The following is a 114,473-nucleotide window of genomic DNA, read 5'->3' as shown; positions in this document are numbered from 1 at the left end:
CCCGGGCGCTGGTGGTGCGGCACGACAACCCCGAGGAGGGCCTGTCCTTCCTGCGGCTGACCACCGAGTCCGACAAGCCCGACGGGGTGTGGCGGACGACCGTCACCGTCGTCGTGGACCCGGAGCTGGCGCCCTGGCGGTACCTGTGGCTGGACATGACGGTGGACACCGCGGGCGCCTCCGAGCAGCCCCGGCTCGACATCATGCCGCCCGAGGCCGCGCGGATGCTGCTGGACGCCCTTCCCGCGCACGACGGCGGCCACCGGGTGCACGCGGCGCCGGTGATAGTACGCGGCCGGGACGACACCCTGATGGACACGCTGGTCTCCGCGATCCGCGATCCCCGGCGCCGTCTGGCGGTGCTGGCGACCGGCGCCCCCGGGGACGTCACCGTCGCGGACTGGCGCACCGCCATGGCCGCCGCCCTGTCCAGGTGCACCGGCATGTGCTCGGTGTACGTGCTGGACTGCGCGGCCCAGGAGCGGATCGTGGACCTGCTCCCCGCGGGGATGGACATCCCCGCCGGCGGGGTGCGCACCTTCTTACCCGGTGTGGGCGGCGATCCCTCCCGGCATCCCCGGATGAGCCCGACCACCCTGGACACCGCCCGCGAGGGGGAGCGGATCCGCAACTGGGTGGGGGCGGCGCTGTCCCGGCGGGTCAGGGAGAACGCCCTGGAGGTCACCCTGCCCGACCCCCTCAGGGCGGTGGACGCCCTCCTCGACGAGGAGACCGAGGACCTGCGCCGCGCACCCGCCCCCCAGAACGGCTTCTCCCCCGGCGCCCCCGGCGCGGGGACGCACCCGGCGGCCGACCCGGACCAGGCCGCCGAACCGGCCGCGGCCCAGGAGATCAAGGCCCTGGAACTCCAGGTGCAGCGCCTCAAGGAGGAGGTCACCCGGCAGGGCGAGCGGATCGGCGAACTGGCCGAGGAGCGCCGGCAGCTGCTCGCCGAGAGCGCCGACCTCGCCGAGGAGCTGGACGAGGAGCGCGGGCGGCTGCGCGGCGCCCGCTACGAGGTGCGCTGGCTGCGCGAACAGGCCCGTGAGGCCGGGCTGTTCCGGCTGGCCGCCGCCCCCGCCCCGCGCGACCCGGCCCGCCGCCCCCCGCACAGCGTGTCCGAGCTGCTGGAGCGGATCACGGACGACACCGCCCTGCCGCACCTCTTCTTCACCATCGAGGACCAGACGGTCTACGAGCTCTCCGACAGCCGCAAGGAGTCGCTGTGGGTGACCCGGGCCTGGGAGGCCCTGCTCGCCCTCAACGACTACGCCCGCTACCAGTTCGACAACCCCGACCGGGGACTGGGGTTCCACTCGTACCTGAAGGAGACCCCCGACGGGTACCGGGTGATCCCGGTCAAGCGGCTGGCGTCGCAGGAGTCCGACCACGTCCGCAACCGGGGCAAGCTCAACGAGAAGCGGTTCTTCCGCGTACCGCCGGACGTCGACCCCGCCGGGCGGGTGCCGATGTACGCGCACATCAAGCTCGACATCGAGTACGGGATCTGCCCGCGGCTGTACTTCTACCCCGACCTGGGGCCGGGCACCACCAACCGGGTGTACATCGGGTACCTGGGGCGCCACCTGCCGGTTCAGCAGTCGAACTGACCGCGCGTACCCTGGGGCCGTGATGGGAACGAGCACCGGGTCCGCGGGGACCGTGGAGGTACTGGCGGAGGACGAGTGGCGCGGCCGCGCCCGCCGCCACGAGGAGCGGGTGGACGCGCTCACAGCCGACCACCTGCGGCGCCGCCGCACCGGTGAGCGCCACCCGGTGGAGGACTTCCTGTTCACCTACTACAACCTCAAGCCCGCCCGGCTGCGGCGCTGGGACCCCGGAGTGGGGACGGTACTGGCCGGGGAGGGCGCCCGGGAGCGGCTGGCCGAGCGGTTCGCGGTCGGCACCCCCCGGGGCGTGGGGCTGGACGCGGCGGCGTTCCTGGCGGCGCGGCCGGTGGTGGGCTTCGTGGAGGGGCTGCTGTCGGCGGTCGCCTCCCGGCCCGCCCACCTGGGCTGCTTCGGGCTGCACGAGTGGGCGATGGTGTACCGCAGCCGGGAGGTGCGGCACGGGCAGGTCCCGCTGCGGCTGGGGCACGAGGGGACCGACCGGGTGGTGGAGTCGCACCGCATCCGGTGCTCGCACTTCGACGCGTTCCGGTTCTTCACGGACCCGGCGCGGCCGCTCAACACGCTCCGGCCGACGCGGGAGACGCAGGTCGAGCTGGACCAGCCGGGCTGCCTGCACGCCAACATGGACCTGTACAAGTGGGCGTACAAGCTGTCCCCGGCGGTGCCGTCGGAGCTGGTGGTGGACTGCTTCGAGCTGTCCCGGGAGATCCGGGAGCTGGACATGCGGGCCTCCCCCTACGACCTGCGGGAGTGGGGGTACGCTCCGGTGCGGATCGAGACCGCCGAGGGCAAGGCCGAGTACATGGGCGCCCAGGAGGGGTTCGCCGAACGCGGCGCCGTGCTGCGCGGGCGGCTGCTGGACGTGTGCCGGGCGCTGCGCGAGGCCGCGGAGCGGGGGCTCTGACCGCGGAGTCCGGGAGCGGCCCCGGGCGGGCTGCCGTGCCCTACGCGGAGGGCAGCGCGCAGGAGGCGCCGCCGCCGGGCAGGCGGTGGCGGTTGGCGGCCACCCACCGGTAGGCGAGGCGGTTGAGCGAGCGCAGCAGAGGCAGTCGCATCAGGCGTCCGACGGGCCGCACCAGCGGCCGGGAGCGCAGCAGAACCTCGGCGACCGCGTCGCCGCCCTTCAGGCGGCGGCCGTCGGGGTGGACCACCCAGGCGGCCTCGGAGGTCTGCTCGGGGGTGAGGCCGAGGGCGTCCAGGTCGGTGTGCTGCCAGGCGGCGAACCGGGTGCGCGCCCGTAGGCGGTCCCGCGCGAACACGACCGCCCGCTTGCAGAAACCGCAGTCGTCGTCGTAGAGGAACAGGGCCATCGCAGTCTCCTGGCGGGTCCGGGGCCCGGTCGGCGGGCCCGCCCCTCCGGGGCGGCGGAGTCCGCCGCCGGGCAGGGGTCGTATCCGGCCCCTACCCGGCGGGGGGCCGGCGAAGCGGGACATGAGCGAGGGGTGCGCCACGTTCGCGGCGCACCCCTGCGTGCCTTACGGCCGGACCACTACTGCTGCTTGCGCTTGCGGCCGAAGTAGAGGGCGGCACCGCCGCCACCGGCGGCGGCCACACCGGCGGCGACCAGCCCGGCGACGGCCGAACCGGTCAGGGCCAGGCTCGGCTTCTCCTCGGCGGGAGCGGAGGGCTCGTCCGACGGGCCCGGGGTGGCGGGGTCGGTCGGGTCCACGGGGGTGGCCGGGTCGGTCGGGTCGACCGGGTCCACGGGGGTGGCCGGGTCGGAGGGGTCGACCGTGGGCGGGTCGGAGGGCTCCGCGGTCTCCGGCGGGGTCGAGGGCTCACCGCTGGGCGGCGTGGAGGGCTCCTCGCTGGGCCCGGGCTCGGGCTCGGGGCAGTCGACCTTGAAGACCTTGTGCTTCGCGTCGTTGCTCTTCTGGCCCTCGAAGGTCCACTCCAGGCGGTAGTGCCCGTTGTCGAGGTTGAGCAGCTCGGTGCTGCCAGAGCCCTCCTCGTCCAGCTCGAGCCCGCCCTCCAGGACGACCTCGCGCTCGGAGGGCTTGCCGCCCTGGGTGAGGATCTCCCAGGTGACCTCCTGGGCGGGGTCGAACCCGTGGCCCACGATCTGGAACTCGCAGACCTTGGGCTGGTTCTTGTTGTCCTCCTCCGGGGTCTCCGGGGAGTGGATCTTGACGGTGCCGTTGTCGCCGGGAGGAGCGAAGGGCAGGGACGCGAAGGCCGGAGCGGCGGCCCCGAAGGCCAGGCCCGCGGCGAGCGCGGAGACGGCGAGGACGCGGGGCGCGAAGGCGCCCGGGCGGAAGTCGGGGGACAAGAAAGTCTCCTGAGGACAGAGAGTCGTCCGGTAGGCGGGGATACCGGAGATACAGGACAAGCCGAATATAGCCAATTGTCCGACTGGAAACCTCTCGCCCCAGGTCACAAAGTCGCACCGGGTGCTCCGACCGAAACCTCTCCGAGCGGGGCGAGGGCCGAAAACCCTTTGCCCACAGGCGAAGGCGCGGACGGCGGCCGGAGTCCGCACCGGAGGTGGCGTCCTGGAGACCACCCGCCCCCACCGCGGGGCGGGCGGCCAGGGCCGGCGCAGGGGCTCCGTTCCGGCGGTGCGTGCGAGCCCCCGCTTCCGGCGGCGCTCACCCCCTGGACGGCGTCAGGGTCGACCAGCCCGGCCGCCTCGGCGGCGAAGGCCCCGTCTCCGGTGAACGCCGGGGGCGGCGGCGGGGCGTGGGGGCGAGCAGCCAGGCGGCCAGGCCCGCCGCGAGGCCGGTGGCCAGGGCCGTGGGGCGGACCCGGCGCGGCGCGTCCGCCGCCCGGGGCCGCCGTCGGGTGGTCGGTCCGGATACCTGAGCGGCCCGTGGGGGCGTCATGCCTCCAGGGTCCCGGCGCGGGGCGCGGCGGGGTGGTCACCGCCGTCACGGGAGGGGGTGGGGTTCCCGGGGCCGGCGGCATGACCGATGTCGGACCCGGCGGCCCCGGAGAGGCCGCGCTCCCGGTCGGTCGCGGAGCCCGGACCGGGGAGGAGAGCCGGGAGGGGGCGGACCGGTCCCATCCGCGGAGGCGGCTCCTGGAGGCGCTGCCGCGCGGGACGGCGGACCGGGCCCGGCGGCGGGCGCGCTCTCCCCGCCCGCCGCCGGACGCGGGGTCAGCCCGCGGTCCCGTGCACGATGCGCTGGGCACGCTCCTCGCTCGGCAGGATCTCCCCCGACAGGATCCTCTCCGCGTGGTGGCAGGCCACCCTGTGCCCCTCGCCGCCGACCGGGCGCAGTTCCGGGCGGTCCGTCCCGCACAGCTCGTCCTGGCGCCAGGGGCAGCGGGTGTGGAACCGGCAGCCGGCGGGCGGATCGGCCGGGGAGGGCAGGTCCCCCGCCAGGAGGATGCGCTCCCGGGTGTCCTCCACCACGGGGTCGGGGACGGGCACCGCCGACATCAGCGCCCGGGTGTAGGGGTGCAGCGGCGTCTCGTAGAGCACGTCGCTGGGCGCCTCCTCCACCAGGGACCCCAGGTACATCACGCCCACCGTGTCGCTGACGTGGCGGACCACCGCCAGGTCGTGGGCGATGACGAGGTAGGTCAGGCCCAGCTCCCGCTGGAGCTCCTCCAGCAGGTTGAGGACCTGGGCCTGGATGGACACGTCCAGCGCCGACACCGGCTCGTCGCAGATGATGAGGTCGGGCTCCAGCACCAGGGCGCGGGCGATGCCGATGCGCTGGCGCTGCCCGCCGGAGAACTCGTGCGGGTAGCGGTCCAGCGCCTTCGCGGACAGGCCGACCCGCTCCAGGGCCCCCACGACCCGGCTCCGCCGGTCGGCGCGGACGGCCTCCCGGCGCTCCCCTGCGCTCATCGACGCGGCCTCCTCCTCGGAGGGGCCGCCGATCCCGTGGGCCTCCAGCCCCTCCATGAGGATGGAGCCGATGTTCTGCCGGGGGTTGAGGCTGCCCAGCGGGTCCTGGAAGACCATCTGGAGGTTGCGGCGCTCCCTGCGCATCTCCTCGCCGCCGAGCGTGGCCAGGTCGCGGCCGTCGTGCACGACGGAGCCGGAGGTGATGTCGACCAGCCGCAGCACCGCCCGGCCCAGGGTGGTCTTGCCGCATCCGGACTCCCCCACCAGTCCGTAGGTGCTGCCGCGTTCGATGTCGAGGCTGACCCCGTCCACCGCGTACACGTGGCCGACGGTGCGGTCGAACACGACGCCCCGCCTGATCGGGAAGTGGACCTTGAGGTCCTCGATCCGCAACAGGGTCATGCCCTCTCCTCCTCGTCGCCCACCACGGACGGGCTCTCCAGAACGGGCCGGTCCACCACTTCGGCGTGCCGGACGGGGTTGACGCAGCGGTGCGCGTGGGATCCGTCGGCTCCCGTGCGGACCAGTTCCGGCGGCCCCTGGAGGCAGTCCAGGGTGTAGTGGTCGCAGCGGGGCGCGAACGCGCACCCGTCGCTCCAGGCGATGTTGTCGTTGACCGAACCGCGGATCGGGGTGAGCGGGTCCCCGCGCGGGGCGTCGAGCCGGGGGATCGACCCGAGCAGGCCCACCGTGTAGGGGTGGGTGGGATCGGCGAACAGGGGCGCGCGCGGCGCGGCCTCCACCGCGCGGCCCGCGTACAGGACGTTGATGTCGTCGCACAGGCCCGCCACCACGCCCAGGTCGTGGGTGATCATGAGCAGGGCGGTGCCCTCCTCGGTGACCAGGTCCTTGAGGAGTTCGAGGATCTGGGCCTGGATGGTGACGTCCAGGGCGGTGGTGGGCTCGTCGGCGATCATCACCCGGGGGCGGCAGGCCACCGCCATGGCGATGAGGGCGCGCTGGCGCATGCCCCCGGAGAGCTGGTGCGGGTACTCCCGCAGGCGCCGCTTCGGGTCGGGGATGCCCACCCGGTACAGCAGGTCGGCGGCCTCCTTCTCCGCGGCCGAGCCGCGCAGCCCGCGGTGCCGGGTGAGGATCTCGGTGACCTGGCGGCCGATGGGGACCACCGGGTTCAGGGAGCTGAGCGGGTCCTGGAAGATCATCGCCAGCTGCGAGCCCCGCAGGTCGCGCATCCGCCCGGGGGACAGCCTGAGCAGGTCCGCCTCGGTCCCGCCGGTGCGCAGGACCGCGGAGCCGCCGACCCTCACCCCCCGGGTGGGGAGCAGGCCCATCAGGGCCAGGGAGGTGACGCTCTTGCCGCAGCCGGACTCCCCCACCAGTCCGGTGACCCTGCCCTCCTCCAGGGTGAACGAGACCCCGTCCACGGCCCGGACCTCGCCGGAGCCGCGGCCGTCGAACACGACGGACAGTTCTTCGACCGCGAGCAGCGGTGTGCTGGAACCCATGCTTACTTCCTCAGCTTCGGGTCGAGGGCCTCCCGCATCGCCTCACCCAGGAGGGTGAAGCCCAGCGCGGTGATGATGATGGCCAGGGCCGGGTAGACGGCCAGCTGGGGCGCGCTGGAGAGGAACCGCTGTGCGTCGGCGAGCATCGTCCCCCACTCCGGGAAGGACGGGTCGGGGTTGCCCAGGCCCAGGTAGGAGAGGGCGGCCGCGTCGATGATGGCGGTGGCCAGGGTGAGCGTGGACTGCACGATGACCGGCCCCAGCGAGTTGGGCAGGATGTGCGTGAGGGCGATCTTGTGCGTGCGCACGCCCAGGGCCCGGGCGGCGAGCACGTAGTCGCGGTTGCCCTGGGCGATCATCGCGCCGCGCAGCAGGCGAGCGAAGATCGGCACCTGGGCGACGCCGACGGCGAGCATGACCGTGGTGAGGCTCGCCCCGATCAGGGCCGCCACGGTGACCGCCAGCAGCAGGGTGGGCAGCGCCAGCATCATGTCGATGACGCGCATGACGACGTTGTCGACGAGCCTGCCCCAGCGCCCGCCCAGGGTGGCCGCGGCTCCGGCGGTGCCGCCGAGCAGGGCGCCGACGCCGAACCCGACCAGGGTCGCCACGACGCCGACCAGGAGGGTCTGGCGGGCGCCGATGACCATGCGGGAGAACTGGTCGCGGCCGAGGTTGTCCAGGCCCAGCCAGTTCTCGGCGCGGGGGCCGACGAAGATGTTCTGGTTGGGGAAGACCTCGCTCCCCCAGGTCTGCGCGGTGGCCGGGTAGGGCGCGATGAGCGGGGCGAACAGGGCGATGAGGACGAACGCGGCGACGATGACCGCGCCGGAGATCGCCATGGGGCTGCGGCGCAGACGGCGGAACGCCGTGCGCCAGATCCCGGCGCCGCCGGAACCGTCCTCGCGGGGGCCCATGAGCTCGGCGAGCCGGTCGATCCGGTCCGCTTTGCGGGTCAGCAGGGAGGTGCCGCCCGCGGCGTCGGGACCCGGCGGCCGCGCTTCCTCCGAGGGGTTCTGCTCGTTCGGTGTCGTCGGCATCACTGGGCCCGCACTCTCGGGTCGAGGAGGCTGTAGGAGATGTCCACCAGCAGGTTGATCAGCACGTACATGGTGGCGATGAGCAGGATGAACCCGGTGAGGACCGGGTAGTCCCGGGTCTGGGTCGCCGCGTACACGAACGAGCCCACGCCCGGGAAGGCGAACACGCTCTCGGTGAGGACCGCACCCGCGAACAGGCTTCCGGTGAGCAGGCCGATGGCGGTGACGACGGGCAGCATCGCGTTGCGCAGCACGTGGCGGCCGCGGACCGTGCGGCGGTGCAGGCCCTTGGCGTTCGCGGTGCGCACGTAGTCCTCGTCGAGGACCTCCAGGACGCTGGCCCTGGTCATGCGGACGATGACGGCCAGCGGGATGGAGGCCAGCGCCAGGCCCGGGAGCGCCAGGTGCATCAGCGCGTCCCAGACGACGTCCAGCTCCCCCGTGCGCAGGCCGTCGAGGATGACGAACCCGCTCAGGTCGGTGCGGCTCAGCCCCGGGGAGAGCCGGAACGCCGAGGGGAACATCCCCAGGCGCTCGGCGAAGACCACCTTGAGGATGAAGGCGAGGAAGAACACCGGCGTGCAGATGCCGACGAGGGAGCCGCCGACGGCGGCGAAGTCGAGGACGCCGCCGCGGCGGCGGGCGGCCAGGTAGCCGAGCGGGATGCCGGCGGCGACCGCGATGAGGATCGCGGTGACCGACAGCTCGAACGTGGCCGGGAAGCGGGTGAAGAACTCCTCCACGACCGGGCGCCCGGTCTGGAGGGACGTGCCCAGGTCGCCCTGGAGGATGTTGCGCAGGAACGCCGCGTACTGGACGGTGAGGGGTTCGTCCAGTCCGAGGGCGCGACGGAGCTGGGCCCGCTGCTCGTCGGTCGCGTCGTCGGGGAGGAGGGCGTACTCCGGCCCGCCGGGTAGGCGTTGGAGCCAGATGAACAACAGGATCGACAGACCGCCGAGGGTCGGGATCAGCTGGAGGGTACGCCTGACGATGAAACGCAGCACGTTCGCCGCCTTTCGCCAGTGGGTCGGACTTCCCCCGCCGGGGTGGGGCGGGGGCGGCATGGACGGGCCCGGCCGACCGGGGGACGGATCGGCCGGGCCCTCCCCCTCCCGCGGCGCGGGAGGCGGGTCGGGTCCCCGCGGTCGGGGACCGGGCTGTGTTCTCCGAACCTCCGCCCGGGCCCGCCCGTCGGCCGCCGCCGTCCTCGGAGGACGGCTCGGCGGCCGCGGACTTCACCCGGGGCGCCTCCGGAGGGCGGGGGCCTTCGGCCCTGCGGAGCGGACCGGCGTTCGGAGAACAGCCCCTAGTCCTCCTTCCAGGAGGCCTCGGCGAAGTTCTCCTGGGTGAGCGGGCTGACGTTCGGCGGGTTCACGTTCTCGGCGAACACGATGGACGGCGGGGAGCTGGAGATCGGCAGGCCGGGCAGGATGTCCATGATCTGCTCGTTCAGGGACCGGTAGGCGGCGACGCGCTCCTCCGTGTCCGGGTTGCCGCTGGCCTCGGCCATGGCCTCGAACAGCTCGGGCTCGTCCATGCCCCAGGCGTCGTCCTTGACCGCGAACCAGGTGCCCAGGAAGTTGTAGGCGTCGTTGTAGTCCCCGGTCCAGCCGAGCAGGTAGAGCGAGCACTCGCCGCTGTTGGTCTTGGGGACGTACTCGGTCCACTCGAAGGACTTGGGCTCGACCGTGATGCCGACGTCCTCGAGGTCCTGGCTGATGACGTCGAAGATGTCGCGCGGGGCGGGCATGTACGGGCGGGTGACCTCGGTCGGGTAGCAGAAGTCGAGGGTCAGGTCCTCGTGGCCGGCCTCGGCCAGCATCTCCCGGGCCAGCTCCGGGTCGTAGTCGTAGGTGGTGACGTTCTCCGACCAGCCGTCGAGCGTGTTCGGGTGGAACTGGGTCGCCACCTCGCCGCCGGCCGGGAGGATGGTGTCGACGATGCGCTGGCGGTCGACCGCGTGGGCCAGGGCCCGGCGGACCTCGATATCGCCCAGCTCCTCGCTGGTCTCCTGCTGGAAGGCCAGGTAGAGGACGTTGAAGACGTCGCGGGTCGGAACCTGGAAACCGGCCTCGACCAGGGGTTCGACGTCGGCCGGGGCGACCAGGTCGTAACCGTGGATGTCACCGGCCTCCAGGGCCTGGCGGCGGGCCGTCTCGTCGGGGATGGCGCGCAGGATCATGGTCTCGAACCCGGCGGGCTCGCCCCAGTAGTCGTCGAAGCGCGCGAGGGTGACCTCGGCCTGGTCGCGGTTCCACGCCTCGGCCGTGAAGGGGCCGGTGCCCGCGATGGCGCCGGGCTCGGTGGTGTAGTCGGGCAGGGTGTAGTTGCCCTCCTCACCGGTGATCTCGGCGTCGGCGATGGTCTCCAGGCTGGTGGGGCTCAGGATGCCGAACGCCGCCAGGCTGAAACCGCCCGGGAAGATGGAGGAGTACTCCGTGATGGTGATGACGGCGGTGAGCTCGTCGGTGGCCTCGCAGGAGACGTAGCGGGACTCGGGCAGGCCCTCGTCCTCGTTCTCCGCGAAGCCGCCGAAGATGGCCTGCCAGTAGTACGAGTTGTTGGAGCTCTGCCAGGGGCCGGAGAGGTTGTGCCAGCGGTCGAAGTTGGCGCAGACGACCTCGGCGGTGAGCTCGTCGCCGTCGTGGAAGACGACGTCGTCGCGGAGGTGGAAGGTCCACTCGGTGCCGTCCTCGGACTGCTCCCAGGTCTCGGCCAGTCCGCCGGTGATCTCACTGCCGCCGGATTCGTGCTCGAGGAGCGTTTCGTAGACCTGGCGGCTGTAGCGGAAGGTCTCGCCGTCGCTGGCGAGGAACGGGTCGAGGGATTTGATGTCGCCTGCGGATCCGAACACGAACGGCTCGGAGGCGTCGCCTGCGGGATCCCGCTCGCTCTCCGCGCACGCCGTCGCCAACAGCGCCACGGAGGCCGCTGCGGCCAGCAGTGCCAGCGGCTTCCTGGAAGACTCAATGAACATGTCCACCTCTGTGGGGGGTGGGCGCCTGTGCCCGGGGGGTCGATTGAGAGGACCCTAGACCCGCCCCGCTCCGACGGGAAGATAGACGTCCGGGTGTTAATACAACCGTTTCATATCTGTGGCGCGATCCATAGGTGTGTTTCGTTGACCGCCCTGTTCAGCCGGAGCCGAAAAGCCGGTATCCGCACTGCGGACGTGGCCGGGGAGAAGGGAGAAGAGGCGTGGGGTGACACGCTCTTCTTCTTTTCCCTCGCCGGGAGAAAATGACGGAATGTGATATTGGGTCATCGGACCAATGACCATTTTGTCCATATCAGGACTTTCGTTGGGCGCCCGGGGAGGGCGCGTGCGGGCCTATGATCTTCCGGGTGACCACTCCCCTTGACGACGCGGCACTGACCGCGTTCCTCGAAGGCCAGGACAGCGCCTGGCTGGCGGAACAGCTCATGCTGGCCGCAGACGACGACCCCATCACCCGGATCCGGCTGACCGCCGCCGCGGGCTCGGAGAGCGCCGTGGACGACGCGCGCGCCGTCCTCCTCGCCGCCGTCGTGCAGCACGTCCCGGCGGATGAGCCCGATGACGACGACGCGCTGCACCGCGCCATCGACCTGCTCGACGACCTCGTCGACTACGGGTTCGAGGACGAGAGCGGCGACATCGCCGACGAGGCCCGCGACGCCTACGTGGAGCGCCACGGCGACGACGACAGCGACCACCTCGCCCGGCTGCACGCACTCGCCGACGGCTGAGCCGCCGCACCCGGGCACGGCCGGGCGCACGAAGCGGACGGGGGACCGGCCACGCCGGTCCCCCGTCCCCGTCCGGTCCTACTCCTTGTCCGGAGCGCCCTTCGCGTCCGCGGGCCCGGGGACCTCGCCCTCGGGGGTGTCGGCCTCCTCCCCGCCCGCCGCGGCCCCGGGGGCACCGGCCGGCCCGGCCGCACCGGCGGGCCCGGACTCCTCCTCGGGGGCGCCGGCCGCCGGAGCCGCGGCGGAGGGCTCCGCCTCCCCGGGCTCCGCAGAGGCCTCGGCGTCGCCGGACACGGCGGCCCCGGAGGACCCGGCGGGTTCGACGGGGCCGGGCTCCTCCGTTCCAAGGGTCTCCGTCCCGGGGGCCTCCTCCTCGGGGGCCGCCGCGGCCGCCGCCTCGACGGCCTCGGATGCCGCGGGCACCCCGGCGTCGTCGGACACGGCCTCCCCGGCCGCCCCGGGGGCGCCCCCGCTCTCCCTCCCGTCCGCCGCCTCGGGCGCACCGGCGGACCCGCCTGCGGAGTCGGCGAGTGCGGCGGCCTCGACGGCGTCGGCGGAGACCTCGTCCGCGACGGGTCCGGCCGCCTCCGCGACGGCGGACGCCCCGGTCGGCACGGCCTCCCCGGCGGGCTCGGACACCGCCTCGGCCCCGGTGCTCCGGAAGGCACCGGCGGCCTCGTCGGACCCGGCGGACTCTGCCGTGTCCTCGGGTCCGGACGTCTCCGCGACGGCGGGCGCCCCAGCCGGCACGGCCTCCTCGACGGGCTCGGACGCCGCCTCGGCCCCGGTGCTCCGGGAGGCGCCGACGGGCTCGTCGGCGTCGGCGGGCCCGGTGTCGCCGGAGGCCGTGCGGGACCCGGCGGATCCGGCCGCGTCCTCGGGCCCCGCCGTGTCGAACGGCACCGCGGCGGGGACGCCCGCCCCCGCCGCGGCGGATGCGGCGAAGGCGGCGGACCCGGCGGTGGCCCGGGGCTCGGCCACCGCGGCGGCGAGTGCCTCGATGTCGTCGGCGCTCGCGGTGTTGCGCGGGCGCTTGGGCGAGCACCAGCGGCGGACCTCGGTGGTCCACAGCGCGATGTTGATGACGATGGCCGTCACCGCGGCCAGCACGGCCCCGGCCAGCAGCGGCGTCACCGCCAGCTTCGAGGACAGGTACAGCCCGAACAGGGCGACGCCGAGCACGAACAGGGCGACCGCCTGGGAGACCCGCCACAGGGCGTGGTCGCCGCGGCGGACCGGCACCGCCAGGGCCGCCGAGGCGACTCCCGCCAGGACCGCGGTGACCAGGAGGACCCACAGGTCCCCCACCACCTCCTGGGGGATGTCGGCCGGGAAGAGCGACCAGGTCAGGTAGCCCAGCAGGCCGTACACGGGAGCGGCGACGAACATCAGGACACACGTCTGCCGCACGTCCAGCGGGGGCCGCACACCGGGGGCTGCGGGGGACGAAACGGAATCTTGCATGACGAAAGGGTCCCGTGTCCCCCTCCCCTGCGCAAGGCGGGGGCTCAGGACGGCTGCATCGCCGCCCGCGCGTACGCCAGCGATTCCCGGGTGAGGGTGTCCACGTCCAGCCGGACGTCGAACTCGCGTCCGGCCTCGTCCGGGTCCAGCGGTTGCAGCGTGTCCAGCTGGGACCGCAGCAGCGCGGGGGGCATGAAGTGGTCCGCCCGGGCGGCGAGCCGCTCCCAGATGACCTCCTCCGGCCCGTGCATGTGCAGGAAGTGCACCCCCGGCGCCCCCTGCCGCAACAGGTCGCGGTAGGACCGCTTGAGCGCGGAGCAGGCCATCACGGTCGACTCCCCCAGCGCCTCGTGGGACGCGATCCACCCGGCGAGCTCGCGCAGCCACGGCCAGCGGTCCTCGTCGGTCAGGGGGACCCCCGCGGCCATCTTGTCGATGTTGACGCGGGGGTGGAAGACGTCCGCCTCGGCGAAGGGCAGCTCCAGAGCCCGCGCCACATGTTCGGCGACGGTGGTCTTGCCGCTGCCCGAGACGCCCATGAAAACGAAGTGCATGGTTTCTCCTCGTGGGCACCTGCATGACCGCAAGTGCCGCCACCAATAGTGATATCAATCAGTCCGGCTAGGCTTCAGCCTGACCCCCGGTCGAAACAGGGAGAACGATGGCCACTGATCACCGCACGCTGCACAACCGGGTGCTGGCGGTCCTCGGGCCCGCCATCGCCGCCGGCGAGTACGCCACCGGCCACACGTTCACCCTCCAGGGGCTGGAGGAGGACTTCGGCGTGTCGCGGACCGTGGCCCGCGAGGCGGTGCGGGTGCTGGAGTCGATGCGGCTGGTGGTCAGCCGACCGCGCACCGGCATCCGGGTGCGCCCGATGCGTGATTGGAGCATCTTCGACCCGCAGCTGATCCGCTGGCGGTTGGCCGGTTCCGGCCGGATGGAGCAGCTGCGCTCCCTCAACGAGCTGCGCGCCGCCGTCGAGCCCGGCGCCGCCGCGCTGGCCGCGGTCCGCGGCGACGCCCAGGCCCGCTCCCACCTGGTGGTGGTCGCCGACGAGATGGTCCGTACCGGGCGCGCCGGGGACCTGGACACGTTCCTCGAGCTGGACATCGCCTTCCACCGCCACGTTCTGGAGCTGTCGGGCAACGAGATGCTCGTGGGCCTGTCGCAGGTGGTGTCGGAGGTCCTGGTGGGGCGCACCTCCTACGACCTGATGCCCCTCCACCCGCGGCCGGAGGCGCTGCGGCTGCACAAGGCCGTCGCCCAGGCCATCCGCGACGGGCTGCCCGACGTGGCCGAGGCGGCCATGCGCGCCATCGTCACCGAGGTCGTCGAGGCCCTGGAGGACGACCCGACCCGGAGCGACGAGGACGACGTCCCCGTATGAGCCGGGCCGCCGGGTCACAGCACCAGGCTCAGGCCGAAGGCCAGGCCGAACCCGATGAAGCCGATGAGGGTCTCCATCACGGTCCAGGTCTTGAGCGTGGTCTTGACGTCCATCCCGAGGAACCGGCCGACCAGCCAGAACCCGGAGTCGTTGACGTGCGACAGGGCGGTGGCGCCGGAGGCGATGGCGATGACGATCAGCGCCAGGTCGATCGACGACAGCCCGCCGGCCGCCTGCACGGCGGGGGCGATGAGCCCGGCGGCCGTGGTGATGGCGACGGTGGCCGAGCCCTGGGCGACACGCAGCGCGAGCGCGATCACGAACGCGGCCACGATCACCGGCAGCCCGGTGGCCTCCAGGCTCTCGGCGAGCGCGTCGCCGATGCCGCTGGTGCGCAGCACCATGCCGAACATGCCGCCCGCACCGGTGATGAGAATGATCCCGCAGACGGGGCCCAGCGCGTCGCCGACCAGGGTCTCCAGGCCCTGGCGGGTGAACCGGCCCCGGCTCAGCACCGCCATGGCGACCAGGACGGTGATGAGCAGGGCGACGGGGGTCTGGCCGACCAGCTGGGAGACCTGCACCCACAGCGCGTCCGCGGGGACGGCGCCGGTGGCGACGAAGGTGCTCACACCGGTGTTGGCGAAGATCAGCAGCATCGGCAGGAGCAGCAGGCCGATGACGGTGGCCAGGTGCGGCGGGTTCTCGTGGTCCACGGTGCCGTCGGACGAGATGTCGTCGGGCACGGGGATCACGATGCGCCCGCCGATCCAGCGGCCGAACAGGTAGCTGGACAGGTACCAGGTGGGGATGGCCAGGAGCAGGCCGATCAGCAGGACCAGGCCCATGTCGGCGCCGATCTCGACGGCGGCGGTGACCGGCCCGGGGTGCGGGGGCACGAAGGCGTGCATGACCGCGAAGGCGCCCGCGGTGGGCAGGGCGTAGGCCAGGACGGAGCCGCCGACCCGGCGGGCGACGCTGAAGACGATCGGCAGCATGACCACGAGGCCGACGTCGAAGAACAGCGGGAAGCCGAAGAGCAGCGACGCGACGCCCAGTGCCAGGGGCGCCCGCTTCTCACCGAAGGCCCTGATCAGCGCTCCGGCCAGGACGGCGGCACCGCCGGTGACCTCCAGCATGCGCCCGAGCATCACGCCCAGGCCGACGAGCAGGGCGACGTTGGCGAGGGTTCCGCCGAAGCCGCCCAGGAGGGTCGGCATGATCTCGGCGACCGGGATGCCCGCGACGACCGCGGTCAGCAGGCTGACCAGGACGAGGGCGATGAAGGCGTGCAGCCTGAGGCGGATGATCAGGAACAGCAGCAGGGCGATGGCCCCGGCCGCGATCCCGAGGAGGGGACCCGTCCCGTAGACGGGGGTGAAGTTCTCCACAGCGGAGCCTTCCGGTGAGCGGACGACGGAGGAGCGGAGCCGCCGGACGGCACGGCCCCGGCCTGTCCTCGAGGCAGGCTGACGAAATGGTAGTACCATTTGTGAGCATCTGTGAACACCGGAGTGGATTCCTGTGACCCCGGCGAGACCCGGGTCACCCGCACCCCCCGCGACACGGGCGTTCCCGGCTGAGAGTGACCCCCGTCACCCGCCGACCCGGGGGCCGCGCCCCGCCCGGACCGAGGTCGTGAATTCCTTTCGCATTCTTCGCGAACACCCGGCCGCCTCCCCGCCCTCCGGGGACCCTCGGCCGGAAGCGGACGAACACAACGACGAATCCGGCGCCACAAGCGCATTGACCTGCGAAGATCCCGCGAACCCCGATTTAGGCAAGGGGTTTATCCGAATTTCCACACCGCCCGGAAAAGCACGAAGGGCCGCACATGGTTCACCATGCTCTTCAAGCTCCGAGCGCCGCCACGGAACGCACTGTCCGAAAATTACCAAAAGGCGCCTTTAACTCATGTGCCCCGATCTCGATCCCGCCGACCCCACAACCTTGACAGCATGCTGTCAAGATGACAGGATACTGCCATGAACGATGAGAGCAGGAAGACCGTCCACCTCGCCGTCTACGAGGGGCTCGCCGACTGGGAGGTCGGGCACGCCGTCGCCACCATCCGCAGCGGCGAGTGGCAGCGCTCCCCGGGCCGCTACGACGTCGTCACCGTCGGGCTGGGCGGCGCCCCCGTGACCACCATGGGCGGTGTCACCGTCCTGCCCGACATCTCGCTCGCCCAGCTCAAGCCGTCCAGCAGCTCGATGCTGATCCTGCCGGGCGCCGAAGCCTGGGACGCGGACCCCGAGTCGATGACCTCCTTCGCCTCCGCCGCCGGGATCTTCCTCGACGCCGGAGTGCCCGTCGCGGCGATCTGCGGGGCCACCGCCGGACTGGCCCGCGAGGGCCTGCTCGACTACCGCGACCACACCAGCGCCGCACCCGAATACCTGCTGGCCACCGGCTACTCGGGCGCGGGGCGGTACCGCAACTCCCTGGCCGTCGCCGACGACGGGCTGATCACGGCGGGCCCCACGGCCCCCATCGAGTTCGCCCGCGAGATCTTCGCCCAGCTGGACCTGTTCACGCCCCGGACGCTGGACGCCTGGTACCGGCTGCACGCCCAGCACGACGCCGGGGCCTACTTCGCCCTGATGGAGGGGGCCTGACCATGGCGCGTCCCGGCCTCCGCAGCGCCGAACTGCTCAGCGGGACCGCCCTCACCGTCTTCCGCCTCAACGGCCAGTTCCTGTCGGTCGCCGAGGAACTGGCCCGGCCCGCGGGACTGACCGCGGCCCGCTGGCAGGTGCTGGGCTCCGTCACCGGAACACCCAAGCCCGTGTCGGGCATCGCCCGGGAACTCGGCAGCGCCCGCCAGAGCGTCCAGCGCATCGCGGACGTGCTGGTGGATCAGGGGCTCGCCGAGTACCTGCCCAATCCCGCGCACAGCCGGGCCAAGCTCCTCTCCCCCACCGCCGAGGGCATCGCGGCGCTGCGCCGGATCGACCCGGCGCACGGGCGGCTGGCCGAGGCCCTGGTCGCGGAACTCGGGGAGGAGGGGACCGCGGAAGCGCTGGCCGCCCTGCGTCTGCTGTCGGAGGCGATGGAGAGGATCGGCCCCGGGGACTGAACCGGCCGGGCAGTATCGTCGGTTCCGAACCCCCGCCGCCGCATCTGAGGAAGCGACCATGATCGACCTGCGCTCGGACACCGTCACCCGCCCCACCCCCGCCATGCGCCGGGCCATGGCGGAGGCGGAGGTGGGGGACGACGTCTTCGGTGAGGACCCCACCGTGCGCGCCCTGGAGGAGGAGACGGCCGCCCTGCTCGGCAAGGAGGCCGCCCTCTACGTTCCCTCCGGGCACATGGCCAACCAGCTGGGCCTGTACGTGTCCGTGCGCAGCGGCGACGAGGTGTGGGCGCACGAGCACCACCACCTCGTCGGAGACGAGCAGGGGGCCACGGCGGTGCTGGCCCGGGCGCTGCCCCGGCTGTACTCCGACGGCCTCGCCCCCTCCGACGCGCTCCTGGAGGAGTGGATCGCGGGGCGCGGCGACGTCCACCGCGCCGAGCCGGCCCTGGTGTGGCTGGAGAACACCTTCACCGGCCGGGTGGTCCCCCTGGCCGAGCAGCGCCGGGTGACCGGGTTCGCGCACCGTCACGGGCTGCGCGCCCACCTGGACGGGGCCCGGCTGTGGAACGCCGCCGCGGCCCTGGGGGTCTCCCCGGCCGAGGTGGCCGAGGGGTTCGACTCGGTGTCGGTGTGCTTCTCCAAGGGGCTGGGCGCCCCCGTGGGCTCCGCGCTGGCCGGGGACGCCGCGGCCGTGGCCCGGGCCCGGCGGGCCCGCAAACTGCTGGGCGCGGGGATGCGCCAGGCGGGCGTCATCGCCGCGGGAGCCCTGCACGCCCTGCGCCACCACCGGGAGCGGGTCGCCGAGGACCACGCGCGGGCCGCGCTGCTCGCCGAGCGGGTCGCCCGGGTGCCCGGCCTCCAGGCGCGGGCACAGACCAACATGGTGCTGGTGGAGACCCCGCAGGGCCGGGCCGCCGCGTACCGGGAGGCGTTCGCCCGGCACGGCGTGCGGACCCTGGACATCGGCGCGCGGACGATCCGCATGGTGGTCCACCTGGAGATCACCGACCGTGACGTCGACGAGGCCGCCACGGCGGTCGCCAAGGCCGCCGCCGAGTTCTGACCGGTCCCCGCGCCCGCCGTCCACGCAGGTCGGGCGCGGGCACCGGGAACCCCGCGACTACACTGTTGCGACCCACCGGTCCGTTCCGCGCGGCCCGATGTCACTCGTCCCATGGCGGGCGTCACATCGCGTAGTAGCATGCGCGTATGACATTGTCGTACTAGAGAGTGGTAGCACCCCCATGCCGGGAAGAATCCAGTCCATCGAACGCGCGGCCGCCATCCTGCGCCTCCTGGCCGGTGGGGCCCGCGGGCTGAGCCTGGCGGAGATCTCCCGCTCTCTCGAACTCCCCAAGGGCACCGTCCTGGGCATCCTGCGCACCCTCCAGCACGTGGGGTTCGTCGAGCAGGACCCCGAATCCGGCCGCTACCGGCTGGGCGGGGGCATGCTCAGCCTGGGCACCCGCTACCTCGACGGCAACGAGCTGCGCACCCGCGCCCTGAACTGGGCCGACACCCTGGCCTCGCGGAGCGGTGAGAGCGTGCGCATCGGCACCCCGCACCAGGGCCAGGTGCTGGTGGTGCACCACGTCTTCCGCCCCGACTCCTCCCGGCAGACCCTGGACGTGGGCACCCTGCTGCCGCTGCACGCCACCGCGCTGGGCAAGGTCCTCATGGCCTTCGACCCGCTGGTCACCCCGCTGGAGGACACCTCCGTGGAGGAGGGGCCGGTGGTCCTGCCCTCCTACACCCGCCACACGATCGTCTCCCCCGGCGAGCTGGAGAAACAGCTGGACGAGGTCCGCGAGAGCGGTTGGGCCTGGGAGTCCGAGGAACTGGTGGACGGCGAGGTGTCCATCGCCGCGCCCATCCGGGACCGGCGGGGCACCACGGTCGGGGCGATCGGGGTGCGCGGCGCGGTCGAGCGGCTGCGCGGCCCCGACGGCAGGCTCGACATGGAGCAGGTGTCCTACGTGCGCGACGCGGCCCGGGCGATCTCCCGGGAACTGGGCGCCACCCCCTACTGACCCCCGGGCCCCCGCCCGCCGCCGCACCCCCGACCGGCCGGGGCCCCGCGGCCGACCGCCTCCGCGCCGGCCCCGGTGCGGAGGCTCCGCCGTGCCCGGGGGGTGTTGCCGCGCCGCCTGCGAGGGTACGTGACCCACGCGACACGATTGCGTCACGCCGTCTTGACACAGGTGGGAGAAGCGGATGAAACTAACGCCTACTCATACGTCAATGTCGTACAACGTGCGGGTATAGCCCGTTGTTCGCGCGTGTCCGTCCCCGTTCCCGAGCCCTCCACTGAAGGCGAGAGCATCCGATGAGTCAGCAGTACGTCGCCGCGATCGACCAGGGCACCACATCGAGTCGCTGCATCCTTTTCGACCGGGACGGCCGCATCGTCTCGGTCGACCAGCGCGAGCACCGGCAGATCTTCCCCCGGCCCGGCTGGGTCGAGCACGACGCCCAGGAGATCTGGGCCAACGTCGAGGTCGTCGTCCAGAACGCCCTGGAGAAGAGCGACATCACGCCCGACCAGGTCGCCGCCATCGGTATCACCAACCAGCGCGAGACCACCGTCGTCTGGGACAAGGAGACCGGCGAGCCGGTCCACAACGCCATCGTCTGGCAGGACACCCGCACGGACGCCCTCGTCCGCGAACTCGGCGCCTCCGAGGGCCAGGACCGCTTCCGCGCCGCCTGCGGCCTGCCGCTGGCCACCTACTTCTCCGGCCCCAAGCTCCGCTGGCTGCTGGACAACGTCGACGGCCTGCGCGAGCGCGCCGAACGCGGCGAGGTCCTCTTCGGCACCATGGACACCTGGATCATCTGGAAGCTGACCGGCCGCCACGTCACCGACGTGACCAACGCCAGCCGCACCATGCTGATGAACCTGGCCACCCTGGAGTGGGACTCGGAGATCCTCGACGCCATGGGCATCCCAGCGGCCGTGCTGCCCGAGATCCGCTCCTCCTCCGAGGTCTACGGCCAGGCCCGCGGCTACCTGGAGGGCACCCCGGTGGCGTCCTCCCTGGGCGACCAGCACGCCGCGCTGTTCGGCCAGACCTGCTTCGACCCGGGCGACGTCAAGGGCACCTACGGCACCGGCACCTTCCTGGTGATGAACACCGGCACCGAGCCGGTCACCTCGGAGAACGGCCTGCTCACCACCCTGGGCTACAAGCTCGGCGACGCCCCGGCCGTGTACGCGCTGGAGGGCTCCATCGCGGTCACCGGGTCGCTCGTGCAGTGGCTGCGCGACAACCTGGGCCTGATCTCCACCGCCCCGGAGATCGAGACGCTGGCCCGCACCGTGGAGGACAACGGCGGCTGCTACTTCGTCCCCGCCTTCTCCGGCCTGTTCGCCCCGCACTGGCGCGGCGACGCCCGCGGCGTCATCGCCGGCCTGACCGGCTACGTGAACAAGGGGCACATCGCCCGGGCCGTCCTGGAGGCGACCGCCTGGCAGACCCGCGAGGTCGTCGACGCGATGAACGCCGACTCCAAGATCGAGCTGACCACCCTGAAGGTGGACGGCGGCATGACCGCGGACAACCTGCTCATGCAGATCCTGTCCGACGTCCTGGACGCCGAGGTGGTGCGCCCGATGGTCGCCGAGACCACCTGCCTGGGCGCCGCCTACGCCGCCGGACTCGCCGTGGGCTACTGGCCCGACGTGGAGACCCTGCGCGCCAACTGGCACAAGGCGGCGGAGTGGACCCCCGAGATGGAGCCCGCCGTGCGCGAGCGCGAATACCACAACTGGAACAAGGCGGTGAAGCGCACCCTCGGCTGGGTGGAGCACGACGAGAAGTGAACCGGACGGGCCGCGCCCGTTCCACCAGACGACCGCGTCCCGGGGGCACCGGCTGCCAACCTGACGGCCCCCGGGCGCGGCTCGGGCCGCCCGGCGGCCCTCCCCATCCCATTCCTGTGACGGGTGCGTCCGATTATGCCCGCGCCCCCGGGCCGGTGCGGACCCGTGACCCGGCTGCCCCACGCGGGCGGAGGCCATCATGTCGGTTTATCTCGCGGAGTTCGTCGGTACGGCGATCCTCATCCTCCTCGGCGGCGGTGTCGTCGCCGGTGTCGTCCTCGCCCGGTCCAAGGCCTTCAACGCCGGCTGGATCGTCATCACGTTCGGCTGGGGCATGGCGGTCGCCATCGCCGTCTACACGGTCGGCACGGTCAGCGGCGCGCACATCAACCCGGCGGTGACGCTGGGCCTGGCCAGTATCGGGGACTTCGACTGGGCCCTGGTCCCGGGCTACATGGCGGCGCAGCTGGCCGGCGCGTTCACCGGTGCGGTGCTGGTGTACCTGGCCTACTTCGCCCACTGGAAGGAGACCGACGACCCGGACGCCAAGCTGGGCGTGTTCAGCACCGCCCCGGCCGTGCGCAACCCGGTCGCCAACTTCACCACCGAGGTCATCGGCACCGCGATGCTGGTCCTGGGCGTGCTGGGCATCGGCGCCAACTCCGGCCACGTGACGCAGGGGAGCGCCGACCTGTCGGCGCTGTTCTCCACCGGTATCGCCCCGCTGCTGGTGGGTCTGCTGGTGCTGGGCATCGGCCTGTCCCTGGGCGGCCCGACCGGGTACGCCATCAACCCGGCCCGCGACCTGGGCCCGCGGCTGGCGCACGCGCTGCTGCCCATCCCGGGCAAGGGCTCCTCGGACTGGGGGTACGCCTGGATCCCGGTGGTGGCCCCGCTCGTCGGCGGCGTCATCGGCGCCTGGGTGTGGAGGCTGACCGGCTTCGGCGGCTGACCTCCCGGTCCCGCGGTACGGCGGGGGCGGCGGACACGGTCCGCCGCCCCCGTTCCGTGTGGGGCCGACCCCCGGCTCCGGGTCGGCCCGGACCCGACCCGGGAAGCCCGGCGGGGCCGGGCGGACCGGCGCGCAGGGCCTGGAGCAGGGCGTGCCAGGTACGGGCGCCGAAGACGAGCACGGTCCCGTCCGGGCGCCCGCTGTCGCGGATCGCCGCCCCTCCGGGGACCCGGGCCACCTCCACGCACTCCCCCTGGTTGGGCTGGCTGTACGTGGACTTCCGGTACGGGGACCGGGTCCGGTGCGACGGTTCAGGGTCGACCGCTTCGGGCACTCGACGCCTCCAGATAGGTCTCGCGCAGGTGGTCCAGGGTCTCGTTGGGCCGCAGTGCCACCAGGCGCAGGTGCTCGGCGAGGGTGCGGTAGCGGGCGACCTCGTCGGCCCCCTCCAGGTAGATGCCGTCGGAGGTGGTCTCCAGGTAGACGACGGTGGGATCGCCCGGGTGGAGGAAGTCCATGATGACGAAGGGGCCGCCGGAGCCGGGGTTGAGCCGGTCGGCCAGGGTCATCTGGACGGTGATGTTCGGGCGTTCGGACATCTTCAGGAGGTGGCGTACCTGCCGGGCGAGGACCTCGGGGTGGGCGCGCAGCCGCAGCAGCGCCCCCTCGTCGAAGATCGCCCGCAGCAGCGGCGGGTCCTCGTCGTCGAGTATCCGCTGCCGGATGAGCCGGGCGTCCGTGAACCGGCGGATGTCCTGCGGCACGGTCAGGCAGGCCTGGGCGGTGACCCGCATGTACTCCGGCGTCTGGAGCAGGCCCGGCAGGACCAGGGGCTGCCAGGTGCAGATGTCGCGCGCCTCGGTCTCGTAGCCGACGTAGGGGGCGGCCACCACGTCGCGGTACCGGGTCCACCATCCGCGGTCGAGGGCCTGGCGGCACAGGAGGAGGATCTCGTCGTACTCCTCCCCGTGGTCCATCCCGCAGGCGTCGAGGATGGCGCGGACCTCCCGGAGCCGCGGCCGCTTCTTCACCCCCGATTCGATGTTGGAGTAGGTGGATTTGGACAGACCGGCCGCGAGTGCGACCTCCTCGCCGGTCTTTCCGGAGGCGAGCCTTATCCTGCGGATCTCCGAGGACAGGCGGCGGCGGCGGATCGTGGGTGAGTACCTGGTGGCCATGATGCCCTCATGCTAGGACCGGGGATCACCCGGGAGAGGGGTAATCCGAGGAATCCGAGGTTCGGGGCTATACATCTCGGCGAAAACCGAGATGACCGTTTTCTCGTCTTTGGAATTCAGGTTTTCCCGGTACGCCGCCCCCTGTTTCGGCACGCTCTCGAACGCCCTGCGGAAGCGACCCGAACCCTCGGCCGCGCCCGCATCCGCCCCAGGGGCCCCACGGGCCCCGCGACCCGCCCCCGGACCAGCCGCGTTCGACAATGACGCATCACAGGAACATCTGGCGACACCACGGCAACCCACGGTCACACCAGCCCCCTCGCATCCTCCGAGAAGTGCCGCCAGGGAACGGAAGATGCCCCGAGGGCCCCCTTCCCCTCCCCCACCGTGCGGCATTGTCGTATGATCTTTCCGAGGTCCGCACGGAACGCAGAGCCCGTTCCGGCGGCCGCACCGCCATCCCTCTCGGAGGAGTACCCGGCCATGACGACCACGCCCGACCCGGCCGCCCACCGACCCGGCACCGCCGACCCGGTGCCCGCCGCACGCGGCACCGACACGACCAGCACCGTCGCCGCGCTCCCCGGGCGCGGCGCGGACCGCGGGCGCGCCCGCGCCGAACTCTCCCGCGGCACCTTCGACCTCCTGGTCGTCGGCGGCGGCATCCTCGGCACCTCCGTCGCCTGGAACGCCGCCCAGTCCGGTCTGCGGGTCGCCATGGTGGACGCGGGCGACTTCGCCGGCGCCACCTCCAGCGCCTCCTCCAAGCTCGTCCACGGCGGCCTGCGCTACCTCCAGACCGGCAACCTCAAGCTGGTCGCCGAGAACCACCGCGAGCGCCGGTCGCTGGCCACCACCGTGGCCCCGCACCTGGTCAACCCGCTGCCGTTCCTGGTCCCGGTCTACGAGGGAGGGCCCCACGGGGCCGCCAAGATGGGCGCCGGGGTGTTCCTCTACTCCGCGCTGTCCGCGTTCGGAGACGGCATGGGACGGCTCCTCTCCCCGACCCAGGCCGCCCGGCTGGCACCGGGGCTGCGCACCGAGGGCCTGAAGTCGGTCGCCGCCTACGGCGACCACCAGATGAACGACAGCCGCATGGCCATCATGACCGTGCGGGCCGCCGTCGAGGCCGGTGCCGTCGTCCTCAACCACGCCGAGGTCGTGGACCTGCGCCGCACCGGCACGCGGGTCACCGGCGCGGAGCTGCGCGACCGCACCGACGGGACCGAGTTCGGCGTCGACGCGCGCCTGGTCCTCAACGCCACCGGGCCGTGGGTGGACCACCTGCGCCGGATGGAGGACCCCGCGGCCGCACCGAGCGTGCGCCTGTCCAAGGGCGCCCACCTGGTGCTGCGCACCCCCGAACCCTGGCGGGCGGCGCTGACCATCCCCGTGGACCGCCACCGGGTGTCGTTCGCCATCCCCTGGGAGGGGCGCCTGCTGCTGGGCACCACCGACGAGGAGTACACCGGGGACCCGGCGGAGGTGGCCGTGGTTCCCTCCGACGTGGAGCAGATCCTGGGTGAGGCCGCGCTCGGCATCGACGCGCCCTACCTGGACGCCTCCCACGTGGACTACGCGTTCGCGGGACTGCGGGTGCTGCCCGGCGGCGGCGGGGACACCAGCGCGGCCAAGCGCGAGACGGTGGTGACCCAGGGCCGGGGCGGCATGCTGTCGGTGGCCGGGGGCAAGTGGACGACCTACCGCCACATCGGCCGGACGGTCCTGAAGGAGCTGCGCAGGGTACGGGCGGTGCCGCTGGCCGAGGAGATGGCCGACCCGCTGAGGACCGTCCCGCTGCCGGGTCTGGCCAGCCCGGACGCGGTAGCGCAGCGGATCCTCATCGACCGGGAGCCGGGCGCCCGCCTGGAGCCGCCCGTGGCCCGCCACCTGGCCTCCCACTACGGGAGCCTGGCCCTGGACATCGCGGCGCTGATCCGCGAGGACCCGGCCCTGGGCGAGCGCATCCACCCCGACGGCCCGGACGTGTGGGCCCAGGTGGTGTTCGCCCGCGACCGCGAGTGGGCGGTCACCGTCGACGACGTGCTGCGCCGCCGCACGACGGTGACGGTGCGCGGGCTGGAGAGCCCGCAGGTGCGCGCCCGGGTCCAGGCCCTGCTGAGCGCCCCGGTGCCCGCCGGGGGCTGATCCCGGCCCGTACCGGACCCGGCCCGGAGGTGACGCCCCGGGCGGGGCCGTGCGGTCGGCGCCGGGTCCGGCGCAACGACGGGGACGACCCCGCGCGGTGGCCGAAGGCCACCGGGCGGGGTCGTCCCGAAACAGAGAGCCCCCGGAAGGACGGACCTTCCGGGGGCTCTCGAACGTGTGGTGCCGCTCTAACCGGAGTTAGATGGCGACGACGTTCTCGGCCTGCGGGCCGCGGGTGCCGGCGACGATGTCGAACTCCACGCGCTGGTTCTCCTCCAGGTTACGGAAGCCCGAACCCTGGATGGCGCTGTAGTGAACGAAGGCGTCGGGGCCACCGTCGTCGGGGGAGATGAAGCCGAAGCCCTTCTCGCCGTTGAACCACTTCACAGTTCCCTGAGCCATGTTGTCTCCTTCAGCTCGGTGTACAACGGGCGCAACCTCACGCCCGAGAATTGCCGCGAGCCGACTCCCCAGGGAAACCGCCCGCCGGTCACAAACTCCGCGGGCAAGACACCAACTGCGAAATTCAACGACTAACAATCACCTCGAACGTACCACAGACACCTGGGATCGCGAGGGTTTTCAGTGTGGCAACACGCACGAACAACCGGGGAATACCGGGTGTCCGGACGGAACGAGGCGCGACACCCCCCGCCACCACGGGGATGCCGCGCCTCGCCGCGCCGGACGGCCCGGGCTCAGCCCTGGTCGATCCCCACGAAGTGTCCGGCCTCGGCCTCCCGCAGCGGCGCCGACGCGTCGTCGGGGGCCACCGGGAGCTCGACGTCCTCCGGCGGGTTCGCCTTCAGCTCGGCGTCCACCTCCGCCCAGGTGCGGTGCAGCTGGGGCACGCACGAGAGCAGGTGCCGGCTGTAGGGGTGGAGCGGGTTCTCGAAGACGCGGGCGGTGGGGCCCATCTCCGCGATCGCGCCCTTGCGCAGGATCACCGACCGGTCGCTGACATAGTTGCCCAGGGACAGGTCGTGGGTGACGAACAGGATCGCCATCCCCCGCTCCTTCAGGTCCGCGAGCAGGTTGAGCACGTCGATCCGGGTGGAGGCGTCCAGCATGCTGATCACCTCGTCGGCCACCAGCAGGTCCACGTCCAGCAACAGGGCCCGCGCGATGAGCAGGCGCTGGAGCTGGCCGCCGCTGAGCTGGTGCGGGTACTTGCCCAGGACGTTCTCCGGGTCCAGGCGGACCGTGCCGACCGCCTTGAGCACCTTCTCCCGCCAGTCGGCGTCGGACGTGCCCGGGAAGTAGGAGCTCCGGATCATCTCGAACACCCGGTCCGCTTTGAAGATCGGGTTGAAGGAGCTGAACGGGTCCTGGAAGACCCCCTGCACCCTGCGGTAGTAGGCCTTGCGGGCGGCGTGCCCGCGGATGGTGGTGATGTCGGTGCCGTCGAAGGCGATGACCCCGGAGGTGGGCTTGAACAGCCCCAGCACCATCTTGCCGATGGTGCTCTTGCCGCTGCCGCTCTCGCCGATGAGGGAGACGACCTCCCCGGCCTCGACCTTCAGGCTGACGTCGCGGACGGCGCGCAGCCGTCCGCCGCCGAACGCCCCGACCCGGTACACCTTGTGCACGTGGCTGAGTTCCAGCACGTCCGTCTCACCCCGTCTTCCAGCAGGCGGCCCAGTGGCCGGTTTCGATCTCCACCAGCGGCGGCCGCTCGTTGCACTTGTCGAACGCCAGCGGGCAGCGCTCCTTGAAGCGGCAGCCGGTGGGCGGGTTCAGCAGACCCGGGGGCGTGCCGGGGATGCCCTCCAGCCGGCCCTGGTCGGTGGTGGAGCCCACCTCGGGCAGCGCCGAGATGAGCATCTGGGTGTACGGGTGCCGGGGGGCGTTGATGATGGTGGAGGCGGAGGCCTTCTCCACGATGTGGCCCGCGTACATCACCATGATCGTGTCGGCCATCTGGTACACGAGCGAGATGTCGTGGGTCACGAACACCATGCTCTTGATGTACTCGCGGTCCCGGAACTCCACCAGGGACTCGGCGACGGCGCGCTGGGTGGAGACGTCCAGGGCCGAGGTGACCTCGTCGGCGATGAGCAGCGACGGGTTGAGCAGCGTGGACATCACCATGACGACGCGCTGCTTCATACCCCCGGAGAGCTCGATCGGGAACCGGTTGAGGACGTCGGGGTCCAGGCCCACCAGTTCCAGGCGGCGCCTGAGCTCGTCGGCGATGTCCACAGGGCGCACCTTCCGCGCCCGCAGGAGGTCGTCGATCATCTTCCCGATCTTGCGGGTGGGGTTGAGCGCGCTCATCGCGTACTGCGGGATGAGCGAGATCTCGTGGTACCGCAGCGGCACCATCGCCCTGTCGTCGCCGATGGGCACGTCCTTGCCGTCCAGCTCGACCGTGCCGCCGACGTGGCGCATGCGCGAGTCGAGGCGGATCAGGCTCTTGCCCAGCGTGGTCTTGCCGCACCCGGACTCGCCGGCCAGACCCATGATCTCGCCGTCGGCCAGATCGAAGGTCACGCCGTCCAGGGCGTGGACGTCTCCGCGCAGGGTCTGGTAGTAGACCTTGAGGTCGTTGACGCGCAGAGTCATCACAGCTCCCGGAGCTTGGGGTTGAACACCTCGTCCAGCCCGACGTTCAGGATGTACAGCGAGCCGACGATCAGAGTGATGCCGAGGCCCGGCGGCACGAACCACCACCACATGCCCAGGTACAGGGAGCTCCACTTCATGGCGCTCTCGAGCATGAGGCCGAGGGAGACCCCGTTGGAGGGGCCCAGGCCGATGAAGTCCAGGCCGGCGGCGATGAGGATCGAGCCGCCGAACAGCAGGATGAAGGACATCACCAGGTAGGAGCTCATGTTGGGAGCGATCTCGGTGGTGATGATCCGCCAGGTGCGGCGTCCGCTGAGCCGGGCCAGGTCGACGTAGTCGCGGGTGGACAGCGACAGCGCCTGGGACCGGACCGCGCGGGCCGCCCACGGCCAGGAGGTCAGACCGATGAACACGCCCTGGACGAAGATGCCGCGCACCTCCAGGTAGGCGGTGACCACGATGAGGACCACCAGGGCGGGCAGCACCAGCACCACGTTGGTGAGCATGTTGAGGATCTCGTCGACGATCCCGCCCTTGTAGCCGGCGACGAACCCGACCGTCGTCCCGACGATGAAGGCGACGCCGCCGCCGAACGCCCCGATGAGGAAGGTGGAGCGCAGGCCGAACACGAACTGCGCCCAGACGTCCTGGCCGAAGCTGGTCGTGCCGAGCCAGTACTCGCCGTTGGGCGGCTGGCTCTGGGGGCCGACGTACTCGTTGGGCCCGTGGTCGATGAACAGCGGGCCGATGAGGCCGAGCAGCAGCAGTGAGAGCACGATCCCCAGGCCGATGAGCAGCTTGGGGTTGCGCACGGCGAAGTGCAGGACCTCGGAGGTCTTGCGCTCCGCGGTCGGTTCGGGCTGGGCCGCGTTCTCGGCGGTGCCCGGTGCTCCGGCGATCTCGCTCACGCCGCGCCTCCCGTCATCTGGACCCGGGTGCGCGGGTCGACCAGCACGTAGACGATGTCGATGATGAAGTTGGCGATCAGCACGCCGACGACCACGAAGAGGAAGGTGCCCTGGAGCACGAAGAAGTCGCGGTTGTTCAGCGCCTGGAGGATCAGGGTGCCCAGACCGGGGTAGTTGAACACGATCTCGGTGAGCAGGGCGCCGGACAGGACCGTGCCCAGCTGGACGGCCAGACCGGTGATCTGCGGCAGCATCGCGTTGCGGAACGCGTAGCGGCGGATCAGCCGGGTCGGTGCGCCCAGGGCCATGAGGTAGTTGGAGTAGTCCGCTTCCAGCTCGTAGATGATCATGTTCCGCATGCCGATCGCCCAGCCGCCCAGCGCCACGACGAACATGGACAGGAACGGCAGGAACCAGTGCGTGATCAGGCTGGAGATGAACAGCCAGCTGAAGTCGGGCCGCAGCGTCGGCGAGTAGCCGCCGGACGTGGGCAGGACGCCCGCGACGATGCCCAGGCTCCAGGCCAGCAGCAGGGCCAGCCACATGTACGGCATGGCGGTGAGGATGTACCCCACGGGCAGGACCGTGTTGTCGAGCAGCTTCTTGCGGGCGGCGAAGGCGCCGATCCGGTTCCCGACGATCCAGCTCAGCAGGATGGCGGGCAGGAGCAGGCCCAGGGTGTAGGGCGCCGACCTCAGGATGATGTCCAGTACGGGCTGGGGGAACAGCATGACGCTGACGCCCAGGTCGCCGCGGAGCAGGCCGGCCCAGAAGGAGAAGTACTGCTCGTACAGGGGGGTGTCCAGGCCGAAGACACCCGTGTAGTAGTCGTTCATGCGCTGCAGTGCCTCGGGGTTGCCGACCGAGGCCCTCGAGAGCATGCTCCGGACCGGGTCGCCCGGCATGAAGCGCGGGATCATCCAGTTGATGGTGACCGCGATGACGAACGTAAGCAGGTAGACGAAGAGCTTACGGCCGATGTAGCGCCACACACGTTCCTCCAGGTGATGGTGGCGGACGGACGACGAGCCCGACACGGGGGGCGGGGCCCGGAACGGAGCCCGGTGTCCGGGTCCTTCGGTGTTCCGGTGCCCCGCCCGCTGTCGGGGGCGCTCCGGGCGGGCTTTCGCGCCGTGCCCGCCCGGAGCGGTTCGGCCGGCGGGGAGTGAGGGGGTGCTCCGGCCCGCCGACCGGGGATGCGGCTACTCGCCGACCGGCTCGATGGTGGCCAGGGTGGTGATCGCCCCGAGCTGCCACCAGCCGTTCCACAGGGTCGCGGCGCTCTTGGGCGCGCCCTCGGCCTCGCTCGGCCAGTTCGTCCAGTACGTGTTGCTGGCCTGCGACCACATGCCGTTGTACCAGAGCGGGATCGCCGGCAGCTCGGCCAGCTGGATCTCCTGGAGCTGCGAGGTGATCTCGGCCGCGGCCTCGACGTCGTCCGCGGGGACGGCGGCGAGTTCCTCGACCAGGGCCCACGCCTCCTCGTTCTCGTAACGGCCGAAGTTCACCGTCGTCTGCTGCTCGTTGATGGGCAGCTGGAAGAGGTAGTCGTAGTACGTCCAGGGGGTGTTGCTCGCCTGGCGCTCGTTGTTGATGAGCAGGTCGAACTCGCCCGAGTTGCGGTTGTCCACCAGGAGGTCGAACTCGGGGGTCTGGGCCTCGACGTTGATGCCGACGGCCTGGGCGTTCTCCGCGATGACGCGGGCGGACTCCATCCAGTCGGTCCAGCCGGAGGGGACCTCCAGGGTGAGCGTGATGGGCTCACCGTCGGGGGTCTCGACGAAGCCGTCGCCGTCCTCGTCCTGGTAGCCGGCGTCCTCGAGGATCTCCACCGCGCGGTCGGCGTTGTAGGAGAAGCCCTCCTCCTCGACCAGACCGTGGTCGATGTAGTCGTCCCACAGCGGGAGCAGCCCGGTGGGGCTGGCCGCCTCGACGAGGTTGGCGTAGGGGCCCTCGATGATCTGCTGCATGTTGATCGAGTGGGCCAGCGCCTGCCGGAACTGGGCGTCGTCCAGCGGGGCCTTGGTGGTGTTGGGCACCAGCCAGGCGGTGTTGGCGGGCTGCATGTAGGGCGGCCCGTCGTAGAAGCTGGTGATCGCCTCGTTGCCGTTGATGATCTGGTCGATGCCCGGCAGGAAGTTGTTCGACAGGTCGACCTGTCCCTGCTGGAGCATGCCCAGGGTGACGTCGTTGGAGGCGTTGACGAGGTCGACGATGTAGCGGGGCTTCATCTCGAGGTCGAGCGCCTCGGTGCCCCACCAGTCGTCCTTGCGCTCCCAGACCAGGCGGTCGTCGCTGTGCGACTCGTAAACGTAGGGACCGGTGCCGACCGGCTCCTCGTTCACGTCGCTCATGACCTGCTCTTCGGTCTTCTCACCCCAGATGTGCTCGGGGGCGATGGGGTGCGAGTACACCCAGTTCATCCACTCCTGCGGGCGGCTCTCGCTGAACGTGACGCGGACGGTCTGCGCGTCCACGGCCTCCACGCTCTCGATGAAGTTCCACAGGTTGCTGAAGGGCACGGAACCGAACTGGCCGATCTCCAGGGTGGAGACCACGTCGGCCGAGTCGAAGGCCTCGCCGTCGGTCCAGGTGATGCCCTCGCGCAGGACGATCTCGTGGACGTTCTCCTCGGGCCAGCTGTCGCTCTCCGCCAGCCAGGGAACGTACTCACTGGTGTTCGGGTCGAAGAGGAAGAGCGGCTCGTAGGCCAGCCCCACCGTGCCGACCGCGTACTGGCCCTGCATGAAGGGGTTCCAGTTGGCGGGCGGACCCCATGCGGTACCGGTGGTGTACAGCGTCTCGTTCCGCGGGTACTCCCCGGAACCTTCTCCGTTTCCGCCGCCGCCACCCGAGCAGGCCGTGACCGCGATGGTCAGTGCCGCGAGTGCCGCCGGAAGCCGAAGAGATCTCATCTCGACTCCTCCTTCTCCACCCGGTCGGCCGCTCGTGGGGGGAACTGCCCTCTCCGGGGCTCGGAGAGGTGGGAGCGCTCCCAATCAGGGGCGCAGAGACAGGCCGTTGCTGAACCGGGTAAGTGACGTTAACAACAACACGCCGACGGGAAGGGCGTCAATGGTCGTCACTTCGCTGTTATTCGCTTGTAACAGCACGGATGTGGGCAAGACGCCCGGGCGATCACCGCGGAACCGGTTCCCCATGGGCTTCCTCCTTGCGCACGACATGACGGAGAGCACATCGTGCGCCGTAGTTTTCCATAGTGAATGATGTTTTGGTAGCGCTCCCACGGGGCCCCGGAAGCGCACCGGGCAGGGTGGCGCACCCCGAACGGACGCGCCGCCTCCGGGAGGGCGGATCAGGACGTCAGGGGGCCCGTGCTGCCGCGCGGCTGGAGTTCCCCCCGGGCCGTCTCCCGGCTGTCCACCGGCCTGCCCTCGACGGCCTCGGCGAGCATGCGGGCGATCTCCCTGCCGCCCGCGACCACGTCCCGGGCGACCGCGGTCAGCGAGGGGTGCACCACCTGGCACAGCACCGAGTCGTCCCAGGCCACGATGGACAGCTGACCGGGGACGTCGACCCCCATCTCCCGGGCCACCCCCAGCCCGGCCACCGCCATGAGGTCGTTGTCGTAGACGATCGCCGTGGGCCGGTCCGCGCTGGCCAGCAGGCGGCGGGTCGTGCGGGCGCCCGACTCCCCCGTGTAGTCCGCGTGGACGGTGCTCGCACCGGGCAGCCCCGCCTCGGCGGCGGCGGCCTCGAAGGCGCGGGTCCGGTCACGGGTGTGCACGAACTCGTCCGGCCCCGCCACCCGGACCACCCGCCGGTGCCCCAGGGCCGCGAGGTAGTGCACGACCTCCCGGACCGAGAAGGCGTCGTCGGTGTACAGGCAGGGTAGGGAGGAGGTCCCCCCGGGCCCGCCCAGGAACACCGCGGGCAGCGGCATCTCCTCGACCAGCGCGACCCTCGGGTCGTCGAGCCGCAGGTCGACGATGATCACCCCGTCCACACGGCGCTCGGCGAACCACCGGCGGTAGACACCGGCCTCCGCCTTCCGGTCGTCGGTGACCTGGAGGAGCAGGTCGGTGCCGGCGACCGCCAGCTCCGTCTCGATACCCGAGACAAGCTGCATGAAGAAGGGCTCGACGCCCAGGAAGCGGGCGGGGCGGTCGATGACCAGCCCGACCGCGCCCACCCGGCCGCCGGGCGACAGGGCGCGGGCCGTGCTGCTGGGCGCCCATCCCAGGTCATGGGCGATCGCCAGGATCCGTCGGCGGGTCTCCTGGGAGACTCCGGGGCGGCCGTTGAGGGCGTAGGAGACCGCCCCCTTGGACACCCCCGCGGCCTTGGCGATGTCCATGATGGTCGGCCGTCGCATCAAACCCCCCACACGTCCCCCTGAACTTGGCTGCTGAACCGGTTAAGCGGCGATGTGGGATTGTACTGTACGCTCCGTGACCGTCCACGGGCGAGGGGGACCGGGTCTCACGCGGACTGGCAGCCGGGGCACCAGTAGAGCGTCCGCCCGGCCAGTTCGGCCGAGGCGATCGGGGAACCGCACACCCGGCAGGGCTCGCCGGTGCGGTAGCAGACGTACAGGGTGTCCGGCCGGGGCACCGGGCGGGCGTCGGGGTCGGGCCGGTGTTCGGGGCGGGTCGTGATGATGTACCCGTCGCGGACGCCGTCCCGGAGCAGGCCCGCCAGGTCCTCCCACAGGGCGTCCCACCGCTCGCGGGAGACCTCCCGGCCCGGGGTCATGGGGTCCAGGCCCGCACGGAACAGGGACTCCGCCCGGTAGATGTTGCCGATCCCGGCGATGACCTCCTGCCGCATGAGCAGTGCGGCGATGCTCGTCCGGGAGCGCGAGACCGCCCGCCAGGCCCGCTCGGGGTCGGCGTCGGGGCGCAGCGGGTCGGGGCCCAGGCGCTCCTGGACCGCCAGCTTCTCCTCCTCGGTGACGACCTCGCAGGCCGAGGGGCCGCGCAGGTCGGCCCAGCCGGACGCGTTGACCAGCCGGGCCCGCACCGCGCCGACCGGCGCGGGGGGCACGACGAACCCGTCCCGGTCGCGGACCAGGCCTGTCCGCTCGGCACCGGCGGCGCGGGGCGCGCCCAGGTGGCGCTCGCCGTCGGCGTCGCCGAAGCTCCAGGCGCCGTACAGGCCCAGGTGGACCCGCAGCCACTCCCCGGAGTCGAAGCCCAGGAAAAGGTGCTTGCCGTGCGCCTCGCCCGTCGTCAGGACGCGGCCGTCGATCCGGGCGGCGCCGTCGGCGAAGCGGCCCTGGGGGCTGGTGGCCCGCACCGCGCCGCCGCCGAAGGTCTTGTCGAAGTGCGCCGCCAACCGGTGCAGCGTGTGGCCCTCGGGCACCCGTCCCCCTCGTCTCCCGGATCCCGGGTCCCGGCGGACCGGGACCTCCACCGCACCAAGGGTAGTGCGGGTCAGGGGGCGCCGAGGATCTCGCGGACGAGGCGTTCGGGGTCGGCCAGGCAGCGCCAGGCCGGGACCACCACGACGGGGTCGCCGGTGATGCGGTTGAGGGCGTCGCCGCGGTCCATGAGGCGGCGCAGCCTGCGGCCGTCGGGCTCGCGGTCCAGGAGGATGAGCAGGCGCCGGGCGCCGAAGCGCACCGCCAGGTCGGCGGTCCACCCCTCCACGGTCTGCTGGAGCGAGACCCGGGTGCCCGCCTCCCGGAGCCGGTCCACCAGGGCGCGGCAGGCGCCGTCCGGGGCGTTCTCGGGCACGGCGACCAGTTCGGCGAGCGGCCCGTCCCCGGCCTCCCAGTGGGCTCGGTCGCCGACGACGACGAGCCGCTGGCCGGTGCGGGTGAGCACCGCGGACCACAGGTGCCCCATCCGGCGTACCCGGCGCTCGATGGTCGCGGGGGCGCCCCGGGCGAGCAGCGGCGAGAGCACGGTGACGTCGGCCCGGTCGGGGCCGTCGCCGAGCAGGTCGGGGCCGCCGACCAGGACCCGGTGGCGGAAGGTCCGCGGTCGGAGCAGGCGGCGCAGGAGCGCCACCTGGGGCTGGGTGGGGGCGACCACGGCGATGGTGCGCCCGCGCGGCAGGTGCTCGTCGATCTCGTCGACGACCACGGCCGCCCGGTAGGCCTCCTCCCGGTTGACGTAGGACAGCCCGGGGGCGGCCTCGCAGACGCCCACGACGTCGCGCCACTCGAAGGCCGGGCCGCCGCCGGGGTCGGGCGCGGTGCGGACCGACACCCGTCCGCCGTAGCAGTGGCGCGAGGCGGTCTCGGCGAGCAGCGGCGGCGCCCCGGTGTGCTCGTCCAGCCACAGGGTCTCGTCGACGGCGCGGCGGACCGCCCCCAGCGCCGAGCCCGTGCCGTGGCGCAGGCCCCGCTCGTCCAGCCGGTCCGCGGCGAGCCCGGCGGCCGCCAGGGCGCGGCGCTCCTCGTCGGGTTCCAGGGCGCTGGCCGGGCCGGGGTGCGCCGGGTCGCCCAGGACCAGGGCCCGGGCCGACCGGTGCAGGGCGGGCAGCAGCTCGGCGACCCGGGTCCGCTCCGCCCCCAGGACGACGACCAGGTCGAACAGGCCCGCCCGCGGCGGCAGGGCGCGGACCTGGTCGGTGCGGCACACCCAGGCGGGCAGGACCTCGATCAGCCCGTCCATGCCGGGCCAGCCCGGCCCGAGGTGCCAGTTGAGGGTCTCCAGCCGGTTCTCCAGGGCGGGCCTGCCCCGCCACAGCCGGGGTCCGAGGGCGTCGGTCAGGCACTCGGCCCCCAGGCGGCGGTGCTCCTCCTGGGCCCGGGCCAGCCCGGCGGTCAGCTCGGACAGGGGGGCGTGCCGGGTGCGACGGTCCAGTGCGGCGCGCCAGCGGCCCTCCAGGCGGGCGGTCGCGCACAGCCGGGCGAGGGTCTCGGGGTCGGTCTCCAGGCCCAGTTCGCGGCGGATCGCGGACCGGTGCTGGAAGGCGCCCAGGCCGCCGGCGAAGGCGCGTTCGGCCCGGGGCAGCCAGTACTCGGGGCCGCCCCGCTCGGGTGTGAACAGCCGGTCCGGGTCCCAGCCGTCGGCGATACCGCGTTCGCGCTCCTGTGCCAGGTGGGCGAGCTCGTACCCGCCCGCGGCCATGTCGTCCATCTCGTCCCAGGCGGCGCGGACCAGGGACCAGTGGCGGGCCAGTTCCGCCCGGTGGGCGGCGGGGTCCCCTCCGCGGGGCGGGGCCCCGCCGTACCCGGTGAGCAGGCGGCCGATGAGTCGCGCCTCGGCGGCCCGGTGCTCCTTGCCGCCGACCCGCATGACGGGGAGGCCCCCCTCGGCCCGGTGCAGGACCTCGTGGACGTCGGACTCGGTGCGCCCGCACACCAGGACCCGCTGCCCGGCGCCGACCGCGGTGCGCACCACGGTGTCGACGAGGTCGTGGGCGCCGGTACCGGGCGGGGCGGCCACGGCGGTGAGCCGGTCGGCCATGGCCGCGCACAGGGCGGTGTACCCCGCCTGGTCCAGGGTGGTGGCGCTGAGCGGCACGGGGTGGTCCGCGTGCCGCCGCGGGGGCCGGGGCACGCGTCCGCGCCGGGGTCCGGGGCCGGGGTCCGGGGCGGGGGCGTCGCCGGAGCCCCGGAGCAGGGCGTGCAGGGCGGTGCCGTCGAGGGAGGCGGGGTCGATACCGTCCCGCTCGGTGGGGTCGAGGTCGGCCAGGACCGCCTCGACGGTACCGGGCTCGGGCTCGTCGTCGCCGGGACGGGCGCCGGGCCCTGCCCGGAACAGGACGGCGACGTTGTGGGCTCCGTCGACGGGTTCTCGGGGGGCGTCCCGGGTGGCCGCCGGGTCGATGTCGTCGACCCGCTCGATCTCCAGGCGGGAGAGCAGGGTGCGCACCTTGACGGCCAGGTCGGCGACGGCCGCGGGGAGCCCGGCGGGGTCGGGGGCACCGGAGCGCAGCCTGCTCCTCAGCTCGAAGAGGTCCTCGGGGTCGGTGGCGCCCAGGCGCTCCAGCAGTGCGGCGTTGACGTCGGGGGGACCGATGGCGCGGATCCGCGGGGCGCCGGAGGCGTCGGGGTCCTCGACCGCCTGGACGTCCACGGTGAGCAGGGGCAGGGCGGCCCGGTCGGCGCCCTCCCCCAGGAGGACGAGGGGGTAGCCGTAGCGCAGGGCCTGTCCGTACCGGGCGGCCAGGCGGGCCACCCGGGCCGCCGCGGGCCCGGCCGGGACGCGGTCGCCGCCGCCGGCGAACAGGGTCTCGGTACCGCCGGGCAGGCAGGCGCAGGTGTCGCCGTCGAGGTGGCCCGGCCGGATCGTGTGCCTGTGGACGGCCTCGCGGCGCAGGCAGGCGCGGAGGTACCCGAGCAGGGCGCGGGGGTCGGTGCCCTCGGCGGCGGGCGGTCTCCAGCGCAGGGACACCCCCGCCTCCCCCCGTCCTCCGATCCGGATGACGGCGGGCCGCCGCCCGGCGGCCACCGGTGCCCGATAGCCGCCGATCTCCTGCTCATCGTCCCGTAGTGATCTCACGTCCACCCCCGCCGTCGATTCTGTGACCATGCGATCACACACCGCTGTCAACGCCCATTGTCGTGGATAACGCGGGCCGGGGTCCCCCGAATACGGGAACCCGTGCGGACTTTCAGGCGCGGCCGCCGTGCAGTCGCAGGGCGATCCACAGCTCGGCGCGCACGTCGGGGTCGTCGAGGTCGGCCGGGAGCAGGTCGCGGATGCGGCGCATCCGGTAGCGCAGTGTGTGCCGGTGCACCCCCAGGGCCTCGGCGGCCGCGTCCCAGCGCCCCGACGCCGCCAGGTAGGCGCGCAGCGACGCGAGCAGTTCGGCACCGGACCGCTCGGCCAGCAGCGGGGCGAGCAGCTCCTCTGCCAGCCGGGTTCCGGCGGGGGTGTCGGCCAGACCCAGCAGGCCGCCGGGCAGTTCGGCGGCGCGCACCGGGCCGCCGCCCCGGGAGCGGGCCGCCTCCCGGGCCCGCTCTGCCTGGGCCAGGGCGGCGGCGAGCCCGGTGTAGTCCGCCGGGTCGCTGATCCCGACGGGGCCCTCGAGCAGGTCGGCGAGGGCCGCGGCCGGGGTGTCGGCCGCCGCCAGCAGCAGGGCGCCGCCCCCGTGCCCGGCCACGAGGACGCCGTGCGGGGGGTGGGCTCCCTGGGCGCCGTCCGCAGCGGCGACCACCACGGGGGCCGGGGGCAGCACGGCGATCAGCCGCTCGGCGCCGGGGTGGGCCGGGTCCAGGGCTCCGGCGAGGAGGGAGGCGAGCACGCCCTCGCCCATCCGGGCGACGTCCCCGTGGGCGTCGCGCTCCAGTTCCAGGGACAGCAGGGAGACCGCGGCGTTGACCAGGGTCCGCTGCTCGGGGCCCAACCGCCCGCCGGTGCCCACCGCGAGGAAACCGCGCACCCGGCGGCCGATGGCCAGCGGCTGGGCCCAGACGTGCTCCCCGTCCGCGGTGACCGCCACACTGGCGCGCGGTCCGGCGGCCCGGAGCCGCTCCAGCTCCCCGCCCAGGTCCTGCGGGCGCAGCGGCGCCCCGGCGGGGGCGGCGTGGCGCGGGGAGCCGTCGGCTGCCAGCAGCAGCACCCGGGCGCCCAGCTCCCGGGCGAGCCGGTCGACGACGGCCTCGGCCCCGGACAGGGCGGCGCGGGTGAGGTCGCGCTGGGCGGTGAAGGCCCGGCTCAGCCCTTCGTACTCCTCCTTGGCCAGGACCCGGGAGACCTCCTTGCCGACGGCGATGAAGGGGGTCTCGCGGGCCACCTCCAGCAGGACGACGCCGAACTCGGCGGCGGCCTCCCGCAGCCCGTCCGGGGTCCGGTCCAGGGCCACGCCCACCCCGAAGCCGAGCCCGGCGATGTCGCGCAGGGCCAGCCTCCGCACGTATTCGCGCAGGTCCGGGGGGGACTCGACCCAGCGGACACCGGTGGTGAGCAGCAGTTCGCCCCCGGCCAGGTAGGGGGTGGGGTCGGTGAGCTCGCTGACCGCCACCCACCCCACCGTGCGGTCCAGCCCCTCGTCTCCGGTGAGCGGGCGCAGTCCCAGGGAGGGCGTCCGCACCAGTCCGCCCAGGGTCGGTGGCATCGGCCCTCCACTCGTCGCGATCGGCGGGCCCTGCCGCATTGGCGCAGGGACCTGCGTCGATTATCCACGGTGTCCATGTCCGACCGCCCGCGCGCGCCCTAGTGTCATGCGGGTCGGGGCCGCGCGCCCCGCCCCGTTCCGCACCCCGTGTCGCACTGAAGGAGGCAGACGCATGGCCGTGACCGAGGTCGCCCAGTCCCGCCGGGTCGTCACCGAGATCCCCGGTCCCAAGTCCCGTGAGCTCCAGGAGCGCCGTGTCGCCGCCGTCGCCAAGGGCGTCGGCAGCGTGCTGCCCGTCTACGTGACCCGGGCCGGGGGCGGGATCGTCGAGGACGTCGACGGCAACGCGCTCATCGACTTCGGGTCCGGTATCGCCGTGACCAACGTCGGCAACGCCGACCCGCGCGTGGTGGAGCGCTCCGCCGAGCAGCTCGGCCGGTTCACGCACACCTGTTTCATGGTGAACCCGTACGAGGCGTACGTCGAGGTCTGCGAGGCCCTCAACCGGATCACCCCCGGCGACCACGAGAAGCGCTCGATCCTGCTGAACTCCGGCGCCGAGGCCGTCGAGAACGCGGTGAAGATCGCCCGCAGCGCCACCGGCCGCCAAGCCGTCGTGGTGTTCGACCACGCCTACCACGGCCGCACCAACCTCACCATGGGCCTGACCGCCAAGAACATGCCCTACAAGCAGGGCTTCGGGCCGTTCGCGGGCGAGATCCACCGCATGCCCATGGCGTACGCCTACCGCTGGCCCACCGGCCCGGAGAACTGCGGCCCCGAGGCCGCGGCCATGGTCACCGACCAGATCACCAAGCAGATCGGTGCGGAGAACGTGGCCGCCGTGGTGATCGAGCCGATCCAGGGCGAGGGCGGGTTCATCGAGCCCGCCCCCGGCTTCCTGCCCGCGATCGTCGAGTTCTGCCGCGCCAACGGGATCGTGTTCGTCGCCGACGAGGTGCAGACCGGCTTCGCCCGCACCGGCGACATGTTCGCCTGCGAGCACGAGGGCGTCGTCCCGGACCTCATCACCACCGCCAAGGGCATCGCCGGCGGCCTGCCGCTGGCCGCCGTGACCGGCCGCGCCGAGCTCATGGACGCCGTGCACGGCGGCGGCCTGGGCGGCACCTACGGCGGCAACCCGACGGCCTGCGCCGCGGCGCTGGCGTCGCTGGAGGCCATCGAGTCCGACGACCTGGTCGGGCGCGCCCGCGAGATCGGCGACCTGATGCTGGGCCGCCTGCGCAAGCTGGCCGAGGAGCACGCGATCATCGGCGACGTGCGGGGCCGCGGCGCGATGATCGCGATCGAGCTGGTCAAGGACGACAAGACCCCGGACCCGGAGTCGCTGGGCAGGATCCTGTCGTACTGCCACTCCCGGGGCCTGGTCCTGCTGAGCGCGGGCACCTACGGCAACGTGATCCGCATGCTGCCGCCGCTGGTCATCGGCGACGACCTGCTCAACGAGGGCCTGGACATCCTGGCCGAGGCGTTCGACCGGCTCTGATCCGCGCCTTTCCGCTCCTTTCGCCCGTCGCGCCACCGTCCGCCCGGCGCCCGGGGAGGGGGGACCTCCGCGCCGTGGGGCATCCGGTGGGCATCGCCCCCTACCGGGTGCCCCAGGCGTAGGTCTGCTTGCGGAGCCGGAGGTACAGGAAGGTCTCGGTGGAGGTCACCGAATCGACGGCTCGCATGGCCGCCAGGATCTCCAGGAGGCGGGCGTCGTTCTCGGCGACGACCTCGACCAGGAGGTCGAAGGATCCCGCCGTGATGACGACGTACTCCACGCCCGGGATCTCGGAGATCGCGTCGGCGGCGGTGTTGAGGTCGCCGTCGGTGCGCACGCCGATCATGGCCTGGCGGTGGAAGCCGAGCATCATGGGGTCGGTGACGCCCACGACCTGGACCACCCCGGACTCCAGCAGGCGCTGGACGCGCTGGCGCACGGCGGCCTCGGACAGGCCGACGGCCTTGCCGATGGCGGCGTAGGAGCGGCGGCCGTCCTCCTGGAGCACCTCGATGATGCGTTTGGCGGTCTCGTCCAGGACGATGCCGTTGCCCCTGCGCCGGGGGTCTGGGTCCGACTGGCCGCTCACATGGCCCTCCGTGCATCCAACGTATTTTGTGCGTATGAACGGCGGATTTCATCGAGATCCAACGCCCCTACAACGGATTCCAAGGCTACTGCACGGTCATTCATTTAACGAGGCCAACGTCCGGTCAGCGCGGTCCCTCGCGCACCGAGTCCAGTGACAGCAGCGCCACGTGCAGGGACAGGCAGGCCTCGACCGAGTCCAGGTCGACGTCGAGCACGTTGGAGATCCTGCGCAGACGATCGTAGAACGCGGGCCGGGACAGGTGCGCGGCGGCCGCGGCCGAAGCCTTGTTGCGCCCGGCCGCCAGGTAGTGGCGGAGCATGTCGGTGAGGTCCGAGCCGTGCCGGGCGTCGTGGTCCAGCAGCGGCCCCAGCTCGCGCTCCACGTAGGTCTGCAGCCGCTCGTCGTCGCGGAACAGGTGCAGCAGGCCGCGCAGGTGCAGGTCGGGCAGGCGGTAGAACGGCCGCCGGTCGCTCTGGCGTACCGCCACGTCGCCCACCTGGCGCGCCTCCAGGAAGGAGCGGCGCACCTCGCGGATGTCGTCGGCGGCCGAGCCGACCGCGAGCACCGCGGCGTCCCCGACGGTCACCGCCAGCCGGTCGGCGAGCATGTGCAGGGTGGCGTCGACGCGCCTCCGCGGCGGCAGCGCCAGCAGGACGCCCACCCGCAGGTCGTCCAGGGAGCCCACCAGTGCGGGCAGCCGCAGGTCGCGGCATGCCCGGGCGGCGCCCTCGGCGGTGTCGGAGAGGCGGGCCTGGGCGGCCAGGCCGGTACCGTTCTCGCGCAGGCGCAGCACCAGGCCCACCAGTTCGCGGTTGTTGAGCGGCACGCCCACGGCCCGGGCCCGGACCAGGGCCTCCTCGGGGTCGGAGTAGGCGCGGTCGATGATGCCCGCGATGATCGTGCGGTGGGTCTGGCGCTCCAGGCTCTCCTGGTGACGCTCGAGCAGCCGCCCCAGCGCCAGGGTGGTGGCGGCGCGCTCGATGAGCATGCTCTGGCGCGGGGTGGGGTTGGCCCCGGCGATGAGGATGAGCCGCCCCCAGTCCTGCCCGCGGGCGCCGACGGTGGTGACCAGCCAGCCGGTGGCCGGGGCGTGGACGGTGCGGGTACCCGAGCGAACGGCGCGCGAGCGGCTCTCCCAGGAGGTGAGCAGGGTTCCGGGGTCCTCCGCGTTGAGGTCGCAGGCCAGCACCTGGTGGGAGAGGTTCTCCAGGACCACCGGGCAGCCGGACAGCTGGGCGACCTCGTGCAGGATGCGGTCGGTGTCGGCGCCCTCCACCGACAGGCGGGTGAAGACCGAGTGGAGCTTCTCGGACTCCCGCAGCTCCTCCAGCTGCTCGTTGACGACCCGGATGTGGACGGCCTCGGTGATCTCCACGAACCGGGCCTCCCGGTCCAGCAGGATCACCGGGACCCCGGCCGAGCGGGCGGCGTCGAGGAACGCCTCGGGCAGCTCGGCGTGGTACTTGCGGCCCAGCTCGACGGCGATGCCGCTGACGCCGACGGCCGCCAGGTCGTCCATGTAGCGCCTGAGCGCGTCGGGGTCGTCCGGCATGGCGATGCCGGTGCTGAGCACGAGCTCGCCGCCGCGCAGCAGGTGCGCCAGGTCGGTGACCTCGGCGATGTGGACCCAGCGGACGGGCACGTCCAGGTGCTCGGAGCCGACCACCACGCGGGGACGGGCGCGCTGGAGGGCGGGGAGGCGCAGGACCTCGGCAAGGGTGGGAAGCACGCCGCCATTCTAGGACACAGTGTCAGAAGCCACCCGGGCGTCCTTGACACTGTGCCCGCCTCCCGGCGCTCCGGCGGCCCTGACCCCCCGGTGAGCAGGCAGGGCGGGGCTTTTACAGACCGTAAGCCCGGCCTGCATGTTGTCAACATGGTGGTTCTGGCCAAGCCCGCGGGCCCCGGAGAGACTGGGGTCATGTCGGAACTCCTCTCGCGCCACCGCGCGGTCATGCCCTCCTGGTTGCCCCTGTACTACGAGTCCCCGCTGGAGATCACCTCCGGCAGCGGCTCCCGCGTCACCGACGCCGACGGCCGGACCTACCTGGACTTCTTCGGCGGCATCGTGACCAACATGCTCGGCTACGACGTGGCCGAGGTGCGCGAGGCCGTGGAGCGGCAGATCGCCAGGGGCGTCGTGCACACCTCGACCCTGTACCTGATCCGCTCCCAGGTCGAGCTGGCCGAGAAGATCGCCCGCCTGTCGGGCATCCCGGACGCGAAGGTGTTCTTCACCAACTCCGGCACCGAGGCCAACGAGACCGCGCTGCTGCTGGCCACCTGCGCCCGCGGCAGCGACGAGGTGCTGGCCCTGCGCGGCAGCTACCACGGCCGCTCCTACGGGACCATCGCCGTCACCGGCAACCGCGCCTGGAAGAACTCCTCCCTGTCCCCGCTCAACGTGCACTACCTGCACGGCACGGACCACGCCTCCCCGGTGTTCCGCGGCATGTCGGAGAAGGAGTACATCGAGGCCTGCGTCGCCGACCTGCGCGACGTCCTCGACACCGCCGCCCCGAACGTCGCCTGCCTGATCGCCGAGCCGATCCAGGGCGTGGGCGGGTTCGCCATGCCCCCGGACGGGCTGTACGCCGCCTACAAGGAGGTGCTCGACGAGCACGGCATCCTCTTCGTCTCCGACGAGGTGCAGACCGGCTGGGGCCGCACCGGAACGAGCTTCTTCGGTATCGGCGACCACGGGGTGACCCCCGACGCGATGACCTTCGCCAAGGGCCTGGGCAACGGCTTCGCGGTCGGCGGCGTCGTGGCGCGCGGCGACCTCATGGACGGCCTGTCGGCTCTGGGCGTGGCCACCTTCGGCGGCAACCCGGTGTCGATGGCGGCCGCCGGGGCCACCCTCGACTACGTGCTGGAGCACGACCTCCAGGGCAACGCGCTGCGCCAGGGGGCCCTCATCATCGAGGGCCTGCGCCCGCTGACCGAGCTGCCGTCGGTGTCCGACGTGCGCGGCAAGGGCCTGATGTTCGCCGTGGAGATGGCGGACCCGCGCACCGGCGCCCCCTCCCCGGCCCTGGCCGGGCGGGTGCTGGAGGCCGCCCGCGAGCGCGGCCTGCTCATCGGCAAGGGCGGCGTGCACGGCAACGTACTGCGGATGGCCCCGCCGCTGACCCTGTCCGCCGAGGACGCCGCAGAAGGCCGGGACCTGCTGATCGACGCCGTGCGCTCGGTCGACGCCCAGGCCTGAGAAGACCCGAGGAGACGAGAGAAGACATGGGCAAGCACGTCACCCACTGGATCGGCGGACGCCGCTACGAGGGTCCGGCCAAGCGCCAGGGCGACATCCACAACCCCGCCTCGGGCCTGGTCACCGGCACCGTGGACCTGGCCGGCCGGGAGGAGGTGGACGCGGCGGTGGCCGCGGCCCGGGCCGCGTTCCCGGCCTGGCGCGACACGTCCCTGTCCCGGCGGGTCCAGATCCTGTTCCGGTTCCGGGAACTGCTCAACGCCGAGCGGGACGAGCTGGCCGCGGCCGTCAGCGCCGAGCACGGCAAGGTGTTCTCCGACGCCCAGGGCGAGGTGGCCCGGGGCCTGGAGGTCGTGGACTTCGCCTGCGGCATCCCCCACCTGCTCAAGGGCGGCTACTCCGAGAACGTGTCCACCGGCGTGGACTCCTACTCCATCCTCCAGCCGCTGGGCGTGGTCGCGGGCATCACCCCGTTCAACTTCCCGGCCATGGTGCCGATGTGGATGTTCCCCGTGGCCATCGCCTGCGGCAACGCCTTCGTCCTCAAGCCCAGCGAGAAGGACCCGTCGGCCTCGCTGCTGATCGCGGACCTGTGGGCGCGGGCGGGGCTGCCCGAGGGCGTGTTCAGCGTGGTCCAGGGCGACAAGGAGGCCGTGGACGCGCTGCTGGAGCACCCGGACGTGGCGGCGGTCAGCTTCGTGGGCTCCACCCCGATCGCCCGGTACGTCTACCGGACGGCGGCCGAGCACGGCAAGCGGGCACAGGCGCTGGGCGGGGCCAAGAACCACATGGTGGTGCTGCCCGACGCGGACCTGGACCTGGCCGCCGACCAGGCGGTGTCGGCCGGTTTCGGCTCGGCGGGCGAGCGCTGCATGGCCATCTCCGCCGTGGTCGCGGTGGACCCGGTGGGCGACGAGCTGGTCGCCAGGATCAAGGAGCGGATCTCCCGGCTGCGCGTGGGCCCGGGCGACGACGAGCGCAGCGAGATGGGCCCGCTGGTCACCCGCGAGCACCGCGACAAGGTCGCCTCCTACCTGGACTCGGGGGTGCGCGAGGGCGCCACGCTGGCCGCGGACGGCCGGGTCCACCCGGTCCTGGGCGGCGGGGGCGACGGCTTCTGGCTGGGCCCGACGGTGCTCGACCACGTGACCCCGGAGATGTCCTGCTACCGGGACGAGATCTTCGGTCCGGTGCTGAGCGTGCTGCGCGCGCAGGACTACGACACGGCGGTGAAGCTGGTCAACGACAACCCCTACGGCAACGGGACCGCGATCTTCACCAACGACGGCGGGGCGGCCCGGCGCTTCCAGAACGAGGTCGAGGTGGGCATGGTCGGCATCAACGTGCCGATCCCGGTGCCGATGGCCTACTACTCGTTCGGCGGGTGGAAGCAGTCGCTGTTCGGGGACTCGCACGCACACGGCACCGAGGGCGTGCACTTCTACACCCGCACCAAGGCGGTCACCGCCCGGTGGATCGATCCGGGCGCGCGCCCGGCCGGGGGTGTGGACCTGGGGTTCCCCACCAACGGATAACGGTCATTGCGGACTGTCCGCAGTTCCGGGAAATAACGGACGGATACGTTCCTCGGACGGCCGCGGCGGGCGACTCGGAGTATCGTGGGTGTCGCCCGCCCCTCACGGGGCGTGGCCACGGCCTGACCGCGGGACCATTCCGGAAAAGGCGCGCTCAACTTCCCCTCCTCCCCACGGAAGCGGGCGCGCCCGCGGGAGCGCTCCGGGTCCTCCTCTCCCCCTGGACCCGGAGCGCCACCCTGTTCTCCTCAGCGGGCGGCGAACAGCCGCGAGTCGGCGGCGGCCGGAGACCCGGCGCCGACCAGTGCCGCGCAGTCACCACAACCGAACACCGGTCCCCCGTCCGGCAGAACGCCCAGGGCGATCCGCGGCCGGGGCCATCGCGTGTGGCAAACGGCGCAGGCGTCCCCCGCGCACTGCTCGGCGCTCAGTGAGTCCGGGTCGTACACGTATCCGTCGGATACGCCGTCGACCCTCACATCGGATGCGCACATCGTGCTCGTTCCGCGCAATGTCCCTGCTCCCCCCCGTGGTTTAGGACAGTCTGGCGGGCCGATAGTTACCGGCTCTTTATTCAATCAGAGGCACCAGGCCCCTGGAAGGGTCCGGACGGATCTAAATCACTCCGTGCATGGAAATCATAGCTCTAAGTAACCAAGGCTGGGAAGACCCCACCTGAAAGCTGAGTAATCAGCGGATTTGTCGGACATCCAGAGGGCGACCTGCTGCCGAAAGACCTGAATCAGTCGCGGGGAACCACCGCGAAACGGCGCATCGCCAACGCCGGGTTGGTGGTCCGGACCTCCTCCACCCGGGCGGCCGAAACCTCGGCGGCGGCCACCTCGAAGGCCTGCTCCCCCAGCGCCGCGACCGGCGTCCCCATCGGGTCGATCACCATGCTGTTGCCCGATCCCGATGGCGCCGCCTGCCCGGCGGCGGCGACGTAGACGGTGTTCTCCACGGCGCGGGCGCGCGCCAGGGTCCGCCAGTGCTCCTCCTTGAGGGGGCCGGGGACCCACTGCGCGGCCAGCAGCACCACATGTGCCCCGGCATCCGCGATCCGCCGCGTCACCTCGGGGAAGCGCAGGTCATAGCAGGTCTGCAAGCCGAAGGTCACACCGTCCACGGTGAAGGTCCGCGGGTCCTCGATGGGCCCGGGGGCGACCACGTCGGACTCCTTGGCGCCGAACGCGTCGTACAGGTGGACCTTGCGGTAGAGCGCCGCGCACTCCCCCCGCGGCGACAGCGCCACCAGGGTGTTGGTGAAGTGCGTACCCCCGCCGGTCTCCTCGTTGACGCCCAGCACCAGGTGGACGCCCTCCCGGCGGGCGGTGTCGGCGGCGGCCGAGACGAACGGCCCGTCCAGGGGCTCGGCCGCCTCGACGTAGCGCCCGTCGGTGCGGGGAGCGGTGAACATCGTGTACTCGGGGAGCAGCACCACCCGCGCGCCCAGCGCCGCGGCCCGCGCGGCCAGCCGGGCCACCGAGCGCAGATTCTCCGCCTTGTCCTGACCGGGGGCGAACTGGGCGACCGCGACCTGCACCATCGGACTCTCCTCATCGACACGGGTGCCACGAGTGTACGACCACCCACTTGCCAGCAAGCTGAACGCGTGTTTAACCTATTGAACATGAGTTCAGCCGATTCCTCCGACCTCACCGCGCGCGCCCGCATCCGCGACGCCGCCATCGAGTGCTTCGGACGGCACGGCTTCAAGGTGACCGTCCGGGCCATCGCCGAGAAGGCGGGGGTCTCCCCCGGCCTGGTCATCCACCACTTCGGGTCCAAGGACGGACTCCGCAGGGCCTGCGACGACCACGTCTTCGAGATCGTGCACACGATCAAGAAGGAGTCGGTGACCTCCGAGCCCTCCGTCTCCCTCCAGCACGTGGCGCACATCGAGGAGTTCGCCCCCCTGCTGGCCTACGCCGTGCGCTCCTTCCAGGAGGGCGGGTCCGTCGGCCGCGCCCTGTACGAGCGCATGGTCGAGGACATCCAGGACTACCTCGCCGCGGGGGAGGCCGCCGGAACGATCCGGCCCAGCCGCGACCCGGCCAAACGCGCCCGGTGGCTGGCCGAGAGCTCCATGGGCTCCTTCCTCGTCGCACTGTCCATGCGGCCCGACCCCGACGACATCGACTTCCCACTGTTCCTGCGGGAATGGATGGAGGAGCACATGCTCCCGCTACTGGAGCTCTACACCGAAGGTCTCTACGCCGACCGGAAGATGCTCGACGCCTACCTGCTGTACGTCAGCGACCCGCCCCCGGCCACCGGCTGACGTACCGGGCCCCGAGCCCCTCCCCCTCCGGAAGAGAGAAGAGACCACCCACCATGTCATCACCCGTCATCGACGCGCGCGGCGTCGACAAGTACTTCGGCCGCTTCAAGGCCCTCGACGGCCTGGACCTGCGCGTGGAGGCCGGCCAGGTCGCCGGGTTCCTCGGCCCCAACGGCTCCGGCAAGTCCACGACCATCCGCGTCCTGCTCGGCCTGCTCAGGGCCGACGCCGGCACCGTCGCCCTGCTGGGCGGCGACCCCTGGAAGGACGCCGTCTCCCTGCACGGACGGCTGGCCTACGTCCCCGGCGACGTCACCCTGTGGCCCAACCTGACCGGAGGCCAGGCCATCGACCTGCTCGGGCGGCTGCGCGGCGGCCTGGACCAAGCCCGCAAGAAGGAGCTCCTGGGCCGCTTCGAGCTGGACCCCACCAAGAAGGCGCGCACCTACTCCAAGGGCAACCGGCAGAAGGTCGCCCTGGTCGCGGCCCTGGCCTCCGACGCCGAGCTGCTCATCCTGGACGAGCCGACCTCCGGCCTGGACCCCCTCATGGAGGCGGTGTTCACCGGGTGCGTGCTGGAGGCCAAGGAGCAGGGCCGCACGGTCCTGCTGTCCAGCCACATCCTGTCCGAGGTCGAGAAGCTCTGCGACACCGTCACGATCATCCGCCAGGGCAGGGCGGTGGAGTCGGGGACCCTGGAGGACATGCGCCACCTGACCCGGTCGTCGGTGCGCGCCACCGTCGCCGGGGACCCCGCCGCCCTGGCCTCCCTGGCCGGCGTGCACAACGCGGAGGTCGACGGCGACCGGATCTCCATGGACGTGGACAACGACCACCTGGACACCGTCATGCGGGCGGTGACCGACCTGGGCGTGCGCTCCCTGGTGAGCAACCCGCCCTCCCTGGAGGAGCTGTTCCTGCGCCACTACGGCGACGAGCTGGCCGCCCTCAACGGCGACCGCGGGAGCGCGGCATGAGCGCCCTCGCCGGAACCGGGACACTGACCCGGTTCATCCTGCGCCGCGACCGCCTCCGGCTGTCGGTCTGGACGGTCGCCCTGGTCGGCACGACGGTCATGACCGTCCCCACCCTGGACGAGACGTTCTCCACCGACGCCCAGCGCCAGGCCCGGGCCGCCCTCATGGACACGCCCACCGGGATCGTCTTCGGCGGCCCGGGGTACGGGCTGGAGGACTACACGCTCGGCGCCATGGTCGCCAACGAGCTGACGATGAGCCTGCTCATCGCCCTGGCGATCATGAGCATCCTGCACGTGGTCCGGCACACGCGGGCCGAGGAGGAGAGCGGCCGCGCCGAACTCCTGCGGGCCGGGGTCCTGGGCTCCGGCGCCCAGATGACGGCCGCCCTGCTCACCGTCGCCCTGGTGAACCTGGCCATCGGCGGGCTGGTCGGGGCGACCATGGCCGGGTTCGGCCTGGAGACCGCCGACTCCCTGGCCTACGGGCTGGGCCTGGGGATGGCCGGGCTCACCTTCGGCGCCATCACCGCGGTGTGCGCCCAGCTCACCGAGCACGGGCGGGGCGCCTCCGGGCTGGCCTTCCTCGCCGTCGGGGTGCTCTTCATGGCGCGGGTCGTCGGCGACCTGGCCGAGCGCGGGGGCGGTGCGGCCTCGTGGGCCTCCCCCTTCGCGTGGGTGCAGCAGACCCGGGTGTTCGACGACCTGCGCTGGTGGCCGCTGGCCCTGTACCCGCTGGCCGTGATCGCCCTGTTCTGCGTCGCCTACGCCCTCGCCGGGCGCCGGGACCTGGGGGCCGGGCTGATCCCGCCGCGTCCCGGGCCGGCCGCGGCGAGCCCCCTCCTCAACGGGGTCTTCGCCCTGCACCTGCGCCAGCAGCGCGGCTCGATCATCGCCTGGAGCGTCGCGACCTTCCTGTTCGCGATCTCCTTCGGCACCCTCGCCACCGAGGTCGAGGGGATGGTCGAATCGAACCCCGACATCGTCGCCCTCCTGGCCGACGCCTCCACCGAGGACATCACCGGAGGCTTCCTGAGCGTGATGACGGGCTACGTGGTCATGGCGGCGGCGGCCAACGGCATCCTGTCGGTCCTGCGGGCACGGACCGAGGAGACGGCGGGCCGGGCCGAACTCGTCCTGTCCGCGGCGGTGGGCCGGACCCGCTGGTACGGGGCCGCCCTGGCGGTGGCCGTCCTGTCGACGGCCCTCGTGGTGGTCCTGGGCGGACTGGGCATCGGCATCGGGGCGCTCAGCGCCACGGACGACCCCTCCTGGGTCGGCACGATGCTGGAGTCGGCGCTGTCGCAGCTGCCGATGGCGCTGGCGTTCGCCGCGGCGACCGCGCTGTTCGTCGGCGCGGCCCCGCGCCTGATGCCGCTGGTGTGGCTCTGGCTGGGGTACAGCGTCTTCACCACCATGCTCGGCGCCCTGCTGGGCATGCCGGACTGGGCGCTGGACCTGAGCGCGTTCGGGATGCTGCCGCAGCCGCCGATGGAGGACGTCGAGGCCGTCCCGGTCGCGATCGCCTCCGTCGCGGTCCTCGTCGCCCTCGCCCTGGCCCTGGCGGGCTTCCGCCGCCGGGACCTGGCCTCCGTCTGATCCCCGGCCGGCCCCGGGGTCCGTCCCCGGGGCCGGACCGCCCGTTCGCTCCGCCCCCCTGGCCTCAGAAGCCCCTTCCGCAACGGGCGGCGATGATAGCACCGGATCATGTTCTCCGGCAGATCACCATATCGAGAACGGAAAACCGGCGCGGAGTCCCAGAAAAACACATCTGCGCACTTCAATGGGCCGCACCGGAAAAAACACGGGCAAAGATACGCCCCGGCGTCCTCAACAGGCCATCGCCTTTCTTCCGCATCCGTGTTCCGGTTGAATCGGGAACACCGGAAGAGGGACCGTGCACCCCGTTCTTCAGACCGGGTCCCCCTCTCCTCCACTTCCGGGAGAAGCCCATGGCGAAAAGCCTCCTCACCCCGCCCCCCAGCACACGGAGACCGTCCCTTCCCCACCGCCCCCTGGCCCGGGTACTGGCCGCCCTCGGCACCGTCGTCCTGGTCGTCGCCCTGGGCGCGGTGCCCGCGCACGCCGACTACTACTCCGGCGGTGTGGGCACCACACGCTTCACCGTCCGCTACGGGGCGGTCAACGACACCTGGATCGGGTTCTTCAACACCGGCCGCAGTAACTGGAACAACACGACCAACACCAACATCTCCATCACCCGCACCACCAGCACCTCGGTGAACCGGGTGATGACCGCCGGCCGCTACACCGAGAACTGGTACGGCCTCTACTCCCCGTCGGGCACGCGGGCCAACCGGAGCTTCACCATCCGGATCAACGCCCGGCGGCTGTCCGAGGACTCCGGAAGCAACATGACCGCCTGGTGCCGCAGCACCTCCCTGCACGAGCTGGGCCACGCGCTCTCTCTGGCGGACAACCCGAACACGACCCGGCTGTCGGTCATGAAGCACAGCCGCGACAGGACCAGGATCACGCCCTACGCCTACGACACCGCGGAAGTCCGGCGCATCTACTGAGGAGGGAAGAGCCATGAGAACGATCACCCTGACCGCGGCGACCGGCCTGGTTCTGGCCCTCGCGGCCTGCGCAGCGCCGGACTCCCCGGAGACCGTTGCCGACGACGTCGTGGTCTACCAGCCCGACTACCCGGTATACGACACCCCCGAGGGCCTCCTCTCGTCCGCGGACCTGGTCGTGGAGGGGGTCATCACCTCCTCGAGCGTCCAGGAGATCGACATCCTGCTCCCGCCGGAGGAGGGCCTGGACCCCGCGGCCGACCCGGCGGCCGGAGTGCCGGACTCCGAGGAGGAGGCGCTCCTCGTCTTCACCGTCCACGAGGTGGAGGTGACCTCGGTGGTGTCCGGGGACGCGCAGGTCGGAGAGACCATCGAGATCAAGCAGCTCGGCGGTGTCATGGACGGCGTCGAGTACGTCGAGCCTGGCGCCGTCGCCCTGGAAGCCGGCCGACCGCACCTGCTGTTCCTCAGCGGGGTGTACGACGTCCCCTTCTCACTGATCAATTCCCACCAGGGCGCCTACTCCGTGGAAAGCGACAGCGGATTCGAACCGCTGCACGCGGAGAACCACGTTCCCATCAGCACGGACGATATCGAGGAGTTCTCCGAGTAATCCCCGGAGTTTCACAAAAACCACAGGAGTAACCCGCTCCCCGCCTCCCGGAGGCAGGAAAAAAATCCGGGAGGCGGGGAACCTCTTTTTCTCCGAAAGAGTCCAAGGTGAATACGGCCCCGGCTCGGGGCCCACATCCGAGGAGTACGGAGATGCGAGCGATCCGGATCCAGAGCACGGGGGGTATCGCGGTGGCCTCTGTGTCGGTCCTGGCCCTGGTGGCCTGTTCGTCCCCTTCCCCGAGCAGTGAGGGCGCGATGGGCGACTACCCGTCCTACGCTTCGGCACAGGAGCTGTTCGAGGCCGCCGACCTGGTCGTCGAGGCGACCGTGGAGGGCTCCCGCACCGAGCCGATCGACGTCTCCGAGGGCGACGGGGCCGAGGAGGGGCTGGAGCCGATCGAGTACACCGTGTACACCCTGGCGGTGTCGGAGGTGTTCGAGGGCCGGGACCCCGGGGGGGTGCTGGAGGTCAAGCACGAGAACGGCGCCACCGACGACCTGGAACTGCGCGAGGGGGAAACCTACGTGCTGTTCCTGGCGACCTACGACGACGTGCCGGCCTCCCTGCTCAACCCCGACCAGAGCGTGTACCTGGTGGGTGGCGACGGGGAGCTGGAGCCGGTCGGCGGCACCCTGGAGGTGACCCGCGAGGACCTGGGCTGACCCGGGTCCGGAGCGGTCCGCGCCCGGGAGGGAGACCGGGTCAGAGGAAGGACAGCGCCCAGGCCGGGGCCAGGACGATGACCAGGAAGCGGGCGGTGCGGGTGACGAAGGTGATGGCCGAGAACAGCACGACGTTCATCCGCACCACCCCCGCCAGGACCGAGACCACCACGAACGGCGGGATGCTCGCGAACGAGCTGAGCGCCAGCAGGCCCACCCCCCAGGCGGGGCGCTCCTCGGCCCTGCGCCGCCAGCGGGCGGCGCGCTCGGACCACTTGCCCGGGGTCTCGGTGCGCCGTCGCAGCCACGGGGCCGAGAGCGTCCCCCTGCCCGCGTAGTAGTAGGGCAGCTTCCCCAGGGTCTGGCCCAGGCCGGCGGCGACCGCCATGGCCACCAGGGCGCCGTCGCCGTTCAGGGCGACGGCGCCGAGCAGGTAGACCTCGATGTTGATGACCGGAACGAGTCCCGCCGCGAGGGCGACGACGAAGGCCAGCCCGGTCTCGACCACCGCGCGCCCCGGGTCAGCTCTCCGAGGCCGCGAGCTGGCCGCAGGCCCCGTCGATCTCCTGCCCGCGGGTGTCGCGCACCGTCACGGAGACCCCGTGCGACTGGAGGCGCCGGACGAACTCGCGCTCGTCCTCGGGGCGCGACGCCGTCCACTTGGACCCCGGGGTGGGGTTGAGCGGGATGAGGTTGACGTGGACCAGGTGGCCCTTGAGCAGCCTGCCGAGCAGGTCGGCCCGCCAGGCCTGGTCGTTGATGTCCTTGATGAGCGCGTACTCGATGGAGACCCGGCGGCCGGTCGTGCCCGCGTAGCGCCAGGCGGCGTCGAGCACCTCGGCGACCTTCCAGCGGGTGTTGATCGGCACCAGCTCGTCGCGCAGCTCGTCGTCGGGGGCGTGCAGCGAGATCGCCAGGCGCACCTGCATCTTCTCCGCGGTGAGCTTGTCGATGGCCGGGACCAGGCCGACCGTGGACACGGTGACGCCGCGCTGGGAGATGCCCAGCCCCTCGGGCACCGGGTCGGTGATCCGGCGCACCGTCTCCAGGACGCGCTTGTAGTTGGCCATGGGCTCGCCCATGCCCATGAACACGATGTTGCTGATCCGCCCCGGTCCCCCGGCCACCTCGCCGCGGGCCAGGTCCCGGGCGCTGGCCACCACCTGCTCCACGATCTCGCCGGTGGAGAGGTTGCGGGTGAGGCCGGCCTGGCCGGTGGCGCAGAACGGGCAGTTCATGCCGCAGCCCGCCTGTGAGGAGATGCACAGGGTGACGCGGTCCGGGTAGCGCATCAGCACCGACTCGAAGAGCACCCCGTCGAACGCCTTCCACAGGGTCTTGCGGGTCATCCCGTTGTCGCAGGTGATGTGTTTGACCGGGGTGAGCAGGCGGGGCAGCAGCGCCTCGCCCAGCTTCTCCCGGGAGGCGGCGGGCAGGTCGGTCATCGCCGAGGCGTCCGACTCCAGACCGCCGAAGTAGTGCTTGGCGATCTGCTTGGCCCGGAAGGGCTTCTCCCCCAGGTCCGAGACGACCTGGGCCCGCTCCTGCGGGGTGAGGTCGGCCAGGTGCCGGGGCGGCTTGGCACGGCGCGGTGCGACGAAGGTGAGCTCGGCGGGCATAGAGAGTCCGTAAGGGGTGGAGTCGATGGTCTCGGCCCGGCGCGGGACGGCAGCGGCTCGGGTCGTTATACGACCTATACGCGGCTGCGGGTACGGCTCCGCCTGTCAGGGCACTACCGTCGATTCTACGCACTGTGGGGACGGGTCGGATCGGGCCCGAAGAGGACGGCGGATCGGCACACGTGGGAGGGCCGGTGACAGGGATCGAGGTCCTGCTCGACGAGATCAGCCCGTACCAGAGCCGCCGTGTCGTCGTCGAGTGCGACTCCCGGACCACGGCCGCCTACCTGCTGGACGCGCGCGGGCGCATCCGCGTCCCGGTGTGGCTGGCCAACCACGAGATCGCCCCCCGCAGCGCCGAGCCCGGCGGGTCCTTCGAGGGCCGGGCGCCGCTGATGCCGGAGGGGCACACCAAGCACCCGCAGGGCCGGCCCCGGTTCGACCCCTCGTGCCTGCGCGCGGTGTGGTTCGAGGAGGGCGACGGGGTCGCCCTGGTCGACGAGGAGGGGCTGCTCGCGGTCATCCCCGGCTGGGCGGAGGCCGACAGCGGGCTGCCCGGGTACGCGCGCGAGGCGATCGGGCGCAGCGCCTACGCCTGGGAGCTGGACCCGGTCAAGGGCCAGCTGTGGCCGCGCGTGGTGCACGCCGAGGCCTACTGGGACTGGCGGCGGGCGTCGGGCGCCTGGCGCAGTGTGCAGCGCACGGTGCTGGGCCACCTCAACCGGTCGGTGGGCGAGGCGGGCCACTACTGGGACGTGTCCGACGGCCACCCGCCGCTGCTGCGGGTGTCGGAGCGCCCTCCCACCGAGCACCGGCCGTTCACCATCCTGTCCACCGTGGGCATGTGCGGGCAGCGGATGCCCACCCTGGACCGGTACATGGCCGACACGTCCCGGTACGCGCGGGTGGAGCTGGCGCTGGCCACCACCATGCCCGCGCACCACGCCGCGCGGATCTTCCGGTGGATCGGGGCGTTCCCCTGGCGGGCGGTGACCTGGTTCGGCACCGGGCACACGGTGAAGTGGCTGGACAACCCCGAGGACCGGGCGATGCGCCGGGGGGCGGGGGCGGTGCTGCTGCTGGAGGACCCCTCCCCGCTGGTCGCCGCCGCCGGGCACGCGCCGCCGGACACCGCGGGGCTGACCTTCCAGGGCGACCCGGTGCGGTGGCTGTGGATCGTGCCCATCACCCGCCCCGAGCACCTGTTCGCCAAGGAGCACGACAGCGCGACCCTGGTGGAGAAGCTGGCCGCGGAGGGCCGCAGCTGGATCCTCTCGTGAACCCGTGTCCGCCCGCTCCGGGCCCCGGGACGGCCCCGGGGGTTCCGGTGGGCGGGGCGCGGACGTGACGGCGACGGAGGACGCGGGGCGCGCGGCCGGGATGGGGGCGCCGCTGCGGCACGGCCCGTTCCGGGCGCTGGCCGCCGGCCGGCTGCTGATGTCCCTGGGCAACGGGCTGGCGAACGTGGCGCTGGCGTTCGCGGTGCTGGACGTCACCGGTTCGCTGGTCCACGTCGGCCTGGTGGTGGGTGCGCGGTCCGTCGCCAACGTGGCCCTGCTGCTGCTCGGCGGCGTGGTCGCCGACCGGCTCCCCCGCTCCCTGGTACTGCGCGGCGGCTGCGCGCTGGCCGCCCTGGCCCAGGGGACGCTGGGCGCGGCCCTGCTGGCGGGGGCGGCGTCGCTGCCGCTGATGATGGTGCTGAGCGTGCTCAACGGGGCCGCGGCCGCGGTGAACCTGCCCGCGTCCGCCGCGCTGCTCCCCCAGACGGTGCCCCGCGGCCTGCTGCGGCAGGCCAACGCGCTGGTCCGGCTGACCGGCAACGGTGCGATGGTGGCGGGGCTGTCGCTGGGCGGGACCCTGGTCGCGTTCGCCGGCCCGGGGTGGTCCATCGCGGTGGACGCCGTGCTCTACGCCCTGGCCTGCGCGGCGTTCGTCCTGCTGCGGGTGCCGCGCGACCCGTCCGGAGCGGAGCGGGTGAACGTGCTGCGCGACCTGGTCGAGGGGTGGCGCGAGTTCACCTCCCGCCCGTGGGTGTGGGTCGTGGTGGCGCAGTTCATGGCCACCAACGCCGCCTGGTCGGCCTCGGTGGCGGTGCTGGGCCCGGCGATCGCCGACGGGTCCTTCGGCCGGGCGGTCTGGGGCCTGGTCGTGGCGGCCCAGAGCGCCGGGATGCTGGCGGGGGGATTCCTGGCCGCCCGGTGGCAGCCGCGCCGCGCCCTGCCCTTCGGGGTGGCGCTGGTCGCCGTCCAGGCGGTGCCGCTGTACGCGCTGTCCCTCCCGGTGGCGCCCCTGGCGCTGGTGGCCGCCATGTTCCTCGCCGGGGTGGCGGTCGAGCAGTTCGAGGTGGCCTGGCACGTCTCGCTCCAGGAGAACGTCCCGGCCGACCGGCTGTCCCGGGTCTACTCCTACGACGCCCTGGGGTCGTTCGCCGCCCTGCCGGTCGGGCAGGTCGCGATCGGCCCGCTGGCGGCGGCCGTCGGGCCGCGGCGGGCGCTGCTGGCCATGGCCGTGCTGACGGTGGCGGCGACCCTGGCGGCGCTGGCCGTGCCGGGCGTGCGCCGCCTGCGCAGGCTCGGCTAGGCCGTGTTTTTCGAACCTCCGCTCCGCTTCGGTCCACGTTCGGCGCCTTTGGAAAGGCGGGAACCCTCGGCCCCACGGGAACGTCCTCGTTCCCCGGACACCCCCTCCGGGCCTGCAGAACCCCGCCGGCGCCTCACACACCCCCCCGCGGAACAGAACGGCACTCGAAAAACAGACCCCAGGCGTACCGGCCGGGATGTCGGTGGCGCGGGCGGCGGGCGGGCCGGGCGAGCGGAGGTTCGGAGAACGCGGCCCCGGCGGCGGCTAGCTGGCGACGCCGCGGTCGAGGCGGACCTGGCTGAGCACCCGGTGGAAGGAGGCCATCTCCTCGTCGCTGAAGCGCTCGACGAAGCTGCGCAGGGTGGCCTGGGGCTCGGGGCAGGTGTCGAGGAACTCGTCCATGACCCGGGCGGTGTACTCGGCGTGGGACTCCAGCGGCCAGTAGACCCAGGCCCGGCCGCGCTTCTCCCGGTCGAGCAGGCCCTTGTTGAAGAGGATCCCGGCGACCGTCATGACGGTCGTGTAGGCGATGTCCCGGTCGTAGACCATCGTCTCGTGGATGAGCCGGACGGGCAGCGGCTCCTCGGACCGCCACAGCGCGTCCATGATGGCGGCTTCCAGTTCCCCCAGGCCCCTCATGGGTCTCTCCCACCCCTGCGTGTCCGGTGTGCGCGTATCGCGATCTTGGCACGTGGGAGGCGTCGGCGCGGGAGAACACCGAAGAGCGCGCAGATCCGCACACCTGCGCCGCCGTTCACCGGCGTTTCGAGAGTACGGCCGACCCGTTGCGGAAGGGAAAGGAGGTGCGCGAGGGGGTGCGCGACGACCGGGCCCGGGCCCCACCGCTCCCGCTGGGAACGTCGGCGGTGGGACCCGGCCGTCCCGCCCGGTCGCTTGCACCTACTCCGACGGGCCCCGGCGGGATCGGGTTCCCCCGGAATCTCGATATCGAGAGTGGTACGGGCCACATTGGGAACGGCCGGTTGCGGACAGAAGCTTCACACCTCGAAATCGCCGCAAAAAACTACAAACCAGGCACCATGGACACACCACGCTTGGCTACCGGCACGTAGCGGGAGCACGATTGTGAAAAAATGTTAGCTATCTCCCAGTTTCAACACGGCTCGCGTTCCCCGAGGGGAGGCCGGTACAAGTAGCCTGGTACCCGACGAGTGCCGGCCTGGTCAGACCGGTCTTCCGCCACGCGGTCGACCCCTGTTCTTCCTTGAGCCCGCCGAGCCGGCAGCCACCCGTCTTCCTACACATTCACGAGCGAGCTGCGGAAGTGGGCGATCTCCGCCGTGTCGTCTGAGGCGTCTCAACCCCTGACAGATTTCGGTCCCAACGAGTGGTTGGTCGAGGAGCTTTATCAGAAGTACTTGAACGACCCGAACTCGGTCGACAAGGCCTGGTGGAACTTCTTCGCGGACTACAAGCCCGCGGAGTCGGCCGGTACGAAGAGCGGGGGGACCACCGCCGCCAAGGCGCAGGCCACGCCCCCCGCCGCGACCGCCGCACCCAGGAAGCCCGCCGCTCCGGCCCCCGCCGCGACGGCGGCCCCGAGCACGGACGAGGCCCTCCGGGTCGACGAGGAGCGGCTGCGCGGCGCACCGGCGCGCACCGCCACCAACATGGAGTCGAGCCTGGCCATGCCCACCGCGACCAGTGTGCGCGCGGTGCCGGTCAAGCTCCTCTTCGACAACCGGATCGTCATCAACAACCATCTCCGGCGCGGCCGCGGTGGGAAGGTCTCCTTCACCCACCTCATCGGCTACGCCATGGTCAAGGCCCTCGAGTCGATGCCGGAGATGAACTACTCCTACACGGAGATCGATGGCAAGCCCGGTGTCGCCAAGCCCCGGCACGTGAACTTCGGCCTGGCGATCGACCTGCAGAAGCCGGACGGTTCGCGCCAGCTCGTCGTTCCCTCCATCAAGAAGTCCGACGAGATGGACTTCATGGAGTTCTGGAGCGGCTACGAGGACCTGGTCCGCAAGGCCCGCACCAACAAGCTGGGCGTGCCGGACTTCCAGGGCACCACCATCAGCCTCACCAACCCCGGCGGCATCGGCACCGTGCACTCGGTGCCGCGCCTCATGCCGGGCCAGGGCACCATCCTGGGCGTCGGCGCGATGGAGTACCCGGCCGAGTTCCAGGGCGCCTCCGCCGACACGCTGGCCGAGCTGGGCATCAGCAAGGTCATGACGCTGACCTCCACCTACGACCACCGCATCATCCAGGGTGCGCAGTCGGGTGAGTTCCTGCGCCGGATCCACCAGCTGCTGCTGGGCGAGAACGGCTTCTACGACGAGATCTTCAACTCCCTGCGCATCCCCTACGAGCCGGTGCGCTGGGTGCAGGACATCCACGTCAACAAGGCCACCCAGCTCGACAAGACCACCCGGGTCCAGGAGCTGATCCACGCCTACCGCGTGCGCGGCCACCTCATGGCCGACACCAACCCGCTCGACCACGAGCAGCGCAAGCACCCGGACCTGGACGTGCTCCAGCACGGCCTGACCCTGTGGGACCTGGACCGCGAGTTCCCGACCGGGGGCTTCGGCGGCAAGCAGGTCATGAAGCTGCGCGACATCCTGGGCGTGCTGCGCGACACCTACTGCCGCACGGTGGGTATCGAGTACATGCACATCCAGAGCCCGGAGGAGCGGGAGTGGATCCAGTCGCACGTCGAGCGCGAGCACGAGAAGCTCGACCGCGACGAGCAGCTGCACATCCTGCACCGGCTCAACAGCGCCGAGGCCTTCGAGACCTTCCTGCAGACCAAGTACGTGGGTCAGAAGCGCTTCTCCCTGGAGGGCGGCGAGTCCCTGATCCCGCTGCTCGACGGCGTGATCTCCAGGGCCGCCAAGGCCGAGCTGGACGAGGCCGTGATCGGCATGGCCCACCGCGGCCGCCTCAACGTGCTGGCGAACATCTGCGGCAAGTCCTACGGGCAGATCTTCGGCGAGTTCGAGGGCAACCTCGACCCGCGCAGCGCGCACGGCTCCGGTGACGTCAAGTACCACCTGGGCACCGAGGGCGTCTTCCAGACCCGCGAGGGCGAGAAGATCAACATCTCGCTGGCGGCGAACCCGTCCCACCTGGAGACGGTCGACCCGGTCCTGGAGGGCATCGTCCGCGCCAAGCAGGACGTGCTCGACAAGGGCGCGCACGGCTTCACGGTGCTGCCGATCCTCATCCACGGCGACGCGGCGTTCGCCGGGCAGGGCGTGGTCGCCGAGACCCTGAACCTGTCCCAGCTGCGCGGTTACCGGACCGGCGGCACGGTCCACATCGTGGTGAACAACCAGGTGGGCTTCACCACCTCGCCGTCGGACAGCCGCTCCAGCGTGTACGCCACCGACGTGGCGCGCATGGTGCAGGCGCCGATCTTCCACGTCAACGGGGACGACCCCGAGGCCGTGGTCCGGGTCGCGCACCTGGCCTTCGCGTACCGCCAGGCGTTCAACAAGGACGTCGTCATCGACCTCGTCTGCTACCGGCGCCGCGGCCACAACGAGGGGGACAACCCCGAGTTCACCCAGCCGCTGATGTACAACGTCATCGACGCCAAGCGCTCCACCCGCAAGCTGTACACCGAGGCCCTCATCGGCCGCGGCGACATCACGGTGGAGGAGGCCGAGTCGGCGCTGCGCGACTACCAGACCGAGCTGGAGCGCGCGTTCACGGAGACCCGTGAGGCCGACAAGAAGCCGATCGAGCCGGGTGCCGTGGTCAAGCCCGAGGTCTTCACCGAGGGCCGCCTGGACCACTCCTCGGTCGAGACCGCCATCAGCACCGAGGCCGTCAAGCGGATCATCGACACCCAGGTGAACATGCCCGAGGGCTTCACCCCGCACCCGCGGCTGGCCCCCCAGCTGACCCGCCGGGCCACGATGGTGGAGAACGACGCGGTGGACTGGGCCACCGGCGAGCTGCTCGCCTTCGGCGGGCTGCTGCTGGACGGGCACCCGGTCCGCCTCATCGGCCAGGACAGCCGCCGGGGCACCTTCGGGCAGCGCCACGCAGGCCTGGTGGACCGCGAGACCGGCGAGGCCTACACGCCGCTCAAGCAGTTCGACAACGGCACCGTGAAGTTCCACGTCCACGACTCGCTGCTGAGCGAGTACGCGGCGCTGGGCTTCGAGTACGGCTACTCGCTCACCCGCCCCGAGGCGCTGGTGATGTGGGAGGCGCAGTTCGGCGACTTCGTCAACGGCGCCCAGACCATCATCGACGAGTACATCAGCTCGGGCGAGCAGAAGTGGGGCCAGCGCTCCAGCGTCACCCTGCTGCTGCCGCACGGCTACGAGGGCCAGGGCCCGGACCACTCCTCGGCCCGGATCGAGCGGTTCCTCCAGCAGTGCGCGCAGGAGAACATGACCGTCGCGATGCCGACCACCCCGGCGAGCTACTTCCACCTGCTGCGCTGGCAGGCGAAGTCGCCGATCGAGCGGCCCCTGGTCGTCTTCACGCCCAAGTCGCTGCTGCGCCTGAAGGCCGCGACCTCCGCCGCCTCCGACTTCACCTCGGGGCACTTCCGGCCGCTCATCACGGACGACTCGATCGCTCCGGAGAAGGTGCGCCGCGTGGTGCTGTGCTCGGGCAAGATCTACTACGACCTGGACGCGGCGCGCCGCAAGAGCGGTGACAAGCACACCGCGATCATCCGGGCCGAGCGGCTCTACCCGCTGCCGATCGAGGAGATCCGGGAGCAGCTCAAGGCCTACCCGAACGCGGGCGAGGTCCTGTGGGTCCAGGAGGAGCCGGCGAACATGGGCCCGTGGCCGTTCGTCGCCCTGGTCTTCTCCGAGCAGCTCGACCGCCCGTTCACCCGGATCTCGCGTCCGGCGTCCTCCTCTCCCGCGGCCGGCTCGGCCAAGCGGCACGAGGCGGAGCAGCGCGCCCTGGTGGACACGGTCTTCCCGCCCGCGGACTAGCGGGGGCGGCACGGTGTACTACACGGATCGCGGAATCGAGGAGCTGGAGAAGCGCCGCGGCGAGGAGGAGGTCAGCTTCGCCTGGCTCGCCGAGCAGCTGCGGACGTTCACCGACGTCCACCCCGAGTTCGAGACCCCGGTCGACCGGCTGGCCACCTGGCTGGCCCGGCTGGACGACGAGGACGAAGAGTAGGGCGCACCCCTGAGGGGCCCGGGAGATCTCCCGGGCCCCTCCGGCGTTCCCGGGGCGTGCGCCCGGGACTCCTCGGGGAGAACCCGGAGACACCCCCGGGAATCCGCGACATATCTTGAGTTCGCCGGACTCGCGACATATCGTGAGGACATCGGAGCGAGCGAAGGGGTGCACACGATGGCGCGTTGGACCATCGACAGGCCGACGACCCAGACCCTCGACGGCATCGTGGCCTTGCGGGTACGGATCCTCGGCGGACAGGTCAACATTCTTCCCACCGACGACCCGGTCACCTTCGAGGTGACCGACATCGTCGGGGAGCCCCTCCTGGCGGTCCAGGAGGCGGGCATTCTCACCATCCACTACGAGGACCTCACCGGGTCCGGGCTGCTGGAGCGGCTGCGCCCGGTCCAGCTGGGCGGCTACAGGCAGGTGCAGCGGCGCAGCGCCACCGTGAACCTGCGCGTCCCCCGGGACTGCCCGGTCGACGTCACCACCATGGCGGCGCCGATCGTGGTCGCGGGCGTGGGCTCGCGTACCAGGCTCAAGACCGCCTCGGGCGAGGTCACCGTGGACGGGGCGACCGGCGAGACCGACATCAACACCGTCTCCGGCAACGCCTCCCTGCGGGACGTGTCCGGGGGCCTGGCCTTCAACAGCGTCAGCGGGCAGCTGGCCGTGGCGGGCGGGCGCGTCTCCTCCCTGAGCGCCAAGACCGTCTCCGGCTCCGTGCTGGCCGACACCGACGTGGCCCCGGCCGGCCGGGTCCGGATCAACACCGTCTCCGGCGAGGTCGCCCTGCGGGTGCCCGCGGACACCTCCGCCTCGGTGGAGATCCGCAACGCCAGTTCGTCGGTGGACTCCGACTTCGGACTGGAGAAGCGCGGCGGACGCGCCCGCACCGTCCTGAGCGGGCGCATCGGCAGCGGGGTGGACCCGGCGACCATCACCATCAACTCCGCGTCCAACCGGACCGCGCTGCTGCGGCGCGCGCCCGAGGCACCGGCCGCGATCCCAGAGGGGGCATGAATGAGCACTTTCTTCGGCCACGGCAGGCTCCGGCTCTACCTGCTGAAACTGCTGGACGAGAGCCCCAGGCACGGATACGAGATCATCAGCCTGCTCCGGGACCGGTTCCTGGGCGTGTACTCGCCCTCCCCCGGCACCATCTACCCGCGGCTGGCCCGCCTGGAGGAGGAGGGGCTGGTCACCCACACCGAGGAGGGCGGCCGCAAGGTCTACAGCCTCACCGACAAGGGGCGTGAGGAGCTGCGGGCGCGCGAGCACGACCTGGACGACCTGGAGCGGGAGATCACCGACTCCGTTCGCGACATCGCCCGGGCGGTCAAGCAGGACGTCCGCGAGACCATCAGCTCGCTGCGCGAGGAGCTGAAGTTCGCCGCGGGCGGCGCCCGCCGCCCGGCGGAGCAGGCCCCCGGGCAGGAGCCGCCGAAGCAGGAGGCGCCGACCGGGCAGGCCCCGGGTCAGGGGGAGCCGTCCGCCGAGGAGGCCCCCCGGGCCGGGGCCGGGCGGGACTCCCGGGAGGGGGACCGCGGGGAGGCGAAGGACGACCACTCCTGTGACGACGGCCACCGCTGGTCGCGCGAGTGGGAGAAGTTCACCCAGGGGTTCGGCGCCTTCGGGGCGGTCTGGGGCCGGGGCGGCTCCGGTCGCGGCCCGGAACTGGACCAGGCCCTGCGCGAGTTCAGCGAGCGCGTCCGCGATGTGGCCCGGGAGGCGGGCACGGTCGGCGAGGCCGCCGTGCACGATCTGCGCCGCATCCTGGACGACACCCTCGAGGTGATCCGCCGGGACGTGCGCACCTGGGGTCCGCCGGACGGGCGGTCCGCGGAGCCGGAGGCGGAGAAGCCCGAGGCTGAGAAGCCACAGGCGGAGAAGCCCGAGGCTGAGAAGCCACAGGCGGAGAAGCCCGAGGCTGAGAAGCCGCAGGCGGAGAAGCCCGAGGCTGAGAAGCCGGAGGCAGGGGGGCCGCAGGCTCCCGGCGCCGGGAAGCCGCCGGCCTCCGGACCCGAGGCCTCCCGGCCCGGGGCCGCCGAGGCCGGGCCGTCGCGGACCGGGGCACCGGAGGAGGCCGCGGAACCGCCGCAGGCCGCGGACGGCGGGCCGGGGACCGCGGAGTCCGAGGAGTCCGGGTCCGCGCGGCCCATGCCGCCCGCCGACGACGACGGCAGCGGCGGCGACCCCTGGAGCCGGGTGGTCGACGACCCCGGCACCGACAGGTAGCCGCACATCGGGAAGGGCCCGGAGGGGCGCCGCGGGGGCGCGCCTTCCGGGCCCTTCGCGTGTCCGGTCAGCGGCGGGCGACGCCGTCCCGGCGGGCCTGGGCGGCGACGGCGGCCGAGACCGCCGGGACCACCCGCTCGTCGAAGGAGCTCGGGATGACGTAGTCCGCGGACAGGGCGTCACCGACGAGGTCGGCCAGCGCCGTGGCGGCGGCCAGCTTCATGTTCTCGGTGATGTCGGTGGCGCGGGAGTCGAAGGCGCCCCGGAACACGCCGGGGAAGGCCAGGACGTTGTTGATCTGGTTGGGGAAGTCGCTGCGGCCGGTCGCGACCACCGCGGCGTACTTGCGCGCGACGTCGGGGTGGATCTCCGGGTTGGGGTTGGCCATCGCGAACACGATCGAGTCGGCGGCCATGGTCGCGACGACCGACTCGGGGACCTCGCCGGCGGACAGGCCGATGAACACGTCGGCCCCGGCCAGGGCGCTCTCGATGGAGCCGCGCAGACCCGCCTTGTTGCTGATCGCGGCCAGCTCCTGCTTGACGGGGGTCAGCCCCTCCCGGCCGTCGTAGATCATGCCCTTGGAGTCGGCCACGGCGATGTCGCCGATGCCGCCGTCGATGAGCATCTTGGTGACGGCGACCCCGGCCGCGCCCGCGCCGGAGACCACGGCGCGCAGGTCGCCCAGGGTGCGCCCGGTCAGGCGGGCGGCGTTGTGCAGGGCGGCCACGGTGACGATGGCGGTGCCGTGCTGGTCGTCGTGGAAGACGGGGATGTCCAGCCGCTCGCGCAGGCGCTTCTCGATCTCGAAGCAGCGCGGGGCGGAGATGTCCTCCAGGTTGATGCCGCCGAAGGAGGGGGCCATCCGCACGACGGTCTCGACGATCTCGTCGACGCCGGTGCAGGCCAGGGCGATGGGAACGGAGTCGACACCGCCGAACTGCTTGAACAGCAGCGACTTGCCCTCCATGACGGGCAGGGAGGCCTCGGGGCCGATGTCGCCCAGGCCCAGGACCGCGGTGCCGTCGGTGACGACGGCGACCAGGTTGCTGCGCCAGGTGTAGTCCTCGACCAGCTCGGGCGTGTCGGCGATGCCGTTGCAGACGCGGGCGACACCCGGGGTGTAGGCGAGGGACAGGCCCTCGTGGTCGTGGACGTCGATGGTGGAGGTGACCTGGAGCTTGCCGCCGCGGTGCAGCGCGAAGGCGGGATCGTCGTCCAGGTGCGGATTCCGGGTACGCGAAGAAGAATCGCTGGTCATCGAAAACCCTTCAAGGTCTTACTGCCGCCGCCGTCGGCCATGACGTGGCGGATGGTGTCGGTGCGTACCGCGCGCGAAACAGGTGTGCCGTGCTAGGGGAGCCCTCTCCGGCGCCGGTCGGCCATGACCGGTGGTGTCGCCGGAGGGGTCGTGCTTCGCCTGACTCTTATGCGAGTTCTGCGCGTACGCCTCTCTACGGGGATGACCCGTTACGCAATCCTCTCACAACGGTGACCGCAGGAAAATCGCAGGGTCGGCAACATGGGACGGCACCGACGTATCAACATTTGCCACATATCGCACCGTATGTCGCTTTGGTTCGGGTGGAGGGGCCGCGAACCCGACTCCGACCAGGCACTTCGTGCTCCAGAAGGAGAATCACGATGGCCCTGCACAAGCCCCTGTCCGCGCCCTTCTCCGTCGGCGCCATCGCCCTGGCCGGTGTCCTCGCCCTGAGCGCCTGCGGCGGCTCCGGCGAACCCTCGGGCGAGGAGTCCGCGGCCCCCGAGAAGCCCGCGGTCGAGGTCGACGACGAGCTGGCCGCCCTGGTGCCCGCCGACATCGCCGAGGCCGGCACGGTGGCGATCGGCGTGGAGGCGTCCTACCCGCCCGGCGAGTTCCTGGACGCCGACGGCGAGACCGTCCTGGGCTTCAACGTGGACCTGCTCGAGGCCGCCCTGGGCAAGCTCGGCCTGGAGGCCCGGTGGGAGCCCACCACCTTCGACTCCATCATCATCGGCGTCGACACCGGCACCTACGACCTCGGCTCCTCCTCCTTCACCATCACCGAGGAGCGCATGGAGCAGGTCAACATGGTCTCCTACTTCTCCTCCGGCACCCAGTGGTTCGCCCAGGCGGGCAACCCGCAGGGCGTCGACCCCGACAACGCCTGCGGCATGCGCATCGCGGTCCAGTCCGACACCACCCACGACGAGGACATCGAGGCCCGCAGCGAGGCCTGCGTGGAGGCGGGCGAGGAGGCCATCACCATCCAGAAGTTCGAGAACCAGCCGCTGGCCACCGAGACCGTGGTGTCGGGCGTCAACGACGCCTCCCTGGCCGACATGCCCACCGCGGCCTACGCCCTGGAGCAGACCGGTGAGGGCGTCCTGGAGTTCATCGGCGAGCAGTACGACGCCGCGCCCTACGGCATCCTCACCCACAAGGACGAGACCGAGCTGGCCGACGCCATCGCCGCCGCCTTCAACGCCATGATCGAGGACGGCACCTACGAGCAGGTCCTGGGCGAGTGGGGCGTCGAGGCCGGCGGCCTGGAGGCCGCCGAGGTGAACCCCGCCGCGGAGTGAGGGAAGACCTCCCCCGTCCGTCACTGAACGAAAGTCCGACACGTGTCCTCACCGAGCACACCGACGGTCGGCCCGGAGCCGGGTGGATCCCCGGTTCCGGGCCGACCGGCCGAGCCCATCACCGCCGTCCCCGTCCGCTACCCCGAACGGTGGGTCGCGGCCGGAGTCGTCCTGCTCCTCGCGTCGATGTTCGTGCACATGCTCTTCACGAACGACGCCTTCAACTGGCCGTTCATGCTGGAGCACATGTTCTCGGACCCCGTCGTCCGAGGCGTGTGGATCACCATCAGCGCCACCGTCCTGTCGATGGTCATCGGCATCGCCCTGGGCATCGTGCTGGCCGTGATGCGGCTGTCCGGGAACCCGGTGCTGAGCACCGTCTCCTGGATCTACACCTGGTTCTTCCGGGGCGTGCCGCGCCTGGTCCTGGCCGTGCTCTTCGGCAACCTCGCGATCCTCTACCAGACCATCGAACTGGGCCTGCCGTTCGACAACTACTGGATGGCCTGGCTGGGCCTGGAGGGCGACGCCCGCTTCTTCGAGATCGACACCCGCACCCTGCTGAGCGGCTACGTGGCCGGCCTCATGGCGCTGTCGCTCTCCGAGGGCGCCTACATGGCCGAGATCATCCGGGCGGGCCTGCAGTCGGTCGACAGGGGCCAGACCGAGGCCGCCCAGGCCCTGGGCATGAGCCGGGCCAGGGTCCTGCGGCGCATCACCCTGCCGCAGGCGATGCGGGTGGTCATCCCGCCCACGGGCAACGAGACCATCGCCATGCTCAAGGACACCGCGCTGCTCGCCTACGTCCCGGTGACCATCGAGCTGTTCTACCAGCTCCAGGCGATCGGCGCCCGGACCTACCAGATCTTCCCGATGCTGGTGGCGGCGTGCCTGTGGTACCTGGCCATCACCAGCGTCCTGATGGTGGGCCAGTACTTCATCGAACGCCGCTTCAACCCCGGCCAGTACGGCGGCATCCGCAACCGCATCGTCGGAGGGGCGCACTGATGAGCGAGCAGAACGGGACGGCGGTCGAGGCCTCCGAGGGCGCCGGACTCCCCTCCGACGCCATCGTGGTGGCCGAGAACGTCCACAAGAGCTTCGGCCGCCTGGAGGTGCTCAAGGGCATCGACCTCCAGGTCCGGCGGGGCGAGGTCATGTGCATCATCGGCCCCTCCGGGTCGGGCAAGTCGACCTTCCTCCGGTGCGTCAACCACCTGGAGAAGCTCACCGCCGGGCGCCTGTGGGTCAACGGCGAACTGATGGGGTACCGGCAGAAGCGCGGCAAGCTCTACGAGCTGCGGGAGACCGAGGTCGCCGCCCAGCGCAGCGACATCGGCATGGTCTTCCAGCGCTTCAACCTGTTCCCGCACCTGAGCGTGCTGGGCAACATCATCGAGGCGCCGACGCAGGTCAAGCGCGTCCCCAGGGCCGAGGCCACGGCCAGGGCCATGGAGCTGCTGGACCGGGTGGGCCTGCCGGACAAGGCCTCCGCCTACCCCGACCAGCTCTCCGGCGGCCAGCAGCAGCGCGTGGCGATCGCACGCGCACTGGCGATGGAGCCCTCGCTGATGCTGTTCGACGAGCCCACCAGCGCCCTGGACCCGGAGCTGGTCGGCGAGGTGCTGGACGTGATGCGGGACCTGGCCGAGAACGGCATGACCATGATGGTCGTCACACACGAGATGGGGTTCGCCCGCGAGGTCGGCGACTCCCTGGTGTTCATGGACGACGGCGTGGTCGTGGAGGCCGGCGTGCCCGCGGAGGTGCTGGGGAACCCGCAGCACGACCGCACCCGGGCGTTCCTGTCCAAGGTGCTGTGAACCGCCCTCCTCCGGGCGGCCCGCACCCCTCCGGGGGGCGGGCCGCCCGCTTTTTGCACGCTCTCCCGGAGAAACGCGCCGTCGCCCCTTGACCGGGGGCCGACGGGGACACAGAGTCGGGTTGGTGAGCACAGCGGGCGAGGACATGAACGTACGGCGGTCGTGGGCGGAACGGGGGCGCGCGGAGCCCTGGGAGGGTCCCGCGCTGCGGCGCACCCGGGAGATCCTGTGCGCGGGCGCGCGCGAGCGGACCCTGGAGGTGGGCGTGGGCACCGGGGCGAACCTGCGGTACTACCCGCCCCAGGTGCGGCTGACCGCGATCGACCCCGACCCGGCTGCGCTGGCCGCGGCCCGCGAGCGCGCCGAGGAGCTGGGGCTGGTCGCCCGCTTCGCCGAGGGCGACGCCCGGTCCCTGGACTTCCCCGACGAGAGCTTCGAGACCGTGGTCTGCACGCTGGCCCTCAGCGCCGTCGAGGAGCGGGAGGAGGCGCTGCGGGAGATGTACCGGGTCCTGGTGCCGGGCGGGCGGCTGCTGGCCGCGGAGCGGATCGTCCGTACCGGCCTCCCCTCCCGGCTGTGGAGGCGCCGTCGCGACCACCCCCGGCGCGCACCGCGCGAGGCGGCCGCCGAGGCGGGTTTCCGGGTCGGCCACCACGACCGGCTCTTCTTCGGGAGGGTCGAACGGATGGTCGCCCACCGGCCCTGACGCCCTCCGGTGTGCACGTAGGCTGGAAAAGGCCCTGTCCCCTCCCGCAGCCCGAGGTGCACGATGATCCGTCCCGCCGTGCCGGACGACCTGCCCGAGATCCTCGCCATGATCCGGGAGCTCGCCGAGTACGAGAAGGAGCCGGACGCGGCGGTCGCCACCGAGGACGACCTGCGCGCCGCGCTCTTCGGACCCGAGCCGAAGGTGTTCTCGCACATCGCCGAGGCCCCCGGGCCGGAGGGGGAGCCCGTCACCGTCGGGTTCTCGGTGTGGTTCCTCAACTACTCCACCTGGACCGGCCGGCACGGGATCCACCTGGAGGACCTCTACGTGCGCCCGCAGGCGCGCGGCGGCGGGCACGGGCTGGCGCTGCTGCGCACCCTGGCACGGATCTGCGTGGAGCGGGACTACACCCGGCTGGAGTGGTCCGTGCTCGACTGGAACGAGCCGTCCATCCGCTTCTACGAGGCGCTCGGGTCGCGCCCCATGAGCGAGTGGACGGTACGCCGCCTGGACGGCGAAGCCCTGACCGCTCTGGGCTCCCGGGCCCCCTGATCACGACCGTTCGTCTCGGGTTCGGCCCGATCGCGCGGACACGATCCGTTCTCCCTGCGTCAGTGGCAGGGTGAAACGAGATACATTGCATTCAAGCGGCAACCTCGCCCCCCGAAGGAGGGACGTGACCGAAGAAACCGCTGTGCCCATGGCCGACGCCACCGGTGTACGCGACGCTGTCACCGTCAACATGCCTGCGGACAGTGCATACCTGTCCGTCCTGCGCACGGCGACGGCGGGCCTGGCCGCCCGGCTCGACTTCACCCTCGACGAGATCGAGGATCTGAGGATCGGTGTCGACGAGGCCTGCGCGATGCTCCTCTCCCAGGCGCTGCCCGGCACGGAACTGACCACCGAGTTCGAGCTCACCGCGGACGGGATGCGCATCTCCGTCTCGGTGCTCACCGCCGACGGCCGGCTGCCCGCACGCGACACCTTCGCCTGGACGGTGCTGTCCGCCCTGGCCGGAGAGGTCGACGCCGTGGTCGGCTCCGACGACCGTGTCTCCATCGTCCTGTACAAACGCCGCGGCACCTTGGAGCCGGCGTGAGCGAAAGGGGGCCCGCTCTGACCGCGAAGACCGAGCACGCGGTGCCCGACCGGGCGCGCGCGAGAGCGCTGTTCGAACGCCTCAACGAACTGGAGGCCGACTCCGAGGAGCGGCGCAGGATCCGCGACGAGCTGGTGGAACTCCACCTCCCGCTGGTGGAGTACCTGGCCCGCCGGTTCCGCAACAGGGGGGAATGGCTGGACGACCTCACCCAGGTCGCCACGATCGGGCTCATCAAGTCGATCGACCGGTTCGACCTGGAGCGCGGGGTGGAGTTCTCCACCTACGCCACGCCCACGATCGTCGGTGAGATCAAGCGTCACTTCCGGGACAAGGGGTGGGCCGTCCGGGTCCCCCGGCGCCTCCAGGAGCTGAAGCTCTCACTGACCAAGGCCGTCAGCGACCTGTCGCAGCGCGAGGGGCGCTCGCCGACGGTCGCCGAGCTCGCGGCGCACCTGCAGATGACCGAGGAGGAGGTGCTGGAGGGCCTGGAGTCCGCCAACGCCTACTCGACGGTGTCACTGGACGCTCCGGACAGCGGGGACGAGGACGCGCCCGCGGTGGCCGACTCCCTGGGGATCGTGGACGAGTCCCTGGAGGGCGTGGAGTACCGCGAGTCCCTCAAACCGCTCCTGGAGCAGCTGCCGCCCCGGGAGAAGCGGATCCTGCTGCTGCGGTTCTTCGGGAACATGACCCAGTCGCAGATCGCCCAGGAGCTCGGCATCTCACAGATGCACGTGTCGCGCCTGCTCGCACGCACCCTGGCCCAGCTCCGGCAGGCCCTGACCACCGACGACTGACGCGCGCCGACGGCCGCGGCTCACCGGCCCTTCTTCTCTCCCGGGTCATCGGGGAACAGGGCCGCGGTCGTCGGAGGCGAGAGCACCGCGGCGGAGGCGGTCACGGCCACGGCCACCAGCACGCCGCCGATCAGGTACTGCCCGCTGGTGAACATGTAGTACGCCACCACGCCGAGGAAGAGCTGCGTGACGAAGACCGGCGTGCGCGCCCAGTCCCTGAGCCGCCACAGGCCCTGGGCGACGAAGACCAGCAGCGCCGCCACGCCCAGTCCGATGACGGTGAGGGGCAGGGCGCTGTCCAGTTCGCCGGTGCGCCCGGTGACCACGGTGAACATGCTGTAGAGCCCGCCGATGCCGGCGGCCGCCCCGACCAGCGCTTCCAGCGCTGCCGCGACGACGACGGTGAACGGGCGGTGAGAGACCTCGGAAGACACGCACCGAGCCTATCCCCGTATCGCCCGCCGTCCCCCACCACCCCGGGCGGACGGCCTCCGGCCGCAGCACCCCCGCACCGGCGTGCTCGGCGCCCCTCGGGCGGTGCCGACCCCGGGTCCGCCCCCCGTGGGCCTACACTGGCCGTGTGCGCGCCCTTTTCATCGTGAACCCCCAGGCGACCACGACCACATCGCGGACCCGCGAGGTGATCCTGGGCGCCCTGGCGTCGGAGTTGGACGTCACCGTCGCCGAGACCGAGTACCGCGACCACGCGGTCGAGCTGTCCCGCAAGGCGGCCGCCGACGGGTACGACCTGGTGGTGAGCCTGGGCGGCGACGGCACCGTCAACGAGGTCGTCAACGGCCTGCTGGCCACTCCCGCGGAGCTGAAACGGCCCCGCTACGCGGTGATCCCCGGCGGCAGCGCCAACGTCTTCATCCGCGCCCTGGGGGTCTCGGGCGACCCGGTGGAGGCCACCGGGACGATCCTGGAGGCGCTGCGGGCGGGCCGGGAGCGCGAGATCAACCTGGGGCGGATCACCAGCGACCAGGACGACCGCTACTTCACGTTCTGTGCCGGGTTCGGCTGGGACGCGGACGTGGTCCAGCGGGTGGAGCACGAGCGGGCGAACGGGCGCAAGGCGACCCCGGCGCTGTACGCGGAGGTCGCGGTCAAGCTGTTCTTCGGCGGGGATATCCGCGATCCGTCACTGGGCGTGCAGACCCGCGAGGGCGGGGTGAACGACGTCTATTTCGCTCTCGTCACCAACACCACGCCGTGGACTTACGCGGGCGCCCTGCCGCTCCAGCCGACCGCCGCCTCCCGTTTCGAGCTGGGGTTGGACGCTTTCGCGCTGACCCAGGCGGGGCACGCGCTCACCGGCTGGATCCTTTCCCAGATGTTCTTCCCCAAAGGGCTTCCGGCGCACGGCGACGGCTATCTGACCTGGCACGATCAGGAGACTCTGCGGATCACGTCGTCCCACCCGAGGGCGTTCCAAATCGATGGCGAGTACCTCGGGGAGCGGGAAGAGGTCAACTTCCATTCCGTACCGAAGGCATTACGAATCGTCTGTTAATTGTCGGTGCGGTCGCCATTCATCGGCACTGTGACGCATGCGACATGCCATACGGGACCTTTGACCCCGGGGGCTCTTGCACGCCGGGTTCAGGCCTGCCACGCTCGAGATATCGCCGCGAGTTACGGGCGAGTTAATTCGGGCGTTTCCCATGTGGCGGCGGGGTGAACCCGCGGCCCGGACCCACCGGTGGGACCCATCCACCGGGCGCCCGCCGCGCAGTGTTCGTGAAAATCTTCACAAGCCCCCGGACCTCGACATGAGGAGTGGACCGCATGGACTGGCGCCATGAAGCAGCCTGCCGTGACGAAGACCCCGAACTCTTCTTCCCCATCGGCAATTTCGGCCCGGCCCTGATGCAGATCGAAGAGGCCAAGGCCGTGTGCCACCGCTGCCCCGTCAGCTCCGCCTGCCTGAACTGGGCGCTGGAGAGCGGCCAGGACGGCGGTGTCTGGGGAGGCACCAGCGAGGACGAGCGCCGCCTGATCAAGAAGCGGCGCGGCATCTCCCACCGTTCGATGGTACGGGGCTGACCCGGCGCACCCGCACCGCCCCCCGGTCAACGGCCGGGAGCGGCCGCTGGTCGCGGCCGCCCGCCTCCGCCCCGTACGTCCCCGCCCGGCGCAGCGGGGACGCCCCTCCCCCCTTTCCCGGACCGGCCAGGCCGTGTTCTTCGAACCTCCGCTCCGGTTCGCGTTCGGCGCCCCCGGAGGGCGGGAACCCTCGGCCCCACGGGGACGTCCCCGTTCCCCGGACACCCCCTCCGGGCCCCCAGAACCCCGCCGGCGCCTCACACACCCCCGCGGAACAGGACGGCACTCGAAAAAGGCCCTAGGGCAGTGACGCCTCTTCCCGGTCCAGCGGCAGGGTGATCGCCACCTCGGTCCCGCCGCTCTCCTTGGGTTCGATCGCCAGAGTCCCCCCGAGCTCCCCCACGATGAGGGTCCGCACGATCTGCAGACCCAGGCTCGTGGTCCCCTCCAGGTCGAAGTCCTCCGGCAGGCCCCCGCCGTCGTCGGAGACGGCCAGCTCCAGGCTGCCCGCCCCGGTGTACCCGGGGCCGCCCTCGAACCTGCGCACCCGCACCTCGATCGACCCCGGCCCCTGCCCCAGGCCGTGCTCCACCGCGTTCTGCACCAGCTCCGCCAGCACCATCGACAGCGGCGTCGCCACCAGGGCGTTGAGCAGGCCGAACCCGCCCACCCGGCGCGGCACCACGGTGTTGCCCGAGGACGTGGAGGAGACCTCCGCCGCCATCTGGATGACCCGGTCGGCGATGTCGTCGAAGTCCACGACCTCGTCGGGGGTGTGCGACAGCATCTCGTGGACGATCGCGATGGACCCGACCCGGCCGACCGCCTCGTCCAGCGCCGCCCGCGCCTCGGGCACGTCCAGCCGCCGCGCCTGGAGCCGGAGCAGTGCCGCCACCGTCTGCAGGTTGTTCTTGACCCGGTGGTGGATCTCCCGGATGGTGGCGTCCTTGGTCATCAGCTCGCGCTCGCGGCGGCGCAGCTCGGTGACGTCGCGGACCATGACCAGGGCGCCGATGCGCACCTTGTCGATGATGAGCGGGATCGCGCGCAGCTGCACGGTGACGCCGCGCGCCTCCACCTCGGCCTCCTGCGGCGCCCGGCCGCCCGCCGTGTAGGTGAGGTTCTCGTCGCGGGCCTCCCCCGGCGCCGCCAGCTCCAGGGTGATGCGGTCCAGGCGGGCGCCCACCAGGTCGGCGGCGAGCCCCAGCCGCCGGTAGGCCGACAGGGCGTTGGGGCTGGCGTAGACGACCTCGCCGTTCTGGTCCAGGCGCAGCAGGCCGTCCCCGACCCGGGGCGAGCGCACCATCAGCGGCCCCTGGTCGATGAACGGGAAGACGCCCTCGGCGATCATCTGCGCCAGGTCCCCCGCGCTCTGGAGGTAGGTCAGCTCCAGGCGGCTGGGGGTGCGGGCCGAGCTGAGGTTGGTGCTGCGCTGGATGACCGCGATGAGGTTGCCCTGCCGGCGCACCGGAATGGTCTCCTCCCGCACCGGCACCCCGCCCGACCAGTCCGGGTCGCCGTCCCGGCAGATGCGGCCCTCCTGCCAGGCCCGGTCGATGAGCGCCCGTCGGCCCACCACCCGGGGGGCGGTACGTGATGTGACGTCCGTCATATCGTCGTAGAGGACGGTCTCGACCAGGTCGTCCTGGAACGCCGTGGGGCCCGTGGTGGGGCGCATCTGCGCGACGGCCACCCAGCCGTCGTCCTCGCGCAGCCGCACCCAGAGCACCAGGTCTGCGAAGGAGAGGTCGGCCAGCAGCTGCCAGTCGGAGACGAGGGAGTGGATCCACTCCAGGTCGGCCTGCTTGAGAGACGTGTGACGCCTGATGAGATCACTGAGGTGAGGCACTCACAAATCATCCCATGAAGGCGTGCATACTCAAGAGGTACGCGCTCGACCAGTGGTCCACACCAATTCCGGGCGCGGTCGAACGCGGAGGAGACTGATGACCGGGCAGGGCACACTGGACGGCAACCCCCGGGTGCCGAAGTACTACCAGGTGAAGAAGCAGCTCCTGGAGCTGATCGAGGCGATGCCCGCGGGCAACCCGGTACCGCCGGAGCGCTCCCTGGCCACCCAGTTCGGGACCTCGCGGACCACGGTCCGGCAGGCGCTCACCGAGATGGTCGTGGAGGGGCGCCTGCTGCGCATCCAGGGCAAGGGCACGTTCGTGGCCAAGCCCAAGGTCGCCCAGGTGCTCCAGCTCACCAGCTACACCCAGGAGATGCGCTCGCACGGGCTGCACCCGGCCACCCGCATCCTCGACGTGAGCTACATCAACGCCGACGACCAGCTCGCCGAGCTGCTGGCGATCCGCTCCGGCGGGCGGGTGCTGCGCATCGAGCGGCTGCGGCTGGCCAACGGCGAGCCGATGGCCGTGGAGACCGCGCACCTGGCGGCCCGGCGCTTCCCCGGCCTGCGCCGCCAGCTGGACCGCTACGCCTCCCTGTACGAGGCGCTGGCGAGCGCCTACGACGTCTCGCTGGCCGAGGCGGAGGCGTCCATCGAGACGGTCCTGGCGACCCCCAACGAGGCCAGGCTGCTCGGGGTGGACGTGGGCCTGCCGCTGGTGCTGCACTGCCAGCACAGCTTCGACCGGGAGGGCCACCCGGTGGAGTGGGTTCGCTCGCTGTACCGCGGCGACCGCTACAAGTTCGTCACCCGCCTGCGTCCCCCCACGGACTAGGGCCTGTTTTTCGAGTGCCGTCCTGTTCCGCGGGGGTGTGTGAGGCGCCGGCGGGGTTCTGCAGGCCCGGAGGGGATGTCCCGGGAACGGGGATGTCCCCGTGGGGCCGAGGGTTCCCGCCCTCCGGGGGCGCCGAACGCGGACCGGAGCGGAGCCGAGGTCCAAAAAAACACGCACCAGCGGCGGGCCTCCCCCCGGCCCGGCCGGACGCGCCGCACGGGGCCCGGCACCGCGCCCGGGCCCCGCCGGCTACCCGCGGCCCAGGACCGTGGCCAGGGCCTCCACCACACGGGGGTCGTACTCGGTGCCCGCGTCCATCCGCAGCCGTTCCAGCACGGCATCCCGGCGCTCGGCATCGCCGTTCTCCCCGACCAGGTCGTCGAAGGCGTTGGCCACCTTGATGATCCGGCTGCCCAGCGGCGGCACGCCCTTGTCGCCGTCCCCCCCGACCGGCTCGCACTGGCGGCGCACCATCTCGGCGACGGAGTCCAGCACCCCCGTCTCCCGGATGATCCCCGCGCCCAGTTCGGCGATGCGCCGCTGCTCGCGGGGGGAGGCCAGCACGGTCGCCCCGCCCGCGATGGGCTCGCGCAGCGACAGCTGGCCGATGTCGTGCATCAGGGCCGCGTACTCCAGCTCCAGCAGGTCCGCCTCGGCCAGGCCCAGCTCGCAGCCGACCAGGTGGGACAGGTGGCTGACCCGGCGCGAGTGCCCGTTCTCGACGTATCCGCCGACCTCGGTGACCCGCGACAGCGCGCGCACGGTCTCCAGGTAGGTGCGCCGCACCTCGGCGTGCCTGCGGAAGGCCACCTGGGCGACCAGCAGCGGGGCGCTGAACACCAGCAGCCCGGCCAGGCCGGTGACGGTGCAGGCCAGCGCGATGAGCACACCGCTGGAGCCGATGGCCATGCCCGAGGCGAACTGGGCGCGCATCTCGTCACGGGCCGCGACCCGCAGCCGGGTGCGCAGCCGCTCGGCGCGCAGCACGGCGGCCAGCAGGGCGTCCACGGTCCACACGGTCAGCACCAGCGTGAACATGAGCAGGGTCGCCGTCACCGAGGGCCCCGACAGCTCCAGGTGTTCGGCGAGGGGTCGGAAGACGACGGCCAGCAGCCCCACGCAGAGCACCCGGCGGGCGACGTCCTCCACCCGGGGGGCGCGGCCCACCGCGACGTGCGGCAGCTCCCCCACCGCCACACCGCAGGCGACGACCGCCAGTACCTGCCAGGCCGAGTGGGCCGAGGGCCCCTCCCCCAGGCTCAGCAGGAAGGCGTAGCCGACGGCCCCCGCGGAGGCGATCGGTGCGACCTCCCGGTGGCCCGGCAGTGTGATCCGCACCAGCTCGCCGACCGCGATGACCAGGCAGAAGGAGAGGGCCACGTAGGGTTCGACGAACCCCGTGGCCGACGTCCACAGCAGGGAGGCCAGCGAGGCCGCGCCCACCGCCGCCACCAGCAGGGCGCGCGCCGGGCGGGAGGTCCGCCAGATCGGCCCGCGCGGGCGCTGGTGGCTGAGCGCGCCCCCCTCGGGGCCCATCGGCCGCCGCGGGGGCGGCCCTTCGGTCTGCCGCTGCGTCATCACCGGTCCCGACCGCCCGTCGCGGTGCCCGTGGGAAGCACCGTCGTCGGGGCGGCGGTCTCGGCGGAGACCTGCACCGCGCCCTCCTCGGCGGGTACGGCCGCGGGATCGGGCCCGGCCGCGGGATCGGGCCCGGCCGCGGGCTCGGTGTCCTCCCGGGCGCCGTCGGCGGCCTCGGCCGCGTTCGAGCCGTAGCACCCGCCCGGCGGCTCGGCGATGTCGGGCGTCTCCCAGCCCTCGCGCTCCACCGCGCGGACCAGGGCCTCGACCATGCGCGGATCGAACTGGGTGCCCGCGCAGGCGCGCAGTTCGGCGATCGCGTCCTCCACCGACCACGCCTTGCGGTAGGAGCGCGTGGAGGTGAGGCAGTCGAAGACGTCGGCGACGCTGATGATGCGGGCGGACTCGGGGATCTCCATCCCCACCAGGCCCATCGGGTAGCCGCGGCCGTCCAGCCGCTCGTGGTGGTGGCGGATGCCGGCCAGCGCCTCGTCCAGGAAGCCGATCTCCCGGACGATCTCGTAGCCCCGGGTGGGGTGCAGTTTGATCGCGGCGTACTCCTCGTCGGTGAGCTTGCCCGTCTTCTGGAGCACCTTGGTGGGCACTCCGAGCTTGCCGATGTCGTGCAGCATCCCCGCGTAGCGGATCTTCTGCACCCGTTCGGCGGGCATGCCCAGTTCGCGGGCGATCATGGCGGCGCCCTCGGCGACGCGCATGCAGTGGCCGCGCGTGTAGTAGTCCTTGGTCTCCACCGCCTGGCAGAGCGTGGCCAGGGTGGCCTCGTGCGCCCGGGTCTCGTTGGTCTGCTGCGCGAACGCCCACCGGGCGATGAACAGCGGCAGCAGGACCAGGAGCGGGGCGATGATGCCCACGCCGCCCCAGACCGCCGCGATGGCCAGGCCGAGCATCTGGTAGCCCATCGAGGACAGCTCGACCGCCGCCAGGGGCCGCCAGTTGAACCTGCCGCGCCCGCGGGGGCGGACCTGGCCGAGCGTCCACAGCAGGAGGCCGACCAGCATGGAGTTGACGGCGGAGTGGGTCAGGACCGCGGCGACGTAGGGGAGGACCACGGCCGGGAAGTCCTCCCGGCCGAGTTCTCCGACCACGCCGCCGCACAGCAGATAGACGTGTCCGGCCGCGTACGCCGCCAGTGCGAACTGCGCCCCGTTGAAAGCCCGTTTGACCGGCGCCTGCCTGCGGACCGCGAGGCAGGAGGCGAAACCGACCACCGCCGCCCCGACCGGGCCGACGAGGACGACCGCGGCCAGTGAGACCGCCGAGCTCGGTGAGATCCCCGCCTTGCCGCCCGCCGAGACGCTCGTACTGATCGATTCGGCGACCACGAACAGCAGCGCCACGATGATCAGCGTCTGCGGGTCGATGCCCCCATGGGGCCCGACGAGCAGGATGGTGACAGCACTGACAACGATGATTCCGACGTAGACACGCGCGCCCCCGGGAAGAGCCCGCACCTTCGTTCACCCCCCACCAACGACGACCGGACTGTCATGGTTTCACCGGTTCTGTTCTACCACCAGGACCATCCGGTGAAGGAGGAAGCAGCCAAGATCGCCGCGGCCGCGGTGTGAAGCAGAGCCATGAACATGGTCGTCCCCTCTCCCCTGAACGGCGCGCCGTCTTTCCCCGGGCACGCCGCGTAAATTACCCCATTCGTTGGATATGGCGTCCAGTTTAACGGGCCCGGAAGGCACCCGGATTCCCCACAACCCGAACCATCGCACCCCCGGACTCCGAAGAAGATAAGAAGTTCCGGAGTATGGAATTACTAATTCAATTAGCAATGTCGGTTGACTACCGTGAGTGACGATCCCCTTCGTGGGCGTGATCGCGGAAGTCCGGCGAACGAGCGCTCGTACCTGCGCACCTCGGGCGAAGGCCACCAGGTTCGACTACACAAAGTGACCGCATACGGGCGCCCCTCGCCCCCGCAGGAAAAATCATTCCGAGTCGATCACGGGCCGCGTCGACCACACCGGGCCGGGCGTGTCGTAGGAGAGGACGAAGGCGTCACCCGGAAAGTCCGATGACCAAAACCCCCACGGCACAGGGGAATCCCGAATGACATTACCGAGAAACCCCACAAAACCAGACCAAAGCCCCACCATATGACAAGAACCCAGGAAAGCCTACAACAAGACAAAAAGGCGGAAGCTGGAATTCCAGCTTCCGCCTCGGGATTTCCGGCCCTCCGAAAAAAGAACCGGGTCCGCGGGGGAACCGCGTCCACGCCTCAGGCGGGCGATCCGGGCCCAGCCGCCTCACGCGCAGCCTGCTCGTCGCGGGCCCTGGCCAGTCGGCCCAGCACCTTGTCCCGCAGGTCCAGCGGGACCGGGTCGCCCCCGCAGTGTTTGGCGACGATCTTCTTCACCGCCTCGTCCAGCCCGTACTCCTCCAGACAGGGGTCGCACCCGTCCAGGTGCCGCCTGATCTGCACGCAGTTGTTCTCTTCGAGCTCACCGTCGATGTACGTGTAGAGCTTGTCGAGCACCTCACTGCACGGGGTGTCCTCGTCCCGACCCTGGCCGCTCATTGCCGATCTCCTCGATCCGACCCGTCCTGACCCCGCCCGCCCGCGGACGTTCCAGAGGCGGCCGCGCCGGCCGTGGCGCGCACCGCGGGGAGGAAACCGCGGTCGACCGCGTACTCCTCCAGGAGGGACCGCAACTGGCGACGACCCCGGTGCAGCCGGGACATGACCGTCCCGATCGGCGTGCCCATGATCTCGGCGACCTCTTTGTAGGCGAAGCCCTCGACGTCGGCGAGGTAGACCGCGATCCGGAAGTCCTCGGGCAGCTCCTGCAGCGCGCGCTTGACGTCACTGTCGGGGAGGTGCTCCAGTGCCTCGGCCTCGGCGGACTTCAGCCCCGCCGCGGTGTGCGAGGCGGCCTGCGCCAGCTGCCAGTCCTCGACGTCCTCGGTGCCGGCCTGCTTCGGCTCGCGCTGCTTCTTGCGGTAAGAGTTGATGAAGGTGTTGGTGAGGATGCGGTACAGCCACGCCTTGAGATTCGTCCCCTCCTTGAACTGGTGAAACGAACCGAACGCCTTGGCGAAGGTCTCCTGGACGAGATCCTCCGCGTCGGCGGGGTTGCGGGTCATGCGCAGCGCCGCGGAATAGAGCTGGTCGAGGAAGGGAAGCACATCCCTCTCGAAGCGCTCTTCCCGCTCCTCGGCTGTCTCCTGGCCCTGATCCAAGCCCGTCGGCCTCCTCGCACTGGTCCCGGCTGGGAAATCCGTACCTCCAAGATACGGTTCCCCGGCGCGGAGCCGCACATCGGCACCACGTGGCGCGGTCAACGCCTCCTCGCGTTCGAGGCACGCACCGGCGATCGGCATGGTCTGGCGCTCCTCCTAGGAAAATCCCTGGCGGTGGGACCGGGGCCCTCCCCGGTCGCGGTGTTCGGTCACAACAACCGCCGTGCCCCGGTGATTCCGGTCCCGGCGTGGGCCAAAGGTCCCTTCCACCTCCGAACTTCGCCGATCGGAGGCGTCCGGGGAGGTGAGGCATGGCAGAGTGCGGGTAAGACCATTTGAAGGATGGGAGAGGAGTGCACGTGCGACCGTCCTCGACTCCGGCCTCCGACCGCCCCCGGTCACCGGCGGCCCAGTTCGCCACCCCCGACCGGCTCTCCGACTACTGGCGGTTCTACTGGGCCGTCGCCGAGGCTCAGATCGCCCGCTGGCTTCCGGAGGCCCCCTCCCGGCTGCTGGACCTGTCCAGCCCGGACTACCAGGGCACCCCCCGGGCCGTCGCCGCAGGCCACGACGTGGTCGCCCTGCTGCCCTCCCCGGACCTGGCGGTGCGCAGACCGCTGCGCCTGGTCAACGGGCGCGCCGTGGTGCCCCGCCCGGCCCGCCGCGGTCGGCTGCGCCAGATCGTGGGGGACTCGACGTTCCTGCGGTTCCTGGCCCCCGAGAGCTTCGACGGGGTGATCGCCGACAACCGGATGCTGTCCCGGCAGCTGGCCACCGAGGAGTCGGTCGCCGAGATCGCCCGGGTGCTGCGCCCGGGCGGGCGGGTGCTGCTGTGCGTGGACTCGGTGGTCCTGGGCATGGCCCTGCTCGCCGAGCAGGACTGCTGGCCCGAGCTGAGCCATGCGCCCAGTGCGGACGTGCTGCTGGTGCCCTGGCCGGACGGGTCCATCACCCGCTGCTTCACCGCCGAGCAGCTCACCGACACCCTCGCCGCGGCGGGCCTGGAACTGGAGTGGATCAAGCCGCGGACGGTGCTGTCGGCGTCCACGGTGGAGATGATGCTGGCCCGCGACCCGCGTTCGATGGGCCGGCTGGTCGAGATGGAGCTGCGCGCCACCGAGTCCGACGACTACGTCGGCGTCCACCTCATCGCCGGGGCCCGCAAACCCCGGTGACCCCGGCCCTCCCCCTCCGCCGGTCCGGGTGCGGCGCCGCGCCCGGACCGGGAGGGGCTCAGAGGCCGGCCGCGGCGGCCAGGGCCGGGAGCGCGAAGAGCAGCAGCGCCGGGCCGGCACCCGCACCGGTCGTGTAGCTGTAGGCCAGGTCCCGGCGGTTCGCCCAGCGCACGGCGAGGAACGGCCACAGGGTCAGCCACGCCCCCAGCGGGTACAGCAGCGGGTTCTCCAGGATCGGCGCCATGGGGAAGAAGTGCACGCCCACCACCAGGCAGACCCACGGGGCGAGGTACTCGCTGCGGCCCATCGCGAGCAGCACCAGCACGCCGAGCAGGGCCGCGCCGAACTCGACCCCGAGGACGATGAGGTACAGGGCCATCGCGGACCCCTCGCCCAGCACCGATCCGGTGTCCCAGTGCAGCCAGGACAGCACGCCCCCGGCGACGGCCAGCAGTACGCCCAGGGCGGAGCCGCCGCCGAGCCACCGCGTGGCCGGACCCCCGGGCGGCCGTTCCTGGGCCCACCCGAACCAGGCGGCCGCGAAGAAGCCGAGGACGGCCGTGGTCATGGTGGCGTCGCGGAGGAGGAAGTCCATGGTGCCTCACTGTTCGGGGGGCGGCTCGTACGGTCAGCCTCGCACGGCCGGCCGCGGGCCTCGACGGCGGGCGGGCCGATGAGCAGGCGGACGGCGTCGCGCATGCGCTCCAGGTGGAGCCCGTCGTCGGGGCGGACCGGGAACCGGTGGCGGTCCACCTCGGAGAGGAGTCCGGCGAAGGCGGACACGTCGGTGCCCGGGGGCGGCCCGCGGCCGGGCGGCGGCTCCCGGCGTACCGCTCCTGGTACACCCTGTGCCTTCCGGGTCGTCGGATACCTGGACCGGGCGGGCCGGAGGAGGCGGTGCGCCCGGGGGACCTCCCCGGCCGGATGCGGGCCCTGCCGGGCCCCCGGGTCGGCGGCGGGGCCTCGGGCACCGCGTCGGCGGACAGCGGAACACGGTGGTGGCCGGCACCGAACGGGATACACGGGACCGGGCACGGGTGGACCGGCGGTGGCGACACCGCCGGTCCACCCGCGGACTCCGCGTGGACGCCCGGGTCGCCCGGGGTCAGTCGGTGCGTTCGGTGAGCGGGAGGTAGACCCGCCCGCCCTGCTCCCCGAACTCGGCGGACTTGGCCGCCATCCCCCGCTGGATGGCCTCGACCGTGTCCAGGCCGTTCTCCGCCGCGTAGCGGCGGACGTCCTGCGTGATCTTCATCGAGCAGAACTTGGGCCCGCACATGGAGCAGAAGTGCGCGGTCTTGGCCGGTTCGGCGGGCAGCGTCTCATCGTGGTAGGCCGTGGCCGTCTCGGGGTCCAGCGACAGGTGGAACTGGTCCTTCCACCGGAACTCGAACCGGGCCCGGGACAGGGCGTCGTCCCACTCCTGCGCCCGCGGGTGCCCCTTTGCCAGGTCGGCGGCGTGGGCGGCGAGCTTGTAGGTGATCACGCCGGTCTTGACGTCGTCGCGGTCCGGCAGGCCCAGGTGCTCCTTGGGGGTGACGTAGCAGAGCATCGCGGTGCCGTGCCAGCCGATCTGGGCGGCGCCGATCGCCGAGGTGATGTGGTCGTACCCGGGGGCGATGTCGGTGGCCAGGGGACCGAGCGTGTAGAACGGCGCCTCGCCGCACAGCTCCTCCTCCAGGCGCACGTTCTCCGCGATCTTGTGCATGGGCACGTGCCCGGGGCCCTCGATCATCACCTGCACGTCGTGGGACCGGGCGATGTGGGTGAGCTCGCCCAGCGTCCGCAGCTCCGCGAACTGGGCCTCGTCGTTGGCGTCGGCGATGGAGCCGGGCCGCAGCCCGTCGCCGAGCGAGAACGTGACGTCGTACTCCCGGAGGATCTCGCACAGCTCCTCGAAGTGGGTGTACAGGAAGCTCTCCCGGTGGTGGGCCAGGCACCAGGCGGCCATGATGGAGCCGCCGCGCGAGACGATGCCCGTGACCCGGCGGGCGGTGAGCGGCACGTACCGCAGCAGCACGCCCGCGTGCACGGTCATGTAGTCCACACCCTGTTCGCACTGCTCGATCACCGTGTCGCGGTAGATCTCCCAGGAGAGCTCGGCGGGGTCGCCGTTCACCTTCTCCAGCGCCTGGTAGATGGGGACGGTGCCGACCGGGACCGGCGAGTTGCGCAGGATGCGTTCGCGGGTCTCGTGGATGCGCCTGCCGGTGGACAGGTCCATGATCGTGTCGGCGCCCCAGCGGGTGGCCCACACCATCTTCTCGACCTCCTCCTCCACCGAGGAGGTGACGGCCGAGTTGCCGATGTTGGCGTTGATCTTGACCAGGAAGTTCTTGCCGATGATCATCGGCTCGGACTCGGGGTGGCGGCGGTTGGCGGGGATGACCGCCCGGCCCACGGCCACCTCGGAGCGGACGAACTCGGGGTCCAGGCCCTCGCGCTCGGCGACGAACCTCATCTCGGGGGTGATGGTCCCGGCCCTGGCGTGGGCGAGCTGGGTGTCCGCGCCGTTGACGGGGGTGCGGGCGTCGATCCAGGGCTGCCGGGTCCGGGGGAGCCCCGCGCGGACGTCGATGCGGGCGGTGTCGTCGGTGTAGGGGCCGGAGGTGTCGTACAGGTCGAAGTGGCCGCCGTCGGTGAGTCCCACCCGGCGCCGGGGGATCCTGAGGGTGAGGCCCTCGGGGGTGTCGATCTCCCGGTAGACCTTGGATGATCCCATGATGGGACCAATGGTCACCCGGTGCTCCCCGGTGGTGGGACCGGTGTCACGGCTCTCGGTAGCCGTCATGGCATGCCTCCCTACGTCGGAATTACCCGAACAGGTTCTGCGGTCGGCGACACCGGTGAGTCGCCCTCTCAGCCCGCCATGGCGCGAGCTCCCGCGTTGCGATATCCGATTGTGGGACACGGGGGGACCGTGCCCGGGCGCGCCCGCGAACGGGCGGCCCCGGACACTGTACACAGGGGCACCCCGGTCCCGTCCAGGGGGGAAGCGGCCCGGACCCGGGACACGGGCCCCGGGCGGGGGTCTCAGAACAGGGTGTCCGGCTCCCCGCCGCCCCCGGCGGCCAGCGGGGTGAGCAGGTCGGGGCGGTTGTTCTTGATGCTGTTGACGTCGGTGGACACCTCGTCCACGGCGAACCGGTCCGCGGGGGTGTCGGCCATGATGTGCATCAGCTCGTCGGGGCCGGTACCCGGGTCGAGCCACGCCGCCCAGTCCCGCCGGGGCACGATGACGGGCATCCGCTCGTGGATGTGCGCGAGCGCGGGGGCGGCCTCGGTGGTGATCACGGCGCAGCTCCACACCCAGGCCGCCGGGTCGTCCTCGGGGGCCTCGGGGTCGCGCCAGCGCTCGAAGATCCCGGCCATCGCCAGCGGCTCCTCACCGCCGGGGTAGTGGATGGAGTAGGGCTTCTTGTCCGCCTTGGCCTTGCGCTTCTTGTGGTCGGGGTCGGTGGCGGGGGAGGTGCTGGCCTGCACGGTGCCGTCCCTGCCGACGAGCTGCCACTCGTAGTAGGCGTCGGCGGGCAGCAGGCAGCGGCGGCGCCGGAACGCCGTGCGGAACGCCGGCTTGTCGGCCACGGTCTCGCTGCGCGCGTTGATCATCCGGTAGCCGATGTTGCGGTCCTTGGCCCAGGAGGGGATGAGACCCCAGCGCAGGGTGTGCAGGGAGCGCGGACCGGGCTCGCCGCCGTCGGACCCGGGCGGTCCGAGCACGGCGTACACCGGTCGGCCGGGCGAGATGTTGTAGTCCGCCTCCAGCTCCTCCAGCGGGGGCCAGGCGCGGGTGTCCACGTCGTCGGCGGGCAGGGCCTCCTCCGGCAGGCCGAAGTCGAAGCTGAGCTGCTGCACGTTCCTGGACTGGGCATAACGACCGCACATGCGTCCGATCCTACGCCGAGGGCACCCGCTCCCCACCCGTGGCGCCCGGATTCGCGGGCGCTCGCGCCCCTTCCGCACCGTCGGGCCCCTCCGCTCCGGGGGGACCGGTCCGGTCGCCGCCCCGGGAGCGGTCGCGCAGCGCGAGCACTCCCCCGGCGACCAGCAGCAGGGCCCCGACCGGGCCCAGGGCCCAGGGCCCCCACGAGTCCAGGGCGCGCAGCAGCAGCGAGCGCACCCGGGCCTGCTCGGCGCGGCCCGCGATCTGGTTCTCGCGCAGGCCCAGCTCGGCGTACAGCAGGCGCACCTCGCCGGAGGCGTTCTGCGGGCGCAGCGTCTCCAGCCGCGTCTCGTGGGTGTTGATGACGGTGCCGGACACCGGCTCCACCCAGTAGGTGCGCACCACCTGCAGCCAGCGGGTCGCGGTGACCGTGCCCTCCGCACCGGGGGTGAACAGCCACGCCGGGACCTCGCGGGCGGACTCCGGGACCTGGGTCGCGGAGATCTGCTGGTCGTAGCGGCGCACGGCCAGACCGGCGACCTCGTCCACACCCTGGAACTCCATGACCGGTGCGGCCCGCATCTCGGCGTCGTAGAAGGGGTGGTCGGCCTCCCCCACCCCGGGGGGCCAGGAGAACACCAGCCCGGCCTGGCGGACCGCCCGGTCGCCGTTGACGTGCTCGCCGCAGCAGTTGACGGCGCGGCCGGTGCCCCGGTCGACGATGACGCGGCGGCTCCAGTGGTCGATCATCGCGCCCTCGGCGACGGTGTCCACCGACATCTCCCAGGCGGACCAGTCCGGGCCGTGGGCCTGGGCGTTGACGGAGGTGTTGCGGACGATCCGCACCCCCTCCACCCACTCCCACCGGGAGGTGTCCAGGTACCCGGCGCCGTCGGCGACCATCGTCACCTCGAACCGGCCCTGGGCGGGCAGCACCGCCACCCGGTCGTACACGTACAGCGGCAGCATCGCGGCCAGGGTCAGCAGGAAGGCGCCGACCGCGGCCGGGAGGGTGCCCCGCGGCAGGGGGCGCCGCCCCGCGGTGTCGTCAGCGCTCATGTGCGCGCCTCCTCGTGGTCGCTCTCCCGGGGGCCGTCGGCCGCCGGGCCGGTGCCGTTCCCGCTCCCCGCCGCGGCCTCCGGTGCGGCGGTCCGCTCCGGCGCCTCCTCCCGCCGCGCGGCCCCCGGCGCGAGCACCGACGGGGGGTGGGCGTCGGCGCGGTCCGGGTCGGGGTGCTGGCCCAGCGCCAGCACGAGCCGGGCCAGCGCGGGCAGGCACAGCAGCTGGGCGACCCAGCCGCGCAGGGGCTGGCCCACCAGGTCGGTGACGTCGTGGAACGGCATGTGGACCGCCATATAGGTGCCCGCCGCCATCGACAGCCCGGCCAGGCCCAGGGACAGCGCCACCGGCCACGGCCCGGCCAGGCGGGGCAGGGTCCGCCCGCCCATGGACGGGGTCCCCGGCTTGGCGTGCCGGAGCCTGGCGGGCGCGCGGCGGCCCAGCCACCACATGCACAGCAGGATGACGCCGACCAGGGCGGCGCCGGCCCACCCCGAGACCCACACGCCGTACGCCAGGCCCAGCGGCAGCACGAGCCACCGCGACGGCCAGGCCGCGTCCGCAGCGGGCAGGGCGCGCGCCCCGCGCGGGGGGCCCGCGGCGGCGGCGCGCCCGCCGGGCAGCAGTCCGCGCGGCCACAGGGCCGCGACCACCAGCAGGGCGGCCAGGACACCGCCCGCGACCAGGGCCCGGTGGTAGGCGGTGTCGGGGGTGTAGACCAGGGTGACCGTGCCCGCGCTGCCCGCGGGCAGCAGCCAGCCCTGCTTCCACCCCTCCAGGCGGACCGGCTCCAGGACCTCCCCGCCCTCCAGGCGGGCCTCCCAGCCCTCGTTGTGGTTCTCGTTGACGACGAGGAAGGAGTCGGTGCCGACGGCCTCCACGTCGAAGCGGCGCGTCCCCGGCCCCCACTCGTGCACGGCGGCGGGGGCGGTCAGGGAGACCTCGGGGCGCTCGGCGGCCGGCTCCCCCGAGCCCACCACGGCGGAGCGGACCTCGTACCTGTTGCCGGGGTCGACGACGATGCGGTTCTCGCCCGCCACCAGGTCCAGGCCGGTGCAGCTCTCGTAGCGCAGCGGCCGCCCCGTGAGCTGGTCGGCGAGGGTGCCCTCGCTGATCCGCGTCTCCACGCGCTGCCCGTTGACCCGCAGGGTCGGGCCCAGGCCGCAGGCGGTGGAGGCGTCGCCGTCGGGGAGCGGGTCCACCGCTTCCACACCCGGCAGGGAGATGGTGCCGATCTCCAGGACCTGGCCCTCGGGGCGTTCGAACGTGATCCGCAGAGCGTCGGCGGTGAACGGGGCGAAGTCGACCCGGCCGCTGCCGTCCAGCCACCCCTCGCGGACGGTGCCGCCGCCCTCGACCGTGACCTTGATGGGGCGCAGCACGCTGTCGGCGCGCGGGAAGTCCACCGAGAGGTGGCCGATCTCGGCCGGTCGGCCCAGCTCGACGTCGAGCCAGGGGCGCTTCTCCTCCGGGTCGGGGTACCAGACGGTGCTCTCGTCGTCGTCCAGGGCTCCGCGGCCCATCGCCGCCGGGTGCTGCACGGCGGTGGAGGAGGCGCTGACGTACGGGTGCGTCCCGGCGCGGTTGGCCGCGTTCTCGGCCTCGCGCGGGTCGGTCAGGACGACCTCGCCGGACACCGAGTGCGGCGCCGCGGCGGCGTCCGCCGACAGCTCGAAGGTGCGGTCCAGGCGCCTGGCGTCCTCGCCCTGCACCTGGAGGCCGCTGTTGCACACCCACACGTGGGAGCCCTCCATGCACCCGGGGGCGGTGCCGGTGGACCCGGTGAACAGCAGGGTCCCGGCGTCGGCCGGTCCGGGCACGCGCAGGGTGCGGGCGGGCTCCAGGCCGGGCACGGAGATGGAGGTGACGCCCACCCGGGTGCCGAACCGGTACTCGGGCTCCCAGGCGAGCTCCTCCACCCGCAGCCGCAGGGTGGTGGTGGCCCCGGGCGGGACCATCACCTCCTGCGGGTCGCCCGTCTGGGCGACGGGCGCGTCCACCTCTCCGGTGTCGGTGACGACGCTGATCCTGGAGGGCGGCGGGTCGTCGGCGAACTGCTCGAACGCGACCGTCAGCCCGGTGAGGTCCTGCGGCTCGGTGAACTCCACCTCGATCCACTCGCCCAGGGCCCCGGTGAAGGCGCTGGACCGCCACGAGGTGGTGAGGTCGTCGTCGAGTGCGGCCTGCGGCCCGTGCCCGGGGTCGCGGTCGGCGGCGCGGGCGCCGGCCCCCGCCTCGGAGGAGGAGGCGCGCACCGAGGCGATCCCGATGTCCTCGGCGTGGGCGGTGTAGCCCTCCCAGGCCGGGTCGGTGATGTCCGGGGCGGGCACGTCGCGTTCGAGTTCCTCGTCCTCGGTGAGGGTGGCGGACACGTTGCGGCGCACGTCGGGGTAGACGACCTCGCGGCGGCGTGCGGTGTCGGTGACGATGGTGTCCTGCGCGGACACCCGGTCGGCGCCGGGGTCGTCGCCCAGCAGCACCGGCCGGTCGTCGGTGATCAGCCCCTGCTCGGCCAGGTACAGCAGCGACTCCGGGCCGCCGGTGACGCGGACGGCCTCGTCGGCGGGCACCACGCCCACGGTCGGGGCGGCGTCCTCCACCTCGTAGATCGTCAGCGCCGGATAGGGCTGGTCGAACCACTGCGAGGCGGACCGGTGGTCCAGGGAGCCCAGGGACGGCCCGAACTCGGCGACCGGGACGATGCCGGGCGAGGAGTTCAGGGCCTGGTGCACGCGGGCGGGCCAGCCGCCGTGGTTGCCCACCCGCTGGAGGTCGTTGCGGACCAGCAGGTGGGTGACGCCCATCCGGGCCAGGGTGTCGGCGAGCCCCTCCGATCCGCGCCCGGAGGACACCCGCTGGTCGATCTCGTGGGTGAGCCGGGAGACGCCCGCCGACCCCCACGGGATGATCTGGTGGTTGGTCCAGGCGCCCTCGAGCAGCGGTTGCAGGGGTTCGTCCAGGGGGCGGCCCCACTCGTACTCGCCGCGCGCCGAACCGGGCAGCGCCATCGTCATGCCGCGTTCGTCGGAGCGCTCGTTGAGCCAGTCGGCGGCCTCGTGCCAGTGATCGGGCAGGGCCGTGAAACCGCCCGCAGGGGCCACCCCGACGGTGGCGATGGGGACGAGGGTGACCAGGAACGCGGTCGCGCACACTCCGGCCACGGTGCGCCGCACCCGCCCCGAGACGGGCTCGCCGCGCCGGTCGGCCCGGTCGCGGGCGACCACCACGGGCAGGTGGGCCAGGCCCAGGACGAGCGGCAGCCGGATGAGCGCGTCGAACTTGTGGACGTTGCGGAACGGGGCCAGCACGCCGTCGAGGAGTTCGCGCATGGTCCCGGCGAAGGGGCCGGTGAGGTCGCCGGTGAAGCCCGCGACGACGATCGCCGTTCCGGTGAGCAGACTGGTGACGAGGAAGAGCCGCTCGGGGGTGCGCCGGTTGATGAGCCCGGCCAGGCCCAGCCCGGCGACCAGCGCGGTCACCGCGATCAGCCAGGGGGTGAGCGACAGGGCCGCGCCCGAGGGCAGCGCCGTGTTGCCCTGGTCCGGCAGGAAGCCCATCCAGTTCGAGGTGCCGCGCAGCGCGTTGAGCAGCGAGGTGATGCCGGTGGTGACGGCGGCGTCCTCGGTGTAGGGCATGAACGAGTACACGTACCGCGACATGAGCAGCAGCGGCACGATGTACCAGAACGTGGCGGCGAACAGCGCCACCGACCACCAGAAGATGAGCCGACGCTTGCGCGGTCCCCGCCTCCGGGTGAGCAGGTACAGCCCGGGGACGATGAGGACGGCCAGCTCCGAGGCGGCGTTGGTGCCCCCGCACAGCAGGAACGCCGCCCCCGACAGCAGTGCCATCCGGGCCGGGGGGTACCCGTGCCGGGCGCCCAGGACCAGCGGCAGCAGCACCCAGGGCAGGAGCAGCATCGGCTGGAGTTCGGCCGAGTTGTACGACAGCAGCGTCAGCACCCGCGGCGCCAGCGCGTAGGCGACCCCGGCCAGGATGCGGGTGTTGACGGTGCCGATGCCCAGCGCTCCGGCCACCTTGTACACACCCACGAACGCGGCGACGAGCAGCACCGCCATCCACGACCGCTGGATGAGCCAGTCGGGCATGCCGAGCAGGTCCAGCAGCAGGTGGAAGGGCGCGTTGGGGAAGAAGTACCCGTACGCCTGGTTCTGGATCTGGCCGAAGTAGGAGGCGTCCCACAGGTGCAGGGCGCGCTCCATGAACCCCAGGGGGTTGGCCGTCAGGTCCAGCTTGGTGTCGCTGACGATCCGACCGGGGTCGATGCTGGCCGCCAGCGCGCCCAGGAGAAGGCACACCGCGAGGACCTTGAGCCGCCGCAGCAGCTTCTCGTCCACTCCCCCGGTGACGGGGGACGGTGTCCTGGAATCCTCCGGTTCGCGCCTGGCGGTGGATTCCGCCGAAGTCACTTCTCTGTTTTCCTGCCTGACGTCGTGTCCGGGACGTCCGCGCCACCGGGGAGATCGAGTTCGCGGGCGACCAGGCGGGTCATCTCCGCGCCGCTGGCCTCCCAGGTGAAGCGGTCGGCCCAGGCCCGGCAGGCGCGGCGGACGGCGGCTCTGCGCCGGGGGTCGGAGAGCTCCTTCAGCGCCCGGGAGACGACGTCGGCCAGTTCCTCGCCCTCGCGCACCAGCCACCCGGTTTCGCCGTCGCGGACCGAATCGCGGAGTCCGTCCACATCGTAGGCCACGGTGGGCACGCCCAGGCGGGCGGCCTCGATGACGGTCAGGCCCCACCCCTCGAACTCGGAGGCGGTGACGTGCAGGTGGCAGGAGGCCAGGACGCTGTTCTTGTCCTCCTCCGGCAGGAAGCCGTGGAGGCGGACCCGGTCGGCGGTGCCGTCCCGGGAGATCTGCTCGGCCAGGTGCTCCCCCTCGGGGCCGCGGCCGATGATGTGGACCCGCAGCCGGGGGTGCTCGCCCTCCAGGGCGCGGGCCAGGTCGGCGACCTTGGAGACGCGCTTCTGCACCACCAGGCGGCCCAGGCTGACGATGGCCGGGTCGCCGAGGTCGTCGGGGGCGTCGTCCAGCGGCTTGAGGGGCCCCTGGACGCCGCCGTTGTGGATGATCTCGATCGGGGCGCGCCAGCCGAGCTTCTCGCGCAGGGCCCGGCGGGAGGACTCCGAGACCGTGACGGTGGTGCAGTCGCGGTAGACCCACGAGGCCACGGTGGACTCGACGAACCGGCCGAACCACGCCAGCGGCGCCGAGAAGTAGGCGTTGAACTGGAGGTCGTGGACGTGGTGGACGATGCTGACGACCCTGGTCCGGCGGCGCAGGACCAGGCGCGACAGGAAGGGGATCCCGTTCATGCAGTCGAAGGCGAGCCGGTACTCGCGGCGCCACAGGGCGAGCCAGGCCATGACCCGCGGGTAGACGGTGAACCGGCCGCCCATGCGGCGGATGACGATCCCGTCCCTGGTCTCCACCCGGGCCTGGTGGGGCTCGCGGCTGGTGAGGAAGGTGACGATGGCACCGCGCTCGGCCAGGTGGCGGCTGATCCGCCAGGCGTACTCCTCGGCGCCGCCGGCCGCGCTCTGCCAGGGGTCGCGCCAGTTGATCATGACCAGGCGGACACCGTCGAGCCGGGGGCCGGGGTCGCTCTCGGGGGCCGCCGGGGCCGGGGCGGGGTTCGCGGTGACCGTGGGCAGGTCTCGGTGGTGGACCTCGGGGAAGACCACGCGCTCTCCTTCCGCGGGGTGTCCGGGACCCGGCGCGCTCGAAACCCTTCGCGATCGAATGAACACGGAGAGAAGTGGTGCGCGGGAAGAGCGGTGCGCACGCCGAGCGGACCCATCGACCGGACGCCTGTGGGGATGGGGGCGGTCGGGACAGGGGACCGCCGGGACGAGGGGGACGGATGGGCGCCCCGCTGGGGGCGAGGCGCCCGAAGGACCTCGATCGAACGCGGGCGGCCTAGCGGTCGCCGTAGTTGTAGAGGGTTTCGTTCACCGGTTCCGCGGTGGCGGTGGACTCGGTGGCGAGGTTGGTGACCATGAGGGCCGACCCGCCAGCCAGAGCCGCACCGATCACGCAGGCGGCGATTACCTTGATCACTAGGGGATCTCCTTCCGCGCGCCCGGACGCCGTTCGGAGCCGGTGCGCTGGAACCCGAGACTAGAACCTGATCTAGCCACAGACCAGATGATTGCCCCAACTGTAACTAACCCGCAGGTAACTTCCAACCCCGGAATGTCCGCTTCCTCTGCATGGACGAGGGGTTCGAGCACCTCGAGAAGGGTCATATCCGCCCCCTCGACCACCACCGAGAACCCGTCCACATCAGACCAGAACTGGTTATCGACCGGAGCCGACACCGCCACGTACCGAACACCCATCCCGGCCAGCTCGGCCGCGTCCAGGGATTCCGGCAGCCCCGAACGCGGATCGGGCCCCAGCACCCGGGCCGCCTCCCGTGCCCGGGCGTCCTCCCCGCGCACCACCACGGTCCCGCCGTCGGGGGTGCCCACCACCAGGTCGTCGTTCCAGACCGTGCGCCGGTCGAACAGCCGGGTCGCCGGGTCCAGCACCACCACCGGCTCCCCCGACCAGTCGATCCCCCGGTAGGCGCTCCAGGGCAGCACCAGCACCGCCCCGGGCCGGTCGTCCGCGGCCACCGCCGCCTGCGCCTCCAGCCACGGCCGCGGGTACTCCACCGGCGCCAGCGCGCCCTGCGCGCCCCACCACAGGCCGAAGGACGACATCACCGGCAGTACCGCCGCCCCGGCTCCCGCCCCGATCCCCGCCACCGCCGCCGCGCGGCCGCCGGGCCCCCCGGAGCCGTCCGGCGCGGCGGGCAGGGTGAGCCAGTGGACGACGGCGCCCAGCCCCAGGGCCTGGAGGAGGGCGAGCGGGGCGACGTAGAGCTGGCCGTCGCGCAGCGGCCCGAAACCCGGCCACAGGCCGATGAGCGCCGCGGTGAACTCCCGGCCCGGCGCCGTGACCCCCAGCAGGGCGACGGCCGAACCGAGCCCCGCCGCCACCGACAGCCCCGCCCCGAAGGAGGGGCGCTCGCGGTACAGCCACCACACCCAGCCCGCCACGGCGGCCAGGCACAGGGCCAGCCGCAGCGCGACGAGCCCCGGATCGCCGTGGTGCTCCGGCACCGCGTTCGCGTTCCACACCCCGCCCAGCAGGAACAGCGAACCCACCGTCCCCAGCGGGGTGTCGGCCCGGGGCGCGAACGCCTCCACACCCGCCGGATCGGTCGCGGCCCCGGCCGCCCCGGCCGCCAGCGCCGGCACCAGCCAGGGCAGCGAGACCACGGTCAGCGCCCCCGCGAACACCGCGGCCCGCCGCACTCCGCCCCGCCCCCACAGGGCGACCGGACCGGCCGTCAGCGCGGTGAGGACCGCGGAGGAGAACCCGCCGACCGCCGCCGGGACCAGGGACCGCAGCACCCCCGCCGCGTACCCGGCCGCAGGCGTGCGGCGCGCCGCGGCCGCCACCGCCCACGGCAGCCCCGCGTAGCCCAGCAGCATCGCCCACTGCCCCAGCAGCAGGCGCTCGGCCACGAACGGGTTCCACACGTACGCCAGGCCCGCGGCCGACGCGGCCACCAGCGCCCCCGCCCGGGACGACCCCAGGGTGAGCGCCATCAGCCGGGCCGCACCGGCCGCACCCACCACGAACACCGCCGCCAGCGCCAGCGACTGCACCACGTCCCCCGGCAGCACCCGCGACAGCACCGCGACCACGGCGTCGCTGGGGATCGCCCGGGGGAACCCGTCCGCGCCGCGCAGCACCGTCGGCAGCGACAGGCCGGGCACGAACACCATGTCGTAGCGCAGCACGTAGCCGCGTCCCAGCGCCGGCCCCAGCGCGAGGACCGCCGAGACCAGGCCCACCGCCCAGGGCAGCCAGCGAGACATCCGCACCCCCTAGGGCCGGGTCGTCAGGATCGAGTGCGAGAACCCGCCCTCGACGTAATCACGGTAGGACCGCACCACGATCTCGTAGTTCCCCGACACCGTCACCGGCCAGCGCGGGTCCTCGCCCGTCGAGCCCAGGGTGCGCCACCCCTCGCCGTCGTCGGGCCCCAGGCCGTCGCGCCGCTCGCAGTCCGGCTCCGCCGGGGGCGGCGGCACCACCGGCGGCTCCGGGTCGGGCGCGGGATCGGGCCGCGGCGTCGGATCCGGCGGCGGGTCGGGCTGCACGGGGCTGGGGTCGCCGCCCGGCGGCGGCTCCCCCGGCCCGTCGTCGGGCGTGCGCGCACCGCCGGTCGTGTCCGCGGGCGGGCGCCGCTCGTCGGCGAACGCGCACTCCAGCGGACGCACCCACACCTCGTAGTGGGTCGCGTCCTCGACCCGCTCCCACGCCAGGGTGGAACCGCCGCCCTCCAGGCGGATCCAGCCGGGGCCCGGCGGCGGGTCCCGGCGCCACACCAGCTGGATGGGCTCGGAGGCCGAACCGGAGTCGCGCCCCTTGAACGGGATCACCGTGAACTCGTACCGGGCCCCGCTGAACAGCCCCTCCACCAGTGCCGACCGCTCCGAGCCGTCCTCGTCCACCTCCAGCGGCAGCACGGTCTCCCGGTCCGGGTCGGGGTCCACCCGGCGCTGGGTCACCCGGTAGTCGGTCGCCCCCGGAACGGACTCCCAGCTGAGCACCAGCCCGTCGTCGGTCTCCTCGGGCTCCGGTACGGGCGCGCCGAGCGGGCCGACCTCCATCTCGGGCAGCGGCCGCGGGTGGGCCGGCCCCACGCCCAGGGGCTCGGCGAGCGCGTCGGCGAACGCCGCGGCTATGCGCAGCTGCCCGCGCGCGTTGGGGTGGGCCTCGTCCCAGTTGTCCCGGACCGGCGAGTACCCGTCGGCGACCCGGGCGATGACGACCGGGGACTCGGCGGAGGTCAGCTGTTCGGCCAGCGCGACCACGCCCATGTTGAAGCGCGTGATCTCGGCGTTGGCCCGGGCGTCGTCGCCGGTCCCCTCCACCGGCGGCAGCTCGCCCACGACGAAGCGGGTCTCCCCCTGCACCACGCGCACCGTCGAGACGGTCTCGCCGACCCCCTCCAGGGCGCGGTCGGCGCTGCCGCCGGACAGGATGTCCTCCAGGCCCGAGAGCAGCAGCAGGTAGTGCGGTGTGTACTCGGCGGCCAGCAGGGACGCCTCGTCGGAGAGCTCCCCCGCCGAGTGCCCCCAGCGGGCGGCGTGGTCGCGGTCGAAGTCGGGCTCGGCGTAGGTGTCGGCGCCGAACCCCTCCTCGTCCAGGTCGTAGAGGTCGTCGTAGGGGCCCACGAAGTCGACCGCGACCTCGTTGCCGGTCAGGTGCCGCCACAGGTGGTAGCGCCAGGTGTGGTCGCCGCTGCTGCCCTGGGTGAGGGAGTCGCCGACGACCATCACCCTCAGCTCGCCCGAGGGCGGTCCGGGCACGGGGACCGGACCGTCGGCGGCGGGGTCGCCCCCGCCGTTCGCCCCCGAGGATCCGGTCTGGATGAAGAGCAGGGTGACGGCCATCGCCGCCAGCATGACGCCGAGCAGGCCCAGGGGCCCGGGTTCGTAGGAGGAGGTCCGGGAGCCGCGGTGGCGCCAGGCCGCCAGTCCGCGCCAGGTGAGGGTGCGCCAGCTGAAGTCCTGCCAGGTGAGGGTGCGCCAGTACGAGAGGCGTTCGGTGAGGCCGGAGCGCAGGGCGTCGCGGCGGCGGGCGAGCGCCCCCCGGCCGGCCGCCCACCACCGGCGGGCAGCACTCGGCCCGGCCCCGTCCTCCGCCGAAGAGGACGCGGAGGCGTCCACGTCGGGCTCATCCGGCTCCCGCACCGTTCCCCAATCCCATCCCCGCAGCGATATCGGAACGTGTTCTACATCGTTTTCCGCCGCACACTGGACCGCTCGCAGGCCATAGCGGGATCAACACTAAGCTGGCCACACCAGACTAGAACTGGTTATATGGAAGCCGTCAACCCGTGCACGCCCCTCCGGGCGGTGAGAGGGCCGCAGAGCACGACGTTAGCGGCACCCGGTACCCGACGGCCACACGCCCCCGTCCCGAACCCCTCCCCCCGGCCGCCCCCCGATCCGAAAGGCGCCTGTCGTGATCGGACTCGTGGTCGCCCTGCTGGCCGCCGTGGTCTACACCGTGGGCCTGACCGTGGAGCAGCGGGCGCTGCACGGTTCGGAGTCGATCTCCATCAACCGCCCCCTGCACCTGGCCCGCGTCCTGCTGGGCAACCCCCGCTGGGTGCTCGGGTGCGTGTTCGCCGCGCTGGGCAGCGTCGGCCTCATCGTGTCCCTGGGCCTGGCCCCGGTGTCGGTCGTCCAGCCCGCCTTCGCGGCCGGGGTGGCCTGCGGCCTGCTCGTCATGACCCTCGTGCTCGGCGAGCGCATCACCCGCGGCGAGTACGTCGCCCTGGGCCTGATGCCGGTGGCACTGGGGCTGCTGGGCCTGTCCACCGCCGACGGCGGCGAGACCGGCACCACCGCGGACACCCCGCTGCTGGTCGGCGTCAGCGTGGCCACCGTCGTGGCCTGCGTCGCCGTGATGGCGTTCGTCGGCGGCCGGGGCCGGTACGTGTCGGCCGCCGCGATGGGGGCGGCCGCGGGCCTGGCCCAGGGCAGCGCCGGACTCCAGGGCAAGGGCCTGGGCGGGCTGCTCAGCGACCACGGCCTGTGGAACGCTGTCGTCCCCGCACTGCTCTCCCCGTTCCCCTACCTCTACGCCCTGGGCTGGGCGGTGGGGATCGTGCTGTTCCAGACCTCCATGCAGCGGGCCCGCGCCTCGATCACCGCACCGGTGTCCAACGTGGTCGGCAACGTGTTCATGGTCGTGGCGGGCACCCTGCTGTTCGGGGAGAGCCTGCCCGACGACCCCGCCCTGCTGGGCCTGCGGCTGGGCGGGTTCGCCCTGACCCTGGTCGTGGTCGTGCTGGTGCGCGGCAACGTGGCGCGGGCCGAGGCCGACACCAGCCGAAAGCGCGCCGCCGCCCTGTCCTGAGGGGCGGCACGGCACCGCCGGGCCCCGCTCGGGGCCCGGCGGCCCGCGGAGGTCAGACCGCGACGGAGACGGCCCGGCGCAGCCCCGGGGCGGCCACGTCGGCCCAGGCGCGCAGGACGCTCTCGGGGCGGTCCGTCTCGTCCTCGGCCAGGACCAGGCCGGGCTCGGCGACCCAGGCGCCCAGGTCGGCCAGGAGGATCCGCAGGTCCTCCTCGATGCCGCGGCTGTTGCGCAGGTCCTCCACCACGGCCAGGGGCACCGCGACGGTGTGGCCGAGCCCCAGCTCGGGCAGGCGGTCGAGGAACACCTTGAGCAGGCCGGTGTAGGTGCCGTGCGCCTGCGGGGAGGCGACCAGCAGGACATCGCTCTCGCGCACCGTCTCCAGCGCGGCGTCGACGGCGGCGGAGGAGTCGGCGAGCAGTTCCGCGCCCAGCGCGCCGAGGTCGATGACCTCGGGGGCCGCGGAGACGCCGGCGCGGGAGGCGACCTCAGCGGCGGCGGCCAGTGCGGTGGAGCGGACGGAGGCGTGGGAGCGGGGGGCGGCGACGAGCACGGTGAAGCGGGTCATGCGAGAACTCCTGGGTTCGGTCAGAGCGAGCCGGGATCGACCGGGGAACCGTCGGGGCGGTGATCGGGACCTGATTCCCCGACGATGGGGATTGCGGTTCGGTGACACCGGAGAGGACCGTCGTCCCTCGTGCCGACACGGTGCGCGGACCTCGTCGTCCAGGGCGTCGTGTGTCGGGTCTGGCAGGGGTGCTCCCGCGGACCGCTGTACGGTCCGGGACCCAGAACTGGGAGAAGATGAGCGTCCGGTGTCTGCGAAGGTCGGGCCACGGGGTACACCCGTGGAGCGGGGCGCGGGCCCCGCTGGGCGCTAGCTACGACAGAGCGCGCTCGCCTGCTGTCTGAGATCGACATGCAGGCGCTGGACAAGCAGCTCACCGGCGGACATGCCTCCATCATGGGGCGGCGCGGCCGCTATCGTCAATGCGTACCGGCGACCCGCCCGGGACCCGTTCCGCCCCGGATCGGACGGCCCACCTTTCGGACAGGCGTCCCGAGGATCGGGATTCCCCAGCTCCGCAGGGGGTGCGCGGGCCGGAGCGGGGGCGCACGCCCCGACTCCCGAAGGCCCGGTCACGCGAATGTAATGTGCGACACACATGCCCTGCGCACGGGGTGCGAAGCGAGAGAGAGTCACGAACATGGTGCACGACCCCGTCACGCTCACCGGCGCGCGAGTGGTCACCCCCGACGGCGTCCACCTGGGCCGCGTCCGGATCGAAGGAGGGCGGATCGCGGCCCTGGAGCCCGACTCCGCCGACGCCCCCGCCGGACGGGTGCGCGACCTGGGCGGGGCCTGGGTGGTCCCGGGCCTGGTCGACGTCCACGTGCACGGCGGCGCGGGGCACGCCTTCCCCGACGCCGACCCCGAGGGCGCCCTGGCGACCGTCCGGTTCAACCGCGCCCGCGGGGTGACCTCGATGGTGGGCGGCCTGGTGGCGGCGACCCCGCAGGACACGGTCCGCCAGGTGGCGGCGCTGGCCGAGCTGTGCGACGCGGGCGAGCTGGCGGGGATCTACCTGGAGGGGCCGTTCATCGCCAGGTCCAGGTGCGGTGCGCACGACCCGGACCTGCTGCGCGACCCCGACACCGCCGAGTTCGACTCCTGGCTGAAGGCCGGGCGGGGGCACGTCCGCATGATCACCGTGGCACCGGAGCTGCCCGGCGCGCTGGACCTGGTCCGGGCGGCCGCCTCCTCGGGCGTGGTCGCGGCGGTGGGGCACACCGAGGCGTCCTACGAGACGACGCTGGCCGCGGTGGACGCGGGCGCGACGGTGGCCACCCACCTCTACAACGCGATGCGTCCGCTGAGCCACCGCGACCCGGGCCCGATCGCGGCGCTGCTGGGCGACGAACGGGTGACCGTGGAGCTGATCGTGGACAACGTGCACGTCCACCCGGGGGCGGCCCGGCTGGTCTTCGCGGCGGCGGGGGCGGGGCGGGTGGCCCTGGTGACCGACGCGATGTCGGCGACCGGTCTGGGCGACGGCGAGTACACCCTGGGCGACCTGCGGGTGCGGGTGAGCGCCGGCGAGGCGCGCCTGGTGGAGACGGGGGCGATCGCCTCCAGCACGATCGTGCTGCCCCAGGCGGTGCGCAACACCGTGGAGGGCCTGGGCGTGGACGTCCCGGCGGCGGTGCGCTCGGCCTCCTCGGTCCCGGCGGCGGCACTGGGGCTGGCGGGCGCGGGCCGGATCGAGGAGGGGGCGCCCGCCGACCTGGTGGTGCTGGACGAGGACCTCTCGGTCGCCGAGGTGCTCTATCGGGGCGAGCCTGTCGGGTGACGGCGTGTCGCCACAACGTTTCGTAGTCGTTATTTGACGCTGGGTGACAATGGCGGTGGAACACCGATCCGGTCTCCACCAAGTGAAAGGATCCATCGCCATGGCAAGATCCAGACAGGAAGAGGCGACCCGCGCGGACTCGGAGGAGCACGGGCACCTGGGCAAACTCGCCGACGAACTGTCCCGCTACGACGTCCGCGCGGACGTGGTGGACGATCACGGCCCCTGTCTGCGGGTGAGGAACCCGGCGTCCACCTACGCGGTCGAGGACGTGATCTGTGAGCGCCGGGAGCACGACTACGCCTTCATCGCCTCGTTCGGCGTCTACCTGGGCAGCAGCGGCTGCCTCGGGGTCACGGCGCACAAGGTCGCCTGGCTGGTGGGCGCGACCGAGGCCTGAGCACACGACGGTGGGGCGGTGCCGGTTCGGCACCGCCCCACCGTCGTCCGGGCCCGTCCCCGGCCGCCCCTTACGACGTAGATTCCGATTTGCACGGCTTGTCCGGAATGGTCGCGCCACCCCGTGGTGCCGCCCCCGGACCCGGTCGGCGACGAGGCCTCCACCACCGGGGTGCGGCCGCGCCCGGAGGCCGCGCGGGACCGGTGCGGAACGCTCCGGGGAAGACCCCCGCGGCGGGCGTGTACGGCGCCGGCCCGGGCCGGGTGGCGCCGAGCCGGCCCCCGCCCCTGCTGCGGCCCCGCCGTGGTGGTTCCCCGGGCCACCGGGGAGCGTCCGGCCGCGGAGAGCGGACCTGCGCCTGAGCGGTCCTGAACGGGACCGGCCGACCGGGTCCTCCCACGCCGGGCGTCGTACGGCCGGGCCATAATCGGGATATGAGCACCCCCTTCGCCGGCCTGGACCCCGAGGACGTCCTCGGCGGGGTCCTGGAGAGCCTGCGCGCCCGGGACGCCCCGGGCACCGACACCTTCGACGAGACCGTCGGGGCCGGCGTCGGGGACTGCGTCATCGGCGGCCTGGAGGACCGTGTCGACGATCCCGGCCTCCTGCCCGAGGCCGACGAGGAGCAGACCCGGGCCTGGCCGGTCCCGGGCCTGGACGCCGAGTTCGCCGCCCACCTGAGCGCCCGGGGCTCCGACGGCGGCCCCACCGACGCGGAGCGGCCCACCGCGGCCTTCGAGGAGCTCGGCTCGGCGGGGATCGTCTCCCGGGAGGGCTCAGAGTGCCGCGACGACTGCGCGCACGCGGCCATGCCCGGGGAGAGCGCGGCCGCGAACGCCGAGCCCGGGGGCGAGGGATCACCCCCGGTGCACGGCTCCGTGTTCCACCACGCCCAGGACGCCGAGCGCCTCCGGCCCCACCCGGGGTCCGGCGCCCTCGGGGCTGGCGCCCTCGGGGCCGGCGGCCCCGGGCAGAAGCCCCTGGGCCCCTCCCCGGTCCGGCGCCGCACCGGCAGGCCGGCCGAGCACCCCGGGAGGCGCTCCTGAAACCCGTCGACGACCTGGGGCACCCGGTCCCCCTGCCGGAGCGGGTGCGCCGGGCGGTGTCCCTCGTCCCCTCCCTGACCGAGGCGCTGGCCGCCACCGAACCCGGCGTCCTGGTGGGCACCACCTCCTGGTGCCCGGAGGTCCCCGGTGCCGAGCGCCTGCGCGGCACCAAGAACCCGCACGTGCGGCGGATCGTCGAGCTGGCCCCGGACCTGGTCGTCGCCAACAGGGAGGAGAACCGGGAACGCCACGTCCGGGAGCTGCGCGAGGCCGGGGTCCCCGTGTGGGTGACCGACATCCGCACCGTCCCCGGGGCGCTGGCCTCCCTGGCCCGCCTGCTGGACGCCTGCGGCCTGGCCGATCCGGGCTGGCTGGCCGAGGCCGGGCGGGTGTGGTCGGCCCCCGCGCCCGCCGCGGGGCCCCGGGTCGCCGTCCCGGTCTGGCGCGACCCGTGGATGTTCGTCGGCGCCGACACCTACGCCCACGACGTGCTGACCCGGCTGGGCGCCGTCAACACCCCGGCCGGGCTGCCGGGCCGCTACCCGCGGGCCGCCCCCGGGGACGTCGGCGCCGACCTGGTGGTCCTGCCCGACGAGCCCTACCCGTTCGGTCCCGGCGACGGCCCGGAGGCGTTCGCCGTACCGTCGGTGTGCATCCCGGGCCGCGACCTGACCTGGTACGGCCCCGCGATGATCGGTGCCCGGGCCCGCCTCAGCTCCGCTCTGGGGCTGTGACGCGGATCTTCGACTGCCCGTGCGGGAGCTCCTCCCAGTCCTGCATGAACCGGGCGCGCAGCCCGTGCCCCTCCGCCAGGGCCACGAGCGTCCCGGTGCGGTAGTAGAAGTCCTCGCGCAGCACATGGTGCTCGGCGCCCTCGGTGCGGTCGAACGTGAAGTCGAAGAACCCGCCGGGGGCGAGCACCCGCCCCACGTGCGCCAGGCACTCGTCGATGACCTCCAGGGGCGAGTGGGAGAACACGCTGTGCGCGTGCACCACGTCGAAGTGCCCGGCCGGCAGGAAGTCGAAGGTCAGGTCGCGGACCAGGGCCAGGTGCGGCAGCTTGTACTGCAACCCCCTCGCGACCAGCGTCTCCCCTGCCGAGATGAGGATGTCCGGGGAGATGTCGATCCCGTAGTACCCGCCGGTGTCCAGGTGGTCGATGAACCGCCACCCGGCGCGCAGGTTGCCGCAGCCGATCTCCAGCAGCCGGTGCTCCGGGCGGAGCCCGTGGCCGACCAGGTAGTCGAACTGCATCCGGCCCAGCTCCAGCCACCGCTCCTCGTTGCGGCTGCCCACCGCTGCCCGGGGGTCGCGGGCGGCGTCGGAGGCCATCACCGCCCGGTAGTAGGAGACGTGGTCGCGGTGGCGCAGCCGCAGGCCCAGGTCGCGGGCCGAACGGCGCAGGTAGGGCATCACCCTCCCCGGGTTGCGCAGGGCGTACCGGGCCTTGTGCAGCAGGGAGGCCCGGTTGCGGTTCAGGGGGGCGGAGGCCATCGGGGGCTCCCATCGAACGGGGACGGTGGAAGGACCCGAGGCTACCCACCCGCCCCCGGGAACGACAGGGGGTGACCGTTCCCGGGCCGCCTCAGTTCCGGTCGCGCACCAGTCGGACCACCCGGGCCCCGACCCACATGGCGCCCACGACCAGGGCCGCACCGACGAGAGCACCCACCAGGAAGCCCGCCGACTCCTCCGGCCCCCCGGTGGCCGGCGATCCGTCGGCCGCCCGGTACACGAGCGAGCCCAGCGAGACGGCCGCGACGACCAGGGACACCGCGATCACCAGCACCCCCCTCACCCCGAAGAAGGCCCGCCGGGAACCCGGTGCGGGCAGGTCGTCCAGTTCCGCCTCCGGCCCGGCGGTGACCGCCCGGGGGCGCTTGAAGTAGGCCAGCACCGACCAGTGCCCGCACGGCTCCCAGCCGTCGGGGGCCAGCCGGGCGGCCAGCCGCTCCCGGTCGGCACCGCCCGCGCAGAACTCCTGGCGGTACTCCCAGGTCTGCGGATCCTCGCGGTCCCGGCGGCCGACGAACCGGCCCAGCCGGTCCACCCGCTCGACCTCCCAGCCCTGGGCACCGAACCCGTTGAGCCGCGCGGGCGCCTCGAAGGCGTCGGCGGTCCACAGCAGTTCCTCGTCGTCGACCCCGCCCTCCTCCCGCGGGACGAGCGAGTCGGCGAACTCGTCGACCGGGCCGAACTCGTCCTCGGGGTCGGTGCCGCCGTCCGCCGTGTGCGCGGACAGCTCCTCCAGCAGCGCCCGCGAGTGCTCGGGGTCGACGCCGAGCGCGGCCAGCCGCCCGGCCAGTTCGTCGAAGTAGTTCATCGGTCCTCCTCGGGGACGAGCACGGTGCGGACGGCTGCGTCGAACTCCAGCCACGCCGCGGTCTGTTCGGCGAGGACGGCGCGCCCGGCCCCGGTCAGCCGGTAGTAGCGCCGCCCCGGGCCCTTCTCCGCGGCACGGAACTCGGCCTCGACCAGTCCGGCCTCCTCCAGGCGGTTGAGCACGGGGTAGAGCGTGCCGCCCTTGATGGTGCCCAGCCCGGCCTCGTCGAGCCGTTTGGCGATCGCGTACCCGTAGCTCTCGCCCTCGGTCAGCGCACCCAGGACCAGCAGGTCCAGAACCCCTTTGAGCCAGCTCGACCGGCGGTCGGCCCTCATCGCGCGGCCACCTCCTCGCGCGCCCGGGGGGCGAACGCCAGGGAGCGCAGGTCCAGCAGGATGTGCAGCACGATCGGCACGAACAGGCTGCCGGTGGCCAGGTACGCGTTCGTGAGCACGAAACCGACCAGGGTGACGAAGACCAGTCCCACCGGCCCCTGGTACAGGTGGCCGAGGACGAAGATCCCCAGGCTGATCCCGGCGGCGACCACCGGGTCCAGCCCCAGGCCCACCCCGACGGCGATGAACAGGCCGCGGTAGACCAGCTCCTCGCAGATCCCGGCGGTGACCGAGGCGCCCGCGCCCCACCACCGCTCGCGGGCGGTGCGCGGCAGCAGCGCGGAGACCGCCTTCTGCCCGGGCATGAGGAAGCCGGGGATCCTCCTGGCGGCCAGGGCGACCGCGACCACCGCGATGGTCATCCCCACGACGGCCCCGGCGAGGGTGTCCCACCCCCCGTCCATCGGGACCAGTCCCAGTTCGGCGGGGCCCACCCCGGGGGAGACCAGCACCGCCAGCAGAGCGACCCCCGTGAGGCCCCACCACACGGCGATGCCCTGGCCGAGCATCCGCGTGAGCGCCCGCGGGTCGCTGTCGCGGGTCCTCTCCAGCTCCGCATAGGCGCGCCTGCCCCACCAGGGCTCGACGGCCACCAGGTACAGGGCGGTCAACGCGACCAGCCCCAGACCCCACACAGAGAACGCCACGACGACTCCCTCGGTTCGACTACCTAGACCATAGACCTATCTAGTTAGGATCACAACCTAGGTAGCCGTACCGGGTCACATGCCCAGCAGGACCTCCCCCATGCGCGCCGCCACGTCGGCGTCCTCCAGGTCCCACTCCCCGTCCCGGGCCACCGCACCGGTCGCCCAGAAGGCCATCGGCCCGTCCTGCACGTGCAGCAGCTCCGCGTACGCCGTGCCGTTCCCCCCGTTGTGCCAGGCCACCGTCCGGCCATCCACCTCCAGGACCACCCAGCCGTACCCGTAGTGCGACGACCCCTCGGCGTCCTCGGCCACGTGCGGCGTGAACATCCGCTCCAGCGCCCGCTCCGACAGCACCCCGCCCCCGTTCAGGGCCCGGTGCCAGGCCGGCATGTCCCGCGCGGTCGACAGGATCCCGCCGATGCCCCGCAGGTTCCAGTACGGGCCGTCGTCCGCCCACGGCCGCTCGTAAGGCCGCCCCACCGAAGCGCCCTGCGCGTCGTACTCCACCGCCACCTCGGCGTCGTCCCACTCCGGCAGCACGTACCCGGTCCGTGTCATCCCCGCGGGCTCGAACAGGACCTCCGCCAGGAATCCCTCGTACGACCCGGCCACCACCTCGATGACGGCGGCCGGCAGCGCGTACCCGACGTTCGAATACAGGTAACCCTCCACCGGCTCCGGGGACGCCGCCGCCGCGACGAGCTCCTCCCGCCCCAGCGGCTCGCAGTCATCCCCGACCGAGCCCCACCAGCCCGCCGGTGTGCGTCAGGAGCCGGTGCAGGCCGACGTCCCCCAGCCACCCCACCGCTCCGGGCGGGAAGGCCCCCACCCGGTCCTCGACGGACAGCTCCCCGTCCTCCTCCAACCGCATCACCCCGGCCGCGGTGAACTGCTTGCTCACCGAGCCCACGTCCCGCACGGTGTCCATCCCCACGGCCGTCAACGGCTCGCCGTCCGCCGCCACCACGCTGACCTCGGGCCCTCCGGCACCAGCGCCGCCAGCCGCTCCTGCGGGCTCCTGGACCCCCGCCACACCGCGGCTCCGACCCCCGTTGCCGCGGCCGCGGCAACGACGCCGCCCCCGATCAGGAACCCCCGCCGAGTCCGCATCCCCACGCCCTTCCCGGTAGACGAACGCGGGGCCAGGGCGCGGACCACCATCATGCCGAAGGGAAGCGCGCCCTGGCCGGAAACCGACTCCGACGCATACGAAAAAGGCCGCGCCCCCTGGGGGACGCGGCTTCCGCGCGGACGGGCCGCCACAGACCACCGCCGGCCCCGCCCCGCCGGGGCGGAAGCGTCACCGAGGGCTCCGGCCCCGGCCCGGCGGACATGACGAAGACGGCCCCGCGAGCGCGTCCAACGCGCGAGCAGAGCCGTCCCGAGCCGAAAGAGCCGCCCGGTGGGCGCAGCCCACGTCACGACACGAGAGCGCACAACGCCCCGAGGACCGCTCCCCGCCCTCCCCCGGCACAGGGGGGTGGCCCCGGGGGCACGGGGGTCTCCCCCGGCGGACATGACGAAGACGGCCCCGCGAGCGCGTCCAACGCGCGAGCAGAGCCATCCCGAGCCGAAAGAGCCGCCCGGTGGGCGCAGCCCACGTCACGACACGAGAGCGCACAACGCCCCGAGGACCGCTCCCCGCCCTCCCCCGGCACAGGGGGGTGGCCCCGGGGGCACGGGGGTCTCCCCCGGCGGACATGACGAAGACGGCCCCGCGAGCGCGTCCAACGCGCGAGCAGGGCCGTCCCGAGTCGAGTGGAGGTGGCGGGAATCGAACCCGCGTCCTTCGATGACGCACCAGAGCTTCTCCGGGTGCAGTCTGTAGTGTCGTTCTACTCGGCCCCAGCGCTTGTACAGACACATCGCTGACGGGCCCAGCCACTGAAATGTCCCGCTCGGACCCTGTGGCCTGATCCGTGCGGTGAGTCATCTGGCTGATGCCGGTACCCGGGCCGATGACGAGCCCGGACCGACAGAGTCGCTATCGCTTAGGCAGCGAGAGCGAACTCAGTGCGCTTGGAATTGGCACTTGTGTTTAGCGTGAATGCAGGATTAACGAGGTCACAAACACAACCCTCGACCCGCTTCCCCTGAAACGCCTACCGAAGTCGAAACCGATCACCCCCTGTGAAGTTGTCAAGGCTCCTGCGGCCGAGGCCGCGGGTGCCCGCAACGAGCGTTCGGACCGTGGTCGCTTGCGCTCGATCCTCACTCTACCGGGTCAACACCTCGGGGGCCAAGCTGATTCCCGACGGCGTGAGCGAGTTCCGAACAGGGGGAAACCCCCGCGGGGCGGACTCAGAGTGGTCGACGCTCTCCCGCGGGGGCCGGTCGGCAGGGTCGGGCCGACCGTTGGAAACCGACAGGATCTCCCCCGAGATGAGGTCCTGCCTTCTTCGCTGGGCCGCTACCCCCTGTTGCGGCGCCAGGTACCCGGGAAGACGCGGGCGGCCCTCCCGAAGGTTGCGGGAGGGCCGCCCGTTTTGCCCTATCGCCGCCCGTTTTGCCCTATCTGGGCTTGCTAAGTACGGCCGGATTACCAGCCGGTCTCCTCGGTGGCGGTGAGGTCGGCCTCGGCCAGCGGCGCCTCGACCGCGGTCTCGGGCACCCCGTTGGCCAGACCCGAGAGGAAGGACTGCGCGGCTGCGACCGCGTACTGCGACAACAGGGTCTGGGCCGGGTCGACCTCGGCCAGCACCGCGAACGCCACCTCCCCCTGGTAGCCGACGAACCAGTGCAGCGCGGTGTCGCCCTGCTCGGTGCGCACGGCCTGGCCGTACACCTCGCCCTCGCCGACCCCGAAGGTCAGTTCCGGCATCCGCTGGACGACGGCCTCGCGCAGGCCCTGGCGGACCACCTGGAGGCCGGTCTCGTCCAGGGCGGTCCCCGCGGCGGCCTCGTCGCTCACCAGCTGCGGCGGGTGCCAGGAGCCGTCGGCGACGGCACCGGCGACCAGGGCCATGCCCAGCGGGCTGACCCGGACCCCGTGCTCGCCGATCATCGCCGAGGCCAGCTCGGCCTCCTCGCCGCCGATCTCGACCTCGCCCGCGGTGGCGGGCACGGCCAGCTGCCACTCCTGGCCGATGCCGAACCGCTGCGCGGTCTCGGTGAGCGCCTGGGCGCCGACCTCCCCGCCCAGGGAGGCGAGACCGACGTTGCAGTTGAAGGCGATGTTGCGGACCAGGCTGGGGTCGAACGTCAGCGACCCCTGGCTCGGGTTGGTGAAGGTCCTGCCGCCGATCTCGACGCTGGGCCCGCAGGGGACCTCGCCGGTCGGGGTGGCCGCGCCGGTCTCCAGGGCCGCCATGGCGGCGATCACGCCGAAGGTCCCGCCGGGCTTGTAGGAACCGGTGAAGGCCCGGTCGTCGCCGGTGTTGCCGGAGGCGTTGGCGGCGGCCAGGATCTCGCCGGTGCCGGAGTCCACGGCCACCAGGTAGGCGTCGCCGGGCAGCCCGGTGAGCGCGTTCTCCGCGGCCCGCTGCACGCCGGAGTCCAGGGTGGTGTCGATGCCCCCGCTGCGCTCGCCCTCCCAGGACTCCAGGACGCCGGTGACCTCGCCTGAGGCGTCCAGGGTGACCACCCGGGTGGTGGCCGAGCCGGCCAGTTCGTGCTGGAAGATGTTCTGCAGTCCGCTCAGGCCGACCGTGTCGCCCGCCTGGTAGGTTCCCGGGACCCGGGAGGAGACGCGGTGCTCCGCGGTCCCGGCGACCTCGCCGACCACGAACGGGGCCGAGGCCGGGGTGAGGTTGATCTCCACCTCCTGGACGTCCGCACCGGAGATCCGGCGGACGTCGGCCAGCAGGGAGCCGTCCACGCTGGATTTGCGCATGAGCACCAGCGGCTGGAACTGCTCGGGCGGCGCGGAGCGCACCCGGTTGAGCAGCGGATCGGGGTTCTCGTCGAGGAGTTCGGCGAGCTCGGTGACCCCGGCCTCCTTGTCCTCCATCTCGGCGGGCACCACGCCGAAGGCGCTCACCCGGTCCGCGGTCACCAGCGGCTGCCCCTCGCGGTCGAGGATCTGGCCGCGCTCCTGGGTCTCGTAGCTGACCGCGAGCCGCTCGTCGGCGCCCAGGTCGGGGTGCAGGACACCGGAGGACCAGGTGATCTTCCAGCCGTCGGGGCCCCAGGTGAGCGGCATCCGGCCGGTGTAGTCCCAGGTGGGGTCGCCGATGCCGAGGTCCGCGTGGACCGAGAACTCGGCGGTGGCGTCCTCCTTCTCCCGGGAGATCGGTCCGAGCCCGAACCGCAGGGAGGCGAGGTCGAGCTGCTCCTTCATCTCCGTGAGGGCGCGCTCGACCTCCTCGGGTTCACCGTCGGTGTACCGGGCGGCCTCCGCGTGGTCCCCGCCCTGCCAGGCCAGTAGGAAGGACCTGACGGCCACCTCCGGGCTGGGGTGCGGGGTGCAGGCGGCCAGGGCGGCAACGAGGAGCAGGGCGCTGCCGGCGGCCGCGATCCTGCGGCCGGTGGGACGGGGGGACACCGTGTGTGTTCCTTTCGGGCGCCTCATCGGTTGCGTTGGCGGAGCGCGCGTTCCATGTCCCGCTTCGCCTCGCGTTCGGCGATGTCCTGACGCTTGTCGTATTCGCGCTTACCGCGTGCCAGAGCGATCTCGACCTTGACCCGACCGTCGCTGAAGTACAGCGCCAGCGGGATCAGCGTGTACCCGGGCTCGCGGGTCTTGCCGATGAGCCGCGAGATCTGCGCGCGGTGCAGGAGTAGCTTACGCGATCGGCGGGACGCGTGGTTGGTCCAGGTGCCCTGCGAGTACTCGGGGATGTGCACGTGTTCCAGCCACACCTCGCCGTCGCCGATGTGCGCGAACCCGTCGACGATGGACGCCCGGCCCTCCCGCAGAGATTTCACCTCGGTACCGGTGAGGACGATGCCCGCCTCGTAGGTCTCGTCGATGTGGTATTCGTGCCGGGCACGCCGATTCTGCGCGATGAGCTTGCGCCCGGTTTCCCGTGCCACAGAGGTGTCCCTTCAATACGTCCGGGGGGCACGAGGCCCCCCGTTCGGTCGTGTCCGTCCCCGACGGCCCGCGTCAGACCTTGAGGTACCGGCGCAGGGTGAGGAACGAGGTGACGGTGCACAGCAGCACACCGAGGATCATCGAAACACCGATCACGTACATGAGCGAACCGGTGCCCAGGGCGATGTCGAACTGGAACCAGTCCTCCACACGGGTCAGCAGCGTGAACCGGGTGGCCACGATGAACCCGGAGGCGATGAGGCCGCCGACCAGGCCGGCGATCGCGCCTTCGAGGAGGAAGGGCAGCTGGATGTAGAAGTTCGAGGCACCGACCAGGCGCATGATCCCCGTCTCCCGGCGGCGGCTGTAGGCCGACAGGCGGATGGTGTTGCCGATCAGCAGCGCGGCGGCGGCCAGCTGCACGCCGGCGACCAGCAGCGCGGCCCACTTGAGGCCGTCCAGCAGGCCGAAGAACTGCTCCAGGACCCGCTGGTCGTTGGAGATGGAGTCGACGCCGGGGCTGCCCTCGACGGCGGCCCGCACGGTGTCGTAGTACTCCGGGTTGGTGAGCTGCACCCGGAAGTTGTCCGGGATGTCGCCCTCCTGCGCGGCGGCGGCCAGGGCCTCGTTGGAGGCGCCCAGGCGCTCCTGGAAGTCCTGCCAGGCCTCGGCGGCGGTCAGGTAGGTGACCTCCTGGACCTGCTCCATGCCGTTGAGCTTGTCCTCGAGGGCGGTGCGGTCCTCCTCGGTGGCGGGACCGTTGTCCTGGCAGACGGCGGTCGGCGAGATCTCGTTGCACATGTAGATGGTGAGCGTGATCCGCTCGTCCCAGTAGTTGCGCATCTCGGAGACCTGCTGGTTGACCAGGAGGCCCGCGCCGAAGAGGGCCAGGGAGATGGCCACCGTCGTGATGACGGCGATGGTCATCGTCAGGTTGCGACGCAGGCCGATCCACGTCTCGGAGAGAACGAATTGTGCTCGCATGATCTGTTAAAGGTCCATCCTTGGGTGGTTCGCCGCGCCGGTCCGATCCTCGTCGCGGGGTGGGCCGCCCGGCGCCGGGCGCGCCAGAAGGTCAGTACGCCTGGCCGTAGACGCCGCGCGTCTGGTCGCGCACCACCAGGCCCTCTTCGAGCTCGATCACGCGCTTGCGCATGGAGTCGACGATGGCGGCGTCGTGGGTCGCCATGACGACGGTGGTACCCGTCCGGTTGATCCGGTCCAGGACCTTCATGATGCCGATGGAGGTCGCGGGGTCGATGTTGCCGGTGGGCTCGTCGGCCAGCAGGATCTGCGGGCGGTTGACGAACGCGCGGGCGATCGCGACGCGCTGCTGCTCACCACCGGAGAGCTCGTTGGGCATGCGGCCGGCCTTGCCCTCCAGCCCGACCAGTTCGACGACCTCGGGGACGACCTTGCGGATGAACCTGCGGGGCTTGCCGATGACCTCCAGCGCGAACGCGACGTTCTCGAAGACGTTCTTGTTCGGCAGCAGGCGGAAGTCCTGGAAGACGCATCCGATGCGGCGGCGCAGGTGCGGGACCTTCCAGTTGGACAGGCGCGCGAGGTCCTTGCCGGCCACGTGGACGCGGCCCTTGTCGGGCTTCTCCTCCTTGAGGACCAACCGGAGGAAGGTCGACTTGCCTGAGCCGGACGGGCCGACGAGGAAGACGAACTCGCCCTTGTCTACGTCAATGGAAACGCCGTCGAGCGCGGGGCGCTTCTGGGTCGGATAGACCTTGGTGACGTTATCGAAGTGGATCACAGGCGCATCACAAGGTTCTCGAAGGTATGGGTACCCGCGGCGGAGAGGACTCCGTGCGGGGATCGTACCGGCCACATGGCCAACCGACAGTGTAGAGGGGGGAAGGACCCGGATCGTCCAGGCCGCGTCGCACCCGAAGATTCCGCTCACTATCGGACAACAGCCACGAGCATATCGGAGGTGTCAACCGATGATAACGTTCACATATAGCCGTTTCGGTAAAACCGCGGAGTCGCGAGCATCACCATTGGGATACAACCTGCACATTCTTCCCAATGCACTCACCCGCAGCATCCGCACCGGCACCGAGGGTGCCGGGGCCGTCGCTCCGCGCGGGCGGGTCCCCGGATATTACAGGGCCGAGGTCCCCCGTTCGCGGCGCACCTCCGGGGGCCGGGCCACGGATCCCCGGAGACCGGAACGGCCGGGCCCCGCACACCGCGGGGACGGGGTCCCCGGTCCCGGTGCGCGCCGCCCGACCGGTCGGCGTGTCGCGGTCAGGCCCCCTCGGCCCGCTCCCGGCTGCGCATCCAGCGGATCTCGGCGTCGATGAACTCGTCGATCTCGCCGTCCAGCACCGCGGCGGTGTTGCCCGTCTCCATGCCGGTCCGCACGTCCTTGACGCTCTGGTAGGGCTGGAGCACGTAGTTGCGCATCTGGGTGCCCCAGCTGCTGACCGACTCGCCGCGGATGTCGTTGAGCGCCGCCTGCTCCTCCTCGCGCTTGCGCGCCAGCAGCTTGGCCTGGAGCATCGTCATCGCGGTCGCCTTGTTCTGCAGCTGGGACCGCTCGTTCTGGCAGGACACCACGATGCCGGTGGGCAGGTGGGTGATGCGCACCGCCGAGTCGGTGGTGTTGACGCCCTGGCCGCCGGGGCCCGAGGAGCGGTACACGTCGATGCGCAGCTCGGTCTCGTCGATGTCGATGTGGTCGCTCTGCTCCACCACCGGGACGACGTCCACGCCGGCGAAGGAGGTCTGGCGCCGGTTCTGGTTGTCGAACGGGGAGATGCGGACCAGGCGGTGGGTGCCGTGCTCGCCGCGCAGGGTGCCGTAGGCGAACGGCGCCTTGACCGCGAACGAGGTGGACTTGATGCCCGCCTCCTCCGCGTAGGAGGTCTCGTAGATCTCCGTCGGGTAGCCGTGCCGCTCGGCCCAGCGCAGGTACATGCGCTGGAGCATCTGCGCCCAGTCGGCGGCGTCCACGCCGCCCGCCTGGGAGTTGATGGTGACGAGGGCCTCGCGCTCGTCGTGCGGGCCGTTGAGGAGGGTGCGCACCTCCAGCTCGCCGATCTCCTTGCGGAGCTGGTCGAGGTCGCGGTCGGCCTCGACACGGGTGTCGGCGTCGTCCTCGATCTCGGCCAGCTCGTAGAGCACGCCCAGGTCGTCGAGCCGCTGGCCGATGCCCTCGATCTTGTTGACCATGGACTCCAGACTGGAGAGTTCGCGCGTCACCTTCTGCGCGTTGCCCTGGTCGGCCCACAGCTCCGGGTCGGCGGACTGCTCGCGCAGCTCCGCGATCCGGGTGCGCATCGCCTCCAGGTCCAAGACGGCGGTGACGCTCGCCAGGGTCGCCGCGAGGTCCTTGATCTTCTCTGCTGGGTCCAGTTCTGCCACGGACCCCAGTGTAGGCCCCCGCCCCGCGGGGACGGCCACCGGCGAACCGCCGCGGGGCGCGCACGGCGGGCCCGCGAGGCCGGGAACGCGGCCGGGGCCGCCCCGAAGGACGGCCCCGGCGGGTCCCCGGCCCGGATCAGTCGTCGACCAGGGCGCGGAAGGACCGCAGCGCCACCGACAGGGTGGCCAGGTCGAACCGCTCGTTCTCCTGGATCTCCGACAGGGTGATCCCGGCCCGCTCGATCACCGACCGGTTCTGCTCGAACCAGGACAGCATCAGCTTCTCGACCGGGTCCTGCGGGCTCCCCGCCTCCAGCACCCGGCCGGTGAGGGCCGCGTGCGCCTCGTACAGGTCGTCGCGCAGCGCGCCGCGCGCCATCGTGCCCCACCGGTCGTCGCGCGGCAGGTCGATGATCCGCTCCCGCCACCAGCTGATGTTGAGCCGGTCGGCCAGCTCGAAGTACAGCTCGGCGACCTTCTCCACCGGGCGGCCGGTGCGGTGCGCGATCTCCACCAGGTCCAGGGAGGAGTAGGCGGGCACCATGACCGCGACCCGCTCGGCGAGGTCGGCCGGGACGCCCAGGCCGACGTAGCGGTCGCGGCGCTCGACGAACGCCTCCCGGTCGCGGCCGCGCAGCAGGCCCACCAGGCGCCCCAGGACCTCGCCCACGCCCGCGGAGAAGAACCCGATCTCGGTGCGGATGTCGAACGGGA

At 72.4% G+C, this 114,473-nt stretch carries 101 protein-coding genes and 1 other RNA gene (2 of these 102 only partly in view); 42 read left to right on the top strand and 60 right to left on the bottom strand.

All coding sequences use genetic code 11. The features are described from left to right. Positions 1-1,610: the 3' portion of a hypothetical protein gene (locus ACSUPR_RS22170; protein WP_436886630.1), read on the top strand. It extends 157 nt beyond the left edge of the window; only the last 1,610 of its 1,767 coding nucleotides appear in the window; its start codon lies beyond the left edge, outside the window; the stop codon is at positions 1,608-1,610. A 22-nt stretch (positions 1,611-1,632) separates the two neighbouring features. Continuing rightward, positions 1,633-2,535 carry a 3-methyladenine DNA glycosylase gene (locus ACSUPR_RS22165; RefSeq protein ID WP_436886629.1) on the top strand — a complete coding sequence of 301 codons (903 nt, stop codon included), beginning with the start codon at positions 1,633-1,635 and terminating at the stop codon, positions 2,533-2,535. 40 nt (positions 2,536-2,575) lie between these two features. On the opposite strand, the gene ACSUPR_RS22160 is transcribed toward ACSUPR_RS22165, so the two are convergent. The 8 genes from ACSUPR_RS22160 to ACSUPR_RS22125 all read right to left on the bottom strand — a co-directional run bounded on the left by ACSUPR_RS22160 (position 2,576) and on the right by ACSUPR_RS22125 (position 11,222). Continuing rightward, a complete protein-coding gene (locus tag ACSUPR_RS22160; RefSeq protein ID WP_436886628.1) occupies positions 2,576-2,941 on the bottom strand; it encodes a thiol-disulfide oxidoreductase DCC family protein in 366 nt (121 codons plus the stop codon). A 179-nt stretch (positions 2,942-3,120) separates the two neighbouring features. Continuing rightward, the gene (locus ACSUPR_RS22155) at positions 3,121-3,900 is read right to left on the bottom strand and encodes a hypothetical protein (RefSeq protein WP_436886627.1); all 780 of its coding nucleotides are present in this window, start codon (positions 3,898-3,900) and stop codon (positions 3,121-3,123) included. Between the two features lie 828 nt (positions 3,901-4,728). After that, on the bottom strand, positions 4,729-5,829 hold the full coding sequence (locus ACSUPR_RS22150) for an ABC transporter ATP-binding protein (RefSeq protein WP_436886626.1): 1,101 nt from the start codon (positions 5,827-5,829) through the stop codon (positions 4,729-4,731). Further along, positions 5,826-6,893, bottom strand: coding sequence for an ABC transporter ATP-binding protein (locus ACSUPR_RS22145; protein WP_436886625.1), 1,068 nt, complete (start codon positions 6,891-6,893; stop codon positions 5,826-5,828). Before ACSUPR_RS22145 ends, ACSUPR_RS22150 begins: the two co-directional genes overlap by 4 nt. Positions 6,894-6,895: 2 nt before the next feature. Then, the gene (locus ACSUPR_RS22140) at positions 6,896-7,933 is read right to left on the bottom strand and encodes an ABC transporter permease (RefSeq protein ID WP_436886624.1); all 1,038 of its coding nucleotides are present in this window, start codon (positions 7,931-7,933) and stop codon (positions 6,896-6,898) included. After that, the gene (locus ACSUPR_RS22135) at positions 7,933-8,937 is read right to left on the bottom strand and encodes an ABC transporter permease (RefSeq protein ID WP_436886623.1); all 1,005 of its coding nucleotides are present in this window, start codon (positions 8,935-8,937) and stop codon (positions 7,933-7,935) included. The genes ACSUPR_RS22140 and ACSUPR_RS22135 overlap by 1 nt, the downstream gene beginning before the upstream one ends. Positions 8,938-9,239: 302 nt before the next feature. Further along, entirely contained in the window at positions 9,240-10,910 is a 1,671-nt protein-coding gene (locus tag ACSUPR_RS22130; protein ID WP_436886622.1) for an ABC transporter substrate-binding protein, read from the bottom strand. Between the two features lie 96 nt (positions 10,911-11,006). Continuing rightward, positions 11,007-11,222 (bottom strand): hypothetical protein, encoded by a 216-nt coding sequence (locus ACSUPR_RS22125; protein WP_436886621.1) that lies wholly within the window; start codon positions 11,220-11,222, stop codon positions 11,007-11,009. 56 nt (positions 11,223-11,278) lie between these two features. On the opposite strand from ACSUPR_RS22125, the gene ACSUPR_RS22120 reads away from it, so the two are divergent. After that, on the top strand, positions 11,279-11,662 hold the full coding sequence (locus ACSUPR_RS22120) for a hypothetical protein (RefSeq protein ID WP_436886620.1): 384 nt from the start codon (positions 11,279-11,281) through the stop codon (positions 11,660-11,662). Between the two features lie 78 nt (positions 11,663-11,740). Here ACSUPR_RS22120 and ACSUPR_RS22115 read toward each other — a convergent pair whose 3' ends face one another. Both ACSUPR_RS22115 and ACSUPR_RS22110 read right to left on the bottom strand, forming a co-directional pair. Beyond that, positions 11,741-13,126 (bottom strand): hypothetical protein, encoded by a 1,386-nt coding sequence (locus ACSUPR_RS22115; protein ID WP_436886619.1) that lies wholly within the window; start codon positions 13,124-13,126, stop codon positions 11,741-11,743. Positions 13,127-13,170: 44 nt separating this feature from the next. After that, positions 13,171-13,680: a gluconokinase gene (locus tag ACSUPR_RS22110; RefSeq protein WP_436886618.1), complete on the bottom strand. Its 510-nt coding sequence runs from the start codon at positions 13,678-13,680 to the stop codon at positions 13,171-13,173. A 107-nt stretch (positions 13,681-13,787) separates the two neighbouring features. Between ACSUPR_RS22110 and ACSUPR_RS22105 the strand changes: the two genes are divergently transcribed. Continuing rightward, a complete protein-coding gene (locus ACSUPR_RS22105; RefSeq protein WP_436886617.1) occupies positions 13,788-14,516 on the top strand; it encodes a FadR/GntR family transcriptional regulator in 729 nt (242 codons plus the stop codon). Positions 14,517-14,530: 14 nt separating this feature from the next. Here ACSUPR_RS22105 and ACSUPR_RS22100 read toward each other — a convergent pair whose 3' ends face one another. Next, a complete protein-coding gene (locus tag ACSUPR_RS22100) occupies positions 14,531-15,907 on the bottom strand; it encodes a GntP family permease (RefSeq protein ID WP_436886616.1) in 1,377 nt (458 codons plus the stop codon). 594 nt (positions 15,908-16,501) lie between these two features. Here ACSUPR_RS22100 and ACSUPR_RS22095 point away from each other — a divergent pair. The 6 genes from ACSUPR_RS22095 (at position 16,502) to ACSUPR_RS22070 (ending at position 22,373) form a co-directional block, all read left to right on the top strand. Beyond that, positions 16,502-17,134: a DJ-1/PfpI family protein gene (locus ACSUPR_RS22095; RefSeq protein ID WP_436886615.1), complete on the top strand. Its 633-nt coding sequence runs from the start codon at positions 16,502-16,504 to the stop codon at positions 17,132-17,134. A 2-nt stretch (positions 17,135-17,136) separates the two neighbouring features. Beyond that, on the top strand, positions 17,137-17,595 hold the full coding sequence (locus ACSUPR_RS22090) for a MarR family winged helix-turn-helix transcriptional regulator (RefSeq protein ID WP_436886613.1): 459 nt from the start codon (positions 17,137-17,139) through the stop codon (positions 17,593-17,595). A 58-nt stretch (positions 17,596-17,653) separates the two neighbouring features. After that, positions 17,654-18,661, top strand: coding sequence for a threonine aldolase family protein (locus ACSUPR_RS22085; protein WP_436886612.1), 1,008 nt, complete (start codon positions 17,654-17,656; stop codon positions 18,659-18,661). Positions 18,662-18,842: 181 nt separating this feature from the next. Continuing rightward, positions 18,843-19,628 carry an IclR family transcriptional regulator gene (locus ACSUPR_RS22080; RefSeq protein ID WP_436886611.1) on the top strand — a complete coding sequence of 262 codons (786 nt, stop codon included), beginning with the start codon at positions 18,843-18,845 and terminating at the stop codon, positions 19,626-19,628. 296 nt (positions 19,629-19,924) lie between these two features. Further along, on the top strand, positions 19,925-21,421 hold the full coding sequence (gene glpK, locus ACSUPR_RS22075) for a glycerol kinase GlpK (RefSeq protein WP_436886610.1): 1,497 nt from the start codon (positions 19,925-19,927) through the stop codon (positions 21,419-21,421). A 199-nt stretch (positions 21,422-21,620) separates the two neighbouring features. Further along, entirely contained in the window at positions 21,621-22,373 is a 753-nt protein-coding gene (locus ACSUPR_RS22070) for an MIP/aquaporin family protein (protein WP_436886609.1), read from the top strand. On the opposite strand, the gene ACSUPR_RS22065 is transcribed toward ACSUPR_RS22070, so the two are convergent. Together ACSUPR_RS22065 and ACSUPR_RS22060 are read right to left on the bottom strand one after the other, a co-directional pair. Further along, positions 22,330-22,611 (bottom strand): DUF397 domain-containing protein, encoded by a 282-nt coding sequence (locus ACSUPR_RS22065; protein ID WP_436892099.1) that lies wholly within the window; start codon positions 22,609-22,611, stop codon positions 22,330-22,332. The genes ACSUPR_RS22070 and ACSUPR_RS22065 overlap by 44 nt on opposite strands. A 73-nt stretch (positions 22,612-22,684) precedes the next feature. Continuing rightward, a complete protein-coding gene (locus tag ACSUPR_RS22060) occupies positions 22,685-23,551 on the bottom strand; it encodes a helix-turn-helix domain-containing protein (RefSeq protein WP_436886608.1) in 867 nt (288 codons plus the stop codon). Positions 23,552-24,034: 483 nt separating this feature from the next. On the opposite strand from ACSUPR_RS22060, the gene ACSUPR_RS22055 reads away from it, so the two are divergent. Further along, positions 24,035-25,699, top strand: coding sequence for an FAD-dependent oxidoreductase (locus ACSUPR_RS22055; protein ID WP_436886607.1), 1,665 nt, complete (start codon positions 24,035-24,037; stop codon positions 25,697-25,699). A 198-nt stretch (positions 25,700-25,897) separates the two neighbouring features. Here ACSUPR_RS22055 and ACSUPR_RS22050 read toward each other — a convergent pair whose 3' ends face one another. The 10 genes from ACSUPR_RS22050 to ACSUPR_RS22005 all read right to left on the bottom strand — a co-directional run bounded on the left by ACSUPR_RS22050 (position 25,898) and on the right by ACSUPR_RS22005 (position 39,153). Next, entirely contained in the window at positions 25,898-26,101 is a 204-nt protein-coding gene (locus tag ACSUPR_RS22050; protein ID WP_073378413.1) for a cold-shock protein, read from the bottom strand. A 296-nt stretch (positions 26,102-26,397) separates the two neighbouring features. Continuing rightward, positions 26,398-27,306: an ATP-binding cassette domain-containing protein gene (locus ACSUPR_RS22045; RefSeq protein ID WP_436886606.1), complete on the bottom strand. Its 909-nt coding sequence runs from the start codon at positions 27,304-27,306 to the stop codon at positions 26,398-26,400. A gap of 7 nt (positions 27,307-27,313) precedes the next feature. After that, entirely contained in the window at positions 27,314-28,264 is a 951-nt protein-coding gene (locus ACSUPR_RS22040) for an ABC transporter ATP-binding protein (protein ID WP_436886605.1), read from the bottom strand. Continuing rightward, a complete protein-coding gene (locus tag ACSUPR_RS22035) occupies positions 28,264-29,175 on the bottom strand; it encodes an ABC transporter permease (protein WP_436886604.1) in 912 nt (303 codons plus the stop codon). Before ACSUPR_RS22035 ends, ACSUPR_RS22040 begins: the two co-directional genes overlap by 1 nt. Next, a complete protein-coding gene (locus tag ACSUPR_RS22030; protein ID WP_436886603.1) occupies positions 29,172-30,167 on the bottom strand; it encodes an ABC transporter permease in 996 nt (331 codons plus the stop codon). Before ACSUPR_RS22030 ends, ACSUPR_RS22035 begins: the two co-directional genes overlap by 4 nt. 210 nt (positions 30,168-30,377) lie before the next feature. Further along, complete coding sequence (locus ACSUPR_RS22025; RefSeq protein WP_436886602.1) at positions 30,378-32,090, bottom strand: ABC transporter substrate-binding protein; 1,713 nt, start codon at positions 32,088-32,090, stop codon at positions 30,378-30,380. Positions 32,091-32,491: 401 nt separating this feature from the next. Then, a complete protein-coding gene (locus ACSUPR_RS22020) occupies positions 32,492-33,511 on the bottom strand; it encodes a LacI family DNA-binding transcriptional regulator (protein WP_436886601.1) in 1,020 nt (339 codons plus the stop codon). Between the two features lie 107 nt (positions 33,512-33,618). Further along, a complete protein-coding gene (locus ACSUPR_RS22015) occupies positions 33,619-34,500 on the bottom strand; it encodes an Fpg/Nei family DNA glycosylase (RefSeq protein WP_436886600.1) in 882 nt (293 codons plus the stop codon). 71 nt (positions 34,501-34,571) lie between these two features. After that, the gene (locus tag ACSUPR_RS22010; protein WP_436892098.1) at positions 34,572-37,595 is read right to left on the bottom strand and encodes a DNA helicase; all 3,024 of its coding nucleotides are present in this window, start codon (positions 37,593-37,595) and stop codon (positions 34,572-34,574) included. Between the two features lie 112 nt (positions 37,596-37,707). Then, complete coding sequence (locus tag ACSUPR_RS22005) at positions 37,708-39,153, bottom strand: PucR family transcriptional regulator (protein WP_436886599.1); 1,446 nt, start codon at positions 39,151-39,153, stop codon at positions 37,708-37,710. 172 nt (positions 39,154-39,325) lie between these two features. Between ACSUPR_RS22005 and gabT the strand changes: the two genes are divergently transcribed. After that, the gene (gene gabT, locus ACSUPR_RS22000; protein ID WP_436886598.1) at positions 39,326-40,660 is read left to right on the top strand and encodes a 4-aminobutyrate--2-oxoglutarate transaminase; all 1,335 of its coding nucleotides are present in this window, start codon (positions 39,326-39,328) and stop codon (positions 40,658-40,660) included. A gap of 100 nt (positions 40,661-40,760) precedes the next feature. Here gabT and ACSUPR_RS21995 read toward each other — a convergent pair whose 3' ends face one another. After that, positions 40,761-41,249 (bottom strand): Lrp/AsnC family transcriptional regulator, encoded by a 489-nt coding sequence (locus ACSUPR_RS21995; RefSeq protein ID WP_436886597.1) that lies wholly within the window; start codon positions 41,247-41,249, stop codon positions 40,761-40,763. A gap of 124 nt (positions 41,250-41,373) precedes the next feature. Further along, complete coding sequence (locus ACSUPR_RS21990; RefSeq protein WP_436886596.1) at positions 41,374-42,981, bottom strand: PucR family transcriptional regulator; 1,608 nt, start codon at positions 42,979-42,981, stop codon at positions 41,374-41,376. Between the two features lie 192 nt (positions 42,982-43,173). Here ACSUPR_RS21990 and ACSUPR_RS21985 point away from each other — a divergent pair, with 192 nt between their 5' ends. Both ACSUPR_RS21985 and ACSUPR_RS21980 read left to right on the top strand, forming a co-directional pair. Further along, entirely contained in the window at positions 43,174-44,460 is a 1,287-nt protein-coding gene (locus tag ACSUPR_RS21985) for an aspartate aminotransferase family protein (protein WP_436886595.1), read from the top strand. Positions 44,461-44,486: 26 nt separating this feature from the next. Further along, positions 44,487-45,995, top strand: a complete 1,509-nt coding sequence (locus tag ACSUPR_RS21980; protein ID WP_436886594.1) for a CoA-acylating methylmalonate-semialdehyde dehydrogenase — start codon at positions 44,487-44,489, stop codon at positions 45,993-45,995. 248 nt (positions 45,996-46,243) lie between these two features. Here ACSUPR_RS21980 and ACSUPR_RS21975 read toward each other — a convergent pair whose 3' ends face one another. Next, entirely contained in the window at positions 46,244-46,489 is a 246-nt protein-coding gene (locus ACSUPR_RS21975) for a hypothetical protein (protein ID WP_436886593.1), read from the bottom strand. 248 nt (positions 46,490-46,737) lie between these two features. Further along, entirely contained in the window at positions 46,738-47,541 is an 804-nt protein-coding gene (locus ACSUPR_RS21970; protein WP_436886592.1) for a carbon-nitrogen hydrolase family protein, read from the bottom strand. An 84-nt stretch (positions 47,542-47,625) separates the two neighbouring features. On the opposite strand from ACSUPR_RS21970, the gene ACSUPR_RS21965 reads away from it, so the two are divergent. The 6 genes from ACSUPR_RS21965 to ACSUPR_RS21940 all read left to right on the top strand — a co-directional run bounded on the left by ACSUPR_RS21965 (position 47,626) and on the right by ACSUPR_RS21940 (position 53,070). Further along, complete coding sequence (locus ACSUPR_RS21965; protein ID WP_436886591.1) at positions 47,626-48,276, top strand: TetR family transcriptional regulator; 651 nt, start codon at positions 47,626-47,628, stop codon at positions 48,274-48,276. Positions 48,277-48,329: 53 nt separating this feature from the next. Beyond that, on the top strand, positions 48,330-49,253 hold the full coding sequence (locus ACSUPR_RS21960; protein ID WP_436886590.1) for an ABC transporter ATP-binding protein: 924 nt from the start codon (positions 48,330-48,332) through the stop codon (positions 49,251-49,253). After that, a complete protein-coding gene (locus tag ACSUPR_RS21955) occupies positions 49,250-50,851 on the top strand; it encodes an ABC transporter permease (protein ID WP_436886589.1) in 1,602 nt (533 codons plus the stop codon). The genes ACSUPR_RS21960 and ACSUPR_RS21955 overlap by 4 nt, the downstream gene beginning before the upstream one ends. 353 nt (positions 50,852-51,204) lie before the next feature. Further along, on the top strand, positions 51,205-51,792 hold the full coding sequence (locus tag ACSUPR_RS21950; protein WP_436886588.1) for a hypothetical protein: 588 nt from the start codon (positions 51,205-51,207) through the stop codon (positions 51,790-51,792). 13 nt (positions 51,793-51,805) lie between these two features. Beyond that, a complete protein-coding gene (locus ACSUPR_RS21945; RefSeq protein WP_436886587.1) occupies positions 51,806-52,405 on the top strand; it encodes a hypothetical protein in 600 nt (199 codons plus the stop codon). A 152-nt stretch (positions 52,406-52,557) separates the two neighbouring features. Beyond that, complete coding sequence (locus ACSUPR_RS21940) at positions 52,558-53,070, top strand: hypothetical protein (RefSeq protein WP_436886586.1); 513 nt, start codon at positions 52,558-52,560, stop codon at positions 53,068-53,070. A gap of 40 nt (positions 53,071-53,110) precedes the next feature. Here ACSUPR_RS21940 and ACSUPR_RS21935 read toward each other — a convergent pair whose 3' ends face one another. Both ACSUPR_RS21935 and rlmN read right to left on the bottom strand, forming a co-directional pair. Further along, a complete protein-coding gene (locus ACSUPR_RS21935; RefSeq protein WP_436886585.1) occupies positions 53,111-53,578 on the bottom strand; it encodes a hypothetical protein in 468 nt (155 codons plus the stop codon). A gap of 13 nt (positions 53,579-53,591) precedes the next feature. After that, positions 53,592-54,689, bottom strand: coding sequence for a 23S rRNA (adenine(2503)-C(2))-methyltransferase RlmN (gene rlmN / locus ACSUPR_RS21930; RefSeq protein ID WP_436886584.1), 1,098 nt, complete (start codon positions 54,687-54,689; stop codon positions 53,592-53,594). Between the two features lie 194 nt (positions 54,690-54,883). On the opposite strand from rlmN, the gene ACSUPR_RS21925 reads away from it, so the two are divergent. Beyond that, positions 54,884-55,969, top strand: a complete 1,086-nt coding sequence (locus ACSUPR_RS21925; RefSeq protein ID WP_436886583.1) for a suppressor of fused domain protein — start codon at positions 54,884-54,886, stop codon at positions 55,967-55,969. 100 nt (positions 55,970-56,069) lie between these two features. Next, positions 56,070-57,269 (top strand): MFS transporter, encoded by a 1,200-nt coding sequence (locus ACSUPR_RS21920; RefSeq protein ID WP_436892097.1) that lies wholly within the window; start codon positions 56,070-56,072, stop codon positions 57,267-57,269. 264 nt (positions 57,270-57,533) lie between these two features. On the opposite strand, the gene ACSUPR_RS21915 is transcribed toward ACSUPR_RS21920, so the two are convergent. Continuing rightward, positions 57,534-57,908, bottom strand: a complete 375-nt coding sequence (locus ACSUPR_RS21915; protein ID WP_436886582.1) for a BlaI/MecI/CopY family transcriptional regulator — start codon at positions 57,906-57,908, stop codon at positions 57,534-57,536. A gap of 662 nt (positions 57,909-58,570) precedes the next feature. Here ACSUPR_RS21915 and ACSUPR_RS21910 point away from each other — a divergent pair. The 4 genes from ACSUPR_RS21910 (at position 58,571) to ACSUPR_RS21895 (ending at position 64,646) form a co-directional block, all read left to right on the top strand. After that, entirely contained in the window at positions 58,571-62,209 is a 3,639-nt protein-coding gene (locus ACSUPR_RS21910) for a multifunctional oxoglutarate decarboxylase/oxoglutarate dehydrogenase thiamine pyrophosphate-binding subunit/dihydrolipoyllysine-residue succinyltransferase subunit (protein WP_436886581.1), read from the top strand. Positions 62,210-62,222: 13 nt separating this feature from the next. Further along, a complete protein-coding gene (locus ACSUPR_RS21905) occupies positions 62,223-62,402 on the top strand; it encodes a DUF6104 family protein (protein WP_306370359.1) in 180 nt (59 codons plus the stop codon). Between the two features lie 177 nt (positions 62,403-62,579). Further along, positions 62,580-63,431 (top strand): DUF4097 family beta strand repeat-containing protein, encoded by an 852-nt coding sequence (locus ACSUPR_RS21900; RefSeq protein WP_436886580.1) that lies wholly within the window; start codon positions 62,580-62,582, stop codon positions 63,429-63,431. Further along, positions 63,432-64,646 (top strand): helix-turn-helix transcriptional regulator, encoded by a 1,215-nt coding sequence (locus ACSUPR_RS21895; protein ID WP_436886579.1) that lies wholly within the window; start codon positions 63,432-63,434, stop codon positions 64,644-64,646. It begins immediately after the preceding gene. 67 nt (positions 64,647-64,713) lie between these two features. Here the strand turns inward: ACSUPR_RS21895 and ACSUPR_RS21890 are convergent, their stop codons facing one another. Next, positions 64,714-65,907, bottom strand: coding sequence for an NAD(P)-dependent malic enzyme (locus ACSUPR_RS21890; RefSeq protein ID WP_436886578.1), 1,194 nt, complete (start codon positions 65,905-65,907; stop codon positions 64,714-64,716). Positions 65,908-66,290: 383 nt separating this feature from the next. Between ACSUPR_RS21890 and ACSUPR_RS21885 the strand changes: the two genes are divergently transcribed. The 7 genes from ACSUPR_RS21885 (at position 66,291) to ACSUPR_RS21855 (ending at position 71,648) form a co-directional block, all read left to right on the top strand. After that, entirely contained in the window at positions 66,291-67,214 is a 924-nt protein-coding gene (locus ACSUPR_RS21885; RefSeq protein ID WP_436886577.1) for an ABC transporter substrate-binding protein, read from the top strand. A 42-nt stretch (positions 67,215-67,256) separates the two neighbouring features. After that, positions 67,257-68,222 carry an amino acid ABC transporter permease gene (locus ACSUPR_RS21880; protein WP_436886576.1) on the top strand — a complete coding sequence of 322 codons (966 nt, stop codon included), beginning with the start codon at positions 67,257-67,259 and terminating at the stop codon, positions 68,220-68,222. Then, positions 68,222-69,037, top strand: coding sequence for an amino acid ABC transporter ATP-binding protein (locus ACSUPR_RS21875; RefSeq protein ID WP_436886575.1), 816 nt, complete (start codon positions 68,222-68,224; stop codon positions 69,035-69,037). Before ACSUPR_RS21880 ends, ACSUPR_RS21875 begins: the two co-directional genes overlap by 1 nt. A gap of 145 nt (positions 69,038-69,182) precedes the next feature. Further along, positions 69,183-69,743, top strand: a complete 561-nt coding sequence (locus ACSUPR_RS21870) for a class I SAM-dependent methyltransferase (RefSeq protein ID WP_436892096.1) — start codon at positions 69,183-69,185, stop codon at positions 69,741-69,743. A 63-nt stretch (positions 69,744-69,806) separates the two neighbouring features. Then, on the top strand, positions 69,807-70,298 hold the full coding sequence (locus ACSUPR_RS21865; RefSeq protein WP_436886574.1) for an N-acetyltransferase family protein: 492 nt from the start codon (positions 69,807-69,809) through the stop codon (positions 70,296-70,298). A gap of 124 nt (positions 70,299-70,422) precedes the next feature. Then, positions 70,423-70,848 (top strand): anti-sigma factor, encoded by a 426-nt coding sequence (locus ACSUPR_RS21860; protein WP_436886573.1) that lies wholly within the window; start codon positions 70,423-70,425, stop codon positions 70,846-70,848. A 41-nt stretch (positions 70,849-70,889) separates the two neighbouring features. Beyond that, positions 70,890-71,648, top strand: a complete 759-nt coding sequence (locus tag ACSUPR_RS21855) for a SigB/SigF/SigG family RNA polymerase sigma factor (protein ID WP_184287956.1) — start codon at positions 70,890-70,892, stop codon at positions 71,646-71,648. Positions 71,649-71,668: 20 nt separating this feature from the next. Here the strand turns inward: ACSUPR_RS21855 and ACSUPR_RS21850 are convergent, their stop codons facing one another. Further along, positions 71,669-72,082, bottom strand: a complete 414-nt coding sequence (locus ACSUPR_RS21850) for a hypothetical protein (RefSeq protein WP_436886572.1) — start codon at positions 72,080-72,082, stop codon at positions 71,669-71,671. A 146-nt stretch (positions 72,083-72,228) separates the two neighbouring features. Between ACSUPR_RS21850 and ACSUPR_RS21845 the strand changes: the two genes are divergently transcribed. Both ACSUPR_RS21845 and ACSUPR_RS21840 read left to right on the top strand, forming a co-directional pair. Next, on the top strand, positions 72,229-73,161 hold the full coding sequence (locus ACSUPR_RS21845; RefSeq protein WP_436886571.1) for a diacylglycerol/lipid kinase family protein: 933 nt from the start codon (positions 72,229-72,231) through the stop codon (positions 73,159-73,161). Between the two features lie 275 nt (positions 73,162-73,436). After that, entirely contained in the window at positions 73,437-73,694 is a 258-nt protein-coding gene (locus ACSUPR_RS21840; RefSeq protein ID WP_436886570.1) for a WhiB family transcriptional regulator, read from the top strand. Between the two features lie 298 nt (positions 73,695-73,992). On the opposite strand, the gene ACSUPR_RS21835 is transcribed toward ACSUPR_RS21840, so the two are convergent. Then, positions 73,993-75,543, bottom strand: coding sequence for a sensor histidine kinase (locus ACSUPR_RS21835; RefSeq protein WP_436886569.1), 1,551 nt, complete (start codon positions 75,541-75,543; stop codon positions 73,993-73,995). Between the two features lie 97 nt (positions 75,544-75,640). Between ACSUPR_RS21835 and ACSUPR_RS21830 the strand changes: the two genes are divergently transcribed. After that, entirely contained in the window at positions 75,641-76,381 is a 741-nt protein-coding gene (locus ACSUPR_RS21830; RefSeq protein WP_436886568.1) for a GntR family transcriptional regulator, read from the top strand. Between the two features lie 249 nt (positions 76,382-76,630). On the opposite strand, the gene ACSUPR_RS21825 is transcribed toward ACSUPR_RS21830, so the two are convergent. The 4 genes from ACSUPR_RS21825 to ACSUPR_RS21810 all read right to left on the bottom strand — a co-directional run bounded on the left by ACSUPR_RS21825 (position 76,631) and on the right by ACSUPR_RS21810 (position 81,172). Then, entirely contained in the window at positions 76,631-77,959 is a 1,329-nt protein-coding gene (locus tag ACSUPR_RS21825; protein WP_436886567.1) for an HD-GYP domain-containing protein, read from the bottom strand. Next, the gene (locus tag ACSUPR_RS21820; RefSeq protein ID WP_436892094.1) at positions 77,959-79,365 is read right to left on the bottom strand and encodes an HD-GYP domain-containing protein; all 1,407 of its coding nucleotides are present in this window, start codon (positions 79,363-79,365) and stop codon (positions 77,959-77,961) included. Before ACSUPR_RS21820 ends, ACSUPR_RS21825 begins: the two co-directional genes overlap by 1 nt. An 845-nt stretch (positions 79,366-80,210) precedes the next feature. Further along, on the bottom strand, positions 80,211-80,510 hold the full coding sequence (rsrA, locus tag ACSUPR_RS21815) for a mycothiol system anti-sigma-R factor (RefSeq protein ID WP_436886566.1): 300 nt from the start codon (positions 80,508-80,510) through the stop codon (positions 80,211-80,213). After that, on the bottom strand, positions 80,507-81,172 hold the full coding sequence (locus ACSUPR_RS21810) for a sigma-70 family RNA polymerase sigma factor (RefSeq protein ID WP_436886565.1): 666 nt from the start codon (positions 81,170-81,172) through the stop codon (positions 80,507-80,509). Before ACSUPR_RS21810 ends, rsrA begins: the two co-directional genes overlap by 4 nt. 353 nt (positions 81,173-81,525) lie before the next feature. Here ACSUPR_RS21810 and ACSUPR_RS21805 point away from each other — a divergent pair, with 353 nt between their 5' ends. Further along, on the top strand, positions 81,526-82,347 hold the full coding sequence (locus ACSUPR_RS21805; RefSeq protein WP_436886564.1) for a class I SAM-dependent methyltransferase: 822 nt from the start codon (positions 81,526-81,528) through the stop codon (positions 82,345-82,347). A gap of 58 nt (positions 82,348-82,405) precedes the next feature. On the opposite strand, the gene ACSUPR_RS21800 is transcribed toward ACSUPR_RS21805, so the two are convergent. The 9 genes from ACSUPR_RS21800 to ACSUPR_RS21760 form a co-directional block, all read right to left on the bottom strand. After that, positions 82,406-82,942 (bottom strand): hypothetical protein, encoded by a 537-nt coding sequence (locus ACSUPR_RS21800; RefSeq protein ID WP_436886563.1) that lies wholly within the window; start codon positions 82,940-82,942, stop codon positions 82,406-82,408. Positions 82,943-83,452: 510 nt separating this feature from the next. Further along, positions 83,453-85,138, bottom strand: coding sequence for a phosphomethylpyrimidine synthase ThiC (gene thiC, locus ACSUPR_RS21795; RefSeq protein WP_436886562.1), 1,686 nt, complete (start codon positions 85,136-85,138; stop codon positions 83,453-83,455). A 242-nt stretch (positions 85,139-85,380) separates the two neighbouring features. Continuing rightward, entirely contained in the window at positions 85,381-86,232 is an 852-nt protein-coding gene (locus ACSUPR_RS21790) for an SOS response-associated peptidase (RefSeq protein ID WP_436886561.1), read from the bottom strand. A 10-nt stretch (positions 86,233-86,242) separates the two neighbouring features. After that, positions 86,243-87,289: a DUF3068 domain-containing protein gene (locus tag ACSUPR_RS21785; protein ID WP_436886560.1), complete on the bottom strand. Its 1,047-nt coding sequence runs from the start codon at positions 87,287-87,289 to the stop codon at positions 86,243-86,245. After that, positions 87,286-91,719: an alpha-(1->3)-arabinofuranosyltransferase gene (locus ACSUPR_RS21780; RefSeq protein WP_436886559.1), complete on the bottom strand. Its 4,434-nt coding sequence runs from the start codon at positions 91,717-91,719 to the stop codon at positions 87,286-87,288. Before ACSUPR_RS21780 ends, ACSUPR_RS21785 begins: the two co-directional genes overlap by 4 nt. After that, a complete protein-coding gene (locus ACSUPR_RS21775) occupies positions 91,716-92,990 on the bottom strand; it encodes a glycosyltransferase family 4 protein (RefSeq protein ID WP_436886558.1) in 1,275 nt (424 codons plus the stop codon). The genes ACSUPR_RS21780 and ACSUPR_RS21775 overlap by 4 nt, the downstream gene beginning before the upstream one ends. A 235-nt stretch (positions 92,991-93,225) precedes the next feature. Beyond that, entirely contained in the window at positions 93,226-93,366 is a 141-nt protein-coding gene (locus ACSUPR_RS21770; RefSeq protein WP_436886557.1) for a hypothetical protein, read from the bottom strand. Further along, positions 93,366-95,180, bottom strand: a complete 1,815-nt coding sequence (locus ACSUPR_RS21765) for a hypothetical protein (protein WP_436886556.1) — start codon at positions 95,178-95,180, stop codon at positions 93,366-93,368. Before ACSUPR_RS21765 ends, ACSUPR_RS21770 begins: the two co-directional genes overlap by 1 nt. Before the next feature lie 9 nt (positions 95,181-95,189). Next, entirely contained in the window at positions 95,190-96,776 is a 1,587-nt protein-coding gene (locus ACSUPR_RS21760; protein WP_436892093.1) for a GDSL-type esterase/lipase family protein, read from the bottom strand. 562 nt (positions 96,777-97,338) lie between these two features. Here ACSUPR_RS21760 and ACSUPR_RS21755 point away from each other — a divergent pair. Next, positions 97,339-98,238 (top strand): hypothetical protein, encoded by a 900-nt coding sequence (locus ACSUPR_RS21755; protein WP_436886555.1) that lies wholly within the window; start codon positions 97,339-97,341, stop codon positions 98,236-98,238. A gap of 52 nt (positions 98,239-98,290) precedes the next feature. On the opposite strand, the gene ACSUPR_RS21750 is transcribed toward ACSUPR_RS21755, so the two are convergent. Then, positions 98,291-98,806, bottom strand: coding sequence for an NADPH-dependent FMN reductase (locus ACSUPR_RS21750; protein ID WP_436886554.1), 516 nt, complete (start codon positions 98,804-98,806; stop codon positions 98,291-98,293). Positions 98,807-99,446: 640 nt separating this feature from the next. On the opposite strand from ACSUPR_RS21750, the gene nagA reads away from it, so the two are divergent. The 4 genes from nagA to ACSUPR_RS21730 all read left to right on the top strand — a co-directional run bounded on the left by nagA (position 99,447) and on the right by ACSUPR_RS21730 (position 102,769). Next, positions 99,447-100,589 (top strand): N-acetylglucosamine-6-phosphate deacetylase, encoded by a 1,143-nt coding sequence (gene nagA / locus ACSUPR_RS21745; protein WP_436886553.1) that lies wholly within the window; start codon positions 99,447-99,449, stop codon positions 100,587-100,589. Between the two features lie 100 nt (positions 100,590-100,689). After that, positions 100,690-100,989, top strand: a complete 300-nt coding sequence (locus ACSUPR_RS21740; RefSeq protein ID WP_436886552.1) for a hypothetical protein — start codon at positions 100,690-100,692, stop codon at positions 100,987-100,989. A gap of 434 nt (positions 100,990-101,423) precedes the next feature. Further along, entirely contained in the window at positions 101,424-102,035 is a 612-nt protein-coding gene (locus tag ACSUPR_RS21735) for a DUF6891 domain-containing protein (RefSeq protein WP_436886551.1), read from the top strand. After that, positions 102,032-102,769, top strand: coding sequence for a helical backbone metal receptor (locus ACSUPR_RS21730; protein WP_436892092.1), 738 nt, complete (start codon positions 102,032-102,034; stop codon positions 102,767-102,769). The genes ACSUPR_RS21735 and ACSUPR_RS21730 overlap by 4 nt, the downstream gene beginning before the upstream one ends. On the opposite strand, the gene ACSUPR_RS21725 is transcribed toward ACSUPR_RS21730, so the two are convergent. The 13 genes from ACSUPR_RS21725 to ACSUPR_RS21665 form a co-directional block, all read right to left on the bottom strand. Then, positions 102,747-103,529 (bottom strand): class I SAM-dependent methyltransferase, encoded by a 783-nt coding sequence (locus ACSUPR_RS21725; RefSeq protein WP_436886550.1) that lies wholly within the window; start codon positions 103,527-103,529, stop codon positions 102,747-102,749. The genes ACSUPR_RS21730 and ACSUPR_RS21725 overlap by 23 nt on opposite strands. A 91-nt stretch (positions 103,530-103,620) precedes the next feature. Next, positions 103,621-104,358 carry a DUF2812 domain-containing protein gene (locus ACSUPR_RS21720; RefSeq protein WP_436886549.1) on the bottom strand — a complete coding sequence of 246 codons (738 nt, stop codon included), beginning with the start codon at positions 104,356-104,358 and terminating at the stop codon, positions 103,621-103,623. After that, complete coding sequence (locus ACSUPR_RS21715) at positions 104,355-104,693, bottom strand: PadR family transcriptional regulator (protein WP_436886548.1); 339 nt, start codon at positions 104,691-104,693, stop codon at positions 104,355-104,357. Before ACSUPR_RS21715 ends, ACSUPR_RS21720 begins: the two co-directional genes overlap by 4 nt. Next, a complete protein-coding gene (locus tag ACSUPR_RS21710; RefSeq protein ID WP_436886547.1) occupies positions 104,690-105,400 on the bottom strand; it encodes a CPBP family intramembrane glutamic endopeptidase in 711 nt (236 codons plus the stop codon). Before ACSUPR_RS21710 ends, ACSUPR_RS21715 begins: the two co-directional genes overlap by 4 nt. Before the next feature lie 75 nt (positions 105,401-105,475). Then, positions 105,476-106,075: a serine hydrolase domain-containing protein gene (locus ACSUPR_RS21705; RefSeq protein WP_436886546.1), complete on the bottom strand. Its 600-nt coding sequence runs from the start codon at positions 106,073-106,075 to the stop codon at positions 105,476-105,478. A gap of 55 nt (positions 106,076-106,130) precedes the next feature. Then, positions 106,131-106,436, bottom strand: a complete 306-nt coding sequence (locus tag ACSUPR_RS21700) for a serine hydrolase (protein ID WP_436886545.1) — start codon at positions 106,434-106,436, stop codon at positions 106,131-106,133. 723 nt (positions 106,437-107,159) lie between these two features. Then, positions 107,160-107,532: a transfer-messenger RNA gene (ssrA, locus tag ACSUPR_RS21695) on the bottom strand. A 410-nt stretch (positions 107,533-107,942) separates the two neighbouring features. Further along, complete coding sequence (locus ACSUPR_RS21690) at positions 107,943-109,886, bottom strand: penicillin-binding transpeptidase domain-containing protein (RefSeq protein WP_436886544.1); 1,944 nt, start codon at positions 109,884-109,886, stop codon at positions 107,943-107,945. 23 nt (positions 109,887-109,909) lie between these two features. Beyond that, the gene (smpB, locus tag ACSUPR_RS21685; protein ID WP_073384230.1) at positions 109,910-110,377 is read right to left on the bottom strand and encodes an SsrA-binding protein SmpB; all 468 of its coding nucleotides are present in this window, start codon (positions 110,375-110,377) and stop codon (positions 109,910-109,912) included. A gap of 73 nt (positions 110,378-110,450) precedes the next feature. Continuing rightward, positions 110,451-111,362 carry a permease-like cell division protein FtsX gene (gene ftsX, locus ACSUPR_RS21680; RefSeq protein ID WP_436886543.1) on the bottom strand — a complete coding sequence of 304 codons (912 nt, stop codon included), beginning with the start codon at positions 111,360-111,362 and terminating at the stop codon, positions 110,451-110,453. Between the two features lie 91 nt (positions 111,363-111,453). Further along, positions 111,454-112,143: a cell division ATP-binding protein FtsE gene (ftsE, locus tag ACSUPR_RS21675; RefSeq protein ID WP_013154728.1), complete on the bottom strand. Its 690-nt coding sequence runs from the start codon at positions 112,141-112,143 to the stop codon at positions 111,454-111,456. Positions 112,144-112,640: 497 nt separating this feature from the next. Beyond that, the gene (gene prfB / locus ACSUPR_RS21670; RefSeq protein ID WP_436886542.1) at positions 112,641-113,759 is read right to left on the bottom strand and encodes a peptide chain release factor 2; all 1,119 of its coding nucleotides are present in this window, start codon (positions 113,757-113,759) and stop codon (positions 112,641-112,643) included. A gap of 136 nt (positions 113,760-113,895) precedes the next feature. Further along, on the bottom strand, positions 113,896-114,473 hold the final stretch of the coding sequence (locus tag ACSUPR_RS21665) for an NAD-glutamate dehydrogenase (RefSeq protein WP_436886541.1). 4,291 nt of this gene lie beyond the right edge of the window; only the last 578 of its 4,869 coding nucleotides appear in the window; its start codon lies beyond the right edge, outside the window — the gene reads right to left on this strand; it ends in the stop codon at positions 113,896-113,898.

Source organism: Nocardiopsis dassonvillei (assembly GCF_964273065.1).
In the GTDB taxonomy this organism is placed as follows: Bacteria; Actinomycetota; Actinomycetes; order Streptosporangiales; family Streptosporangiaceae; genus Nocardiopsis; species Nocardiopsis dassonvillei_B.
Note: the sequence above shows the minus strand (reverse complement) of the source record. Positions and strands in the feature narration are given on the sequence as shown.

Excerpts from the sequence above, each read along its gene's own strand:
- ACSUPR_RS22165 (WP_436886629.1), top strand. The coding sequence starts at position 1,633 with ATGGGAACGAGCACCGGGTCCGCGGGGACCGTGGAGGTACTGGCGGAG.
- ACSUPR_RS22160 (WP_436886628.1), bottom strand. The coding sequence starts at position 2,941 with ATGGCCCTGTTCCTCTACGACGACGACTGCGGTTTCTGCAAGCGGGCG.
- ACSUPR_RS22150 (WP_436886626.1), bottom strand. The coding sequence starts at position 5,829 with ATGACCCTGTTGCGGATCGAGGACCTCAAGGTCCACTTCCCGATCAGG.
- ACSUPR_RS22145 (WP_436886625.1), bottom strand. The coding sequence starts at position 6,893 with ATGGGTTCCAGCACACCGCTGCTCGCGGTCGAAGAACTGTCCGTCGTG.
- ACSUPR_RS22140 (WP_436886624.1), bottom strand. The coding sequence starts at position 7,933 with ATGCCGACGACACCGAACGAGCAGAACCCCTCGGAGGAAGCGCGGCCG.
- ACSUPR_RS22130 (WP_436886622.1), bottom strand. The coding sequence starts at position 10,910 with ATGTTCATTGAGTCTTCCAGGAAGCCGCTGGCACTGCTGGCCGCAGCG.
- ACSUPR_RS22125 (WP_436886621.1), bottom strand. The coding sequence starts at position 11,222 with ATGGACAAAATGGTCATTGGTCCGATGACCCAATATCACATTCCGTCA.
- ACSUPR_RS22115 (WP_436886619.1), bottom strand. The coding sequence starts at position 13,126 with ATGCAAGATTCCGTTTCGTCCCCCGCAGCCCCCGGTGTGCGGCCCCCG.
- ACSUPR_RS22110 (WP_436886618.1), bottom strand. The coding sequence starts at position 13,680 with ATGCACTTCGTTTTCATGGGCGTCTCGGGCAGCGGCAAGACCACCGTC.
- ACSUPR_RS22105 (WP_436886617.1), top strand. The coding sequence starts at position 13,788 with ATGGCCACTGATCACCGCACGCTGCACAACCGGGTGCTGGCGGTCCTC.
- ACSUPR_RS22095 (WP_436886615.1), top strand. The coding sequence starts at position 16,502 with ATGAACGATGAGAGCAGGAAGACCGTCCACCTCGCCGTCTACGAGGGG.
- ACSUPR_RS22090 (WP_436886613.1), top strand. The coding sequence starts at position 17,137 with ATGGCGCGTCCCGGCCTCCGCAGCGCCGAACTGCTCAGCGGGACCGCC.
- ACSUPR_RS22085 (WP_436886612.1), top strand. The coding sequence starts at position 17,654 with ATGATCGACCTGCGCTCGGACACCGTCACCCGCCCCACCCCCGCCATG.
- ACSUPR_RS22080 (WP_436886611.1), top strand. The coding sequence starts at position 18,843 with ATGCCGGGAAGAATCCAGTCCATCGAACGCGCGGCCGCCATCCTGCGC.
- glpK (WP_436886610.1), top strand. The coding sequence starts at position 19,925 with ATGAGTCAGCAGTACGTCGCCGCGATCGACCAGGGCACCACATCGAGT.
- ACSUPR_RS22070 (WP_436886609.1), top strand. The coding sequence starts at position 21,621 with ATGTCGGTTTATCTCGCGGAGTTCGTCGGTACGGCGATCCTCATCCTC.
- ACSUPR_RS22060 (WP_436886608.1), bottom strand. The coding sequence starts at position 23,551 with ATGGCCACCAGGTACTCACCCACGATCCGCCGCCGCCGCCTGTCCTCG.
- ACSUPR_RS22055 (WP_436886607.1), top strand. The coding sequence starts at position 24,035 with ATGACGACCACGCCCGACCCGGCCGCCCACCGACCCGGCACCGCCGAC.
- ACSUPR_RS22050 (WP_073378413.1), bottom strand. The coding sequence starts at position 26,101 with ATGGCTCAGGGAACTGTGAAGTGGTTCAACGGCGAGAAGGGCTTCGGC.
- ACSUPR_RS22040 (WP_436886605.1), bottom strand. The coding sequence starts at position 28,264 with ATGACTCTGCGCGTCAACGACCTCAAGGTCTACTACCAGACCCTGCGC.
- ACSUPR_RS22025 (WP_436886602.1), bottom strand. The coding sequence starts at position 32,090 with ATGAGATCTCTTCGGCTTCCGGCGGCACTCGCGGCACTGACCATCGCG.
- ACSUPR_RS22020 (WP_436886601.1), bottom strand. The coding sequence starts at position 33,511 with ATGCGACGGCCGACCATCATGGACATCGCCAAGGCCGCGGGGGTGTCC.
- ACSUPR_RS22005 (WP_436886599.1), bottom strand. The coding sequence starts at position 39,153 with ATGCCACCGACCCTGGGCGGACTGGTGCGGACGCCCTCCCTGGGACTG.
- gabT (WP_436886598.1), top strand. The coding sequence starts at position 39,326 with ATGGCCGTGACCGAGGTCGCCCAGTCCCGCCGGGTCGTCACCGAGATC.
- ACSUPR_RS21985 (WP_436886595.1), top strand. The coding sequence starts at position 43,174 with ATGTCGGAACTCCTCTCGCGCCACCGCGCGGTCATGCCCTCCTGGTTG.
- ACSUPR_RS21980 (WP_436886594.1), top strand. The coding sequence starts at position 44,487 with ATGGGCAAGCACGTCACCCACTGGATCGGCGGACGCCGCTACGAGGGT.
- ACSUPR_RS21975 (WP_436886593.1), bottom strand. The coding sequence starts at position 46,489 with ATGTGCGCATCCGATGTGAGGGTCGACGGCGTATCCGACGGATACGTG.
- ACSUPR_RS21970 (WP_436886592.1), bottom strand. The coding sequence starts at position 47,541 with ATGGTGCAGGTCGCGGTCGCCCAGTTCGCCCCCGGTCAGGACAAGGCG.
- ACSUPR_RS21965 (WP_436886591.1), top strand. The coding sequence starts at position 47,626 with ATGAGTTCAGCCGATTCCTCCGACCTCACCGCGCGCGCCCGCATCCGC.
- ACSUPR_RS21960 (WP_436886590.1), top strand. The coding sequence starts at position 48,330 with ATGTCATCACCCGTCATCGACGCGCGCGGCGTCGACAAGTACTTCGGC.
- ACSUPR_RS21955 (WP_436886589.1), top strand. The coding sequence starts at position 49,250 with ATGAGCGCCCTCGCCGGAACCGGGACACTGACCCGGTTCATCCTGCGC.
- ACSUPR_RS21950 (WP_436886588.1), top strand. The coding sequence starts at position 51,205 with ATGGCGAAAAGCCTCCTCACCCCGCCCCCCAGCACACGGAGACCGTCC.
- ACSUPR_RS21945 (WP_436886587.1), top strand. The coding sequence starts at position 51,806 with ATGAGAACGATCACCCTGACCGCGGCGACCGGCCTGGTTCTGGCCCTC.
- ACSUPR_RS21940 (WP_436886586.1), top strand. The coding sequence starts at position 52,558 with ATGCGAGCGATCCGGATCCAGAGCACGGGGGGTATCGCGGTGGCCTCT.
- rlmN (WP_436886584.1), bottom strand. The coding sequence starts at position 54,689 with ATGCCCGCCGAGCTCACCTTCGTCGCACCGCGCCGTGCCAAGCCGCCC.
- ACSUPR_RS21920 (WP_436892097.1), top strand. The coding sequence starts at position 56,070 with ATGGGGGCGCCGCTGCGGCACGGCCCGTTCCGGGCGCTGGCCGCCGGC.
- ACSUPR_RS21915 (WP_436886582.1), bottom strand. The coding sequence starts at position 57,908 with ATGAGGGGCCTGGGGGAACTGGAAGCCGCCATCATGGACGCGCTGTGG.
- ACSUPR_RS21900 (WP_436886580.1), top strand. The coding sequence starts at position 62,580 with ATGGCGCGTTGGACCATCGACAGGCCGACGACCCAGACCCTCGACGGC.
- ACSUPR_RS21895 (WP_436886579.1), top strand. The coding sequence starts at position 63,432 with ATGAGCACTTTCTTCGGCCACGGCAGGCTCCGGCTCTACCTGCTGAAA.
- ACSUPR_RS21890 (WP_436886578.1), bottom strand. The coding sequence starts at position 65,907 with ATGACCAGCGATTCTTCTTCGCGTACCCGGAATCCGCACCTGGACGAC.
- ACSUPR_RS21885 (WP_436886577.1), top strand. The coding sequence starts at position 66,291 with ATGGCCCTGCACAAGCCCCTGTCCGCGCCCTTCTCCGTCGGCGCCATC.
- ACSUPR_RS21875 (WP_436886575.1), top strand. The coding sequence starts at position 68,222 with ATGAGCGAGCAGAACGGGACGGCGGTCGAGGCCTCCGAGGGCGCCGGA.
- ACSUPR_RS21870 (WP_436892096.1), top strand. The coding sequence starts at position 69,183 with ATGAACGTACGGCGGTCGTGGGCGGAACGGGGGCGCGCGGAGCCCTGG.
- ACSUPR_RS21865 (WP_436886574.1), top strand. The coding sequence starts at position 69,807 with ATGATCCGTCCCGCCGTGCCGGACGACCTGCCCGAGATCCTCGCCATG.
- ACSUPR_RS21840 (WP_436886570.1), top strand. The coding sequence starts at position 73,437 with ATGGACTGGCGCCATGAAGCAGCCTGCCGTGACGAAGACCCCGAACTC.
- ACSUPR_RS21830 (WP_436886568.1), top strand. The coding sequence starts at position 75,641 with ATGACCGGGCAGGGCACACTGGACGGCAACCCCCGGGTGCCGAAGTAC.
- ACSUPR_RS21825 (WP_436886567.1), bottom strand. The coding sequence starts at position 77,959 with ATGACGCAGCGGCAGACCGAAGGGCCGCCCCCGCGGCGGCCGATGGGC.
- rsrA (WP_436886566.1), bottom strand. The coding sequence starts at position 80,510 with ATGAGCGGCCAGGGTCGGGACGAGGACACCCCGTGCAGTGAGGTGCTC.
- ACSUPR_RS21800 (WP_436886563.1), bottom strand. The coding sequence starts at position 82,942 with ATGGACTTCCTCCTCCGCGACGCCACCATGACCACGGCCGTCCTCGGC.
- thiC (WP_436886562.1), bottom strand. The coding sequence starts at position 85,138 with ATGACGGCTACCGAGAGCCGTGACACCGGTCCCACCACCGGGGAGCAC.
- ACSUPR_RS21790 (WP_436886561.1), bottom strand. The coding sequence starts at position 86,232 with ATGTGCGGTCGTTATGCCCAGTCCAGGAACGTGCAGCAGCTCAGCTTC.
- ACSUPR_RS21785 (WP_436886560.1), bottom strand. The coding sequence starts at position 87,289 with ATGAGCGCTGACGACACCGCGGGGCGGCGCCCCCTGCCGCGGGGCACC.
- ACSUPR_RS21765 (WP_436886556.1), bottom strand. The coding sequence starts at position 95,180 with ATGTCTCGCTGGCTGCCCTGGGCGGTGGGCCTGGTCTCGGCGGTCCTC.
- ACSUPR_RS21760 (WP_436892093.1), bottom strand. The coding sequence starts at position 96,776 with ATGCTGGCGGCGATGGCCGTCACCCTGCTCTTCATCCAGACCGGATCC.
- ACSUPR_RS21750 (WP_436886554.1), bottom strand. The coding sequence starts at position 98,806 with ATGACCCGCTTCACCGTGCTCGTCGCCGCCCCCCGCTCCCACGCCTCC.
- nagA (WP_436886553.1), top strand. The coding sequence starts at position 99,447 with ATGGTGCACGACCCCGTCACGCTCACCGGCGCGCGAGTGGTCACCCCC.
- ACSUPR_RS21740 (WP_436886552.1), top strand. The coding sequence starts at position 100,690 with ATGGCAAGATCCAGACAGGAAGAGGCGACCCGCGCGGACTCGGAGGAG.
- ACSUPR_RS21735 (WP_436886551.1), top strand. The coding sequence starts at position 101,424 with ATGAGCACCCCCTTCGCCGGCCTGGACCCCGAGGACGTCCTCGGCGGG.
- ACSUPR_RS21725 (WP_436886550.1), bottom strand. The coding sequence starts at position 103,529 with ATGGCCTCCGCCCCCCTGAACCGCAACCGGGCCTCCCTGCTGCACAAG.
- ACSUPR_RS21720 (WP_436886549.1), bottom strand. The coding sequence starts at position 104,358 with ATGAACTACTTCGACGAACTGGCCGGGCGGCTGGCCGCGCTCGGCGTC.
- ACSUPR_RS21715 (WP_436886548.1), bottom strand. The coding sequence starts at position 104,693 with ATGAGGGCCGACCGCCGGTCGAGCTGGCTCAAAGGGGTTCTGGACCTG.
- ftsX (WP_436886543.1), bottom strand. The coding sequence starts at position 111,362 with ATGCGAGCACAATTCGTTCTCTCCGAGACGTGGATCGGCCTGCGTCGC.